The organism is Streptomyces sp. AMJ-169, from assembly GCF_055597585.1.
Genome location: NZ_JBVLTJ010000007.1, coordinates 290,181 through 400,827, shown reverse-complemented (window position 1 = coordinate 400,827; position 110,647 = coordinate 290,181). Strand labels below are relative to the sequence as shown.

The following is a 110,647-nucleotide window of genomic DNA, read 5'->3' as shown; positions in this document are numbered from 1 at the left end:
CCTCGGTCACCAGTGCGAGCAGTTCCCCTGCCGTCGCGGGCGGGGTCAGGGACAGTAAGGAGGCCGGGGAGGCGCCGGGCGGGAGGAGGCCGTCGGTGTGCAGGACCAGCAGGTCGTCCGGTTCCAGGAGGGCCGCCGACTCCTCGTACGCCGTGTCCGAACTGGTGCCCAGCAGCGGGGAGTTGGGGTGGCTCAGCAGGCTGCCCGTCCCGGACCGGTACAGCAGGGGGGTGCAGTCGCCCGCCTGGGACCAGGTCAGGGTGCGGGTCGCCGGGCGGTAGCGGCAGCAGACCGCGCTGCCCAGGGACGGGTGGGCGGTCGCTTCCAGGAGCTGGTTCAACAGGCCCATCAGACGGCCCGGTTCGGTCCCGGCCAGCGCCATCCCGCGCAGCGCGCCCAGCAGCATCGCCATCGTCGACGTCACCGCCGGACCCTGCCCGGTGAGCGAACCGACCGTCAACAGCAGGTCGCCGTCGGGGAGTTGGAGGGTGTCGTACCAGTCCGCGCCGATCAGTGAGCCGGCCGGTGCGGGCAGGTAGCGGGCGGCCACCTCCAGCGCGGCCGGGGACTGGCGCGGGAGCCGCAGGGAGCCGCGCCAGGGCGGTAGCACGGCCTCCTGCGACTCGACCGCGAGCCGCGTGCCGGACTGCGGACGCCGTCCTGTGGGGCGGTGCGAGTCACGGGTCTCGCTCACCGCCCGCTGACTGCGCCGCAGTTCGCTGACGTCGCGCAGCACCGCCCACATCGAGGCGGTGCAGCCGTCCGCGCCCAGCACGGGCTCGCCCATCATGTGCACGGCCCGGACCTCGCCGTCGGGCCGCACCACACGGAACTCACCGTCGATCGGCCGGGCGTCGACGAGACAGTCCGTGACCATCGCCGTCAGCTTCGGCCGGTCCTCCTCCAGCACCAGGGACGGCAGTTCGTCCAGCGTCAGCGCGGGCGTGGCCGGGTCGCGCCCGAGGATGCGGTGGAACTCCACCGACCACACGACGTCGTCGGTCAGCAGATTCCACTCCGCGCTGCCCACCTTGCTGAGCAGCGCCCCCCGCCGCGGCCCGGGGCCGTCCCGCAGCTGCGCCAAGTGGTCGTCCAGGTCGCTGAGCTGATGCAGCGCCAGGTCGTACAGCGCCCGCTCCCAGCGCCCGGCGCCGCGCGCGTCACGCCGGACGGCGTCCACGTCGCCCCGCAGCCGCCGCGCCTGCGTTATCAGCGCGTCGACCGCGCCGCGACCTGGCGGCTGGACGGCGGAGCGGTCCGCGGAGCGAGGGGACGACATGACGACTCCGATGCGGGGACGGTACGGGCCGGGGCTGCGGTCAGAAAGGGCCGTTACGACTGTTGCACAGCCCGCGACGCCGTGTAAGGGATTTGGCAAGACACCTTAAGGCGATGCGCCCGGCATATGCCACCGTCCCCGCGAGAGGCTGCGGAAACCAGCCATCCACCTGCGCTGGCGTGGCCAAATCGTAGACGGAGTACGGGAGTTGCGGGACGGAAGGGACAGGTGCACATGCCGTGCGACACGTGTTCCCATGCCCAGTGTCCGTACGATTCACCCGTCGTCACCGGAGCCGGAAGTGGGGTTTCCGGAGCCGGGGCTTCCGGAGCTTGGGTTGCCGGAGCCGCACGAGCTTCCGTCCGCCGGCAGTGCCCCGTCCCGCAGGAAGGCGTCCACGGTCCGGTGCACGCACTTCGACGACAGGTAACCCGTGTGCCCCTCGCCCCGGTTGTCGAGCACGACCGCCGAGGCCCCGAGCCGCGCCGCGGTCTCCGTCGTCCACCGGTACGGCGTCGCCGGGTCGCCGCGCGTGCCGACCAGCAGCATCTTCGGCGTGGGGACGTCCTTCACGCGCTCGCGGATGAAGTCGGTGCCCTTGGGGCGGCCGTAGCACATGAGGACCTCCGTCAGCCGGTAGTCGCCGAAGACCGGCGAGGCCTGCTCGAACGCGGTGCGCAGGGCGGGGAGTCCGGCGGTGATGCGGGCGGCGGAGGGGCGGTCGGGGTCGTCGGCGCAGTTGACCGCCATGAGGGCGGCGGTGAGGTTGTCGGCGGGGACGTTCTGGGGGTCGACCAGGGGGCTGTGGGCCTGTGGGGCAGGGGAGTTGGGGGTCAGGCCCAGGGAGGGTCCGGGCGCCTGGCCGCCGTTTGCCGCGAACGCCAGTACGCCGGTCGGGTCGTCGTAGTGGATCAGCCGGTCCAGGCCGCGGACCAGGCCCGGCCACCACTGGCGGCTGTACAGGGCCTGGGCGAAGGTGCCGACGAGGTCCTGGCCGGTGAACCGGCCGTCCAGGCCCAGGGGGACGGGGTGTGCGTCCATGGTGCGGATGAGGCGCAGGGTCTCGTCGCGGGCGGTGCGGGAGTCGTGGCCCAGGGGGCAGGTGGTGGCCTGTGTGTTCTTGGGGAGTCGCGCGCACCAGACCAGGAAGTCGTCCAGCGCGACCTGCTGTCCGGCCGCGCCCGCCTTGGCCTGTTCGGTCAGGGGTTCGGTGAGGGTGTCGACGCCGTCGAGGGCGAACCGGCCGACCCGGTGCGGGAATTGGGCCGCGTACACCGCGCCGAGCCGCGTTCCGTACGAGAAACCCAGGTAGTTGAGGCGGTCGTCGCCCAACGCGGCCCGGATCACGTCGAGATCGCGCGAGACGTCGACCGTTCCTATATGGGGGAGGACCGGGCCCGAGGCGCGGGCGCAGCGGGCGGCGGTCTCGCGGACCTGGGCGAGGAGGGTGACGGGGTCCGAGGGGTCGGCGGTGATGCCTTCGGTCGCGTTCCAGGTGCCGCAGGTCACCGGTGAGGAGCGGCCCACTCCGCGCGGGTCGAAGGAGACCACGTCGTAGTCGTTGGTGAGGTCGGCGAAGTTCTTCTCCGTGTACGCGAGTTGGGGGACGCCCGCGCCGCCCGGGCCGCCGAAGTTCAGGACCACCGAGCCCTTGCGCCGGCCGGTGGCCCGGTAGCGGGCGAGCGCCAGGTCGAGGGTGCCGGCGGCCGGGCGGGCGTAGTCGAGGGGGACGGTGACCTTGCCGCACTGGAGGTCCTTCGGGGCGGCGGGGTCGTCGCACACCGCCCACGCGACCTTCTGCCGGTAGAACCGCGCCAGATCGGGCCCGGCCCCGCCCGTCGCCGCCTGCGCCTGGCCTCCGGTGAGGCCGAGCACGACGGCGCCGGTCACCGCACAGCGTCTCCACGTCAGCATCGCTGCCTCCCACGGCCACGATAGGCGGGGGGCGGAAGGGGCGCCTCCGGGCGTGCGGAGGGGATGGGGCGGGGGTATATTGCACGGTTTTACGGCCAGTTCGACGAATCTGTCACTCGATGGGGTGGACGGCGGATCGGCCATAACTCCTATGGTTCGCCCGCGTTTTATCCGGTACGGGCGCGTGCCCGTGAACCGGTGCGGGGGGAGAACGCCCGCGCCCTCTTCGGAAGGCAGGGACCCATGAGACGGATGACCCGAAACGGTGTGATCGCGGTCGTGGCCGCCTCCGGCGCGATGGCCATGGCGATGCCCGCTTACGCGGACGCGTCGGCGGACGGCGCTACGGCCGACTCGCCCGGAGTGGTCGCCGGCAACACCATCCAACTGCCCGTGCACCTGCCGGTGAACGTGTGCGGCAACACCGTGAGCGTCGTCGGACTGCTGAACCCGGCGATGGGCAACCGGTGCGCCAACACGGACGACGGCAAGCCCGCGGCGGGGCAGCACAGCGGTGCCACGGCGCAGGGCGAGGCCGAGCACTCCCCGGGCGTCGTGTCCGGCAACGGCATCCAGCTGCCCGTGGACCTGCCGGTGAACGCCAGCGGCAACAGCGTGAACGTCGTCGGCGTCCTCAACCCGGTGTTCGGCAACGACGCGTTCAACGGCGGCCCGGTGGAGGCCGGGACGCCGCCGGTCACCCCGCCGGCCCCGGAGCCGCAGCACCCGCAGCACCCGCGGCCGCACCACCCGCCGGTCCAGCACGGCCCGCGCGAGTCGGCCCCGACGCCGTCCGAGGCCCAGGCGCCGGGCACGACCGCCTCGCTGGCCTCGACCGGCGCCGACGGCCAGCTCCCGGCGGCGATCGGCGCGGCGGCGCTGCTGCTGACGGGGACGGCGATGTACCGCCGCTTCCGCCCGGGCCGCAAGCCGTAGCGGACACCCGCCGGCGGTGTACGGACGTACATCGGGCGCCTTAGGAGAAGGCACCTAGGGCGCCGGGCCGCTCCGACCCGAGCCGGAGCGGCCCCCGGTGCTGTCCGGGCTCCCGCTAATTCTGTTGTGCCCGCCCCACCTGGGTGTTGGAGTGACCGTATGAACAATGCTGAAGTCCTGGACCTCTACGACCAGGAGATGCGCGTCGGCGCCCGTCCCGACGGCGCCGACGCCCGTGTCGAGCGCATCGGGAACCTGGTGCGGCAGGTGGCCGGGAAGGACGGCTGGTCCGCGGTGCTGTGGTCGCGGCTCGACGCGGCGGAGGCGGACGCGGTGATCGCCGAGCAGGTCGGGTATTTCCGGGAGCTGGGGCAGGAGTTCGAGTGGAAGACGTACTCCCATGACACGCCCGCCGACCTCGGGTCCCGGCTGCTCGCCGCCGGGTTGCGGGCCGAGCCCGCCGAGACGCTGCTGGTCGGGGCGACCGAGGACCAGCTGACCGGGGCGAAGGCGCCGGACGGGGTGCGGATCGTGGAGGTCACCGACGCGGCCGGGGTGGAGCTGATGGTCGAGGCCAACGAGAAGGCCTTCGACCACGACGGCTCCTTCCTGCGCGGCATGCTGCTCAGCCGGCTCGCCGAGGAGCCCGACGGCATCGTCGCCCTCGTCGCGATGGCCGGGGACGAGCCGGTCAGCTCCGCGCGGATGGAGATGGTGCCCGGCACCCGGTTCGCGGGGCTGTGGGGCGGCGGGACCGCGCCGGCCTGGCGGGGCAAGGGGATCTACCGGGCGCTGGTCGCCTACCGCGCCGAGATCGCGGCCGAACGGGGCTACCCGTACCTCCAGGTCGACGCCTCCGACGACAGCCGGCCCATCCTGGAGCGCCTCGGCTTCGCGCCGCTGGCGACGACGACCCCGTACATATGGACGCCGTGAGCACACCGGCCGGTCCATGGGCCCGCCGAGCCTTGAGGGGAGCCTGAGCGGCGGGCCCGCCGTCGGACCTGTGCGCGTCGGTCCAGCGTAGTGCGGACCGGGCGGCGGGGGAACGGCGCGAAGGGGGCGCCGTACGGGCGCGTGGGCGCGAGCCGCCGGACGCGCCCCCCAAGCCCGCCCGAAGCGAAGGCCCCCCTCAGCGCCGCGCCCGGTCCAGCCCCGCCACCCCCAGCGCCGCCAGCCCGATCTGGAGCAGCCACTCGATCCAGTCGACCCCCTTGGTGTCCTGGACGTGCAGCGCGTGGGCGATCGCGGAGCCGACGAGGGCGGCGGCGATGCCGACCAGGACGGTCCAGAAGATGCCGATGTGCTGCCGGCCGGGGACCACCAGCCGGCCCAGCACGCCGATGACGGCACCGATGACGATCGCGCTGACGATTCCTGAGATCTCCATGCTCACCCCTCTGCGGTCGGGACCTCTCGCGCTTACGGGTGCCCGCTGCGGGCGGAGGCAGTCCGGCGGGGGCGGGCGGTCCGGTTATTGCCTGTGATTGACGCCCCCTTGACCGTCTTGCCATGTACCTTTCAACCGCGCAACACGCGTAGAGCCACCGGTTTCTACGCGCGCAGACCCCCCACAGGTCCCGCTCTCCCCCCACCTTCCACGGAGGTACCACGGATGCTCGCATCCACCCGCTCCCGCCACCGCGCCCTCAGCGTGCTCGCCGCCCTCGGCCTGTTCACGACGGGCGCCGCGCTCCAGGTCACCACCGGCGCCACCCACGCCCACGCGGCCTCCACCTACCGTGTCCTGTTCGACGACGGCCACGCCGAGGAGGCCGGCAACGCGGACTGGATCATCTCCACCAGCAAGCCCGACCCGCTCGCCGAGGACTCCTCCCCCTCCAGCGAGACCGACTGGACCGGCGCCCTCTCCTCCTGGGGCGTCGCCCTCCAGCAGACCGGCGACTACAGCCTGAAGACGGCCACCAGCGCCCTCACCTACGGCGGCTCGTCCGCGCTGGACCTGAAGAACTTCGACGCGGTGGTCCTGCCCGAGCCCAACACGCTGTTCACGACCGCCGAGAAGACGGCCCTCATGAACTTCGTGAAGAACGGCGGCGGCCTCTTCATGATCTCCGACCACACCGGCGCCGACCGCAACAACGACGGCTACGACGCGGTCAAGATCCTCAACGACCTGATGACGAACAACAGCGTCGACAGCAACGACCCGTTCGGCTTCTCCGTCGACTCGCTGAACATCAGCTCCGGCTACCCGGCGGCCATCAGCGACTCGACCAACGCGGTGCTGCACGGCTCCTTCGGCACGGTCACCAAGAGCCTCATCGCCAACGGCACCACCGCCACCCTCAAGCCCGCGGACAACTCCAGCGTCAAGGGCCTGCTCTACCGCTCGGGCTACTCGGGCAACACCGGCGCCTTCTTCCTGACCTCGACCTACGGCAGCGGCCGGGTCGCGTTCTGGGGCGACAGCTCGCCCATCGACGACGGCACCGGCCAGTCCGGCAACACCCTCTACGACGGCTGGAACGACACCGGCGCGACCAACGCGGCGCTCGCCCTCAACGCGACGGCGTGGCTGGCGCACGCCAGCTGAACAGGGCGCTGGTGCGGCGGGGCGGTCCCGGATCGGACCGCCCCGTTTGCGTTCCCCGTCAGGGCCGGTGCTCCATAGGAGGGGACACCGTCGAGCCGGGGAAGCCATGGACTTCAGTCACGTCATCTACATCGCGGGCGGCGCCGAACGCGTCTGGGACGCCCTCACCGACTCCCGCCGCACCGCCGAGTACTGGGGACACTCCAACGTCTCCGACTGGCGGGAGGGCAGCGGCTGGGCGCACGTGCGCACCGACGGCTCCGGCATCGCCGACGTCGCCGGGAGCGTCGTCCACAGCGAACGCCCGACCCGGCTGGTCACCACCTGGGCCGAGCCCGGGGACGAGGAGCGGGAGACGCGGGTGAGTTTTCTGCTGCGGGAGTACGAGGGGATCGTGCGGCTCACCGTCCGTCATGAAGGGCTGGCCGGGGAGAAGGAGTACGCCCAGGTCGCGCTCGGGTGGCCGGCGGTGCTGTCCAATCTCAAGACGCTGCTGGAGACCGGGCGGCCCCTGCCGTGGGAGCCCTGGACGGTTCCCGCGGACTGAAGGCCGGCCGGTCTCCTTCGAGTGGGTGGTCAGTGCTTCGGGGTGCTCCTCATCGCCGTCGCGGCGCACACCACCCCCAGGACGATCGCCAGCGCGCCGATGATGATGTTGTTCAGCTTGACCCCGGTGTCGGGGCTGGAGCCGACGACCCACGGGGCGATGATCATCCACACGCCCACCGCGCACATGGCCCAGCTCAGGCCGTACATCCGCGCGGGTGCGGCCGTGAAGCCGAGGCCCAGCAGGGCGATGGCGATGCCCACGATCAGGTTGTGGGTCATCAGCGCGGACTGGTTCGCGGTGTAGTGGAGTATCCACGGGGACACGGCGCAGTACAGACCGAGCAGGAACACCGGTCCGTCCACGAGCGCCACGTCACGGCCGCCGAGCATACGGGCGTAGCGGTCCCGCATCTCGGAGACATCGGGGTGGGAGGATATGTCACCTCTGGTGGGCGAGACGTTGGCCATGGTTCGTCTCCTTCGACGTGCAGGCGACCGCGTGGGTGCGGATGGCGCCCCTCTAGTTCATTTTGCTCCCATTGGGAGATTATGTGTAGTTTTTGTTTTTCTGGGCCGTCCGTACGAACACGTCGTGCAGATCCCGCGCCGCCCGCGCCGCGATGTCCGCCTTGCGCTGCCGCAACATCAGCAGCACCCCCGGCACCGCCCCCGCCACCGGCCGGTAGGTGATCGCCCCGCACCGTTCCAGCGGGTCCCCGGCCACGCTGAAGTCCGGCAGCACCGTCGCCCCCAGCCCCTCCGCGACCATCAGCTTGCCCATCTCGGCCCCGTCGGTGGAGTACGCGAAGCACGGTCCAGGACCGCCGAGCAGCCGGTGTACATAGCGGTGCATGACGTACCCCGAGCGCATCCCGATCAGCGGTACGTCCGCCAGGTCGTCCGCCGTCACCTCGGTCAGCGCCGCCAGTGGACTGTCCGGGCGCACGCACACCACCGGGCGCCCCCGCAGCAGCCGGGTCGAGGTGAACTCGGCCGGCATGTCGTCACCCTCCAGATGATTGACGAGACCCAGGTCGAACCCCCCTTCCAGCAAAGCCCGGTGGATGTCGGACTGCTGTGCGCCCACCACCTCCACCTGCGTCAGCGGATGCGCCCGCCGAAACTCCCGCACCGCCGGGATCAACAGCGGGACCGTCGCCGCGTTCACCGTCCCGACCCGCACCATCCGGCTGATCCGGTGCTGCTCACCGGCCGCCTCCCGCAGCCGGTCCACCGCGTCCAGCACCCCGATGATGTGCGGCAGCAGCTCACGGCCCGACGCGCTCATCGTCGCCCCCGACCGCTTGCGCTCCAGCAGGTCGACGCCCAGCTCACGCTCCAGATTGCGCACCGTCTCGCTCAACGCGGGCTGGGAGAGCCGCAGTTCCTCCGCCGCCCGGCGCAGCGAGCCGAGCCGGGTGACCGCCGCGATGTATTCCAGCTGTTCCGTCCGCATGCCCGGCAGAATGCGGGCCCATTCCCGGCCGGTTCAAGGGTTTCCCTGTCACACCTTCGTGAAATTCAATGGTCCGCGATCCGAGACCGGTCGGGTTTTCCTTGACGGCCCCGACGGACGGCTGCCACGATCGGGGACATGAAGATGCGACTGGACCTCACGCGGCGACGCCACGTCGACCTCGCGCGCGTCTCCAGCGCCTCCTGTCGCGCCGCGGCCTGATCAACTCCCTTTCCGGATCGGCTGATCCGCCGCGTTTTCGCTGAGCACCGCCTGAATTCCGTGCCCCCGCGCCCCTTTTGAATTCGGCCTGCCTGAAAACCCCCGCACGCCACAGGAGTCACGCATGCCCGCGCCCGAATCCCTTTCACCCGAGCCCGTCAAATTCGCCTACTGGGTCCCCAACGTCAGCGGCGGACTCGTCACCAGCCGCATCGAGCAGCGCACCGACTGGGGCTACGACTACAACCGCGAACTCGCCGTCCTCGCCGAGAACAACGGCTTCGAGTACGCCCTCAGCCAGGTCCGCTACATGGCCAGCTACGGCGCCGAGTTCCAGCACGAGTCGACCAGCTTCTCCCTCGCCCTGCTGCTCGCCACCCAGCGCCTCAAGGTCATCGCCGCCGTCCACCCCGGCCTCTGGCACCCCGGCGTCCTCGCCAAACTCGGCGCCACCGCCGACCACTTGTCGAACGGCCGGTTCGCCGTGAACGTCGTCTCGGGCTGGTTCAAGGGCGAGTTCACCGCGCTCGGCGAACCCTGGCTGGAGCACGACGAACGCTACCGCCGCGCCGAGGAGTTCATCACCGCGCTGCGCAGCATCTGGACCGAGGACCACACCGAACTCGCCGGTGACTTCTACCGGTTGCGGGACTTCTCGCTCAAGCCCAAGCCCCTCAACACCCCCGAGCGCCCGCACCCCGAGATCTTCCAGGGCGGCAACTCCACCGCCGCGCGCGCCATGGCGGGCCGTGTCTCCGACTGGTACTTCTCCAACGGCAAGGACTACGACGGAGTCACCGAGCAGCTCGCCGACATCCGCGCCTCCGCCGCCCAAGTGGGCCGCCCGGCACCGAAGTTCGGCCTCAACGGCTTCCTCATCGCCCGCGACACCGAGGCCGAGGCCCGCGACACGCTCCGCGAGATCGTCGCCAACGCCGACCGCGAGGCCGTGGAAGGCTTCGGCGCGGCCGTGAAACAGGCCGGCCAGTCCACCGCCGACAAGAAGGGCATGTGGCAGGACTCGGCCTTCGAGGACCTGATCCAGTACAACGACGGCTTCCGCACCGGGCTCATCGGCACCCCGGAGCAGATCGCCGAACGCATTGTCGCCTACAAGCGGTTGGGCGTCGACCTTTTCCTGCTCGGCTTCCTCCACTACCACGAGGAGGTCGAGTACTTCGGCAAGCGGGTGCTGCCGCTCGTCCGGGAACTCGAAGCGCAGAGCGTTCCCGTCCCCGCCTGAACACCCCCTCGCCGAAAGGATTTTGACGTCATGAGCACTCGCTGGACCACCACGCTCAGCACCGCCGACCAGTGGATCGCCCGCGCCGCCGAGGTCGCCGCCGTCCTCGCCACCGACGCCGCCGCCCGCGACAAGGCCGGCGCCACCCCGCACCCGGAAGTACAGCTCCTCAAGGACGCAGGGCTCGTCACCCTGCTCGGCCCCGTGGAACACGGCGGCGCCGGCCAGGACTGGACGACCGCCTACCGCGTCGTCCGCGAGATCGCCAAGGCCGACGGGTCCATCGGGCAGCTGCTCGGGTACCACTACCTGTGGTTCTGGGCCGCCCGGCTGGTCGGCACCCGCGAGCAGTGGGAGCACGTCGAGGCCGAGGCCAGCAGGCAGCGCTGGTTCTTCGGCGGCGCCGTCAACCCGCGCGACCAGGATGTCGTCGTCACCGAGGACGGCGACGACCTCGTCTTCACCGGCCGCAAGACCTTCTCCACCGGCAGCAAGGTCTCCGACGTGACCGTCCTCGAAGGCGTCCTGGAGGGCACCGAGGACCACGTCTTCGCGATCGTCCCCTCCGGCAGCGCGGGCCTCACCTTCCACGACGACTGGGACAACATCGGCCAGCGCCTCACCGAGTCCGGCGGTGTCACCCTCGACGGCGTACGCACCCCCTGGGCGTCGGCCGCCGGCTACACCGGCAAGGTCTTCCGGCCCCGCGTCTACAACACCCTCAACGTCCCCACCATCCAACTCGTCTTCGTCAGCTTCTACTTGGGCATCGCGGCCGGCGCCCTGGAGACCGCCGCCGGCTACACCCGCACCAAGTCCCGCCCCTGGCTGCACGGCGGCCACGACCGCGCCGCCGACGAGCCCCACGTCATCGACACCTACGGCGACCTCACCGCCAAGCTCTGGGCCGTCGAGGCCCTCGCCGACGCGGTCGCCCTGGAGGGACAGCAACTGCACGACGACCCCGACGCCGTCACCCCCGAGACCCGGGGCGCCTTCGAGGTACGGGTCGCCGCGGTCAAGGCCAGGGCCACCGACGTCGCCCTGGAGATCACCAGCCGCGTCTTCGAGGTCACCGGCGCCCGCGCGACGGCCTCCGCCGAAGGGCTCGACCGGTTCTGGCGCAACGTCCGCACGCACACCCTGCACGACCCGGTCGCCTACAAGCGGCGCGAGGTGGGCCGCTGGGTGCTGGACGCCGAACTGCCCGAGCCCACCTGGTACTCCTGACCGCCCGCCCCGTCCCGAACAGCCTGAAAGAGGACCGCATGGCCACCGTCCTGTCCGTCTCCGGCAGCCCGTCCCCCTCCTCCCGCACCGGCCGCCTGCTGCGCCACCTCGACCAGCGGCTGACCGCCCAGGGCCACCAGGTCATCCCGCTCGACGTCCGCACGGTCCCCGCCGAGGCCCTGCTCGGCGCCGACTTCAAGCACCCGGCGATCGTCGAGGCCACCGAACTCTTCGCCCGCGCCGACGGCGTCGTCGTCGCCACCCCCGTCTACAAGGCGTCCTACTCCGGCGTCCTCAAGGCGCTCCTCGACCTGCTGCCGCAGTACGCGCTGACCGGCAAGACCGTCCTGCCGCTCGCGACCGGCGGCTCCACCGCGCACGTCCTCGCGCTCGACTACGCGCTGCGGCCGGTGCTCAACTCGATGGGCGCCGCGCACATCGTGCAGGGCTGGTTCACCCTCGACAAGGACATCACCGCCCACGACGACGGCTCGGTGACGGTCGCCCCCGCCGCCGCCGAGGCCCTGGGCCAGGTCGTCGACCAGTTCTCCGCCGCCCTCGGCCGCACCCCGTACCTGGCGGCGGCCAGCTGATGAGCGCGAAGGTGATCACCGGCGAGGCGGAGGCACTGGAGACCGCGCGGGCGCTCGCCGCCGGGTTCCGCGCGGGCGCCTCCGCCCGCGACACCGAACGCCGCCTGCCCCACGAGGAGTTGGACCGCCTCTCGGAGTCGGGCCTGCTCGCGGTGACGGTCCCGGCGGACCACGGCGGCGCCGACGTCAGCGCCTCGGCGCTCGCGGAGATCTTCCGCCTCCTGGCCACGGCCGACGGCAGCCTCGCCCAGATCCCGCAGAGCCACTTCGCCTACGTCAATGTGATCCACCGTCAGGGCACCGACGAGCAGCGGAAGTTCTTCTACGCCGAACTCCTCGCCGGCCGCCGCTTCGGCAACGCCCAGTCCGAGGCGGGCACGAAACACGTCCAGGACTTCCGCACCCGCCTGACCCGGAACCCGGACGGCTCCTACACCCTGACCGGCACCAAGAACTACTGCACCGGCGCCCTGTTCGCCCACTGGATACCGGTGCTGGCCCGCGCCGACGACGAGAAACTGCACGTGGCGTACGTCCCGAGCGACGCCCCCGGTCTGACGGTGACCGACGACTGGGACGGCCTCGGCCAGCGGACGACGGCCAGCGGCACCGTGCACCTCGACGGCGTGCGTGTCCCCGCGGACCGGGTGCTGCCCCATCACCTCACCTTCGAGGGGCCCCAACTCCACGGCGCCTGGGCCCAGTTGCTGCACGCCGCGATCGACGCCGGGATCGCGGGCGGGGCGCTCGCACAGGCCGTGGAGTTCGTGCGGACCAAGAGCCGGCCCTGGTTCGAGAGCGGCTTCGAGACCGCCGCCGAAGACCCGCTGCTCATCCAGCGGTTCGGGGAGCTGGCGGTCCAAGTGCGGGCGGCCGAGGCGCTGTTGAAGGAGGCGGGGCGGGCGGTCGACGCGGCGGGAGCTTCGCTCACCGACTCCGCTGCCGCCGAGGCGTCGATCGCGGTCGCCGCGGCGAAGGTCACCGCGGCGCAGGCGGCCGTGGAGGTGGCGAGCGCGCTCTTCGAGGTGTCCGGCACCCGCTCGGCTCTCAACTCCCTCAATCTGCACCGGCATTGGCGTGACGCGCGGACGCATACGCTGCATGATCCGACGCGCTGGAAGGTGCAGCACATCGGCCGGTACGTATTGAACGGCACGCGTCCGCCGCGCAATGGCCTGCTCTGAAGGGCCTGTTCGAACCGGCTCGCTCTGAACGGGCTTGCTCTGGACCGGAGTGTTTCGAACCGGCCTGCTCTGAACCGGCGTTCTCTGATCGGAGACCCCCACATGTCCCTGACCTTCCACTGGTTCCTCCCGACCAACGGCGACAGCCGTCATGTCGTCGGCGGCGGCCACGGCACCCCGGCGACCGCCTCCGGACGGGACCGGCCGCCCACGGTCGCCTACCTCAGCCAGATCGCCCGCGCCGCCGAAGACCTCGGTTTCGTGGGGGCGTTGACCCCGACCGGCGCCTGGTGCGAGGACGCCTGGCTCACCACCGCCATGGTCAGCCAGAACTCCGAGCGCCTGAAGTTCCTCGTCGCCTTCCGCCCCGGCTTCGTCTCACCCACCCTCGCGGCCCAGATGGCGTCCACGTTCCAGCGGCAGACCGGCGGCCGGCTCCTGCTCAACGTCGTCACCGGCGGCGAGAGCCACGAGCAGCGGGCCTACGGGGACTTCCTCGACAAGGACGACCGCTACCGTCGTACCGGTGAATTCCTGCAAGTCGTACGGGAGTTGTGGGAAGGGAAGTCCGTCGATCTGAAGGGGGAGCACCTTCAGGTGGAGGACGCGAAGCTGGCGCGGGTGCCCGATCCGGTTCCCGAGGTGTACTTCGGCGGCTCCTCGCCCATCGCCGGGGAGATCGCCGCCAAGTACGTGGACGTGTACCTCACTTGGGGCGAGCCGCCGGCCCAGGTCGCCGAGAAGATCGAGTGGATCAGGGGCCTCGCGGCGCGGCACGGCCGCACCCTGCGCTTCGGCATCCGGCTGCACGTCATCACCCGCGACACCTCGGCGGCGGCCTGGGCCGAGGCCGAACGCCTCCTGGAGGGCTTCGACCCCGAGACGGTCCGGTCGGTCCAATCGGGCCTCGCGCGCAGCGAGTCGGAGGGCCAGCAGCGGATGCTGGCGCTGCACGGCGGCAGCCGGGACGGCCTGGAGATCCACCCCGGCCTGTGGGCGGGCATCGGCCTGGTACGCGGAGGCGCGGGAACGGCCCTGGTCGGCTCCCACGCAGAGGTGGCGGCCCTGATCAAGGAGTACGCGGCCCTGGGCATCGAGGAGTTCGTCCTCTCCGGGTATCCGCACCTGGAGGAGGCGTACTGGTTCGGAGAAGGGGTGCTGCCGCTGCTGGCGGCGGAGGGGGTGTGGCGGCATCCGGCGGGGGAGCGGGGGGTGGTTGCGGCGCAGGTGCCGTTTGCGGGGTGAGGAGGCGGGTGCCGTGGGGCTTGTGCGGAGGGGGCGGCCTTCGCTGCTGAAGGGGCGGCTGCCGGTGGGCGGTGGCTTCGCGTCGGCTGGACGGGCTGAGCCGCTGGCTGTGACCGGGGGGTTGCGGCGCGCCGGAGTCCGCGGCTGCGCCGGTCGGTTCGGCGCGTCGGCGTCTCCCGCTGTGCCTGCCGGATCGGCTGTTGCTGTGTCCGCCGGGTCGGCTCGGCGTGCCGGTGTCTTCGCCCGCGTCCGCCAGGCGGCCCCAGCGCGTAGGTGTCTTTGCCCGCGTCCGCCAGGCCGCCCCAGCGCGTAGGTGTCTTCATCCGCGCCCGCCGGGCCGGTTCGGCATGCCCCGCCGGCGCCCCCGTCCGCCTCACCCCGCCAACGCCTCCAGCTGCCCCCGCCGGGACTCCTTCGTCTGGGCCTGTACCAGCATGAACAGGCCCTCTCGGGCCAGCCGTTGGGCTCGGTTGTCCAGCAGCATCGTCCGGCCGCCGCCTGTCACCACCGCGGCTGTGGTGGCGGAGCGCAGGAGTTCGAACGCGCGGATCTTCCAGACCAGCCGTTCCGCGGGATCGGCGGCAGGGTCGTCCGCCAACGCGTACGCGGCCTCGCGGACCTCGGCGAGCCGGGCCCGCAGCGGGGCTGCCGTCTCCTCGTCCACCGCCTCCAGCGCCGCCCCCGCGATCCCGAACACCGCCGGGTTCGCGTTCGCCGCCTTCGCCCGGTCGGCCCGCGCCCACTCCTCGTACGGCACCCGCAGCGCCACCGCCTCCCCGGGCAGGAACAGGCCGTCCAGCTCCAGCGAGACGGTCCGGGCGGCGCCGAGCGCGGCGAGCCGCAAGGGGGCCGAGGCCCGCAGACCGGGCTGCTCCGCCGCCTGCGTGAACGCGAAGACGACCTCCCCGGCGTCACTCACCCCGGCCAGCAGCATGACGTCGTTGAGCCCCCACCCGGTGTACCAGGGGACGGCCCCGTCGAACCGCACCCCGCCCGGCGCCGCCGCCACCCGCACCGGCCGCTGCGGGTACGAGCGGAGGTGGGCGTAGGCGACCCCGGCCAGCAGCTCACCCCGGGCCAGCGGCCCCAACAGCCGTTCCCTGGCCGCCGGTTCACCCTTCACCAGCGTCTGCACCGGCGTCTGGTGCTGGGTCTGCACGAACCAGGTCGAGCAGCAGGCGCCGGCGAGGATCTCGGCGCTCTCGCGGACCACCGACGCGGGCGCGCCGCTGCCGCCGTACGCCACGGGCGCGCTCACCCCGAGCAGACCTGACCGCTTGACCGCCTCGATGTGGGAGTGGGGGACGCCTTCTTGGTCGACGCGTTCGGCGTGCGGGGCGAGGAGGTCGGCGGCGAGGCGGCGGGCTGTGGTGAGGAGGGGGTGCGTCATATGGGGATTCTCGCGGGTGGGTGTCGGCGGGTCTTGAGTGGCGGGCTGTACGCCACCCGGCGCGGGCCCGGACCGCTCGGCTGCCCCGCGCGCTCACCCCGGGCAGGCCCGCACCGTTCGCCCGCCCCGCGCCCCGTGACCTCCGTGTCGCCGACAGTAGTCACTCCGCCCGGGAATGTATCGTGGCCGCGAATTAGTTGCCGTATACATCTGACCTAGGGCTCATGCGGCCCGCATACCAGCAGTGAGGCACCACCGTGACCACCGCCACCGCCCCCGAGCGCCCCGCCGACATCGTCGCCCGGCTGCGCGCCGCCTTCCGTACCGGCCGTACCAAGCCCCTCGCCTGGCGCACGGAGCAGCTGGACCGCCTGCGGGCGATGCTCACCGAGCGGGGCGGCGAACTGGCCGCCGCCCTCCACGCCGACCTCGGCAAGAGCAGCACCGAGTCCTACCGCACCGAGATCGACTTCACGGTCCGGGAGATCGACCACACGCTGGAACACCTGGCCGGCTGGCTGACCCCCGAGCCCGCGCCGGTCCCCGCGCACCTCGGCCCCGACGCGACCGCCCGCACCCAGTACGACCCCCTGGGCGTCGTCCTGATCATCGCCCCCTGGAACTACCCGGCGCAGCTCCTGCTGGCCCCGCTGGTCGGCGCGCTCGCGTCCGGTGACGCGGTCGTCGTCAAGCCCAGCGAACTGGCCCCGGCGACCTCCGCCGCGCTGGCCCGGCTGCTGCCGGCGTACCTCGACACCGAGGCGGTCGCCGTCGTCGAGGGCGGCGTCCCGGAGACGACGGCGCTGCTCGCCGAGCCGTTCGACCACATCTTCTACACCGGCAACGGCACGGTCGGCCGGATCGTCCTGCGCGCGGCGGCCGAGCACTTGACCCCGGTCACCCTCGAACTCGGCGGCAAGTCACCGGCGTTCGTGGACTCCACCGCCGACCTCCAGGTCGTCGCCGACCGCCTCGCGCGCGGCAAGTTCCTGAACGCGGGCCAGACTTGTGTCGCCCCCGACTACGTCCTGACCGACCCGGCGACCGCCGCCGCCCTGGAGCCGCTGCTCGCGAGCGCCGTCGAGAAGGCGTACGGCGCCGATCCGCAGACGTCCGGTGAGTACGGGCGGATCGTCAACGAGCGCCACTTCGACCGGCTGACGGGGCTGTTGGGCTCCGGCCGTGTCGTCGTCGGCGGTGCGCACGATCGCGCGGACAAGTACATCGCGCCGACCGTCCTCGCCGATGTCGACCCCGGGGCACCGGTCATGGCCGAGGAGATCTTCGGCCCGATCCTGCCGATCGTCACCGTCGAAGACCTCGACGCGGCACTGGAGTTCATCAACGACCGTGCCAAGCCGCTTGCCCTGTACGTCTTTTCGGAGTCCACCGAGACCCGCGCGCGGATCGCCGCCGAAACCTCCTCCGGCGGCCTCGGCTACGGCCTCCCGCTCGCCCATCTCACCGTCTCCGACCTGCCGTTCGGCGGGGTCGGCGAGAGTGGTATGGGTAATTATCACGGCCGCTACTCCATCGAGACTTTCAGTCACCGCAAGGCGATCCTGGACAAGCCGCTTGGGTGAGGGGGTGTGGTGGAGGTGCGGTTCGGTTGAACCGGGGTGTGCTGGGGGTGCCGGTTCGGGTGGGCCGGGGTGTGCTGGACGTGCGGTTCGGGTGGGCCGGCGTGTGCTGGATGCGCGGGTTCGGGTGGGCCGGCGTGTGTCGGACGTGCCGGTTCGGGCGGGTCGGCTTGTGCTGGAGGTGTCGTTCGGCTGAACGGCCTTTTGTGGACACGCCGTTCAGCCGAAGGGGTGTGTGTTGGACAGGTCGCTCGGGTGAAGGGGGCTGTTGGGCAGGCCGCTTGGGTGAGGTGGTGTGTGCTGGGCGCGCTGTTCGGCTGAGGTGGGCGTGTGCTGGGTGTGCGGCTCGGCTGAACAGGCCTGTGCTGGAGCGTTGTTCGGCTGAACGGGCCTGTGCTGGGCGCGTTGTTCGGCTGAACGGGCCTGTGCTGGACGCGTTGTTCGGCTGAACGGGCCTGTGCTGGATGCGTTGTTCGGCTGAACCGGCGTGTGCTGGATATGTCGGTTCGGGTGGGCCGGCGTGTGCTGGACGCGTCGTTCGGGTAAATCGGCGTGTGCTGGAACTCGCCGGTTCGAGTGAGCTGGTGTGTGCGGGGAGCGCTCGGGTGGGTCTGTCTGTGTGAGACTCCCCTGATGACCACGATCACCGCGGCGGACTCCGGCAGTTGGACCCTCGGCGACTTGCCCGTCAGTCGTATCGGCCTCGGCGCGATGCGGCTGACGGGCAGCGCCGCCTTCCATCACGGCACCCCCAGAGACCGCGCGACCTCGATCGCCGTTCTGCGCAAGGCGGTTGAGCTGGGTGTCAATCACATCGACACGGCCGCCTTCTACTTCTCACCCCTGCGCTCGGCCAACGAACTCATCAACAGTGCGCTCTCCCCTTACGCGGAGGACCTGTTGATCGCGACCAAGGTCGGCCCGTTCCGCAACTACGCGGGGGAGTGGGGAACTTCGGCCCGCCCCGAAGACCTGCGCGGCCATGTCGAGGAGAACTTGCGCCAGTTGGGCCGCGACCACCTGGACCTCGTATACCTCCGGCGGATGCGCCAGGACTCGATCGCCGAACACTTCGGTGCCTTGGCGGAGTTGAGGCAGGCGGGCCTGATCCGCCACTTGGGCATCTCCGAGGTCGAGCCCCGCCATCTGACGGAGGCTCAGGCGATCGCTCCGGTGGTGAGCGTCCAGAACCGCTATGGCCTCGGTGCGTACGACGCCCAGAGCGAGGAGTTGCTGAGGCTGTGCGGGCGACAGGGCGTGGCGTTCGTACCGTACTTCGCCATCGCGGGGGCGGCGGGGGCGGGAGGGGTGACGGCGGCTGGAGGAACGAGGGCGGCTGGGAGGGCGACGGTCGCTGAAGGGGCGAGGGCGGCTGAGGGACCAACGGTCGCTGAGGGGGCGAGGGCTGCGGGAGGAGCAACGGCAGCTGAAGGGGTAAGGGCCGCTGAGGGAGCAATGGTCGCTGAGGGGGCAACGGCCGCTCACGACAAGGTCGTCGAGAAAATCGCGGAGTCCCACGGCGCGACCCCCGCCCAGATCCGCCTCGCCTGGACCCTCGCCCGAGGCCAGCACGTCCTCGCGATCCCCGGCACGGGTGACCCGGCGCACCTGGTCCAGAACATCGAGGCGGGAGTGCTGCGACTGGGGCTGGAGGATCTGGGACGCTTGGAGAAGGCGCACTGGGGGATGCCGGTGGAGAGCTGAGGCTGACGTTCCTTGGCCGAGGGGAGCTGAGGTCGACGTTTCTTGGCCGCCGAGTGCGGAGATCGATGCTCCCTGCCCGCCGGGAACTGAAGCTGACGCCCCTCGGCGAGCCGAGAGCTCAGGCTGACGTTCCTCAGCCGCCGAGAACTGAGGCCGCCGCCCCCCCCCGCTTGCCGGAGAGCTGAGCCCAGCCGATACTCTCCAGCCAGCCAGCCAGCCAGCCAGCCAGCCAGCCAGCCGAGCCGAGCCGAGCCGAGCCGAGCCGAGCCGAGCCGAGCCGAGCCGAGCCGAGCCGAGCCGAGCCGAGCCGAGCCGAGCCGAGCCGAGCCGAGCCGAGCCGAGCCGAGCCCTGCCTTAGTCAGCCGGGCAGCCACACCCCGGCCCGCATCAAATGCCGCCCCTCCATCTCCGCCACCCCGCACCACACCTGCACCCCCACCGGCCGCACCCGGAAGTACCCGTACGCCGGCGCGTCCCGGCGCGGTTCCCAGCCGCAGGCCGCCGCGAAGGCGTCCGCCGCCCCCTCCGGGACCTCCTCGCGGGTGAACGACGTGACCTCCCCGTCGATCAGGACGACATCCCGGGTGTCCGCCAGCGACAGCCGAGCCTGGCCGTTCGTGCGCAGATTGCGGCCGGTCGGGTTGGTGAATCGCGTCACGAACCAGATGGACTCGCCGTCCCACCGGAACCAGAGCGGCACCAGACACGGCACCCCGTCGGGGCTCGCCGTCGCCACCCAGATGTCCTTCTCCCGCTCCAGCCGCTGAAGAAGGTCACGTTTGCGTTCGGCGGGTTCGCGGATCTTCATGCCGGGACGGTATCGGGGAGCCGAGCCGGCGGGCCTCGGGCTGAGGGACCGGCCGGGGTCGGCCACCGGGACTAGGGCGGGGGCCGGAGGAGGGTGAACGCGGGGCGGCGCGGGAAGGCCGGGCAACTGCCCCGAGGTGACCTGGCGAAGACCGGCCGGCGCCCCCGAAGCACCCCGAGCCCTGTCCCCTGGAGCGCCCCCAACCCCGTCCCTCGAAACACCCCCCGCCCTGTCCCGAAGTACCACCTACCCGCCCCCTCAAAGCACTCCCCACCCCGTCCCTCGAAGCACCCCCGCCCTGTCCCGAAGTACCGCCGACCTGCCCCCTCGGAGCGCCCCCGCTCCGTCATCCCCAAGCACCCCCACCCCACCCCCAAAGCACCGTTTGGCATCCACCCCGTTTTACGTATAACCTCACCCGTTAATCCGGCCCACCCAAAAGACCCGTCCCGCCCCGCCCGAGAGGTCCCGATGTCCCGCATCGCCCTGGTCACCCTCGTCGTCGACGACTACGACGAGGCGATCCGTTTCTACATCGAGGCCCTCGGCTTCACGCTCGTCGAGGACGAACCGCGTCCCGACGGCTCGCGGTGGGTCGTGGTGGAGCCCGGTGGCGGCGCCGGCACCGGACTGCTGCTGGCCCGCGCCAAGAACAAGGACCAGTCCGCGCGGATCGGTGACCAGACCGGCGGCCGGGTCGGTTTCTTCCTGCACACCGAGGACTTCGCCCGCGACCACGCCCGGATGACGGCGGCGGGCGTGACCTTCCTGGAACAGCCGCGCCACGAGGCGTACGGCTCGGTGGCCGTCTTCCAGGACCTGTACGGCAACCGCTGGGACCTGCTCCAGCCGGCCGGCTGAACGAAACACCCTCCCGCCGGACGAATGCCCCCCCGCTGAACGCCCCCCGCTGGGCGAACGCTCCCGCTGAACGAACACCCCGCACCAAAGACCACCCTCCGCTGGGCGAACGCTCCCGCTGAACGAACACCCCGCACCAAAGACCACCCTCCGCTGGACGAACGCTCCCGCTGAACGAACACCCCGCACCAAATGACCACCCTCCGCTGGACGAACGCCCCCGCCGAACGGCCTCCCCCGCTGGACGAACACCCCCACCGGACGACCTCCCCCGCTGAACGAACACCCCCGCCACACAAGCACCCCGCACCGAACGAACACCCTCCACCCAACGACCACCCTCCACTGAACAAACACCCCCCGCGCCCCTGAACCCCAAGCCCCCTCAAACCGCGCGGCCCCCCACCCCCCCCAACCCCCACCCCAACCAAGGAACCCCACCCCATGACAACTACGCGCGTAGACGCCGCCACCATCCGCCCCCTCCCCAAAGCCGTCCTCCACGACCACCTCGACGGCGGCCTCCGCCCCGCGACCCTCGTCGAGCTGGCCGCGCAGGTCGGTCACACCCTTCCCACCACCGACCCTGAAGCCCTGGCCAGCTGGTTCTTCGAGGCCGCCAACTCCGGAGACCTGGTCCGCTACATCGCGACCTTCGACCACACGCTGGCCGTGATGCAGAACCGCGAAGGCCTGCTGCGCGTCGCGGAGGAGTACGTGCTCGACCTCGCCGCCGACGGAGTCGTCTACGCGGAAGTCCGCTACGCGCCCGAGCTGAACACGCGCGGCGGGCTCACGATGCGTGAGGTCGTCGAGACCGTGCAGGAGGGGCTGGCCGCCGGTATGGCGAAGGCCGCCGCTGCGGGGACGCCCGTACGCGTGGGCACGCTGCTGTGCGGGATGCGGATGTTCGACCGGGTCGGCGAGGCCGCCGAGCTGGCCGTCGCCTACCGGGACGCGGGCGTCGTCGGGTTCGACATCGCCGGCGCCGAGTACGGCTTCCCGGCCGCCGACCACGTCGAGGCGTTCGCGCACCTGCGGAGCGAGAACGTGCCGTTCACGATCCACGCGGGCGAGGCCGACGGGCTCGGCAGCATCCACCAGGCCCTCCAGATCTGCGGCGCCCAGCGCATCGGGCACGGCGTGCGCATCACCGAGGACATCGTCGACGGCAAGCTCGGCCGGCTCGCCGGCTGGGTCCGGGACCGGCGGATCGCGCTGGAGATGTGCCCCACCTCCAACCTCCAGACCGGCTGCGCCACGTCGATCGCCGAGCACCCGATCACCGAGCTGAAGCGGCTCGGCTTCCGCGTCACCCTCAACACCGACAACCGCCTGGTGTCGGGGACGACGATGACGCGCGAGATGACGCTGCTCGTCGAGCAGGCCGGCTGGAGCGCGGCCGACCTGCGCGACGTGACCGTGAACGCCCTGAAGAGCGCGTTCCTGCCGTTCGACGAGCGCAACAAGCTGATCCAGGACGTCGTCCTGCCCGCCTACTCCGCGCTCTGAACCAGCCCGCGCAAGTAGGCCGCCTGCCCGGCGTGCGCCAGGTCGTCCGACAGGACGCTCACCAGGCGCACCCCCAGGCTGACCGGCGGATCCCAGCGGACGTCCACGATCCGCTCCAGGTCCGCCGCGCCGACCGTGCGCAGCGACTCCAGGGTCTGCGCGTGGACGGCGTCGTAGTAGCCCGTGAGCAGGTTGCCGCCGGTGACGCGGACCTGCGCGACCTGCTCGGGGCTGTGCCCGTACCCGGTGTCGTGGTGCGGCAGGCCGAGGCCGAAGAGCTTCTCCCAGCCCTGCGCGTGCCACACCTGCTCCAGGCCGAACGCGTCCGCGACGTGGTCGTCCTGGACCCGGGTGAGATGCCACACCAGCCAGGCCACCGAGTTGGCCTGCGGCGCGGGGCGGAAGTTGAGGTCGTCCGGGGAGAGGTCGGCGACGGCCGCGTGGACCTCTTCCCGGATGCGGCCGTACCCGTCGATGAGGATGTCCTTCGCATGCATACGACCACCATGCCCCGGACCTCGCCCGCCCGCCCCCGCTTTGCGACAGGCGCACGAGACCCTTACGCGGCCCAGACCGCCTGAAAAAGCGGCTCTACGCCGCCCCGCTCTCCAGCAGCCCCATCAGCGCCCGCGCCGCCGGACTCGTCGCCCCGTCCGGCGGCAGCAGCGCCACCGTCTCGTAGCCGGCCGCCCCGATCCCCTCCAGCGGCAGCGCCGTCAGCGCCTCCCGCTTGTGCCGGAAGTGGCGGGGGACGACGGCCACGCCCAGGTTCTCGTCGATGAGGTCCAGCAGGCTGTGCACGTCGTTGACCTCCAGCGCCACCGTCCGCCGCACGCCCGCCCCGGTGAAGGCGGCGTCGCTCACGCGGCGCGGGCCCCAGTCCGGGTGGAAGTCGACGAACGTCTCGTCGGCGAGGTCCGCCGGGGTCAGCGCCGACGTCGTGCCGGCGAGCCGGTGTTCCGGGTGGCACAGCACGTACATCGGCTCCACCGCCAGCGACACCGAGCGCAGCTGGTCGGTGTCGTCCTGGGTGCGGTAGGCGAACGCCAGGTCCAGGCGGCCGGCCGCGACCTCCTCCGCTAGCGTGCCGGAGCCGTACTGGCGCAGCCGGATCTCGACGTCCGGGTGCAGCCGGCGGAACGCCGCGAGCAGGCCCGGCGGGTGGACGCCCGCGATGCACTGCTCGGCGCCGAGGGCCAGCGTGCCGCGCAGCACGCCCTGGACGGCGGCCACCGCCTCGTGCGCCGACCGCACCTGCGCCAGGATCCGTTCGGCCTCGGTGAGCAGCGCCCGCCCGGCCTCGGTCAGGGTCACCCGGCGCGTCGTGCGCACGAACAGGGGCGCCCGCAGCTCCCGCTCCAGCGCCCGGATCGACGCCGAGAGGCCGGACTGGGACACCAGGAGGCGTTCGGCGGCCCGGGTGAAGTGCTGATCCTCGGCGACCGCCACGAAATGCTGGAGATGACGCAGTTCCACGATTGAGAAGACTAGTCGCACAATTCCATCGGATTCTTCTGTTGGACCACTGCCCGCAGGTGGGGGAAGGTGGGACCGCCCAGCAGAAGCGCCTGACCGATGGAGTCGCGTTGTCCTACACCGCTCATCCCGACCGCTACGCGGACCTGCCCTACCGCCGCTCAGGGCGCAGCGGACTGAAGCTCCCGGCCCTGTCGCTCGGCCTGTGGCACAACTTCGGGCCCGACCGCCCGGTCGAGACCCAGCGCGCCATCCTGCGCCGCGCCTTCGACCTCGGCATCACCCACTTCGACCTCGCCAACAACTACGGCCCGCCGCCCGGCGCCGCCGAGTCCGCCTTCGGCGAGTTCCTGAAGACCGACTTCGCGCCCTACCGCGACGAGATGGTCATCTCGACCAAGGCCGGCTACCTGATGTGGCCCGGTCCGTACGGCGAGTGGGGTTCGCGCAAGTACGTCCTGTCGTCGCTCGACCAGTCCCTGAAGCGGATGGGCCTGGACTACGTCGACATCTTCTACTCGCACCGTCCCGACCCCGAGACCCCGCTCGAGGAGACCATGGGCGCCCTGCACTCGGCCGTCCAGCAGGGCAAGGCGCTGTACGTCGGGGTCTCCAACTACTCCGCCGAACAGACCCGCGAGGCCGCCCGCATCCTCGGCGAGCTGGGCACCCCGCTGCTGATCCACCAGCCCCGCTACTCGATGCTCGACCGGCGCCCCGAGAGCGGCGGCCTGCTGGACGCGCTCGACGAGCTGGAGGTCGGCTCGATCGTCTTCTCCCCGCTGGAGCAGGGCGTGCTGTCCTCGCGCTACCTCGACGGCATCCCCGAGGGCTCCCGCGCCGCGAGCGACAGCCCGTTCCTGAACTCCGACGAGCTGACCGAAGAGCTGGTCGGCAAGCTGCGCGCGCTCAACGACATCGCCGCCGGGCGCGGCCAGACCCTCGCCCAGCTCGCCCTCGCGTGGGTGCTGCGCGGCGGCCGGGTCACCTCCGCCCTCGTCGGCGCGAGCAGCGCCCAGCAGATCGAGGACAGCGTCGGCGCCCTCGCGCACCTCGACTTCGAGGACGCCGAGCTGGCCGCGATCGACAAGATCGTGGGCGCCTGACCCGCACCGCTCTCCGCTCGTCCGGGACCTTGCCCAGCGGTCCCGGACGGGCGGAGTCTTTTTGACCGGGCCCCCTTTACGCCGGAACCCGGTCCAGGAACCCCAGAACGGCACCGATCCGGCCGTCTTCGGTGAGCGTGAGCACGTCAGATCCGGCCACCGGGGCGGTGCCCCCAGCGTCACTGACCAGCTCCCACGAGAAACGGGCCGTGTCATGGTGCCCGTCGACCGCCCCGGTCAGTTTGAACGTGAACCCCGGGAACATCTCGTGCGCGCCGCCGATCACCGAGACGATCCCCGCATGCCCGCCGACCTCGGCCAAGGGATCGACGTACGACCCCTCCGGGGCCCACGCGGCGGCCACCGCGACCGCCCGCTCCTCAGGGTCACGGGCGTTCCACGCCGCGAAGTAACGGGCGACGGCGATGTCATGGCGCTCGGGCATGGGTCATCAGCTCCTGGAGAGTCGTCTTCGCTGGTCAGCACCTGGATCGAACCCCCGTGCCGATCCGGTGGCACCACTGTGCCGACCCCCCGCGCGCCGGTCGATTACCTCCGAGGTCATGACGGCGCTTTTCGAGACTGGCCAAAAAGGCGTGGTGACAGTGTTTTAGAAGTGAACATACTCAACGTCAGGGGTAGTTCACTCACAGGAACCACAGCGGAGGGAAAGGATCCCGCGCCCGGCCGGTCAGCCTCGGGGGAGAGGGACGTGCACGACGAATTCCTGTGCCATGTCACCGCGTACGGTGTCTGCGACGGGCAGCGCATAGGCGTACCGCTCGGCACCTACCGCGCGCCCACGCTCGCGCTCGCCCTGTGGTGGCTGCGCGACCGCGCCTCCTGGATCGCCGAACGCCTCGACCCGCGCCCCGAGAGCGGCCGGTTCCCGCCCGGGGCCCTCGTCCCCGTCGCCGCGACCGTCCCCGACGTCCCCGGCATCCTGCGCGCCTGGTGCGCCGACCCCGCGCAACAGGAGCTGGTCGCCGACGAGTTGGGCTCAGGCCGGCTCGTGCGCATCGCGCTCAGCGACGAGACGACCGAGTACGAGCTGCTGGCGGAGTCGGTCGACGCGGTGCGCATGCAGCGGACGATCCCGGCGCTGGTCCTGCCGGTCGGCTGACGCCACCGCCGGGCGCACGAGTGACCGCGTGGCTAGACTTCGAGCATGGCACAGCGGCCGGTCCTCCCGTCCGCGCCCGACCTCGTGCTGGAGACCGGGTCGGGCTCCACGGTGCTGACCCCGGACCACGTCTACCACCTCGGCCGCGACCCCCTCGGCGAGATCGTCCTCGACGACTCCCGCGTCTCCTGGCACCACGCCGTGCTCCGCCCCGCCGGTGACCACTGGACGATCGAGGACGAGCACAGCACCAACGGCACCTACGCCGACGGCCGCCGCGTCCACGCCGAGGACGTCGGACCCGGCAGCGTCCTCGCCTTCGGCAGCCCCGCCGACGGGCCCCGCGCCCGCCTCACCCGCCGCCAGGTCGTCTCCCGCCCCGCGAGCACCGGCACCTTCCGCGCCCCCACGGCCCTGCGCCCGCTGCCCGCCCGCACGGTCCGCATCGGCCGCGCCGCCGACAACGACCTGGTCCTGGACGACCTGACCGTCTCCCGGCACCACGCCGAACTGCGCGTCCTGCCCGGCGGCGGGTACGAGATCGCCGACCTCGGCAGCCACAACGGCACCTACCTCGACGGCGCCCCGGTCACCCGCGCCCCGCTCGGCCCCGACGGCGTCGTGGGCATCGGACACCACGCGTTCCGCCTGGTCGCGGGCGAACTCGCCGAGTACGTCGACACCGGCGAGGTCAGCCTCGACGTACAGGACCTGACCGTCACCGTCGACGGCGGCAAGGTCCTCCTCGACCACGTCTCCTTCCCCGTCGGCGCCAAGTGCCTGCTCGCGGTCGTCGGCCCCAGCGGCGCCGGCAAGTCGACGCTCCTCAACGCCCTCACCGGACAGCGCCCCGCCCAGCACGGCACGGTCGTCTACGACGGGCGCGACCTCTACCGCGACTACGCCGAACTGCGCCGGCGCATCGGCCTCGTCCCTCAGGACGACATCCTGCACACCCAGCTGACCGTCCGCGCCGCCCTCGGCTACGCCGCCGAACTCCGCTTCCCGCAGGACACCGCGAAGGCCGAACGGCGCGCCCGCGTCGACGAGGTGATCCGCGAACTCGGCCTGGAACAACGGGCGGAGCAGCCCGTGCACAGCCTCTCCGGCGGCCAGCGCAAACGCGTCAGCGTCGCCCTGGAACTGCTCACGAAACCCTCGCTGCTCTTCCTCGACGAACCGACCTCCGGACTCGACCCCGGCATGGACCGCTCGGTGATGCACATGCTGCGCGGCCTTGCCGACGACGGCCGCACCGTCATCGTCGTCACCCACAGTGTCCTCAGCCTCGATGTCTGCGACCGCCTCCTCGTCCTCGCCCCCGGCGGCCGGACCGCCTACTACGGCCCGCCCGGCGAGGCCCTGGAGTACTTCCGCTGCCGCCAATGGCCCGAAGTCTTCGAGGCGTTGACGCACGAGCGGGACTGGGCGGGGGAGTACGCGCGCTCGCCCGAGCATCGCCGGTACGTCACCGAGGCCGCCGCCCAGCCCCGGCTGCCCGACAAACCCTCGCGACCGGTCCCGCCGCCCCCGCGCCCCCGCAGCCGGACCGCCCAACTCGCCACCCTGGTACGGCGGTACACCGCGGCCCTCGCCTCCGACCGCACCTTCCTCGCCGTCATGGTCGCCCTCCCGTTCGTCATGGGCGCCATGGCCCGCGCGCTCGCCGGCGGCACGCTCACCCAGAAGACCGCGATGGACGCCCTGCTCATCCTCTGCGTCGGCGGCGTCCTCACCGGCGCCGCGAACGCCGTGCGCGAACTCGTCAAGGAGCGGGCCATCTACGGGCGGGAGCGGGCCGTCGGGCTCTCGCGGGGCGCGTATCTGATGTCGAAGGTGGTCGTCCTCGGGACCGTCACCGTGTTGCAGGCCGTCGTCCTCACCCTCGTCGGACTGCTCGGCGTGCGGCTCGACGCGCCCGGCGGCAAAGGCGTGTTGCTGCCACCGCTCGCCGAAATCACGGTCGCCGTCGCCCTGTTGGCGTTCACCGCCATGACGCTCGGGCTGCTGGTCTCCGCGCTGGTGCGCAAGGAGGAGGTGACCATGCCGCTGCTCGTGCTGCTGGCGATCGTCCAAGTCGTCTTCTGCGGCGCCCTGTTGACGCTCGACGGGGTCCCCGGGCTCGAACAGCTCGCGTGGCTCGTCCCTTCGCGCTGGGCCCTCGCCGCGATGGCCAGCACCCTCGACCTCGGCCGGATCGTCACCCCCGACCCGCTGTTCCGGCACACCGCGCACATCTGGCTCCTCGACATCGGGATGCTTCTCGCGCTGGCGGTGGTCTTCCTCTGCGGGGTCGCGCGGCTGCTGCGCCGGCAGGAGCCGGAGGTGACCCGGTGACCGGCTTCGCGCCCACCCACGTCGCCCCGGCACACGGCATGCCCGCCTGGGAGGCCCCCGACCCCGCCCGCCCCACGGCCGCCCTCGACCCCCTCCTGCCCGTCCGGCTCACCGAGCGGCGCGGCGACTGGGCGCACGTCCTGTGCGCCAACGGCTGGTCCGCGTGGGTCGACGGCCGCCTCCTGATCGCCGTACCGGCCGATCCGCCGCAGCCGGGCGGGGACATGGCCGCAGCGGACGACCCGCGTCCGCTGCTGGCCCGCGCGGAACGGGCGCTCGCGGAGTACCGGGCGGCGCTGGGGGAGGGGGAGGGGTTCCGGCGGCGGGTCGCGGGGCTGCGGGTGGGGGTGGTGATCGACGGGGAGTCGGTGTGGTTGTACGACCAGGAGCGGGGGCGGTGGGTGTACGGGGAGGGCGGGCGGGTTGCCGGGTACGCCGTGGACGGGCCGCCTGAGGGGGAGCGGACTGCCGTGGACGCGTTGCGAGTTGGTGAGCGGGGCGCTGTGGACGTGCCGTCGGCTGGTGAGCGGGGCGTCGGGTACACCTCCGGGGCGGCGCCGCCCGATGACCACGCCCCGACCCGTGTGGTGACCCCCGATGACCCCTGACATCCCCGGCTACCGCATCGAGGACGAGATCGGGCGGGGCGGCATGGCGGTCGTCCACCGGGCCCGTGACCTGCGCCTCGACCGGACGGTCGCGCTCAAGCTGCTCGCGCCCGAACTCGCCCGCAACGACCGCTTCCGGCAGCGCTTCACGCATGAGTCCCGGGTCGCGGCGCGGATCGACCACCCGCACATCGTGCCCGTGTACGAGGCCGGTGAGGCCGACGGCGTGCTCTACATCGCGATGCGCTACGTCGACGGCCGCGATCTGCGCCGGCTCCTCGACCGCGAGGGCCCGCTGCCGCCGGCCACCGCCGTACGCATCGCCGCGCAGGTCGCCTCCGCGCTCGACGCCGCGCATGAACACGGGCTCGTGCACCGGGACGTGAAGCCCGGGAACATCCTGGTCGCGCCCGGCACCGACAGCGAGCACCCCGAGCACGTCTACCTCACCGACTTCGGGCTGACGAAGAAGTCGCTGTCCCTGACCGGGTTCACCAGCGTCGGCGAGTTCGTCGGCACCCTCGACTACGTGGCCCCCGAGCAGATCTCCGGCAAGCCGGTCGACGGGCGGTGCGACGTGTACGGGCTGGCGTGCGTGGTCTACGAATGCCTCGCCGGTCACCCGCCGTTCCGCCGCGACGACGACATGGCCCTGCTGTGGGCCCACCAGTACGACGAACCACCGCCGGTCACCTCCCAGCGGGCGGGACTGCCGACGGCGACGGACGCGGTCTTCGCCCGGGCCCTCGCGAAGGATCCGGAGGAACGGCAGCCGGATTGCCGGGAGTTCGTACGGGAGTTGAGGGGGGCGCTGGAGGAGGGGGGTGTGCGGGAGCCGCCGGGGTGGGCGCGGGTGGTGTTTTGAGGGGGGCGGCTTTGCGGGGCGGCGGGGTTTGCGGGGGCGCGGTTTCTGCGGGGCGGCGGTGTGCGCGGGGCGGCGGTTTCTGCGGCGTGGCGGGTGTTTGCGAGGCGGATGTCTCCGGGAGGGGGCTGTCTCCGCGGGGCGGCGGTGTTAGTGAGGCGGGCGTGCTTTGCGGCGCGGCGGTGTTTGCGCGGGCGGAGTTCGGGGGCTGGCCTCGTGCGTCAGCGTCGCTCACGTGTCAGCTCCGTCCATGCGTCAGCGCCGCTCGCGCACCAGCGCCGCTCATGGATCAGCACCGCCCATGCGTCAGCGCCGCTTACGTGTCAGCACCGCCCCTACGAACCCCGCCACCAGCCCCCACCCCGCCGCGATCCCCAGCGCGGACCACAGCCGGGGGCGTAGGAACAGTTGGCCGCCCAAGTCGCCGCCCAGGTCGCCGATGCCGAGCAGTGACAGGCCGTAATGTGCCGAGATCCGGCCCAGCAGGCAGATCATCAGGACGGTCGCGGCCAGCGCCAGTGCCATGTGTACGGCGTGCTGCCAGGGCCGCATCCGCGCGGGTGAGCGGCGGGCAGCCATGAAGCCGGCGGCCAGGACCAGCGCCGCGTCGACGGCCACCAGCCACCACACCCGCCCGTCCTGCGCGGCCAGCGTCCGCACGTTCAGCGCCGAGACGTCCGGCGTGCGCAGCACCTCGTCCAGGACATGCGGCATCGGCAGCCCGAAGGGCCCCTGCACCCGCCCGTCCCAGGTCACCCCGAGCCCCAGCGTGAACGCCAGCCACATCAGATTCGGCATCCCCAGCAGCACCACGGCCATCGTCTCGGCGGGCCGCCCGCGCGTGAACGCCACGACCAGCGCGACGACGACCCCGAGCAGCACCCACTTGAGCAGCAGCACGAGCATCGCGAACGACACCGGCCGCACCGTCTGCTGCCAGCGCAGCAGCCGGGCCGGGAGCGGGGCGCCCCGGGCGACGAGCAGCGCCAGCAGCAGGACCCCGGCGAGCCAGCAGAGGCCGACGGCCAGCGACGCGGGGACGTCCGCCTTGAAGCCGACCCTGGGGTTCACCCCGAACAGGTCGGCCAGATCGGCGGCCGTGCCGCTGCCGAGGGAGATCCGGAAGGTGTGCCGGGAAGCCAGCGCGAGACCGAGCAGCGCCAGCAGCCACAGGAGCGCGATCCGGCCCGCCCACCCCGCGAGTTCGGCCGCCGACGCCACCGCCCGCCGCCGCAACGGCCGCAGGAAACCGGCGCCGATGAGGAGCGCTCCGGTGAGGGTCACCGACAGCGGGATGATCGTCAGACCGCCGCGTGCCCCCGCGAGCGAACTGGCGGCGCCGGACAGCTCGACGGTCCCGCCGACCGCCGTCACCACCGCCGCCGCGACGACCGAGGGGTACGCCCCGCCCGGCAGATTCCCGGCCCCGGCCGCGAGCAGCCCGAGCCCGGCGACCAGAGCCATGGCCAGCACCCCGGTCACCACGACGGCGACCGCCTGGGGCCAGCCGTGCCGGGAGACGGCGAGGTCAGAACCACGGAAGTCGCTCACGCGGCCACGCTAAGCAGGGGCGCGCGGAGCTGCCTGCCGAGAGCGGCCGACGACCGGCCTCACGCCCGCCGCAGAGGCGCCGGGCTCAGGCTCGCCGCTGTGGCGCCGGGTTCAGGCTCGCCGCGGAGGCGCCTTCGACGCCCGCCGGGAGCCGGGGGCTGCTTTCGACGCTCGCCGAGAGCCCTCGGGGCCACTTTCGATGCCCGCCGGGAGCCCCAGGGGCCGCCTTCGACGCCCGCCGGAGCCCCGAGGCCGCTTTCGGCGCCGCTGCCCCCCTGCCCGCCCTTTCGGTGCCGCTGCCGCCCCTGCCCGCCCAGCCCGCCGCAGGCGTCCGCTTGCGGCCTCCACCCATTCGGAGCACACAATGGGTCGTCGCGTAGCAAAGCGTGGCAAAACGGCCAGCGTGCCGTACGAACCCACCTCGGGAGAGTGCGTGAGCGTCGAACCGCCGTCCTCCGGCCGCCCCTCCGGTCCGCCCTCGGGGCCCCTCTCCGGCCCCGGTGAACCCCCTTCAGGACCGCCCCCGTCGAGCGGCGGCGGCGCCAGCCCGGAGGAGCCGCACCGGCCCTGGTGGAGATCGGCGCCCCGCGTCGCCATGGCCACCGCCGCCGTCGTGGCCGTCGCCGCGGTGGCCGTACTCCTCACCCGTGGCGGGGGCGGCTCGGGGAAGGGCGGCGAGGTCTTCCTCCAGGCCGCCGACACGGCGGGCCGCGACCCCTTCACCGCCTCCTCGGCCACGACCGGCTCCGCCCCGCCCGCCTCGGCCGCCCCCGCGAGCCCGGCCGCCTCGGGCGCGCTCCAGAGCGTCTCCGGCAACACCGCCGGCCTCTACGGCGGCACCCGGAACACGGCCGCCTGCGACATCGACAAGCAGATACGGTTCCTGTCCGCCGCCCCCGCGAAGAACGCCGCGTTCGCTTCCACCGTCGGGGTGAAGCCCGACCAGGTCCCCGCCTTCCTGCACTCCCTCACCCCGGTCCAGCTCCGCGTCGACACCCGCGTCACCAACCACGGCTTCGTGAACGGCACCGCCGACGCCTACCAGTCCGTCCTCCAGGCCGGCACCGCCGTCCTCGTCGACGGCCACGGCGTCCCGCGCGTGCGCTGCGCCTGCGGCAACCCCCTCGGCCCGGCCGTCGCCCAGCAGGGCACCCCGAGCCCGACCGGCGGCTCCTGGCCCGGCTACCGCCCCGCGAACGTCGTCGTCATCACCCCCTCGGTGACCGTGATCAACGTCTTCGTCCTGTACGACCCCGGCGACCACGGCTGGATCGCCCGGGACCGGGGGACCTGGCGGCACGACCGGCCGACGAAGCCGCCGGCGCCGGTGATCTCCCCGACGCCGTCGCCGTCCTCGTCGCGTTCCCCGTCCCCGTCCCCGTCCTCGTCGGTGTCGCCGTCCACCTCGCCCTCCAACTCGCCGAGCCAGAGCCCGAGTCAGGGCACGAGTCCGAGTCAGAGTCCTAGCCAGAGCCCCAGTTCCAGTCCCAGTCCCAGCCCCAGTCCGAGTCAGAGCCCCAGCGCGCCGCCGAGCCCCAGCCCGAGCCTCAGCCCCCTCACCCCCACACTCTCCCCCTCCCCCTCCCTCTCGCTCGCCCCTTCCCCCTCCTCCCCGCCCACGCCCTTAGAGTCCCCGTCGGCTCCCCCGTCCCCCTCCCTGCCCCCGCCCCCCTCGCCGAGCGCCGAAGTGCCGGGCGTATCGTCAGGTCCCCAGCAAGGTACATAGGGGTGCATAGGGGGGACTGCCCCGCGTGCGACGGGGTAGCAGGACAGGTGCGGCAGCGTACGGCCAGTCCGGCCAGTCCGGCCTCCGAGAGAGAAAAGCATGATCGAGCACCTGGACGGGGCAGTGACAACGACTGGTTTCGGCGTACCAGTGGAGCCCATGAGGAGTGCCGCGCACTACACGGGTGAGCCCGGCAGCATCAGCGCGGCCCGCTCCTTCGCCGCCCGCTTCGTCGACCAGCTGAGGACGGAGTGGTGCGCCCTCATCGGCAGGCGCGCCGTCGAAGAGGTGATGCTGGTGGTCAGCGAGCTGGTCACCAACGCGGACCGGCACAGCGACGGCCCCTACATACTGGAACTCGAAGGCACCGGGGCCGCCGTGACGGTCTCCGTGTACGACAGCAGCGACACGCTCCCGCTGCGCTACCCCCGCGACCCCGAACGCGTCGGCCGGCACGGCCTGGAGATCGTCCACGCCCTCGCCGCCGAGGTGCGCGTCGAACGGGTGCCGGTCGGCAAACGGGTTTGGGCCGTCGTACCGCTGACGGTCTGAGCGCAGCTCGGTGAAAAGGGACCTCAGGCGATACCGAGTTCGCCCAGCATCCCCTCCCGCAGCCGGGTGATGATCCGCTTGATCAGCCGTGAGACGTGCATCTGTGAACACCCCAGCTGCGCGCCGATCTCCGCCTGCGTCGCCTCCTCGACGAACCGCAGATGCAGGATGCGCCGGTCGCGTTCGCTGAGGCCGGCCATCAGCGGGGCCAGCGCGTGGAAGTCCTCGACGAGCGCGAGCCCGCTCTCCTCGACGCCGATGAAGTCCGCGAGGACGGCCTCCCCGCCGTCGCTCCCGTCGCCGCCGGTGAGGGCCGCGTCCAGGGAGGAGGAGGTGTAGCCGTTGGCGGCGATCTGCGCCTCGACGACCTCCCGTTCGGAGACGTCCATCAGGGTCGCCAGCTCCGCGACCGTCGGCTCCCGGTCGAGCCGTCCGGCCAGCTCGTCGCGCGCCTTCGCCAGCTCCACCCGCAGCTCCTGGAGCCGGCGCGGCACATGCACCGCCCAGGTGGTGTCCCGGAAGAACCGCTTGATCTCGCCGACGATGTACGGCAGCGCGAACGACGTGAACTCGACCTCGCGCTCCGGCTCGAACCGGTCGATCGCCTTGATCAGCCCGATCATCCCGGTCTGGACGACGTCCTCCATGTCGTCCCCGCGGCCCCGGAACCGGCCGGCCGCGAACCGCACCAGCGACATGTTCATCTCGATGAGCGTGTTGCGCGCGTACTGGTACTCGTGCGTGCCCTCCTCCAGCTCACCGAGGCGCCGGAAGAACTGGCGCGACAGCTCGCGTGCGTCACGCGGGGCCACGCTGCGTGGCTCCGTCACGCCCGGCAACGGCGACCGCCCTCCGCCGCCGGTCTCCTCGACTGATCGCGTCCGCGTTCCGATCACGGCGGTGCGCATGCCCTCTCCCTCGTTGCGTCACGGTTCCCGGGTCCCCGTGCGAACGGGCCCGTCACGAGGGCCCACTCACCCGGCGACTACCCGCCCTCGCCCGCCGCATGCGCCCGCGCTCACGCCAACGTGCGGCGGGCGGTGAGGAGTTCGTGGAGGTAGCGTTTGGTGACCGTGCCCCCGTAGTCCCGCTCGATCAGCTCCCGCACCCCCCTGAGCAGCCCCGCGCGGGCCGGCGCGGGCAGCGCGAGATGGTTCGAGTAGGTGAGCAGCACCTCCAGGTAGCCGTCCGCCGTGTACGTGATGTCCTGGGTGAACTGCCGTACGACGACATCGGTACAGCGCGGGTCGCATGCGAACTCATCGAAGTCGGTGGCCACTTGGGAAACGTCCTTGAGGAGCGACCCGGTTGGGGTCCCCGGCATCCAACGCTCGTAGTGCGCCTGGGAGTCGTGGAAGAACTGCGTGTCCCCTCCGGCGACGTGCTCGGTCGTCACCACCGCCAGCACTCCGCCGTTCTTCAGCGCCGCAGCCGTCCGCCCCACCCGGTGCGCTGGGTCCAGCCAGTGCCACGCCGTCGCGCACGCCACCAGGTCGTACTCCTGGGCGGGCGTCCAGTGGTCGAAGTCGGCCACGGCGATCTCCGCGCGCGGGAAGCCGGCCAGATTGCGCCGGGCGACGGACGCGAGGGAGGCGCCCAGTTCGACGCCGGTGATCCGGCAGCCGGTCGCCGCGAGCGGGACGGTGAGCTTTCCGGTGCCCGGCGCGATCTCCAACACGCTGCTCTCCGGGCCCAGTTCGGCCACCGACACCAACTCGGCGACCAGCTCCGGGGGATACCTGGGCCGTACCCGGTCGTACCGCTCCGCGACCGCGTCGAACGTCTCCCGCAGCTCCATGGACCTCCGCCTTCCCTCTTCCCTACGGCCGAACGGAGATCTTCGCGCCCGGACCTCACGCGCGATTTTCCCCGTTCGGCCCACGGCGAAGCCCCCTCCTCCCGCCGCCCGCACCCCCCTAGGCTGGGAAGGTGAGCGACGACAAGCAGGCCCGCGTGGTCCCCCTCAAGCCGCAAGCCGTCCGTGAGCCCCTGTGGCGGGATCTCGTCGGAGACGTGCTGCGCAGTGAACGGCAGTCCCAGGAGCGGACGTTGAAGGACGTCGCCGAGGCGGCGCGGATCTCGATGCCGTATCTGTCGGAGGTGGAGCGGGGCCGCAAGGAGGCCTCCTCCGAGGTGCTCGCGGCTGCCGCCCACGCCCTCGGGCTGAGCCTCGGCGACCTCCTCGTCCGCGTGCACGGCGAACTGGCCCGCACCCCCGCCCGCCGCCGGACCGACGGACTCTGCCTCGCCGCCTGAGCCGGCTCAGCGGCGGGCCAGGACCTCGTCCGCCAGGCCGTACGCGACCGCCTCCTGGGCCGTGAAGACCTTGTCGCGGTCCATGTCGGCGCGCAGCGTCGCGGGGCTCTGGCCGGTGTGGCGGGACAGGACCTCCTCCACCTGGGTGCGGATGCGGACCATCTCCTTCGCCTGGAGGGCGAGGTCCGAGACCGTGCCCCGCTGCCCTCCCGACGCCGGCTGGCCCAGCAGCACGCGGGCGTGCTCCAGGACGAACCGGCGGCCCGGGTCGCCGCCCGCCAGCAGCACCGCCGCCGTCGAGGCCGCCTGGCCGACGCAGAACGTCGACACCGGCGCCTTGATGTAGCTCATCGTGTCGTAGATCGCCATCAGCGAAGTGAACGAGCCCCCGGGCGAGTTGATGTACAGGGCGATCTCGTTCTCCGGTGCCGCCGACTCCAGGTGCAGGAGCTGCGCGATGACGACGTTGGCCACGCCGTCGTCGATCTCCGTGCTGAGGAAGATGATCCGCTCCGACAGCAGCCGGCTGTAGATGTCGTAGGACCGCTCGCCGCCCTGCGGGGTGCGCTCTACGACGTACGGAATCGTGTAGCTCGCCATGGTCACAGCCCCATCCGCCGGGCCGGCGCCGCCGGGCGCAGGTCGGACAGGGACGTGACGATCCGGTCGACCATGCCGTACTCGCGGGCCTCCTCGGCGGTGAACCAGCGGTCGCGGTCGCCGTCGCGGGAGACCGTCTCCGGGGTCTGGCCGGTGCGGGCGGCGGTGATGCGCTCAATGGTGCGCTTGGTGTGCTCCAAGTTCTCCGCCTGGATCTCGATGTCGGCGGTGGTGCCGCCGATCCCGGCGGACGGCTGGTGCATCATCACGCGGGCGTTGGGCAGCGCGTACCGCTTGCCCGGGGCGCCCACGGTCAGCAGGAACTGGCCCATGCTGGCCGCGAACCCCATCACGAGGGTCGCCACGTCGTTGGGCACCAGCTCCATCGTGTCGTGGATCGCGAGGCCCGAATGCACCTCTCCACCCGGGGAGTTGATGCACAGGACGATGTCCGAGCGCGGGTCCTGCGCCGACAGGATCAGCAGTTGCGTGCAGACGCGCTGCGCGGACACCTCGTCGACCTGCGTGCCCAGGAAGACCATGCGCTGGCCGAGGAGCCGGCCCGCCAGCTGGTCGTCGAAGCGGGTCGGCTGGGTTTCGCCGTCCGCGAGAGTGAGTGGAGTCATCGGTTCTCCCGAAGTTGTCGTCGGTGACTCCACTCTCGATCCGCCGCCGGCCTCAGCCCCCTTTTCTCTGCCCTCGGCAGATCTGCCGAGGGCCTAACCCTTCTCGCGCAGCTCCCTGAAGAACGCCCGCACGTCCCCCACCAGCAGATCCGGCTCCTCCAGCGCCGCGAAGTGCCCGCCGCGGTCGTACTCGGTCCAGCGGACGATGTTCTCCGTGCGCTCCGCCTTGTGCCGCAGCGGGATCTGGAGTTCGGCCGGGAAGAGGGCGAGCGCGGTCGGGGCGGTGGACGGCAGGTCGGGGCGGGCGAAGCGGCCGGAGGTGGTGTGGGCGCGCTCGAAGTACAGGCGGGACGCCGAACCGGCCGTCCCCGTCAGCCAGTACACCATCACGTTCGTCAGCAGCAGATCCCGCGAGATGGCCTCCTCGGGCCGCTCACCGGAGTCCGTCCACTCGCGGAACTTCTCGATGATCCACGCGAGTTGGCCGACCGGCGAGTCCGTGAGGCCGTACGCGAGGGTCTGCGGGCGGGTCGCGTGGACGGCGGCGTACGCGGAGGCGTCGGCCGTCCACTCCCGCCAGTGCGCCCACGACCTCAGCGTCCGCTCGCGCTCCGCCGGGCTCAGGGCCGACAGTTCCTCCTCGGTCGGCTCGGTGGTCGCCTGCGCGCCCGGCAGCAGGTTCAGATGCACCCCGATCAGCCGGTCCGGATGCGCGCGGCCCAGCTCGCGGGAGATGCCCGCGCCCCAGTCGCCGCCCTGCGCCCCGAACCGCCCGTACCCGAGCCGGGTCATCAGCTCGGCCCACGCGTCCGCGACCCGCCCGGCCTCCCAGCCGCTCTCGGCGGTCGGCCCGGAGAAGCCGTAGCCGGGGATGCTGGGGACGACGACGTGGAAGGCGTCGGCCGCGTCGCCGCCGTGCGCCACCGGGTCGGTGAGCGGTCCGACGACGTCCAGGAACTCGACGAACGAGCCGGGCCAGCCGTGGGTGAGCAGCAGCGGGGTCGCGTCCGGCTCGGGGGAGCGGATGTGCGCGAAGTGGACGTGCGCGCCGTCTATCTCGGTCGTGAACTGCGGCCACTCGTTCAGCCGGGCCTCGGCCGCCCGCCAGTCGTACTCGTGGCGCCAGTAGGCGGCCAGCTCCCGCAGATAGTCCACCGGGACCCCGTACAGCCAGCCCGCGCCGGGGACCTGGTCGGGCCAGCGGGCGCGGTCGAGGCGGTCGTGCAGTTCGTCCAGCTCGGACTGGGGGATGTCGATCCGGAACGGATGGATTCCCGGGTGAGTCGTCATGATCCGGATGCTAGTTCGGGGCCGCCGGGGTGCCGAGTGGATTTCGGACCGGATTTCCGCCGGATTTTCCGTCCGGGGGACCGATGAGTTCGCGGGGGCACGGGGGTCGATACCCATGACCGTACCCGCGACCGACGTACCCCCCCGGGAGAGCCGATGAGCACCGACGGATTCACCACCTGCCTCTGGTTCGACGACCAGGCCGAGGCCGCCGCCCACTACTACGTCTCCCTCTTCGACAACGCCGCGCTCGGCAAGGTCTCCCGCTACCCCGAGGGCGCGCCGATGCCCGCCGGGACCGTCCTGACCGTGGAGTTCACCGCCAACGGCCAGAAGTTCGTCGCCCTCAACGGCGGCCCCCAGTTCACCTTCACCGAGGCGATCTCCTTCCAGATCTACTGCGCCGGCCAGGCGGAGGTCGACCGCTACTGGGACCGGTTCACCGAGGACGGCGGCGAGCCCGGCCCCTGCGGCTGGATCAAGGACCGCTACGGCCTGTCCTGGCAGGTCGTCCCCACCGGCCTGCCCGACCTGATCGCCGACCCCGACCCGCAGAAGGCGGCCCGCGCGACCAAGGCGATGATGGCCATGAGCAAGCTCGACCTCGCCGAGGTCCAGAGGGCGCACGCGGGCGAGTGAACCGCCGCTGAACACGGAGAACGGCGGCCCCGGGATCCGGGGCCGCCGTCCTGTCCCACTACCTGTCTACCGCAGCGGACCCGGGACTCAGACCCGGTCTGCCACTATCAGCAAGTACTGGAAGCTGCCGTTGCGATAGGCGTCGATGAACGTTTCTTCGATCCCGGTCACCAGATGCTCCGCGCCGGCCCGCAGCTCCCAGTACGGCAGGGTCGCCGCCGTCAGGTCCTCGACGTGGACCGGGACCAGCCGGTTGCGGGCCATCGCCCGGAAGTACTCCGACCTGGGGTGGATGTCGCAGATGTAGTGCGCGTTGATCAGTGACACCTCGCGGGAGGCCCGCCCGTAGGCGTCGTTGTAGCAGCCCGTGACGGTGACGTAGCGCCCGCCCCGGCGCAGCAGCCGCGCGTGCTCCGCGAAGAGCAGGTCCAGCTCGACGTACATCGTGGACTCGTTGTTCCACGACGCCGCGTACGCCCCTGAGGTGAGGCCGGTGTCCAGCATGTTGCGGTGGTGGTAGGCCACCTTGCCGTCGATGCCCCGCTTGCGCGCCTGCTCGTTCGCGAACGCCGCCTGCTTCGCGGAGATCGTCACACCGTCGGCCGCGCAGCCGTAGCGCAGATGCGCGGTCACGCTGCCGCCGCCCCGGCCGCAGCCCGCGTCGAAGACCCGGTCCTGGGCCGTCAGCGGGCCGAGGTGACCGGCCAGGAGTTCGGCCTGGGCGTGCTCCAGGCGGTGCAGTTCGGCCGTGATCCGTTCACCGCGCAGGGCCGGATCAGGTTCGTCCAGGACGCTCCAGTCGGCCTCGCCGATGCCGTAGTGATGGTGGTACAGGTCGTCGATCCGGCCCAGATCGAGGTTGACGGGGTTCTCCTCCGCGTTCCAGTACGCGGCGACGCTGCCTTGGTACACGGACAGTGCGGGCGCGAATCCGGGTTCCTGCGTGGTGGTCAACTGACGGCTCCTTACCAGTAGTCGGGCAGGTGGTAGCGGTGGGTGTTGGTGGCGTGCCACTCGTGGTTGCCGGCCACCCAGTCGTCCAGGCCCTGCGCGTACCGCTCCACCAGCGGTGACAGCGCGGCGAGCGCCGCGGACTCCTCCTCGAAGGCCGTCATGATCTCGTTGTGGATCCCGACGGCCCTCAGATAGGCGTTCTTCAGCCCGCGCCCCTCGTTGGCGGCGACGACCTGAGGCAGATTGAGATGGTCGGGGTCGCCGGCCAGCTCCTTCGTGAACGAGTAGAGATCGTTGACGAGCGTGGTCGCGTTGCTCGCCAGCGCGGTGATCCGCTGGATCTCGGGGCGCGAGTAGAACTGCTCGGGCAGCTCGTAGCCGTCGATGGCGTCGACCATCCCGAGACAGGGGCGGAAGTTGTTGAACTGCCGCATCACCAGGTACTCCCAGACCTGCGGCCGGTACCGGGTCTCGCCCCAGCCGGCCTCGCCGAGATAGCCGAGGTGCAGCCGCGCGATGTCGTGCAGGAACCGGGTGACCTGGCTGGGCGAGGCGATCGCCGCGTAGTCCTTCAGCCCCCAGAAGTACGACCGCAGCGAGCTGTCGCCCTGCATGCCCCGCAGCCACTCCTCGGTGACGTCCGCCGGGCCGTGGTAGGGGTCGAGCGCGGACTGCGCGATGATCAGCCGCCCGCCGAGCCCGGTGCGCGAGCCGCCTTTGTCCTCGTCCTCCTCGCAGTAGGTGTTGTCGACGATGTTCTCCGCGAGCAGCAGCTTGCCCGCGACGACCAGCCGCTCCATGTCCAGCGCCCGGGGATGCTGGAGGACGACGGCCCGCCCGAACTGGAAGCCCGCGAAGTCCCCGTCCCAGGCCGCCGGGAACAGATCCAGCTCCTTGGCCCACTCCTCGAGGCGCCGGTCGACCTCCGCCGCCTTCGCCGGGTCGGCGGGCTCGACCTGCCGGTACTTGAGCCCCGGGATCGCCCCCGTGCGGCGCGCGTCCAGCCGCGCGAAGGGCGCCGGGGGGCCGGGCAGCGCGTAGCTCATTCGGGCATCCGCCCGATCTGCACGTTCTCCAGGATCCCGGCGGCGTCCGGCACCAGCACGGCCATCGAGTAGTAGGCGGTGACGAGGTACTGGATGATCGCGCTCTGGTCGATCCCCATGAACCGCACGTTCAGCCCCGGCTGGAACTCCTCCGGGATGCCCGTCTGATACAGCCCCACGACGCCCTGGTCGGCCTCGCCGGTGCGCAGCGCGATGATGCTGCTGGTGTGCCCGCCGGTCACCGGGATCTTGCTGCACGGGAAGATCGGCACCCCCCGCCACGCCGGCACCTGATGCCCCTCGACGTCCGCGCCGCCCGGCACCAGACCGCGCCGGTTGCACTGCCGGAAGAACGCCGCGATCGCCTTCGGATGCGCCAGGAACAGCTTGGTCTTGCGGCGCATCGCCAGCAGCTCGTCCATGTCGTCCGGGGTCGGCGGCCCGGTGTAGGTGCTGATCCGCTGGGAGTGGTCGGTGTTGTGCAGCAGCCCGAACTCGCGGTTGTTGACCAGCTCCCACTCCTGCCGCTCGCGGATCTCCTCGACGGTGAGCCGCAGTTGCTGGCGGGTCTGGTCCATCGGGTCGTTGTAGAGGTCGGCGACCCGGGTGTGCACCTTCAGCACGGTCTGCGTGAGCGACAGTTCGTACTCGCGCGGGGCCAGGTCGTAGTCGACGAAGCCGCTGCCGATCGTCGGCTCGCCCACATGGCCCGCCTGGAGCGGCACCTCGGCCTCGCCCTTGCGGTTCATCGGCAGCGCCTGCCGCGCGGCGAACGCCGCCAGGTGCGCGGCGAGCGACGGCACCCGGCCGGTCAGCTCCAGCAGCGCCGTCCAGGGCAGCGCCATCACCACCCCGGCCGTCTCCGCCCGCACCGACGTCAGCCACAGCGGATCGGCCTGCCCCACGGCCTCGTCGCCCAGCTGATCGCCGTCCGTGACGACCCCGAGGACCTGCTCCTCGCCGTAGGGGCCGGTCGTGAACCGGGTCAGCCGGGCGTGCACGACGACGTACGCCTCCGTGACCGGCTGCCCCGCCTCGTACAGCACCTCACCGGCGCGCACCTCCCGCACCCGGAAGCGGCCCGCCAGCTCGGTCAGGACCTCGGTGTCGTCGTAACCCCGCAGCGCCGGCAGTTCGGACAGGGTCGGCGGGACGATCCGGATGTCGTCCGCGCCGTTGTGCTCGAACTGCACCCGGCCCCGGCCGACCCGCAGCTGGAGCCGGCGGTTCACCCGGTAGGTGCCGCCCTTCACATCGACCCAGGGCAGCATGCGCAGCAGCCAGCGCGAGCTGATCCCCTGCATCTGGGGCTCGGACTTGGTGGTCGTCGTCAGCTGCCGGGCCGCCCGGGTGCTGAGGCTGGTCAGCTCGGGCGGCTCGGGGGCCTCGACGCCGGCGGGGCCGACGGTGTCGTCGGGTGTGGACACAGGGGTCTCCCAGAAAAAGTGGACATCGGAAGCGGATGCGTACATTCAGCCAACCCGTTGATCGCAGCGCCGGGTAAGGCGTGAAGGGGGCGGGAAAGTGCGCCAGGCGCATAAACACGGGGTGTGGTGTGCGATGGGTGGTGAAGCGCTCGGCGCGCGCCCCCGCGCCCCGGTGACTAGCGTGGGCGGAAAGGACACCTCCACTGATCGGAAGGGGCGCGGTCATGGCCGTGCAGCCTGAAGGAACGCCCTGTTGGGCCGACGCGATGTTCACCGACCTGGACGGGGCCAAGCGCTTCTACGGCCAGGTCCTCGGCTGGACCTTCGGCGAGGCGGCGTCGGAGTTCGGCAGCTACACCCAGGCCTACGCCGACGGCAAGGCGGTCGCCGCCGTCGTACCGCCGATGCCGGGGCAGGAGGGGGAGAGCCACTCGCAGTGGTGCCTGTACTTCGCCTCCGCCGACGCCGCGGCCACCGCTCAGAAGATCCGCGCGGCCGGCGGCGAGGTCCTCATGGAGCCCATGAAGGTGGGCGACTTCGGCACGATGTGCCTCGCCCGGGAACCCAGCGGCGCCGTCTTCGGCGTCTGGCAGGCCGGCGCCCACGAGGGGTTCGAGGCGGTCGCCGTGCCCGGAGCCTACTGCTGGGCCGAGGTCTTCACCCGCGAGCCGGAGAAACCCGACGCGTTCTTCCCGGCCGTCTTCGGCTACAAGGTGAAGAAGATGGACGACGACGCCGTCGACTTCGGCGTCTACCACCTCGGCGACACCATGCTGCTCGGCCGCATGAGGATGGGCGAGGAGTTCCCGCCGCACGTCCCGTCGTACATCAACGTGTACTACGCCGTCGACGACTGCGACGCCGCCGTGAAACGGGCCGTCGACAGTGGCGGCATCCTCCGGTTCGGGCCGATGACCATGCCGTTCGGGCGGTTCGCGGCGCTCAGCGACCCGCAGGGCGCGCAGTTCTCGGTGATCGACGTGAAGACCACCGAGGGGGAGCCGCCGCCCATGACCGACGTGAGCTGACGCCGTCGCGGCCATGGCATGATCGTGCGCATGCGTGAACGAGTTGTGGCCGCGTGCGACGGGGCTTCGAAAGGCAACCCCGGGCCCGCGGGCTGGGCGTGGGTGATCTCCGACGGCGCCGAGGGACCGGACCGCTGGGCGGCCGGAGCGCTCGGCAGAGCGACCAACAACGTGGCCGAACTGACCGCGCTGCAAGAGCTGCTGGAGGCCACCGACCCGGCCGCGCCGCTGGAGGTCCGGATGGACTCCCAGTACGCGATGAAGGCGGTCACGACCTGGCTGCCGGGCTGGAAGCGCAACGGCTGGAAGACGTCCTCGGGCAAGCCGGTCGCCAACCAGGAACTGGTCGTCCGCATCGACGAGCTGCTCGGCGGGCGCGAGGTGGAGTTCCGCTACGTCCCCGCCCACCAGGTCGACGGCGACCCCCTGAACGACTTCGCGGACCGCGCGGCGAGCCAGGCGGCGATCGAGCAGGAGGCGGCGGGCAGCGAGTGGGGGTCGCCGGTGCCGCCGCCGTCGCCGCTCACCCCGTCCTCCGGGGGTGCGGCGCGGCGCAAGCCCGCGGCCCGCAAGCAGACCGGTGGGGGCGGGGGCGGCGCCGGCGGGGCGTCCTCGCGGACGCTCAAGGCGAAGTTCCCGGGGCGGTGCGTGTGCGGGCGGTCGTACGCGGCGGGGGAGCAGATCGCGAAGAACGGGCAGGGGTGGGGGCATCCGGAGTGCAGGGAGCTGGCGGGCTGAGGCGGCTTTGAGTCGCTGAGGCGGGGAGGCGGGGAGGCTTGGGGAGAGCTTTCCTGGAAGCTTTACCCAAAGGGGCGGTCGGCGGGAGTCGGCCGCCCCTTCTGCGTACCCGCGCCCCTTTTGGCTGCTACCCTGCGTCCTCTTCCCATCCACGTTCGGTCATTCCAGAGGTGCGCGTGAAGATCGCCTGCGTCGGCGGCGGCCCCGCCGGTCTGTATCTGTCGATCCTGCTGAAGCGGCGCGATCCGGCGCACGAGATCACCGTCCACGAACGGGGCGCGGAAGGCTCGACGTACGGCTGGGGGGTCACGTACTGGAGCGAACTCCTGGAGAAACTGCACGCCTACGACGAGGAGTCGGCCCGCGCGATCGACGCGGCGTCGGTGCGCTGGACCGAGGGCGTCGCGTACGTCGGCGACCGGCTGACCCGGCAGCCGGGGGACGAGGGGCACGGCATCGGCCGGCACAAGCTGCTGGAGATCCTCGCCGCGCGGGCCCGGGAGCTGGGGGTGCGGCTGGAGTTCGGGAGCGAGGTCACGCCCCAGGCGCTCACCGGACCGGACCTCTCCGGCGCCGACCTCGTCGTCGCCGCCGACGGAGTCCGCAGCACCCTGCGCTCCGTGCACCCCGACCGCTTCGGCGCCGAACTCACCGACGGCCGCAACTCCTACATCTGGCTCGGCACCACCAAGGTCTTCACCACCTTCACCTTCGCCTTCGTCGAGACCGGGCACGGCTGGATCTGGTGCTACGGCTACCCCTACGACGCCGACCACAGCACCTGCGTCATCGAATGCGCCCCCGAGACCCTGACCGGCCTCGCCCTCGACGGCCCCGACGCGCTGCCCGCCCTGGAGAAACTCTTCGCCCCCCTCCTCGACAACCACCCCCTCATCTCCGGAACGTCCGCCCAGTGGCTGAAGTTCCGCACCCTCACCAACAAGACCTGGCACCACGGAAACCTCGTCCTCCTCGGCGACGCCGCCCACACCACCCACTACTCGATCGGCGCCGGCACCACCCTCGCCCTGGAGGACGCGATGACCCTCGCCGACGCCCTCCGCGACCACCCGGACGACCTCGCACAGGCCCTCACCGCGTACGAGCACACCCGTAAAGCCGCCCTCCTCCCCACCCAGAGCGCGGCCCGCTACAGCGCCCAGTGGTACGAGAACCTCACCCGCTACATCCACCTCCCCCCGGAGCAGATGTTCGCGCTCCTCGGCCAGCGCCACTCACCGCTGCTGCCGTACGTGCCGCCCCAGCTCTACTACCGCCTCGACCGCGCGGCCGGCCGGCTGGAGGCGCTGCGCCGCTTCAAGCGCTGGCTGGGTCCCGTGGTGGCGCGCACGGTGCACTCCAGGGTGCTGACCGGGCGGAAGTGAGCCGGCGGACACCACCGCCGCGAGCCCCCGCGCGCCTTTGGTGAATGGCGATTCACTGTTACGGTGAATCGCCATTCACCATATTTTCGCACCGCGCAGGTCGCTGGAGTCGCCCATGGCATCGCCCGCACCGATATCCACGCCAGGACCGCGCCGGCGGCCCACCGTCCCGGTCCTGGCCTACGGCGGCATCCTGATGGCCGTCATGCAGACGGTCGTCGTCCCCCTCCTGCCCGACCTGCCCCGGCTGACCGGCTCCTCGGCCGCGGCGGTCTCCTGGATGGTCACCGCGTCCCTGCTCTCCGGCGCCGTCCTCACCCCCGTCCTCGGCCGCGCCGGCGACATGTACGGCAAACGCAAGGTCCTGCTGCTCTCCTTCTCGATGCTCGCCGTCGGCTCGGTGATCTGCGCCCTGACCTCACGCATCGAGATACTCGTCGCGGCCCGCGCGCTCCAGGGCGCCGCCTCCGCCGTCGTACCGCTCTCGATCAGCATCCTGCGCGACGAACTCCCGCCCGAGAAAAGGGGATCGGCGGTCGCGCTGATGAGTTCGACCGTCGGGATCGGCGCCGCGCTGGGGCTGCCGGCGGCGGCCATGGTGGTGCAGTACGCCAACTGGCACGTCATGTTCTGGCTGACCGGCGCCCTCGGCGCGATGGGCGTCGCGCTGCTGCGCTGGGCGGTGCCCGAGTCGCCGGTGCGCGAGCCGGGGAGGTTCGACGTGACCGGGGCGCTCGGGCTCGCCGCCGGGCTGAGCTGTCTGCTGCTCGGCGTCTCGCAGGGCGGGCAGTGGGGGTGGACCAGCGGCCGGATCACCGGGCTGTTCGCGGGGTCCGTGGTGCTTCTCGCCCTGTGGTGGTGGCAGCAACTGCGCGCCGAACGCCCGCTGGTGGACCTGAAGCTGGTGACCAGGCCGCGCGTCGGCCTCTCCCACGTCGCCGCGCTCCTCACCGGCTTCGCCTTCTACGCCAACTCGCTCGTGACGGCCCAGCTGGTCCAGGCGCCCAAGGCCACCGGGTACGGCCTCCAGCTGTCCATCGTCGAGACCGGTCTGTGCCTGCTGCCGGGCGGCGTCATCATGCTGGTGCTCTCCCCGGTCTCCGCGCGGATCTCCGCCGCGCGCGGCCCCAGGATCACGCTCTCCCTCGGCGCCGCCGTCATCGCCTGCGGCTACGCCGTCCGCATCTTCGACAGCCACTCCCTCGCCATGATCATGATCGGCGCGGCCGTCGTGGCGACCGGTACGACGCTCGCCTACTCGGCGCTGCCCTCGCTGATCCTGCGCGCGGTCCCGGCGCACCAGACGGCGTCCGCGAACGGCGTCAACGTCCTCATGCGGACGATCGGACAGGCGGTGTCCAGCGCGGCCGTCGCGGCGGTCCTGGTCCACCACACCAGCCTCGTCGGCGGGGCGCCCGTACCGACCCTGCACGGCTATCTGCTGGCCTTCGGCATCGCGGGCACGATCGCCCTCGCCGCGAGCGCGGTCGCACTGACGATCCCGGGCGACGGGAGGCCGGATCGGGACACGCGGGGGGTGTCGGCGGCGAGGGACGGGGCGTTGGAGGGAGCATGAGGGGTGTGAGTATTTCTGATGAGGTGGGGGTTGTGGGCGGCGAGGGTTTGGGCGGTGGGGGGAATCCGGGTGCTGGTGGGGTTTTGGGCGGCGGTGGGACTCCGGGCGTCGGGATTTCGCGCGGCGGCGGGATCGCAGGCGGTGGGGTTTTGGGCGGCGGTGGGGTTTCGCGTGGCGGCGGGATTTTGAGCGGCGAGGGCTCGGGCGGTGGTGGGATTCCGAGTGGCGGGGTCTCGGGCGGTGACGGGGTCTTGGGCGGCGGCGGGATTCCTGGCGGCGGGGTTTCGGGCGGTGACGGGGGCCCGGGGGGCGGGGGTTCCGGCGGCGGCGGGACTCCGGGCGGCGAGGTATCGGGCGGTGGAGATTTGGACGGTGCCGGGGTCCCGGGGGGCGGGTTCTCGGATGGTGCCGGGGTCCCGGGGGGCGGGATCTCGGGCGGTGACGGGGTCCCGAGCGGCGGTCCCTCCGGCGGTGCGGCAGAGGCCGCCAGCAAAGAAGCGCCCGTCCGCCGCGACGCCGAGGCCACCAAGGCCGCCATCCTCCGCGCCGCCCGGCATCTCCTCGCCCGGCAGCCCCGCGCCGACATCACCCTCAAGGCGGTCGCCGAAGGGGCGGGGGTGAGTGCGCCGTTGGTGCTGAAGTACTTCGGCAACAAGGAGGCCCTGTTCACGCGGGTGATGTCCTTCGACGCCGACGCGGAAGCCCTCCTCGACGCCCCGCTGGAGGAGCTGGGCCGGCACATGGTCCGCCATGTCGTCGAGGGCCAACGGGTGCGCGGCGCCGACCCGTTGCTGCGGATCGCGTTCGCGCCGCTGCACGGCGAGCACGGCGACACCGTCCGCGCCGGCTTCCGCGCCCAGGTCACCGACCGCCTCGCCGCCCGCCTGCCCGGCCCCGACGCCGGCCTGCGTGCCGAACTCGCCCTGGCCACCCTCCTAGGCCTCGGCGTCATGATCGGCATAGCGCGCGGCACCGATCTGCGCGCGGCCCCGGCGGAGGAGATCGAGGAGCGGTACGGGCCGACGGTCCAGGCACACTTGACGCCTCCGGGGTCCGGGGGGAGCGGCTCGCCCGGCTGACGCCTCCGACGCTCGGGGGAGCCGCTCGCCCAGCTGAGGGCTCCGACGCCCGGGGGAAGCGGCTCGCCCAGCTGATCCCTCCGGACACCCGGGGGGCTCGCCCAGCTGACCCCGGGGCTGCCCTAGGGCAGACCTCCAGCTGACCCCGGAGCCGTCAGGGCTGACCTCTGGATGTCCCGGTCCTTCAGAGGCGCCCTAAGGGAACAGCTTGTCGTGCAGCGGCGCCCTGAACACCCCGTGCGGATCGAGTTGCCGCAGCTCCCGTACGGCCTCCTCCCAGGCCGGCCCGAACGACTTCGGCACCGTCTCCCCGAGTACTTCCGCGTCGCTCCACGCGGCGTCGTCCGTATAGGCCCACCCCTTCGACCACTCCACCCGCGCGAGCGCGCGCGTCCCGTCGTACGCGGAGATCAGGAACTGCTCCAACTCCCGGTAGAACTCCTCCGCGTGGGGCGTCCCCGGCAGGGTCAGGATGTCCAGCCAGACGGCCGTGTCCCACTCGGGCCGCTCCGGCACCGGGCGCAGCGCCGACAGCAACGGGGGCCGCGCGCCGGGGAGTTCGGCGTCGGCGGGGTCGTCGAGCCCGGTCACCCGGATCTCCACGGCACCGTTGATGGGGAACCGCCCGCGCGCGGCGTACGCCTTCAGCTGCGCGCGGTAGAAGTCCGCGAACTCACTGACGACCTGCTGCACTTGGTCCCGCGAGGTCAGCACCGCGTACCCGTTGGCGTGCACCCGCAGGGTCGTCGGCCGGATGTACAGCAGCGTGTTCTTGGACGGCCCCCACAGATCGGCCGAGAACGTCGCCGCCAACCCCAGCCTGATGACGTCGAGTTGGGCATTGCCGAACGCCGGCGCCAGATACCAGGCCCCCTTGGCGAAGATCCGCCCCACGATATCCGCCACGACCGTCGGCAGACTGTCCGAGAAGGGGTAGTTGTACGGCGCCGTCACGCGCCGCGAGGCCAGCGGCTTCGTCGGCGCGACGCTCCACACCTTCAGCCACGGGAACTCGGTGAACGGGAACCAGATCGCCTCCACCCGCCCGGCGGACTCCACGAAACTCGCGAGCGTGCGCCCCTTGCTGCCGAACAACTCCTTGGCGGGGATGTCCAGCCGGCTCAGGCACCGCAGATTGCTGTCCGCGCCGACTCTGAGCACCACCTCGGTGACCAGCGCCCGCCCCAGGTGCGTGAGCAGCGCCGCGCACTCGGGCTCGTCCCGGGTGAACGTCCGCAGCGCGTAGGCCTCCCCGTCCCACACGACCGCCGTCAGCGACAGCACCCGGTTGCTCAGCGACCCGTACGTCTGCCCCGGGAGCCGGCTCTCCCCGGCCGCCGGCACGGCCGTCCCGTGCCCGTCGATCGCCAGCGCCCCGCCCAGCGTCAGGTCCCCCGGCGCGGGCACGGCGGTCATGCCCAGGCCGTGGCCCTCCAGGAAGCCCAGCAGGGTCTCCATGTGCACACCCGCGCCCGCGCGTACGGCCGTCGGGGAGTCGAGGGAGACGTCCGTGAGGTGTGTCGACGTGTCGACGAGGAGGACTCGCGCGTCCGCCTTCGTGTCCTCGGCCAGCGTCAGCGGGGACCAGCCGTGCGAGGAGCCCCGCGCGCGGGCCGTCCAGCCCTGCCGCCAGGCCCAGTTGACGGCGTCCAGCGCCTGCCCGGCTGTCTTCGGCGCGCACGCCCACAGGCCGTGCGCGGTGATCGTGCCGTCCCAGTTGCGGTACGCGGTGCGGTAGAGGGCGATGTCCGCGGGGAAGTCCGGGAGTTGCTCGGCGGCGACCGCCGGGTCCGCGGCTATCAGGACGGGGACGGCGGCGGCGAGGGCGGCGGCGGTGCGGAGGAAGCCTCGGCGGGGGAGGCCGGCGTTCGGATGATCATTCACATGATCAAGCTAAGCGACGATCAAGGGTTTTCGGCCACTTGTCGCAATAGATCACTCGTGTGAGTGACAGGCGCACCGGCCCCGCCACCCCCTCCGGCCTCGGTTCCGCGTTGTCAGTCCCGGATGACACACTGCACACATGAACGAGCGCGAATTCGTCAGGGCCGGTCTGCACGCTTCCGTGGTGGGCCTCGGCACCTGGCAGCTGGGGGCCGACTGGGGCGACGTGGACGACAAGGAGGCCCAGGCGGTCCTCGCCGCCGCCGTCGAGTCGGGGGTGACGTTCTTCGACACCGCCGACGTCTACGGCGACGGCCGCAGCGAGCAGACCATCGCCGCGTTCCTGCGCTCCCGCCCGGAACTGGACGTCTTCGTCGCGACCAAGATGGGCCGCCGCGTCGAGCAGATCCCGCAGAACTACGTCCTGGACAACTTCCGCGCGTGGAACGACCGTTCGCGCCGCAACCTGGGGGTCGACCGGCTCGACCTGGTCCAGCTGCACTGCCCGCCCACCCCCGTCTACTCCTCCGACGAGGTGTTCGACGCCCTCGACACCCTGGTCGCGGAGGAGCGCATCGCGCACTACGGCGTGAGCGTCGAGACCTGCGCCGAGGCGCTCACCGCGATCGCCCGCCCCGGTGTCGCCAGCGTCCAGATCATCCTCAACCCGTTCCGCCTCAAGCCCCTCGCCGAGGTCCTCCCGGCCGCCGAGAAGGCCGGCGTCGGCATCATCGCGCGCGTACCGCTCGCCTCCGGCCTGCTGTCCGGCAAGTACACCAAGGACACGGTGTTCCCGGAGAACGACCACCGCACCTACAACCGGCACGGCGAGTCCTTCGACCAGGGCGAGACCTTCTCCGGCGTCGACTACGCGACCGGCGTCGAGGCCGCCGTCGAGTTCGCCGCGCTCGCCCCCGAGGGCTGGACCCCGGCCCAGCTCGCCCTGCGCTGGATCATCGACCAGCCCGGCGTCACCACCGTCATCCCCGGCGCCCGCACCCCCGGGCAGGCCCGCGCCAACGCGAGCGCGGCGGACCTGCCCGAACTGCCCGGGGAGACGCTGACGGCGATCCGCGAGCTGTACGACCGGCGGATCAAGGAGCAGGTCGAGGGCCGCTGGTAGCGATGACTCGGGGGCCGCAAGTCCGACTGCGGCCCCCGGACTCACCGTTCGGCTACTCGGCGCCGCGCGCCTTGCGCAGAGAGGTGATGCAGCTCCCGATCGCCTCCTGCAACTCCTCCAGCTGCTTGACCATGTCGTCCTCGTAGAAGTCCTGCGCGTCGTCGAAGGTCAGCTCCTCGAAGACCTTCGTGGCGCGCTGGAGGCTGCTGTAGAACTTGGTCCGCCGCTCCTGGACCCGCAGTTCGGGGTCGGCCTCGACGGTCTCCACGACGAGGTTCTTCATCGTGTCGTAGGCCTCGCTCGCCCACTCGCCGGCGTCCTCGCCGTCGTCCAGCTCGTCGATCAGCGACAGATGCCGCTCGGCCTCCTCGCGCAGCGCCACGGGCGCGTCGATGGTCTGCCCGGCCGGCGTCTTCACCTGCCCCGACTCGGCGATCTGCCGGACGTACCCGATCCGGTCCGCCGAACGGCTCTCGGTCGCCACGGCCTTCTTGAGATCGTCGGTGCGCACGACGTCCCGGGCCAGCTCGGCCTGGAGCGTCGGGTCCTCCTTGATCCGGTCGAGCAGCGCCGCGCGCGCCGCGCGGGCCGTCGAGGGGTCGGCGAGGATCGCGGCCCGCAGCGCCGTCGGGTTCTCGGCCACCTCCAGCGCCTTCGTCGGCCGGATGCCCTCCGCCTCGGCCGCCTCGCTGATCGCGGTCCCGCGCTCGGAGGTCGCGCTGGAGCGGGACACGTAGTACGTCAACCACACGTCGGCGTCCGGGAGTTCGACGTCCTGGCCGGGCGCCAGCTCCTCGAAGTGCGGGACGAGACCGTCGTCGGCCGCCTTGTCCCACGCCTTGTAGTACCGCATCACGCGCTCGGGAGAACAGCCGGCCAGCTCCGCGAACTCCTTCGCGGACACCTTCTCCGTCTCGGCCGCGCTCTGGCCGCCCGGCCGCACACTGCGCGCCACCTTCAGCCCGAAGGCCCACCCACCGGTCCGCGCGTACACCCCGAACTCCCGGGCGTCGCGCGCGACGGGCTCGGACACGGGCGACCAGGTGCCCTCGGCCGGCTCGGCGGACATCTCGGACGGGTCGATCGCTAGGGTCACGGAAGACTCTCCTGTAGAACAGCTCGCCATACGAACATGCAGACCGGCAGCCTATATCGACCCGTTGATGATGCTTTGCCACTCACTGCGCACTGGGCTTGAACGTTTCGAAAAAGGTCCGGAGCGCTTTGAGATTGTCCGACTTTTCATAGTCGGCGGCCGGGGTCGACCAGCGCAGCGAGAAGCTGGTGTGGTCCCCGATCAGGAAACCACGCCCGAAGGTGCGCACCGACGTCCCGTGCCCGTCGTCGGCCACCCACTCCATGTCGGCCGCCTTGAAACCCTGGTACGTCGTCGCCCGGATCTCCCCGAGCCGCCGGAACCCGCTCAGCTCCTCAAGACCCGGCTCGACGTCGTCGCGCCACACCGCCACCGGGTCCGGGCCGACCCGCTCGCTGTAGGTGACGGCGAGCGTCCGGGGATCGCCCTTCGCCCCGAACGTGACCCGGTACGCCAGCTCCCCCTGCCGCTTGGTCTCCACCCGCCCCCAGCCCTTCGGCAGGGCCACCGAGAAGCCCTCGGCCGCGCGGAAGACGGTGAACTCGGCGGAGGGGGAGGGGGAAGGAGTCGGCGACGGCTTGGCCGACGGTGACGCGGACGGCGTGGGCGCGGGGCTGCCCGCCTCCTCGGCAGGGGCCGTCGACGGCGTCACCGGGGCGGTCGGCCGGGCCTGGGCGTCACTGCTCGCGTCGTCCCCGGGCACCTGCTGGGTCGCGGCGAGCGCGGCCACCGCGACGGTGACGACCGCGAGCGCAGTCCCCGCCGCCATCGCCCGCCCCCGCCACCGGGGCGCGTTCAGCGCGGCGTACGCCCGCCGCAGCCGGGGCGCGGGCGACAGATGCGGGTTCTCGTCCAGCGTCTGCGTCAGCGCCTGCCGGACGACCGTACGCGTCAGCCGCTCGCGGGAGTCCTTGCGCAGCAGGCCCTGCACGGTCGAGGCGAGCGGGCCCGCGCGCAGCGGGGTGCGCAGGGGGAGCCGGTCCACGCTCCGCAGGGTCGCGTCGGGCCGGTCGCGGTCGCGGAACGGCGGGCGGCCCTCCAGGAGCGTGTACAGGATCGCGCCGAGCGCCCACAGGTCGGCCGCCGGGCCGATCCGCTCGTCGCGGGCCTGCTCGGGCGAGGCGTACGCCGGGGCCGCGACCCGGGGCGAGAGCGTCGCGCCGACGAGCCCGAAGCCGGTGAGGACGACAGGGCCCTGGTCGCGCACGAAGATCTGCCCGGGGCTCAGCTCGCCGTGCGTGATGCCCTCGCCGTGCGCCGCCTCCAGGACGTCGAGCACCTCCAGGCCGATCGCGGCGGCCCGCGCGGGGTGGAACGAGCCCTGCTGCTCGATGAGCTGCCCGAGCGGCAGCCCGTCGATCCACTCGGTGACGGTCCACAGCGAGCCGTCCTCCACGACCGCGTCCTGGACCGCCGCGATCCGCCCCGGGCACAGCCGCACCATCGTCTGCGCCATCCGCAGCACCCCGCGCGCCGCCTGCCGGGCGTCCTCCAGGGAGGTGCCCTGCGGCAGCCCGATCCGGGTGACCAGGCACGGCCGCTCCTCCCCGTCCCCCGTGCCGTCGTAACTTCCGTACCAGCTGACGCGGTTGGGCTCCCTGTGGACGACGTCGAGGAGCCGATATCTGCCGGCGATCAACTCGTGTGTGGAGCCGTGCGCCTTGACCATGGTCATCCCTCGCTGAACCCCCGGACTGGCCTTTCCCACAGGTACGGCGCACAGGGATCGGTGCGTTCAAAGGAAGCGGAAGTTCCGGCGGGAGTCTGTCATGTCTGCGTTCGACGCGTTCGAACGGCTCAGGCGCCGAACAGCTGGGTCCAGTACGTCCCGCTGGGGCCGCCGCCCGCGAAGCCGACCCCCAAGTGCGTGAAATCCGGCTTGAGGATGTTGGCGCGGTGCCCGGGGCTGTTCATCCAGCCCTCGACGACCTCGGCGGGGGAGCGCTGGCCGCAGGCTATGTTCTCCCCGATCGTCCGCCGCGCGGACCCCGCGGCCGCCGCGCGGTCCCAGGGCTGGCCGCCCTCGGGGTCGGTGTGGGAGTAGAAGCACCGGGTCACCATGTCCGCGCAGTGCGCCCGCGCCGCCCGCGCCAGCGGACCGTCCGGCGCCAGCGGGGCGAGACCGGCCCGCGCCCGCTCCCGGTTGGTGAGGTCCAGCACCTCGGCCTCCGCCCGCGCGAGCCCCGCCGGGGTGAGCGGCGCCGCCCATATCGCCGTCCAGAACACGTCCCCCGAGCGCCCCTGTTCCCGCTCCACCGCGACATGCGTGAACGCCGGGTCCTGGAGCGTACGGCGGGTCTCCTCCGTCTCCATGCAGTAGCGCACGAAGTCGGCGGGGGTGCGGGGGCCGGAGACGACCTGTTCGCCGACGGTCAGGTACTGGTACCCCGCGTCCGTGACCCGCTGGAACACCGAGCGGCCGTCCTGCCCCTCGATGCCGAGCCGGCCGGCGCCCGCCATGGCCGAGGCGTGCTGCCGGGCGGCCCGGCCGAGGCGGGCGTCCAGTGTGACGGGCGGTGAACCGGCGCGGGCGCGGGCGGGGTTGAGGAGGGCGAGGAGGCCCTCGGGGTCGGGGGTGGCGTCGGGTGAGGGGGTGAGGCCGGGGGGAGTGTGCCAGGCGGTGACGGGGGGCCGGGGAGCGGGCCTTGCCGGAGCCGGCGCTGGCGTCTGGCGGGCGGGACCGGTCGGTGTGGATGTGGTCGGCCGGGGTGAGGCCGGCCCCTGTGCCGGATGCGAGGCCGGGTGAGGGGCTGCCCCCTCGTCCGCCACGTCCACCCCGAAGTCCCTTGCCAGGCCCGCCAGCCCGTCCGCGTACCCCTGTCCGATCGCGCGCAGTTTCCAGGCGCCCGCCCTGCGGTAGACCTCGGCGAGCAGCAGGACCGTCTCCTGGCGGACCGGCGGGGGAGTGAAGCGGGCGACGGTCCGGCCGCGCGGGTCGGTGACCTGGAGGGCCGGCGCGGGCAGCCGGGCGAGGGGGGTGCCGGGGTCGGCGGGGCTGACGACCAGCGTGACCCGCGTCGCCCCGCCGCGCAGGCCCGCCGGGTCCAGCGTCAGCGTGTCACCGCTGAGCCGGGCGCCGGGAGCCGTCGGCTGGTTGAAGAACACGAAGTCGGCGTCGCCCCGGACCTTTCCCCCGTCGTCCGTGATCAACGCGCTCACGTCGAACGGGCCGGACACCCGGACGGTCACCGCACCGCCCGGGAGAGGCACATTGCCTCCGGGAACCAACTCGCTCATCCTGCCGCCTCGCTGTCCGCCGCACCGCCCCGAAGGGCCTTACGCGGAGAACGGGTGACGCAGCGTGACGGTTCCCGGTCCGGTGAAGAAGGATCATCGGCTTGTACGCCCAGCCTTCTTCGGGCACACGCCGGACGCCCCCTCAGTCCAGCACCACCCCCGCCGCCAGGTCGTCGTGCCGCTCGTACACCGGCGCCGGCGCCACCCGCGACCCCGCCCCCTTCCCGCAGAACACCGACTCCAGCGTCCGCAGCATGGTGTTGTGCACCTTCCCGCTGTTGGAGACGTTCGCGAGCGCGGCGAAACTGCGTCCGCCGTCCTTCGTGGTGAACGCGTAGCTGTAGTAGCCCTGCACGGCGCCCGTGTGCCCGTACACCGACACCCCGCACGACAGGTCGCGCCGCCGCAGCCCCAGCCCGTACGCCTGCGCGCTCCCGGCCGGCACCCAGCTCTGCATCTGCTTCAGTCCGGCCGCCGACATCAGGCGCCCGCGCATCAGCGCGGACAGGAACGTGTCGAGGTCCCGCGCGCTGGAGATGACCGCGCCCGCGCTCTGCGCCCAGGACACGGTCTGCCGGGTCGCGTCGACCAGGGGCGCGCCCGCCTGGTCGGGAGTGAGGTACCCGCGCGCGTAGCGGCCCGGGAGGGCGGTGGAGGGGTGGACGTAGGAGGTGTCGGTGAGCTTCAGCGGGGTGATGATCCGCTTCTGGTACCCGGTCGCCACCGGATGCCCGGTCAGCTTCTCGATGAGCATCCCGGCGACCACGAAGTTGGTGTTCGAGTAGGTGTAGGGCCCGCCCGGCCGCGTGGTGCGCGCGTGCTTCAGGGAGAGCGCGACGAGCTGACGGTAGGTGAAGACCTTGGTGCGCACGGCCTCGAAGCCGGACACCGACTGCGCGAACATGTCGTTGCTGTAGTCGTACAGGCCGCTGCGGTGGCTGAGCACATGGCGGACGGTGATCCGGTCGTCCGGCAGCAGTCCCGGGAGGTAGCGGTTGACGGGGGCGTCGAGCGACAGCTTCTTCTCGTCCGCCAGTTGCAGCAGGACGACCGCCGAGAACACCTTGGTGACGCTGCCGATGCGGAACCGGTCGGCCGTGCTCATCGCCCGGTTCGTGGAGCGGTCGGCGACCCCGGTGACCGCTTCGCGAACCTTCCCCTGGTCGTCGATCCGGGCCAGCACCCCGGGCGCGCCCTGCTGTTGGGCGGTGCGCATGACGCTGCGCAGCCCGGTCATGTCCGGGGGTGCCGCCTTTTCGGGAGCCATGGCCTGGGCGGGGGCGGCGAGCAGCGACAGGGAGAGCGTTCCCGCCGCGCCGCCGAGCAGACGTACCCAAGGGGACATCTTCACGCGAGGCAAATCATCTCCATTCGTCACAGGTGATCAATTGATCACCGTGCGTGGTCGATTTGCCTCAGTATCGCGACGGGAACAGGGAAAACCGGTGACCGGCGCTCAGGTGTGCAAGGAGCGCGCCCAGTCGTCCGGAACGCGCCCTTCGGGGCCCGGTACCGGCTGGCCCTCGGGGTGGTTCGCCGGCGGCGCCAGATCGGGGCCGCTCTCGTACAGCTCGTCGTGCGCGTAGTCCCAGAACCAGCCCTCGCCGGGCTCGTAACTGCGCACCAGGGGATGGCCTGTCGCCTTGAAGTGGGCGGTGGCGTGCTGGCCGGGGGAGGAGTCGCAGCAGCCCACGTGCCCGCACTGGGCGCAGCGGCGCAGATGGAACCACCAGCCGCCCGCCGCGTCGCAGTCGGCGCAGCCGGGGCCGCTGGGCCTGGCCGCCGGGTCGAGTCCTGGGAGGTCGGTCATGGGGTGTCCTCCGGGGTGGGGGCGGTCAGCGGCAGCAGTACCTGGAAGCGGGTGTCACCCGGGACGGACTCCACGTGCAGCGCGCCGTGGTGCTTGTTCACGACGATCCGCCAGGAGATGTCCAGGCCGAGCCCGGTGCCCTCGCCGACCGGCTTGGTGGTGAAGAAGGGGTCGAAGATCCGGTCGCGGATCTCCTCCGGGACGCCGGGCCCGGTGTCCTTGAACTCGACCAGCAGCCGGTCGCCTGCCCGGGCCGTGCGCACGGTCAGCGTGCCCTCGCCCTCCATCGCGTGGACGGCGTTGTCGATGAGGTTCGTCCACACCTGGTTGAGTTCGGCCGGATACGCGGGAACTTCCGGGAGTGTCCGGTCGTATTCCTTGACGACAGCGATGTCCGGGCCGATTTTCCCGGAGAGCATCAGGAGGGTGCTATCGAGAAGTTCATGGACGTCGGCCGGGCGGTAGGGGGCCCGGTCCAGCTGGGAGTACTGCTTCGCGGCGTCGACGAGCTGGGAGACGCGGGTGGTGGAGTCCTCGATCTCCGACATCAACAGCTCTGTCTCGACCGTGTAGTTGAGCCAGCCCACCGCCCCCGGCAGGATGTCCTCGCCCACCGCCGCCGCGACCTGCTCCAGCCAGTCCACGTCCAGCCCGGCCTGCACGAAGACGGGCGCGAGCCGCCAGCCCTCGGCCATCCCCCGCTCGTCCAGCCAGTCGGCGATCACGTCCTCGCGGTCGGCCGCCTCCAGCGGGCTCAGCGCGGGCGCCTTGCCGACCCGTTCGGCCGTGCGCTCCTGGATGTCGATCAGCCGCGTGAGCGCCTCCCGGTCGTACGGGCCGGAGGCGATGACGGCCAGCTTGTGCCGCATCTTCGCCACCCGCTCCCGCAGCGACGCCGTGGCCCGCACAGCGGCGGCGGCCGGGTTGTTCAGCTCGTGCGTGAGCCCCGCCGACAGCGAGCCCAGCGCCAGCAGCCGCTCACGCTGGCCGATGGTGCGCTGCGCGTTCTTCGAGCCGTAGAACAGCCCCTCCAGCAGATGCACGGCCATTGGGAACCAGTCCTGGATCGCGGCGGCGAACGCGTCCGCCGGCAGGACGAAGAACCGGGTCGGCTCGCTCACCCGCATCGAGTTGGTGTACACCTGCGGCACCCGCTCGCCCAGGTACGCCTGCATCGCCCCGCAGTACACCCCGCGCTGCGAGGTCCGCGACACCTCCACGTCGTCCGCGCCGACCCGCCGCGAGAGCACCACGGTGCCGTCGAACAGCACGTAGAAGCAGGTCGCCGGATCGCCCTCGGCGTAGACCGGGCCCGGCCCGAACTTCTCGACGCGCCCCGCGGCGCACAGCCGCCCCAGCTGCTCCGGGGTCAGCTTCTCGAACAGGAACAGCGAGCCGACCTCAGCCGGGTCGCAGGGCAGGACGACACCGCTCATGACTGCTCCAGGTACCGGTGGACGAGCATCACGGCCATGGCTCCCTCTCCGACGGCGGACGCGACCCGCTTCGCGGACTCCGCGCGGGCGTCCCCCGCGACGAACACGCCCGGGACGTTGGTCTCCAGGTGGTACGGCGGCCGGTCCAGCTCCCAGTCCGCCGGGGGCCGCCCGTCCGGCGTGAGGTCGGGCCCGGCCAGGATGAAGCCCCGCTCGTCGCGCAGCACCGTCCCGTCCAGCCAGTCCGTCAGCGGCGCGGCCCCGATGAACACGAACAGCCACTGCGCGTCGACCTGTTCGCACTCCCCGCCGGCCACGTCCCGCAGCGTCAGCCGCTCCAGGTGGTGCTCCCCGTGAGCGGCGTCGACGACCGTCCCCGCGCGCACGGAGATGTTCGGCGCCTCCTCGATCTGCTGGATCAGGTAGTGCGACATCGACGCCGACAGATCCGGCCCGCGCACCAGCAGCGTCACCGACTTCGCGCCCCGCGCGAGGTACATCGCCGCCTGCCCGGCCGAGTTCGCGCCGCCCACGATGTAGACGTCGTGCCCCTGGCAGGCTGGCGCCTCCGTCAGAGCCGACCCGTAGAACACCCCGCACCCGGTCAGCGCCTGCGTCCCCGGCGCCTGGAGCTGCCGGTAGGACACCCCGGTCGCCAGGATCACGCTGTGCGCGGCGACCGACGACCCGTCAGAGAAGCGCACCACCCGCGCGGAGCCGCTCACCTCCAGACCGGTCACCTCCCGCGCGGTCAGGATCTCCGCCCCGAACTTCGCCGCCTGCCGCCGCGCCCGCTCCGTCAGCTGGCCCCCGGACACCCCGTCGGGGAAGCCCAGGTAGTTCTCGATCCGGGAGCTCTGCCCGGCCTGCCCGCCCGTCGCCGACCGCTCCACCAGGACCGTCCGCAGCCCCTCCGACGCCCCGTACACGGCCGCGCCGAGCCCCGCGGGACCGCCGCCGACGACCACCAGGTCGTAGAAGTCGGCCGCCGGAGTCGTCGCGAGCCCCACCCGCGCGGCCAGCTCCGGCACCTCCGGCTCCACCAGGGGCGCGCCCTCCGTCGTGATCACGAGGGGCAGCCGCAGCCCGTCCGCGCCCGCCGCCGCCAGCAGCCGCCGGCCCTCCGGCTCGTCCGAGGAGTACCACCGGTAGGGCACCTGGTTGCGGGCCAGGAACTCGCGCACCTCCGAGGACCGCGCCGACCAGCGGTGCCCCACCACCTTCGTGGTCGGCACCACCCGGTGGTCGCTGCGCTTCCAGGCCTCCAGGAGGTCGTCCAGGACCGGGTAGAGCTTCTCCTCCGGCGGGTCCCAGGGCTTGAGCAGGTAGTGGTCCAGATCGACCACATTGATCGCGTCGATCGCCGCGTTCGTGTCCGCGTACGCCGTCAGCAGCACCCGCCGCGCCCCCGGGTACACGTCCAGGGCCTGCTCCAGGAACTCGATGCCGTTCATCTGCGGCATCCGGTAGTCCGCGAGGATCACCGCCACCAGGTCGCCGCGCAGCTTCAGCTCCCGCAGCGCCTCCAGGGCCGACTCGCCGGACTCGGCGCGCACGATGCGGTGCGCGCCGCCGTAGCGCCGGCGCAGATCCCGGGCGACGGCGCGGGAGACCCCCGGGTCGTCGTCCACGGTCAGGATGACGGTCCGCGCTGTTTCGGCGGCCTGTGTCATGGCTCTCCCACCCCGAGCGGTCAGGTCCAGGGCGTGCGGCCCTCGTCGACACCGGCCATCGTAGGGTCGTCCCGGCAGAAGTGCTCGGCCTCGCGGACCCCGCGGGCCACGACCGAGGGAGACGGCCCCATGACGGCGCCCCTGGCGGCCCCTGCGACGGCCGCCCTCACGGCAGGTTTCGACGGCACCGGCGAGAGCCGCGCGGCACTGGCCTGGGCGGCCAGGGAAGCCGTGCGCCAGGGCCGCGCCCTGCGGATCGTCCAGGCCTGGCAGCACCACCCGGACGCGCCCGACCGGGCGACCCAGGAACGCTGGGTGCGCGACGCCGTCACCCAGGCCGCCCGCGAGACCGCCGCCCGCCACCCGGGCCTCACGGTCACCGCCGACACCGTCGAGGCACCGCCCGTCGACGCCCTGGTCGGCGCCGGCTACCTCGTCCTCGGCTCCCGGGGCCACGGCGCCCTCGTCGGCTTCCTCCTGGGCTCCGTCGGCCAGCAGGTCATCGCCCACGCCCTAGGGCCCGTCGTCCTGGTCCGCGCCGACGACAAGGCCGCCGCCGAAGCCGCCGCGCGGGACGTCGTCGTCGGCCAGGAGGGCGCCCCCGAGGACAGCGCTGCCGCCCTGGAGTTCGCGTTCGCCACCGCCCACGCGCGCGGGGCCGCCGTCCGTGCCGTGCGCGCCTGGACGCTGCCCCCGGTCTTCGTCTACAGCCCCGGCTCACTGCGGCTGCTCGACGACGCCGGCGGGCCCGAGCCGTACGAGCAGCAGGCCCTCACCGACGCCCTGCGGCCCTGGCGGGAGCGGTACCCGGACGTGCCGGTCGTCGAGCACGTCGAGATGGGCAGCGCCGGACAGGTGCTCCTGGAGGCCGCCGCCGACGCCCAGCTGGTCGTCGTGGGACGCCGGGGCCGGCGTACGGCCGTGGGCGCGCGCATCGGGTCCGTCGCGCACGGGGTGCTGCACCACGCGCCCTGCCCGGTGGCGGTGGTGCCCCACACCTGACCTACTCCTCCGCGACGGTCGGCGCCAGCGTCGCGCGCGCCTTGGGCAGGACGTTCACGAGATAGTCCTTGACGGCCGTGTCGAGCCCGATGTCGTGCTGCGCCCGCTCCGACAGGTACCAGCGGTGTTCCAGCAGCTCGTGGTAGATCTCCGCCGAGTCCATCTGGCCGCGCAGCTCCAGCGGCACCGCCCGCACGGTCGGCCGGAACACGTCCCGCACCCACCGGTGCGCCAGGACCTCAGGACGGGCCGCCAGGGGATCGCCGGGCGCGTAGTCGTCCTGGGTAGCCATCCACGACTCCAGGTCGCTCAGCAGCCGCCTGGCCTGGTTCTCCTCCGTGTCCAGACCGGTCAGCCGCAGCAGCTGGCGCTGGTGGTGGCCGGCGTCGACGACCTTCGGCACGAACGTCACCGTGTCGCCGTTGGAGGAGTGCTCGATCTGCATCTCCGCGACGTCGAAGCCCAGTTCGTTCAGGCGGCGGATACGGCGCTCGATGTAGTGGTACTTGCCCGCCGGGTACACCGAGGTCCGCGTCAGCTCCTCCCACAGGGAGGCGTAGCGGGCGCAGATCTCCATGCCGAACTCGACCGGGTCCACCGACGGGTGCAGCGCCCCCGACGCCTCCAGGTCCAGCAGCTCACCGCTGATGTTGACGCGCGCGAGGTCCAGGTCGTACTCCCGCTGCCCGGTGCTCAGCTGCGGATGCAGATCGCCCGTCTCGGCGTCCACCAGGTACGCCGCGTAGGCGCCCGCGTCGCGCCGGAACAGGGTGTTGGACAGCGAGCAGTCGCCCCAGGCGAACCCGGCCAGGTGCAGCCGCACCAGGAGCACCGCCAGGGCGTCCATCAGCCGGTGCATCGTCGCGGGCCGCATCGTCGTCTCGAACATCGAGCGGTACGGCTGCGAGCCGCCGAGGTGCCGGGTCACCAGCACCGACTCCAGGGGCCCGCCCGCCGCGTCCGTACGGCCCGTCACGACGGCCAGCGGGTCGACCGCCGGGATGCCGAGCCGGTCCAGGTCGCGCAGCAGCTCGTACTCGCGCAGCGCGGGCCGCTCGGCCAGCTCCTTGACGGCGATGACCTCGTCGCCCGCGCGCGCGTAGCGCACCACGTGCCGCGAGATACCGCGCGGCAGCGGGACGAGGACGTCCTCGGGCCACTCCTCCAGGGGGACGTCCCACGGCAGCTCCAGGAGGAGGGCCGGGTGTTCCGGAGTCGTGGCGCTTATCTGCATGGCCATGGCACGACTTTAAACGGCCAGCTCCCGGGCCCTGCGCGCGGCATCGCCGACGGACCCCCGGTGCAGCGGCCCGTGCCCCGGCAGGACGACGTCGGCGTCCAGCTTCTCCAGCAGGGACAGGGACTCCACCGCGCGCGGGCGCTCGTGGTGGAACATGTCGGGCAGCAGCTGCGGCCCCTTGACCCGGGACGTCGGGTGACCGCTCACCAGGGCGTCACCGGTGATCGCCACCCCGGCCGCCGGGAGGTGATAGGCGCTGTGCCCGAGGGTGTGGCCCGGGGTGTGCACCGGCACCGGGCGGCCCGGCAGGTCCAGCGCGCCGGCCGTCGGGAACGCCTCGGGACGGGTGACCGGGACGTGCTCCTTGCCGCCGGAGCGGATCGCGTGCACGGCCCACGGCAGCACGCCGGGCCGCCAGCCGTTCAGCACGATCGTCCTGATGGCCACCTGGTGCAGGAAGTCCCGGCGCGCGTGCGGGACTTCGGCCTCGTGGAGGTAGACCGGCGTGCCGTACGTGCTCTGGAGGTACTCGGCGCTGCCGAGGTGGTCCACGTGCGCGTGGGTGATGAGGATCGCGGCGACCGCCTCCGGCGAACTGCCCACCGCCGCGAGGGAGTCGAGGAGGTTCTGCCGGTCGCCCGGGTACCCGGTGTCGATCAGCGTCACGGCGTCGCCCTCGGTGAGGATGACCCAGTTGGTGTTGGAGCCGTGCACGAGGTGGATGCCGTCGGCGACTTGCTGTACGTCTGCCATTGCCTGGTCCTGTGGGGGGAAGGTGCCCTGCCGGTCAACGCACAGCAAAGCAGATGATCAGCCCGGCGCCGAAGCCGCCCCCGCCGCTTGCCCGTTCCGGAAAAGCCCGCCGCCGCCCTCACCGCACCCCGCGCGGTCTGAACTGCACACTGATCCGCGGCCCCGCCGCCCGCGCGCTCTTCGGCACGCAGTGCTCCCACGTCCGCTGGCAGGACCCGCCCATCACGATCAGGTCCCCGTGCCCCAGCGGCCTGCGCACGCTCTCCCCGCCGCCCAGCGGACGCAGCAGCAGATCCCGGGGCGAGCCCACGGACAGGATCGCCACCATCGTGTCCTCCCGCGCGCCCCGCCCGGCCCGGTCCCCGTGCCAGGCCACGCTGTCGCGCCCGTCCCGGTAGTGGCACAGCCCCGCCGTCACGAACGGCTCGCCCGACTCGCGCGCGTAGTGCGCCGACAGCGCCTCCCGCGCCTGCGCCAGCACCGGGTGCGGCAACGGCCGCCCCGCCCCGTAGAACGCCAGCAGGCGCGGTACGTCCACGACCGTGTCGTACATCGTCCGGCGCTCGGCGTGCCAAGGGACGCGGGCCGCCAGCTCCTCGTACAGCGCGTCCGAACCGGTCAGCCAGCCCGGGAGGACGTCGATCCAGGCGCCCGCGCCGAGGAGGGTGCGGCGGACGGCGGTGAGGGGGCTCAGGCGGAGGTCGTCGGTCTGGTCGAAGAGGGAGGACTGGAGGTGGGGCATACGGCCAGCGTAGCGCGCCTGTCGAAAATGTGTTCGAAATTAAATGCCGGGCCGCCTTCCTGGACGCCGGGCCGCCTTCGGCCTTTCGATGCATCGGCGTATCCGATACGTTCGTGTATCGAAAGGAGGTTCCCCATGGCCGACGGCACGACCGCGCCCCGTGTCACCCGGCGCCGCGCCCGCACCCGCGCCGGCCTCCTGGACGCCGCGTTCACCGTCTTCGCCGCCAAGGGCTTCGGGCGGGTCTCCATCGAGGAGGTCTGCGAGGCCGCCGGATACAGCCGGGGCGCCTTCTACTCCAACTTCGCCAGCCTGGACGAGCTGTTCTTCGCGCTCTACCGGCAGCGCGCCGACCTCATCGCCGACCAGGTCGCCGGCGCGCTCGCCCAGGACGGCCCCGGGCTCGACGTACCGGCCGCCGTCGACCGCGTCACCGAAGTCCTCCTCCTCGACCTGGACTGGCTGCTCGTGAAGACCGACTTCCTGGTGCACGCCGCCCGCCGCCCCGAGGTCGCCCAGAGCCTCCTCGCCCACCGTGCCCGGCTCAGGGCGGCCGTCACCGACCGGCTCACCGGCACCCCCCTGCCGCCCGCCCTGGGCGGCGCCCAGGACGCCGCGCACGCCGTGATCGCCGCCTACGACGGCGTCACCACCCAACTCCTGCTGGACAAGGACGTCGAGCGCGCCCGCGCCTGGCTCGGACAACTGCTTACCGCGCTGCTGACGGACGGCAGCGACACCCCGTACGGGAAGGAACCCCCATGGACGCGGACGTCATCGTCGTCGGAGCAGGCCTCGCGGGACTGGTCGCCGCGCACGAACTGACCAGCAGGGGCCGCCGGGTCGCCCTCGTCGACCAGGAGAACGCCGCCAACCTCGGCGGCCAGGCCTTCTGGTCCTTCGGCGGGCTCTTCCTCGTCGACTCGCCCGAACAGCGCCGCCTCGGCGTCAAGGACTCCCTCGACCTCGCCTGGAACGACTGGCAGGGCAGCGCCGGCTTCGACCGCACCGACGACGAGGACTCCTGGGCGGTGCGCTGGGCGCGCGCCTACGTCGAATGGGCGGCCGGGGAGAAGCGCACCTGGCTGGAGGGGCACGGCATCACCTTCCTGCCGACCGTCGGCTGGGCCGAGCGCGGCGCCCTGCGCGCCGACGGGCACGGCAACTCCGTACCCCGCTTCCACGTCGCCTGGGGCACCGGCACCGGCGTCGTCGAACCCTTCGTGCGGTACGCCAGACAGGCCGCCAAGGACGGGCTGCTGACCTTCCACCACCGCCACCGCGTCGACGCGCTCGTCATCGAGGACGGCGCCGCCAAAGGCGTACGCGGCACGGTCCTCGCGCCCGACGACTCCGCGCGCGGGGTGACCTCCAACCGGGACGCCCTGGGGGAGTTCGAACTGACCGCGCAGGCCGTGGTCGTCACCTCCGGCGGCATCGGCGGCAACCACGACATCGTCCGCCGGTACTGGCCCGAGCGCCTGGGCACCCCGCCCGCCGAGATGGTCACCGGCGTCCCCGCCTACGTCGACGGCCGCATGCTCGACATCAGCGCCGAGGCCGGCGTACGGCTCGTCAACCGCGACCGCATGTGGCACTACACCGAGGGCATCCAGAACTGGAACCCCATCTGGCCGGGGCACGGCATCCGCATCCTGCCCGGCCCGTCGTCCATGTGGTTCGACGCCCTGGGCCGCCGCCTGCCCGACCCCTGCCTGCCCGGCTACGACACCCTCGGCACCCTCAAACACCTGCGCACCACCGAGGACATCGCCCAGTACGACCACTCCTGGTTCGTCCTCTCCCAGAAGATCGTCGAGAAGGAGTTCGCGCTCTCCGGTTCCGAGCAGAACCCCGACATCACCGCCAAGGACCGCAAGGCCGTCCTGCGTGACCGGCTGCTCGGCAAGGGCGCCCCCGCGCCGGTCCAGGCCTTCCTCGACCACGGCGCCGACTTCGTGACCGCCGACACCCTCGACCGGCTCGTCGAGAAGATGAACGGCCTCACCGACAAGCCGCTCCTCGACGCCGACGGACTGCGCCGCCAGATCCGCGCCCGCGACCTCCAGATCGCCAACCCCTACAGCAAGGACGCCCAGGTCCAGGGCATCCGCAACGCCCGCCGCTTCATCGGCGACCGCCTCGGCCGCGTCGCCACCCCGCACCGCCTCCTCGACCCGGCCGCCGGCCCCCTGATCGGCATCAAGCTGCACATCCTCACCCGCAAGACCCTCGGCGGCATCCAGACCGACCTCGACTCCCGCGCCCTGGGGGCCGACGGACAGCCCATCGAGGGGCTGTACGCGGCCGGAGAGGTCGCCGGGTTCGGCGGGGGCGGGGTCCACGGCTACAACGCCCTGGAGGGGACGTTCCTGGGCGGCTGCCTGTTCTCGGGGCGAGCGGCGGGGAGGGCGGCGGCGGGGCAGACGCGGTGAGCCTCGCGGGCGGGGCGATGATCATACGAGCAGGTTGTCGGTCCCGGCTTCCCTTGCCCCCTCCGCCTCAGCCCCCCAACACCCCCAGCAGCACCGCCGCGTGACTCCGCTCCGGCTCCTTCGCCGCCGTCAGCAGGGTCACCGTCCCGGAGGCGGTCAACTCCCTGATCCGCCCAAGGAGTCGCGCCGCCTCCGGCTCCGCCAGCTCCGCCTCGTACCGGCGGGCGAACTCCTCGTAGGAGCCCTCGCCCGCGTGGTACCAGCGGCGCAGTTCGGTGGACGGGGTCAGGGCCTTGGGCCACTCGTCGACGCGGGCCGCGGCCTTGGACAGGCCGCGGGGCCAGAGGCGGTCGACGAGGACACGGGTCCCGTCGGCCGGGCCGGGGGAGTCGTAGACGCGGCGGACTCGGACGCTCATACGGCCGACCCTAAGCCGGGAACGGCCCGCGACACCTGATGGTTTGACCTGAATGAGGCGGTGATCCCGGGTCACCGGCGCTTAGCCTGACGATCGTTTGCCTTCAGGCCCCCGCCACCCCGAGGAGCGCTCGTGGCCCACAGACGTCCCCTCACCCTCGCCGCCGTCCCCGTCACCCTGGCCGCGCTGCTCGCCTCGGCGAGCCCCGCGGCGGCCGGACCGGTCGGTTCCGCGGGCGTCGGCGACCCCTACTTCCCGCTGGCCGGCAACGGCGGCTACCACGTCGCCCACTACGACCTGACGCTCGCCTACGACATCGCGAGCAGGCACCTCGACGCCACCGCCGTCCTCACCGTCCGCCCCACCCAGGACCTGCGCCGCTTCAACCTCGACCTCAGCGGACTCACGGTCACCGCCATCACCGTCGACCACCGCAAGGCCGCCTACCAGCGCGCCGGCCAGGAACTCACCGTCACCTCGCAGCGCCTCCTGCGCAGGGGCGGCACCTACCGCGTCACCGTCACCTACCAGGGCACCCCCGCCCCGGTCACCGACCCCGACGGCTCCCCGGACGGCTGGATCCCCACCGACGACGGCGCCTTCGTCGCCGGTGAACCCCAGGGCGCCATGACCTGGTTCCCCAGCAACAACCACCCGCTCGACAAGTCAACGTACGACTTCACCCTGACAGTTCCCGCCGGCAGCACCGCCGTCGCCAACGGCGTCCTCCTCGGCCAGCGCACCGCCAAAGGCCGCACCACCTTCCGCTGGCACCAGCCCGAACCCATGGCCGCCTACCTCGCCACCGCCACGGTCGGCACCTTCAAGGTCACCCAGTACACGACCCGCGGCGGCCTCAAGGTGTACGACGCCGTCGACCCGCGCGAGGCGAACGCGGCGGCGCCCGTGCTGAAGCAGCTGCCGGACGTCCTGGAGTGGGAGAGCGGGCTCTTCGGCCCCTACCCCTTCAAGGCCGCCGGGTCGATCGTCGACCACGCCCCGGACGTCGGCTACGCCCTGGAGACCCAGAGCCGGCCTATCTACGACCACGCGCCCGGCCTGTCCACCCTCGTCCACGAGAACGCCCACCAGTGGTTCGGCGACTCCGTCTCGCTGACGAGCTGGAAGGACATCTGGCTCAACGAGGGGTTCGCGACCTACGCGACCTGGCTCTACTTCGAGCAGCACGGCGGCAACAGCGCCCAGAAGGCCTTCGACGGGCTCTACGCCCGCCCCGCGAGCGACGCCCTGTGGTCACTGCCGCCGGGCGACCCGGGCGACGGCGGCCACATCTTCGCGACCCAGGTCTACAACCGCGGCGCGATGACCCTGCACGCGCTGCGCACGACCGTCGGCGACCGCGTGTTCTTCCGCACCCTGCGCGCGTGGGCGGACGAACACCGGGCCGGCCACGGGACGACGGCCCAGTTCCAGCGGCTCGCGGAACGGCTGTCCGGGAAGGACCTCGGCAAGCTGTTCAAGGCGTGGCTGTACACACCGGGTAAGCCTTGAGAAACGCGCACCCTTAGAAGAGGCGCACCCTTAGGGAACGCGCACCCCTAGGAGACGCGCACACCCTAGGGAGCGCGGTAAGCCCTAGGGTCACTGCTCCCTCATCCCCCAGGGGGAGCCGTACGCGTTCAGCAGGTCGAGGTACGGGCGGGCCGGGAACGCCTCGGGGCCCAGCACGCCCGTGCCCGACCAGGCGCCCGTGGCGAGGAGTTCGAGGGCGACGACAGGGTTCACGGCCGTCTGCCAGACGACCGCCTGGCTGCCGTACTCCGCCATCGACCACTCGTTGTCGACCACGTGATACAGGTACACCTCGCGCGGGGCGCCGTCCTTCACACCGCGCACCCAGGTGCCCGCGCACGTCTTGCCCCGCATCCGCTCACCCAGGGACGCCGGGTCCGGCAGACAGGCGGCGACGACGTCCCGGGGCGACACCGCGACCGGGCCCGCCGCCCCCGGCACGGTCACCAGGGCCGTCCGGTCCAGCTCCAGGCGGTGCAGCGTCTTCAGGGTGTCGACGAACTCCCGGCCGAGCCCGTACTTGAAGGTGACCCGGCGCGCGTCCACCCAGCGCGGGACGAGCAGCACCTCCTCGTGCTCGACGTTCACGCACTCCACCGGGCCGATGCCCTCGGGGAAGTCGAACACCTCGGGCTCGCTGAAGGGGGCGGTGGTGTACCAGCCGCGCTCCGCCTCGTAGACGACCGGCGGGTTCAGGCACTCCTCGATCGTCGTCCAGATGTTGAACGACGGCGCGAAGTCCAGGCCGTCGACGGTCAGATTGGCGCCGTCGCGGATGCCGATCTCCTCGATCCCGTCGAAGAGCTCGTCGGCGGCGTACCGGGCGAACACGTCCGAGAGGCCCGGCTCGACGCCCATGCCGACCAGCGCCAGCGCGCCCGCCGCCTCCCACTCCCGGGCCTGGGCGAACTGCGCGTCGCCCAGCTTCACCCCGCACTCCTCGTACGGCCGCTCGGGATGCGGGCGCGACAGCGACATCGCCATGTCGACGTAGGTGGCGCCCGCCGCGCGGGCCGACGCGAACAGGGGGAGCACGAAACGTGGGTCGGTGGCGTTGAGCAGCACGTCGCAGCGGTGCTCGGCGAGCAGCTTGCCCACGGCCGCCTCGTCGGAGGCGTCGACCTGGGCGGCCGTGAACCGGTTGTCGCCGTCCAGGGCGGCGACGGCCGCCGCCGCACGGGCCGGGTCGTAGTCGGCGACGACCATCGCCTCGAAGAAGGGCCGCCGGGCCGCGATCCGGGTGACGGCCGTGCCCACGCCGCCGGCTCCCACGAGCAGTACACGCATGATGAGACTCCTGTCGATGAATCGACATGTCAGTGGATGGAGAAGCGCGCTGTGCCCTGGATACAACGCCCCCAGGGGACGTAAGGTCAATGGCGTTGGCATAAGGGAGGCCGCCGTCATGCCCAAACCCGTCGTCCCCGAGGGCAAGCGCAGGCGTCGCAGGCCCACGCGCGGCGGCACCGTCCTGTCGGAGCGGCTGATCGTCGAGGCGGCCCTGCGGCTGCTGCGCGAGCACGGCAGTACGGGGCTCACCGCCCGCCGGCTCGGCCTCGCCCTCGACTGCGACCCCAGCACCCTCTACCGGTACTTCCGGGGCATGGACGACCTCACCCTGGCCATCGGCGACGCCCTCATCGGCCAGGCCCTGCACGGCTGGCGCCCCACCGGCGCGTGGCGCGCCGACCTGCACACCCTCGGGCTGCGCATCTACGAGGCGTACGTCGCCCACCCCCAGGCCGCCCAGCTCACCGCGAGCCGCGTCACCGGCCGAGCCAACGAACTCGCCGCCGACGAGGCCGTCCTGGACATCCTGCGCACCGCCGGCTTCCCGCGCGCGGAGACGGTCCGCATCTACCACGCCTTCGTCGACCAGACCCTGGGCTTCGCCGCCCTCGACGCCGCGTCCCTGGCCCTGCCGCGGGCCTCCCAGCGGGCGGACGACGCGAAGTGGGAGTCGACCTACGCCCGCCTGCCGGCCACGACCCACCCCCGCATCGCGGAGGCCGCGCCCCTGCTGGCGGCACGCATGGTGACCAGCGCGTACCCGGTGGCCCTGGAGATGCTGCTGGACTCGGCGCAGGCGCGGCTGACGGGGTTGACAGGGCTCACGGGGTCGACGCCGGGCGCCGCGAGCTGAGGGCCGACGAACCCCGACCGCCCAGCCCAGCCTCGCTCAGCTCAGCGTCCCGTCCAGCTCAGCGCCCCGCCCCGCCCAGCTCAGCGCAGCCTCTCGCCCGCAGTCGCCCGTACCGCCGCCGCGAACGCCGCCAGCGCGGGCGAGTCGAGCTTCCACTGCTGCCAGTACAGCGGGACGTCCATGGGGTGGTCCGGCGCCAGGGACAGCAGGCGGCCGGACGCGACCAGCGGTTCCATGTGGGCCTCCGGGATCAGCCCCCAGCCGAGTCCGGCGGCCACCGCCTCGCTGAACCCCTCCGAGCTGGGCACGGCGTGCCGGATGCCCTCCGCCCCGCCCCGGCCGCGCCGCAGCCGCCGTACGAAGAGGTCCTGGAGGTTGTCCTGGCGGTCGAAGGTCATCATGGGGGCCGTGGCGAGGGACTGGGGGAGCGGGGCCGTGAGGTGGCGGGCGGCGAAGGCGGGCTCGGCGGCGGCCAGGTAGCGCATCGTGCCCAGGGGGTGCACCGAGCAGCCGGCGACCGGGTCGGCGGAGGAGGTCACGGCGGCCATCACGACGCCCTCGCGCAGCAGCTCCGCCGTCCGCGTCTCGTCCTCGCGGTGCAGCTCGAAGCAGAGCGGCGGCTCCTGCGGGACCCGGGTCAGGGCGGGCAGGAACCAGGTCGCCAGGGAGTCCGCGTTGACCGCGACCGACACCCGCGCGGCCTCGCCCGCACCGCTCAGGCCCAGCTCGGACCGCGTGTCGCGCTCCAGCCGGGCCAGCTGACGGGCGAACCGCACGACGATCTCGCCGGACTCCGTGGGCCGCACCGGCTTGGTCCGCAGCAGCAGGACCCGCCCGGTGCGCTGCTCCAGCGCCTTGACGCGCTGGCTCACGGCGGACGGTGTCACGTGCAGCGCGCTCGCGGCGGCGTCGAAGGTGCCCTCGTCGACCACCGCCAGCAGGGTCCGCACCAGGTCGAGGGGGAGTTCCGGCATCACGGGCCCATCACCACTGTCATCACGATCGCTAAGGTTACGTAAGAATCTTTAGCTGTACGCGCGGTGATCGGATTCGTAGCGTGGAGCGCATGTCCTCAGCTCTCTCCGCGGCGGCGGCCGGTTTCGGCACCGGTCTGTCGCTCATCGTCGCGATCGGCGCCCAGAACGCCTTCGTCCTGCGCCAGGGCGCCCGCCGTGACGCCGTCCTGGCCGTCGTCGCGATCTGCGCCCTCTCCGACGCCGTCCTCATCGCCCTCGGCGTCGGCGGGGTGGGCGCCGTCGTCGTGGCCTGGCCGGGCGCGCTGCGGGCCGTCGGCTGGATCGGCGGCGCCTTCCTGCTCTGCTACGGCGCCCTCGCCGCCCGGCGGGTGCTGAAGCCGCAGGGGGCGCTCGTGGCCGGCGGTGAGGGCGCGGGCTCGCTGAAGCGGGCGGTGCTCACCTGCCTCGCGCTGACCTGGCTCAACCCGCACGTCTACCTCGACACCGTCTTCCTGCTCGGCTCGATCGCCGCCGACCGGGGCGCGCTGCGCTGGACCTTCGGCCTCGGCGCGGCCGTCGCGAGCCTGTGCTGGTTCACCGCCCTCGGCTTCGGCGCCCGGCTGCTGGGCCGCCTCCTGGCCCGCCCCGGCGCCTGGCGGGTGCTGGACGCGCTGGTCGCGACGACGATGATCGTCATCGGGGTCACCCTGGTCGTGGACAGCTGAGCGGGCGGCCGGCGGCGATGTCAGTGGGGGCTGTCATAGTGGGCCCGGCAGCGAAAGATGTAACGAGCAACCAGGACGCGCGTGGACACGGACGAGAGCAGCCCCGAAGCCCCGACGGCCCCTGCCCCCAGGCGCGGTTGGCGCCGCTGGGCGATGGACACCCGCCCCCTGCGCCGCCCGGCCTACCGCAGGCTCTGGTCGTCCACGATCGTGACGGCCGTGGGCAGCCAGCTCACCGCCGTCGCCGTGCCCAAGCAGATCTACGACATCACCGGCTCCTCCGCCTGGGTCGGCTACGCCAGCCTCGCGGGCCTCGTCCCCATGGTCCTGTTCGCCCTGTGGGGCGGGGCCGTGGCGGACACGGTCGACCGGCGCAAGCTGCTGCTCGTCACCAACAGCGGGATCGCTGTGACGTCCGTGCTGTTCTGGCTCCAGGCCTTCGCCGGGCTGGACTCGGTGGCCGTGCTGATGGTGCTGCTCGCCCTCCAGCAGGCCTTCTTCGGGCTCAACGCGCCCGCGCGCAACGCGTCCATAGCCCGGCTGGTCCCGGCGCACGAGCTGGCCGCCGCCAACGCCCTGGGCTCCACGGTGATGCAGACCGGCCTCGTCGTCGGCCCGCTGCTGGCCGGCGCGCTGATCCCGGTGATCGGGCTGCCGGAGCTGTACCTGATCGACGCGGTCGCCCTGTGCGTCACCGTCTGGGCCGTCCACAAGCTCCCCGCGCTGCCCCCGCTGGACGGCTCCCCGTCCCGCCGCGCGGGGGTGCGCGAGATAGCCGAGGGGTTCCGGTACATCTCCGGGCACAAGGTGCTGCTGCTGTCGATGCTGGCCGACGTCGTCGCGATGGTCCTCGGCATGCCCCGCGCGCTGTTCCCGCAGCTGGCCGCCCAGACGTACGCCTCCTACGGCGAAGGGCTCGCCCTCGGTCTGCTCTTCGCCGCGATCCCGATCGGGGCCGTCCTCGGCGGGCTGTTCTCCGGCGCGTTCTCCCGAATACGCCGGCACGGCCTGATGGTGATCGGCGCCGTCGTCGCCTGGGGCCTCGCCATCACCGGCGCCGGACTGAGCGGCAGCCTCTGGTTCGCCGTCGCCTTCCTGGCGCTCGCCGGGATAGCCGACATGATCTCCATGGTCTTCCGGGGCGCGATCCTGCTGTCGGCGGCCACCGACGAGATGCGCGGCCGGATGCAGGGCGTCTTCACGGTCGTCGTCGCGGGCGGCCCCCGCCTCGCGGACGCCCTGCACGGCACGGCGGGCGCCGCCTTCGGCCCCCGCGCGGCGGTCGCCGGGGGCGGACTCCTGGTCGTCCTGGTGATGCTGAGCCTGGCGGCGGCGGTGCCGGCGCTGCGGCGGTACAGCATCTGAGGAGGCTCGCGGAAACAGACGCGCCCCGGAAAACGCGCCCCTCTGCGAAACGTGCCCCTCCTGGAAGCGTGCCCTCTGGGAAACGCGCCGCTCCTGGATGCGCGCCCCGCTACAGCCCACCCCTCCGATGCGCCTCCATCAGCCTCCCCCGCGTCAGCTCCAGCCGATGCGCCAGGATCTCCGCGACCAGCCGTACCAGCGTCAGCCCGAGCGCCGGGTCCCGGTCGCAGAGGTCCAGCACCGGCCGGGCCTCGAACTCGTAGGCGCGGACCGGGCTGAAGGCCTCCGCGCCGAAGTCCCAGGCGTACGGCGGGAAGAGCCAGGACCAGCCGAGGAGGTCGCCGGAGCTGAGGCTGGCGACGGTGACGCGCTGCTGGGAGGTGACCTGCTGGTCGAGGGAGACGGAGCCGGAGCGGATGACCCAGAAGCGGTCGGCCGCGCCGCCGGCCTCGAAGATCCGGGTGTCCTCGGGGAAGGACACCTCACGGGACAGGGACATCAGTCGGTCGCGCTGCGGATGGTCGAGGGCGCTCAGCAGTCTCGTGGCTCGGGTCATGCGCGGGGCTCCTCACCGGCGGCGGGTTCGGGGGCTTCCCCTTTCCGCTTCCATTGGAGCCTCTGACGGCGCCCGGGGCACCTCGGCGGAAGGCAATGTCCGGCCACGGACATGGGAAAGCCCTGGCTGGACGGGGGAGGCCAGCCAGGGCCGTTATACGGAGATCAGGAGGAGGAAGAACCTGCGACTCCTTGCACCCCGTATGTATAGAACCGTAAACCACCGAAGGCGCCAACGGGAAGCCAAAACCCGGCCAAGTGACCGGTTTCACTTTCGGAAGCTGGCATGAACGCCTCAACTCCCTTGATCCACAAGGACTTTCACGCCGCCACAGTCCCCTTCTCCGCCTCCACCGGCACCTTCAACGGCCGCGCCAGCCCGGTCACCGCCTCGTCCAGCCGCTGCAAGTGCCGCAGCACACGGTCGGTGACCCGCCCGTAGCGTGGCGTGCCGTACCCGCCGGGCCGCAGCAGCGACGCGATGCTCGGGCCGGTCCGCACCACCCCAGGACCGCCCTCGACGTGCTCCGCGATCGCCGCGATGTTGTGCAGGATGCGCTCGCCCGCGCCGCGCAGCCGGGGGTCGGCCGCGATGGACGGGTGGGTCGGCAGCAGCTCGGCCGTCGCCGCGAGGGAGCGCGCGTGGTAGGCGCAGGTCTCCAGGAGCGCGACGACGTACCGCGCGGTGTCCTTGCGGCCCCGCAGCGGGGACGCCGGGTGGGTCAGCGGCCGGGTCGCCGCCAGCAGGTCGGCCAGCGCCTGGTCGAGGTCGCGGGCCCGCTCCAGGAGGTCCCCGCCGTACGCCCCGCTGAGCTGGTCCAGCGCCCCGGTGGTGACCTCGGAGAGCCGGCCGAGGACGGTGGCGAGGAGTTCGTTCGTGCGCCGGTCGGTGCGCACCGGCAGCACCAGCGCCGCCGCGATCGCCCCGCAGGCCGCCCCCAGCGCCGTCTCCTCGATCCGCAGCACCAGCACCGACAGGCTGTAGGTGTGCAGCAGCGTGTACAGCACCCCCAGCGCGGCCGTCACGAAGAACGACATCAGCGTGTACGACAAGGGCGCCGTGTAGAACATCGCGAACACGCACAGCAGCACCACCGCGAACGCCGTCCACGTGTGCTGCCCCACCAGCGCCGCGAGCCCGAGTCCGGCGATCACGCCGAGCACGGTCCCCAGCAGCCGGCGGTAGCCCTTGATCAGGATCTCCCCGGTCGACGCGGTGTTCAGGAACACGATCCAGCAGGTCAGCACCGCCCAGTACCAGCGCTGCGCGGACAGGAACTCGCCGCCGACGATCGCCAGCGAGGACCCGACGGCCACTTGCAGCGCGGCCCGTGTCGTCGGCCGCGCCCACCCCGTCGGCTCGGCCTCCTCCCCGGCCTCCAGCGCCGCGTCCTCCGCGTCCAGCTCCTCCCGGGAGCGCGCGGTCTCGGCGCTGTCGTCGGCGTCGTCGGGCGCCCCCTCCAGCGCCATCCTGAGCCCCAGCACGGCCCGCGCCGCCTCGCCCACGCCCCGGAACACGTCCTGCACGGCCGGCGAGCCGCTCGGCAGGTTCTCCTCGTCCCGGTACCCGAGCAGCCGGTTGCGGACGTACGACAGGGCCGTCCCGGAGGCGTCCGGGCGGCGGACGAGGAGCTGGAGCGCCGTCAGGTCCCGGCGCACGGCGTCGCGGGCCGCGTCGCGCACCGGGAGGTGGCCGCCCTCCGGCATGGGGGCGCCGGGCAGGTGCAGGGTGAGGGTGTCGGCGCGCTCGGCGCTGCGGGCGGTGAGCAGGAGCAGGCCGAGGCGCTCGGCGGTGATCTCCGCGTCCGCGACCCGGCGCTGCACCAGCCGGGCCACGCTCTGGTCCGGGGTGCCCTCCTCGAGCCGGCTCTGGATCATCAGCGCCGTCTCGTGCAGCCGGGCGGTGCCCTCCCGCAGCCGCTCCAGCGCCTTCTCCACGTCGTCGGGGCCCGCGTCCAGCAGCTCCAGCTGGGCGTCGAACAGCTGCGAGAGCCGGGCCCGGAAGGCGCGGCGCATCCGCAGGAACGTTCCGGCGGAGGACTGCGGGACCAGCGCGAACCGCGAGAGCGCACTGCACGCGAACGCCACCACGACCGCCCCGAGCAGCCCCGGCAGCGTCCCCGAGGTGACCCCGACGAACAGCGACACGAAGTACGTCTGGAACGCGATCAGCCCCAGCGCCGTCCCCCGGTCCCCGAACCGCCGCCCGTACACCGCGCAGAAGATCAGCGCGACGAAGAAGACGTCCCCGGCGACCACCCGCGTGTGCAGCAGCGTGCCCAGCGACACCGACGCCAGCGCCGTCGGCAGCCCGAGCGCCAGGGTGACGGCCTGCTGCGGGCGCCGCTTCTCCTGGAGCGCGAACGTCGCCACCATCGCCGTGATCGCCCCGCCGACCAGCAGCTTGACGTCCGCCCCGAGCGGCCCGAGCACCGCGAGCGTCAGCGCGATCGCGCCCGTCGTCCGCAGCCCCGCCGCCAGCCGCAACAGCCCCGGGTCCGCCGCCGAGACCCGGTCCCACAACCGCCCCACCGCTGTTCTCACGGGCCGTACTTTATGCGGCGGGGCCGCTGGGGCCCAGGTGGCGGGGGATCACCCGACCTGCTCCCGCAGCTGCTCCGGGGTCAGATACGCGTCCGTGTACTCGAAGTCCTTGATCTTCGCGGGCCTGCGGTACTGGAAGCCGGTGCGCACGAAGTCGTCGCCGGCCAGGGCGTTGAGGGTCCAGTTCGTCAGGACGCGGACCTTGGCGACGTTCGTGCGCAGCGCCGACCAGTGATAGCCGCGGGCGACCGCCTGCGCGGGCAGCCCGCGCAGCTCGACCCCCAGCGGCTTGGACACGGCGTCGCTGCCCCCGAGGTCCACCACAAGACCCAGGTCCTTGTGGTGGTACGACTTCATGCCCTGCCCCCGCAGGGTCGCGATGACGTTGTCGGCGGCCACCTTGGCCTGCCGCATCGCGTGCTGGGCCGTGGGCGGGCAGACGGCGCCGTCGTCGCCCTTGGCGAGGTCGGGGACGGCCGCCGCGTCGCCGAGCCCGAAGACGCCGTCCTGGCCCGGCACCGCCATGTGCGCGTCGACCAGGAGCCGGCCGCGCACCGTCTCCGCGCCGAGCGTCCCGATGAGCGGGCTCGCCGCGACACCGGCCGTCCAGATCAGGGTCCGGGTCGGGACCACCCGGCCGTCGGTGAAGGTGACCTCCTCCGGGCCCGCCTTCTCGATCGACACCCCCAGCGAGATGTCCACGCCCCGCCTGCGCAGCACCTCCTGCGCGCTCGCCCCCAGCTTGTCGCCCAGCTCGGGCATCAGCTTGGGCGCGATGTCGATGAGGTGCCACTTGATGAGCTTCGGGTCCAGCCGGGGATACCGCTTGACCGCGTTGCGCGTCAGCATCTGCAAGCAGGCCGCCGTCTCCGTGCCCGCGTAACCGCCGCCCACCACCACGAACTGAAGCCGCGAGGCCCGCTCCGCCGGATCGTCGCTCGCGTCGGCCAGGTCGAGCTGGGTGATGACGTGATCGCGGACGTAGGCGGCCTCCGCGAGGGTCTTCATGCCGATCGCGTGGTCCGTCAGGCCCGGGATGTCGAACGTGCGGGTGACGCTGCCGGGGGCCAGCACCAGATAGTCGTACGCCTCGTTGACCAGGTCGCCGGTGATCGAGCGGACCACGCAGACCTTCGCCTTCAGGTCCACGCCGACCGCCCCGCCGGGCAGGATCCGTGTGCGGTACCTGCCGCTGCGGCGCAGCGACACCGCGATCGACTGGGGTGTCAGCACACCGGACGCCACCTGCGGCAGCAGCGGCAGGTACAGCTGGTAGGCGAACGGGGTCACGAGCGTGATGTCCGCCTCGCCGGGCGCGAGCCCGCGCTCCAGCCCGCGCACGCACCCCACCCCCGCGAAGCCCGCGCCCACCACCAGAATCCTCGGTCGAGCCACGTCGGTCTCCTTCATGTCGGCACCACACCGATCCCACCGCGCCGAGGGCGCGTCCGCCAGCCGGGAGAGGCATGCAGAGGACCCGCCGGCGCCCCCGGGGTGCCCCCGTACCCCGGCGGCGCGCTTCCATGCGTGCGGTACGGCACGCGAGTGCGCCGCGTCACGGCCCCGACGGGCGGGTATGGGGAGCTTGCCGGGAACGGCTGACGTCCACGAGACACAGGGGAGGGAGCAGGGTGAGCACCGAGAGCATCTGGAGATACGCGCCCGACAGCGGCCACACCGAGGGGCAGGACCTGACCGGTTACGCGGTCGTCGCGGCCGGCGGCACGGTCGGGCGCGTCGAGCGCGAGGCGGGTCCGCAGGGGCTGCGCCACCTCGTCGTCGACGCCGGCGTGTGGATCTTCGGCAAGAGCGCCGTCGTCCCCGTGGGCGCCGTCGCCTCCGTCGACAGCACCTCCCGCCGGGTCGTCCTCAACTGCACCCGCGACGAGGTGCGTTCGGCGCCCCGCTTCCACACCGACAGCGAGACCCGCGACCCCGGGTACCTGCTGTCGGTGGCCGCCCACTACGGGCGGCTCACGCCCCGGGGGACGGCGACGGCGTAACGCCGGATCAGCGGAACACGTCGTCCCCCTCGTCCCACATCCCCTCCGGCGGCAGCTGCCGGGGGATCGGGGCCCGCGACTGGTACATCGTCTCGATCTCCGCCGCGCAGGCCGCCACGATCGCGTCGCGGCGCAGCTTCAGGGACGGGGTCAGCAGGCCGCCGGTCTGGTCGAAGGGGCGGGACAGGACGCGGAAGACGCGGATGGACTCGGAGCGGGAGACGGCGCTGTTGGCGGCGGCGACCGCGCGGCCGATCTCGTCGCGCAGGGCGTTCTCCTCCCGGGTCTCGCGGCTCAGCGCCTCCCCCTGGAAGGCGAGGCTGCCGCGCCAGTGGGCCAGGAAGTCGGGGTCGAGGGTGATGAGCGCGCCCACACAGGGCCGGCCCTCGCCCACGACCACCGCCTGGTGGACCAGCGGATGCAGCCGCAGGCGCTGCTCCAGCGGCGCGGGCGAGACGCTCTTGCCGCTGGTCGTGATGATGACGTCCTTCTTGCGGCCGGTGATCGTCAGATAGCCCTCCCGGTCCAGGTGCCCGAGGTCGCCGGTGGCCAGCCAGCCGCCGCGCAGCACCGCCCGGGTCGCCGCGTGCTCGCCGACGTACCCGTGGAACAGGGAAGGGCCGCGCACCAGGATCTCCCCGTCGTCCGCGACGGCCGCCTCCGTGCCCGGCAGCGGCTGCCCGACCGTGCCGGACTTCTCCCGGCCCAGCGGCTGCATGGTGATCCCGCCGCTGGTCTCGGTGAGGCCGTAGCCGTCGTGGACGTAGATCCCGATGCCCTCGTAGAACAGCGACAGGTCGCGGTGCAGGGGCGAGCCGCCCGAGGCCGCGCGGTGCACCCGGCCGCCCAGGGCGGCGCGCAGTCTTCGGTACACCGTCCGCTCGAACAGGGCGTGCTGGAGGCGCAGATCGAGCGCCGGGCCCGAGCCCCGGCCGAGCCGCTGGCGTTCCGTGGCCGCCGCGAAGTGCCGCGCGGTCTCGGCCGCCTTCTCGAACAGCGCGCCCCGGCCCGCCCGCTGGGCGTCCCGCAGGAAGATCTTGTACAGCTTCTCGAAGACCGACGGCACGGCGTACAGATACGTCGGCCTGAACGTGCGCAGCGCCCGCGACAGCGACTCCTCGCTCATGTCCGGCTCATGCCCCATGAGGATGCCGCCGCGCACGCACAGCCCCTGCACCATCAGCCCGTACACGTGCGAGAACGGCAGGAACGCCAGCACCGACGGCTGCTCGCCCGGCGCCGCCGCCGTGTGCCCCCAGCCCGCCAGCAGCGTGTCGCAGGGGCTCGCCAGGCCCCGGTGGCTGAGCACACAGCCCAGCGGGCGGCCCGAGGAGCCGGAGGTGTAGGCGATCACCGCCGTCGAGTCCGGCAGCACGATCCGCCGCAGCGACTCCACCGTCGTCTCCGGCACCCCCTCGCCCAGCTCCGCCAGCCGCTCCAGCGCCCCCGCGTCGAGCTGCCACACATGGTCGAGCCCCGGCAGCACCGCGCACACCGACCCGACCGTCATCACCGTCGCCTCGTCCTCGACGACCACCCCGACGCACCCCGCGTCCCGCAGGATCCGCTCGACCTGCTCCCGCGACGACGTCGGATACACCGGCACCACCTCGGCGCCCACCGTCCACAGCGCGTACGACAGCACCGTCCACTCGTACCGCGTGCGCGCCATCAGCGCGACCCGGTGTCCCGGCGCGATCCCGGAGGCCACGAACCCCCGTGCCACCGCGGCCACCTGGTCCCGCAGCCGGGCGGCCGTCACCTGCTCCCAGCCGTCTCCCGACCGGCGCGCCAGCACCGGCAGCGCGGGGCTGCGGGCCGCCAGCTCGAAGACGCTGTCGGCGAGCCCTCCGGCCATCGGCGCGACGGACGGGGGAGCGAGTGCGGACTCGCGCATGCGCGGGCTCCTGACGGATACGGGCTGGTGCGGGGCTCGAATCTAGCCGAGCCGCGCCGGGCCCGGGCGCGAACGGCCGAGGAACCCGCCCCGGACCGCTCAGCGCCGCCGCAGGTAGCGCTCCGCCGCGTCGGCCGCCTCCCGCGCGCACCGCGTGCCCATCAGCGCCCGCAGCGAGTGCCCCGACGTCTCGAACCCGGCCCGCGCCGCGTGATCGGCCGGGGCCGCGAGCATCCGCCGCTCCCAGCTGCGGTAGTGCAGCAGCGAGCGGGTGACCGCGTCATGCGAAACCGTGTCCAAAGTTCCCATAGCCCCTCATGTTGCACGAATGGAGCAACCCCCGCACCGTGGAGATGACACGGAAGCGACCACTGCTCACGCTCCGTGGACCAGCCTCGGTGAGGAGCCACAGGACGATGAAGACCCCCGCGCACCGCTCCTACCACCTCGACGTGGACGTCAGCCCCGAACGCGCCGGACAGGTCAGGCGCATCCTCTCCGCCCACCTGCGCCACTGGGACCTGGAGCCGCTGGCCGGGCCCGTCGGCGGGGCCGTCGAGATGCTGCTGCGCTCGCTCGACGCGCACACCGCCGACAAACGCGCCTGCGTCGAGATGTGGTGGAACGGCCACCACCTGATCACCGCCGTCGCCGGCCACGACCAGACGCTGCGCCCCGACCGCGACCTGCGCGCCTGCCTGCGCCGGATCGCCGCCACCAGCGACGGCTGGGGCGCCTGCGCGGGCCACGCCGGCACCAAGGTCATCTGGTTCACCCAGCGGGCCCGCACCGACCGTCCCGCCCCGCTCGTCCCCTGGACCCCCGTCCCCGTGCTGCGCGCCTCCCGCGCACTGCCCAGGGCGCTGCCGGCCGCCGCGCTCAGCCCCGCCGCGAGGTGACCGTGAACTGCGCCCCGTCCGGATCGCGCAGCACCGCCTCGTCCCGCGCCTCGGCGAGCACACTCCCGCCGTGCTTCTCCGCCGCCCGCGCACAGCCGGCGACGTCCGGCACGGAGAAGTGGACCTGCCAGTGCGGGCGCACCGTCGGATCGGGGGCCGCCTCCAGCGCGCCGGACTCGATCCGGGCCACCGCCTGCCCCCGGCTGCGCAGCACGACCTCGCCGCCCTCGTAGTGCACCTCGCAGCCGCCCGGCACGTCACCGGCCCACTCCAGGACCTCGCCGTAGAAGATCGCCGACGCGAACGCGTCCCGGGTGTGCAGCCGGACGAAGGCGGGGGCGCTGCGCCGCCACACCTCCCAGTCGCCGATCAGCTCGCCCTCCCAGATCCCGAACGTGGCCCCGTCCCGGTCCGCCAGCAGCGCCGCCCGCCCCGGCGGCAGCGCGATCGGCCCCACCGCGACCGTCCCGCCGCGCTCGCGCACCCGCATCGCCGCCTCGTCCGCGCCGACCACCGCGAAGTACGGCGTCCACGCCACCGCCATCTGCCACAGCGCCGCGACCCCCGCGACCCCGGCCACGGGCACGTCGTCCATGAGCGCGATCCGGAAGTGGTCGCCGAGCGCGATCCCGCGCCAGCGCCAGCCGAGGACCGCGCTGTAGAACTCCTCGGCGGTCGGCAGATCGCGGCTGGTCAGGCTCACCCAGCAGGGTGCGCCGAAGACGGAGCGGGTGGTGAGGGCCGCGGGGGGCTGGTTCATGACGGTCTCCGGTACGGGCGGTACGAGGGGGTTCGCGGGGACACCTCCAGTGTCGGCCGCGCGGACCCCTGAACGCTTCTTGACTCACCCTTGAGGTTGTTACCTCTGCTAAAGAGATAATCTGAAGACATGGACGACGAGACCTTCCCGCAGGAACTCGCCGACGCCCTCGTCGGCGTCCAGCGACTGCTGCGCCGCCGGCTGCGCGCCTCCCTCACCGTGCCCCGGCTGCGCGGCGGCGAGGCCGAACTGCTGCGCCTGGTCCGCGCCCGCCCCGGCATCGGCATCTCCGAGGCCGCCAAGGAGCTTCTGCTCGCGGGGAACTCCGTCTCGACCCTCGTCAACCAACTGGTCAAGGACGGCTACCTGGTCCGCGAGACCGATCCCGCGGACCGCCGCGCCGCCCGCCTCAGGCTCACCGAGGCCGCCGAGACCAGGCTGCGGGAGTGGAAGGCGCGGCGCGCGGAGCTGGTCGGACGGCACGTCGAACACCTCGACGCCGCCGACCGCGAAGCCCTGCGCGCCGCGCTCCCGGCCCTGCGCACCCTCGCCGTCCGGCTCCAGGAGGACCTCGACACGGAAACGGACGGGGCCGGGGACGCCGGGGGAGCGCGGCACAAGAGCATCCGGAAGAACGCCGAGGAGGACACGCCATGACCGCCGCCGTCGACTGCACCTCGCTCCGCTACGCCTTCGGGGAGACCAAGGCCGTCGACGGGCTCGACCTCACCGTCGGCGAGGGCGAGGTCTTCGGACTGCTCGGGCCCAACGGGGCCGGCAAGACCACCGCGATCCGCTGCATCACCACCCTGCTCCCCGTCCCCTCCGGCATGGTCGCCGTCTTCGGCCACGACGCCGCCGCCGACCGCATGGCCGTCCGCCGGCTGCTCGGCTACGTCCCCCAGCAGCTGTCCGCCGACGCCGGGCTCACCGGACGGGAGAACGTCTCCCTGTTCGCCCGCGTCTTCGACGTCCCCCGCCGCGAGCGCGCCGCCCGGGTCGGGCAGGCCCTCGGCGCCGTCGGGCTCACGGACGCCGCCGAACGCCTCGCGAGCACCTACTCCGGCGGCATGGTCCGCCGCCTCGAACTCGCCCAGGCCCTGGTCAGCGCGCCCCGGCTGCTGATCCTCGACGAACCCACCATCGGCCTCGACCCGATCGCCCGCACCGGCGTCTGGGAGCACATCACCGCCGTGCGCGAGGCCACCGGCATGACCGTCCTGGTCACCACCCACTACATGGACGAGGCCGACCAGTACTGCGACCGCGTCGGCCTCATGCACCGCGGCCGGGTCCGCGCCCTCGGCACCCCCGAGGAACTGCGCCGCGGCCTCGCCGCCCGGCGGGGCCAGGAGACCCTGCCGACCCTGGAGGACGTCTTCCGCGACGTCGCCGGCAGCTCCCTCGACGAGAATTCAGGAGACTTCCGAGATGTCCGCAGCACCCGCCGCACCGCGAACCGTGTCGGCTGACATATCCCTGCTCGTCCAGCCGCCCGCGCCCCGGTCCGGCTGGCGCCTGGTCCCCGCGCGGGTCGCCGCGATGTGCGCGGTCGAACTCCAGAAACTCCGCCACGACCGCACCGAGCTGTACACCCGCGCCGTCCAGCCCGCCCTCTGGCTGCTGATCTTCGGCCAGACCTTCAGCCGCATCCGCGCGATCCCCACCGGCGGCGTCCCCTACCTCGACTACCTCGCGCCCGGCATCATCGCCCAGTCCGCGATGTTCATCGCGATCTTCTACGGCATCCAGATCATCTGGGAGCGCGACGCCGGAGTCCTGAACAAACTGCTGGTCACCCCCACCCCGCGGGCCGCCCTCATCACCGGCAAGGCCTTCGCGGCCGGCGTGAAGTCGATGATCCAGGCAGTCGTCGTGATCGTCATCGCCGCCCTCCTCGGCGTCGCCCTCACCTGGAACCCGCTGAAGCTGATCGCCGTCCTCGCCGTCGTCGTCCTCGGCTCGGCCTTCTTCTCCTGTCTGTCGATGAGCATCGCGGGCATCGTCCTGAGCCGCGACCGGCTGATGGGCATCGGACAGGCGATCACCATGCCGCTGTTCTTCGGCTCCAACGCCCTCTACCCCGTCTCCGTCATGCCGGGCTGGCTCCAGGCGATCAGCAAGTTCAATCCGCTCAGCTACGAGGTCGACGCCCTGCGCGGGCTGCTGCTCGGCACCCCGGCGCACGTCGGCACCGACTTCGCGGTCCTCGCGGTGGCCGCCGCGCTGGGGGTCACGGCCGCCTCCGCACTGCTCGGCCGGCTGGCCCGGTGACGTGATGTGCCACACGTTTGCACACGGCGTCACCGGTGTCCGGAATCGATTCCCGCTGGGCAGCGCTTGATCACCGCGATCCCCGCCTGATTGCGCAGGCCACAGCGCATTCCGCGCATTTGACAGTGCCTTGAGCCCACGGATAGGAAGCAGCCCGGGAAGTCGGGAGGTGGACCCGTGTACGAGCCGAACGTGGTCGGCGACTGGCAGGAGTACGAGGCGTATGCCGGCCTGCGTCTGCGCGTGCACCGCCTGGAGCGCGCTGAGCCGCCGCGCGGCCGTGACGAGGCCGCCGACGGGCTGACGTACTTCAAGCTCCGCGTCGTCGTCGAGAACCGCGGGGAGCAGAAGTACTGCGTGCACCTGGAGGACGGCCAGATCGACATCCGGATCGGCCCCGACGGCGAGAGCGCGTTCGTCGACTGGCGCAACTCCCAGTTCGTGGAGGGCTTCGACGTCTACCCGCTGCGCCGCGTCACGGCCGTCCTGCACGCCGCGGGCCCCGAGCCCGCCCTCGCCCGCGTCGACGTCCAGGTACAGCTGCGCGTCGACGACGAGTGGACCGCCCGGCACCTGTGGACCGGCGGTCTCGACCTGGGCGAGGAGCCGGTGTCCGTGCGCGCGGGCCGCGAGAGCGACCTCGCCCACGAGATCAGCGACTTCCTGCGGGAGCAGGCGGAGGAGGGGACGGCCTGAGCCGGCTCCGGAGCAGACCCCGGGCGACAAAAAGGGCGGCCCCTCGGTCAGGAGCCGCCCTTCAGCACATCACCCGCACCCTCAGTGCGGAATCCCGTCGATGATCTCCCGCGCCCCCTGCCGCAGCAGCGCCACCGCGACCGACGTGCCGAGCGTCGCCGGGTCCAGCCGCCCCGCCCACTCGTGGGCGTTCAGCCGGGTCTTGCCGTCGGCGGTGAACACACAGGCCCGCAGGGAGAGTTCGCCGGCCCGGTCGACCTGGGCGTAGCCCGCGATCGGGCTGTTGCAGTGGCCCTGGAGGACGTGCAGGAACATCCGCTCCGCCGTCGCCTCGCGGTAGGTCGCCGGGTCGCCGAGCGCGCTGACCGCGTCGATCAGGCCGGCGTCGCCCTCGCGGCACTGGAGGGCCAGGATGCCCGCGCCGATCGGCGGCATCATCACCTCGGTCGACAGCACCTCGCTGATGACGTCCGTGCGCCCGATCCGCTCCAGCCCGCTCACCGCGAGCAGCAGCGCGTCCGCCTCGCCCGCGTACAGCTTCTCCAGGCGCCGGTTGGCGTTGCCGCGGAAGGGCACGCACTCCAGATGCGGATGGGTCGCCGCGAGCTGCGCGACCCGGCGGACCGAGGAGGTGCCGATCCGGGTGCCGGCGGGCAGCTCGTCCAGGGTCAGGCCGCCGGGGTGGACCAGCGCGTCACGGATGTCGTCGCGCTTGAGGAACGCGGCGAAGACGGTGCCGGCGGGCAGCGGCCGGTCGGCGGGCACGTCCTTGACGCAGTGCACGGCGAGGTCGGCCTGCCCGGCCAGCAGGGCCGCGTCGACCTCCTTGGTGAACGCGCCCTTGCCCTCGACCTGCGCGAGGTCGCCCATCCACTTGTCACCGGTCGTCTTCACCGGCACGACCTCGGTGCGTACCCCGGGGTACAGGGCGGCCAGCTCGGCGCGGACGCGCTCGACCTGGGCGAGGGCCATCGGCGAGTCGCGGGAGACGATGCGGATCACTTCGGGAGTGGACATGCGGCAACGATAGCCCCTTCGCGGGGGGCCTCCGTACCGGGCCGCCGCGTTGCGCGCGGGCCCGCCAACAGGGCCAGGACCGCGCGCAGTTGGCTCACGCGTTCGGGTCGAACGCGATGCCCGAGGGCTTCGCCTTGGCGAGGTGCGCGGCGAAGTTCGCGTCCTTCGGACCGAAGTCGGCGCTGCCGAAGTCGTAGGCGCTCAAGCGGTCGCGCAGGCCCGCCGGGCAGCCGTTCCAGCCGACCAGGGGCGGGTACTGCCAGGTGCCCTTGTGGTAGACGACCTTCGCGTGGGTGCCGTCGAAGCGGACGGCGGAGGCGGCGCTGACCACGTCAGCTCGGCCGCCTCGGCGTTCTGCGGCAGCGCCCTGGGCGGGGCGGCGTAGGCGTACATGCCAAGAGTCAAGGGCGTACCAAGAATGAACCATGCCCGAACAATCGGCGCTCACCGCCCCGCGGCGCCCTCCCCCCGCACGGCCGGCGGCCGGACCAGCCCCGACTGGTACGCCATCACGACCAGCTGCGCCCGGTCCCGCGCCCCCAGCTTCGTCATCGACCGGTGCACATGCGTGCGCACGGTCAGCGGGCTGACGTACAGCTTCGCCGCGACCTCCTCGTTGGAGAAGCCCTCCGCGACCCACGCCATCACCTCCCGCTCCCGCGCCGTGAGACCCGCGAGGTCGGCGGGTCCGGCCAGCCGGGTCGCCTCGGCGGGCGCGGACAGGAACCGGTCGATCAGCACCCGCGTCGCCTGCGGGGACAGCAGCGACTCCCCGCACGCCACCGTGCGGATACCGGCCAGGAGCGCCTCGGCGGTGACGTCCTTGCCGAGGAAGCCGCTCGCCCCGGCGCGCAGCGCGTTCGCCACGTACTCGTCGATCTCGAACGTCGTCAGGATCAGCACCCGCGTCTCGTCCAGATCGGGGTCGGCGCAGATCGCGGAGGTCGCGGCGAGGCCGTCGGTGCCGGGCATCCGGATGTCCATCAGGACGACGTCCGGGCGGTGCTCGCGGGCCAGTACGCGCGCCTCGGCGCCGTCCGTGGCCTCGGCGACCACCTCCATGTCGGCGCAGGTGTCGATGAGGATGCGGAAGGTGGCCCGCAGCAGGGCCTGGTCGTCGGCGAGGAGCACACGGATGGTCATGGGGTCCGTTCCTGGGGGGTGGGGGGTGCTGGGGGAGAGATGTCGGTGTACAGCGGCAGCCGGGTCGTCACCTCGAAGCCGCCCTCCGGCCGGTGCCCGGCGCGCAGCGCCCCGCCGACCGACCGCGCGCGCTCGCGCATGCCGATCAGCCCGTACCCCTGCGCGCCGGACGGCTCGGGCGCGGCGCCGCCGCCGGGGCCGTCGTCGCTGACGGTGAGGGCGATGTGGTCCGGGCCGTAGCGCAGCCGGACGCGCGCCGCCCGCGCCCCGGCGTGCTTGGTGACGTTGGTCAGCGCCTCCTGCACGATCCGGAACGCCGTCAGGTCCACCCCCGGCGTCAGCGGCCGGGGCGTGCCCTCGACGGTGACCTGGACGTCGAGCCCCGCCGCCGCGCAGGCCGAGGTCAGCTCCGCCAGCCGGTCCAGGCCCGGCGCGGGGGCCAGCGGCGCGTCGGAGCCGTCGTCCTCGCGCAGCAGCCCCACCGTCGCCTTCAGCTCGCGCAGCGCCGAGGCGGTCGTGCCCGTGAGGCCGTCGAGGATCTCCGCGACCCGGTCGGGGTGGGTGCGCGCGAGGTGGGCCGCCGTGCCGGCCTGCGCGTTGGCCAGCGCCAGGTGGTGCGCCACGACGTCGTGCAGCTCCCGCGCGATGCGCACCCGTTCCTCGACGACCCGCTGGCGAGCCTCCGACTCCCGGCTGCGCTCGGCGAACTCCGCCCGCTGCTGCACCGCCGACACGTACGCGACGCTCAGCCGCACCGCGTTGCTGAGCACGACCGGCAGCAGCAGCCAGGCGACCGGGCTGACGACCTTCATGGGCCAGGGATGCGGGAACGGGTCGAGGAAGAGCGCCGTCGGGATGATCAGCGCCAGCGCGGCGAGGTAGTACCGGCGGACCGTGGCGCGCCCGGTCAGCACGCCGAGCCGGTACAGCGCGAGCATCAGCGGGCCCAGCAGCAGCGGGGTCAGGAGATGGCCCAGGGCGTCGGCGCCCGCGACGCAGACGGCGGTGACCGCCGTGGTCGTCCGGGGGCGGGTGCGCTGCCAGAACAGGAGGGTGGTGCAGGCGAGGGTGCCGTAGCCGAGCGTCGGCCACATCTCGTCGAGCTGCCGCGAGGTCGGCATCGCCATCTCGCTGCCGAAGAGGAACGCGGCGAAGAGCAGCACGGACGTCATCGTGTCGATCGTGCGCGCGTGGTCGTCGTCGTAGCGCTGCCAGGGCGTGCTCGCGAGCGGCCCGGTCATGGGCGGATGCCTCTGGGCCGCCGGGTCACCGTCTGTACGATCCCGGGCCGCCGGTTCACCACACGCACGGCAGCTCCGCCTCCACCACCGTCGGTCCGCCCACCGGGCTGGACAGCGTGACCGTCCCGTCCAGTGCCGCGACCCGGCGCCGCATCCCGGTCAGCCCCGAGCCGTCGTGTTCGTCCGCGCCGCCCTTGCCGCTGTCGCGCACCTCGATGCGCAGTCCGCGCCGGGTGCGCGCGAGCCGTATCTCCGCGCGGTCGCAGCCGCTGTGCTTCGCCGCGTTGGTCAGCGACTCGGCGATCACGAAATAGGCGGCGGCCTCGACGGCGGCGGGGGCGCGCACGGCGTCGTCCAGGCCGTCCTCGTGGACCTCGACGGCCAGGCCGCTGCTCGCGGCGAGCGCGCGGACGGCGCCGGTCAGGCCCCGGTCGGAGAGGATCGGCGGGTGGATGCCGCGCACCACGTGGCGCAGTTCGGCCAGCGCCTCCTCGGCCTGGCCGAGCGCGTCGTCGAGGAGTTTGCGGGCGGTGTCGGGGTTGGCCTCGTAGGCCCGCTGGGCGAGCCCGATCCGCATCGACAGCGCGACCAGCCGGGCCTGGGCGCCGTCGTGCAGGTCCCGTTCGATGCGGCGCAGTTCGGCGCCGTGCGCGGCGACCGCGTCGGCCCGGGTCGCGGTCAGCTCCTCGACCCGCGCGGCGAGCAGCGCCTCGGGGGAGGGCCGCAGCAGCGCCGTCGACCAGCGGGTCTCCAGGTCCGCGAGCGCGGTCAGCAGCGGCAGGACGCGGGCCCGGCGCCGCAGCACCCCGCACCACAGGAGGTCGGCGGCCAGGCCCACCGGCACCAGCGGCACCATCAGCACCGTCAGCCACGCGTACAGGTAGTGCGCGCCCAGCCAGCGCAGGTCCAGCCGGGTCCCGGGGTCCTTGACCGCGATCCGCAGCCGCTCCTTGAGCGTCCCCTCCAGCGCCCGGTACGCCTCCGGGATCTCCCGGCCGGTCCAGCGCGCCGTCAGCTTCCGCTTGGCCCCGGCCAGCCGCCGGATCAGCAGCACCGCCTCCGGCAGCATCCAGACGCCGACCACCGCGAGCACACCGGTCGCGGTGAGGAGCAGGACGGTGACGAAGATGTACGTCCCGAAGGCGAGGGCCGCGGTCAGCAGCAGGTGCAGACAGGCACGGCAGGCCTGGCGGAGGGTCGCACGCATGGGGGGAGTTCCTGTCCTGGGGGAGGGGGACGGCGGTACGCCCGTCGGCGGACACGAGGGGGGAGCGGAAAGTTCGGTCCGGACCCGGTGACGGCTGGGGGGAGTGCCGTCGACCGGGTCCGGAGCCACGCCGGCCCCCGTCCCCACGGGTCCGGCGCCTTGGGGCCGTCCCCGCTCGGACGGCCCCGGCCTCGGTGTTGCTTGAGTCAGGCAAACATATTCGACTTACTTGAGTCAAGCAAGCTATGAGTTGATTAACTCAGGCAACTAGGCGCGGTAGGGTTGTCCCCATGTTCCTCTTACCGCCGGTCACACCGGGCGACGTGGAATCAGAGCGGGCCTCCGGAAGGGGGTTGTCATGAGCAGCAACGCGGCAGCGGGCGAGCGGGACGGCCCGAAAGCGGCGGGTTCACCGGGCGGCGGCGTGGACGTCCACGCCGCGGACACCGCCGCCCCGGCCCTCGCGCGCGGCTCCGGCCAGCGCGTCCTGGTCGCCGTCGCCCAGCCCGACATCGGTGAACTGCTCGGTACGACCCTGGAGTTGGCGGGCTACCGGATCACCCTCTGTGCCACCCTGAACGAAGCGCTGGGCCGGCTCGGCGCGGAACGCTTCGACCTGATCGTCGCGGACCTCGCGCTGCCGGGCATCATGACCCTCTACCGTCCGGTCATCGCCTACCGCCCGCCCGTCCTGTACCTGCTCCCGCCGGACCGGCTGGAGATGATCCTCCCCGAACTGGACCTGGGGGAGAAGGACTACGTCACCAAGCCGGTCCGGATCGCCGAGGTGCTGGCCCGGATGGCGGTCCTCCTGCGCGCGGCGGCCCCCGGCCCGCGCGAACCGGTCCTGCGCTACGGCGACCTCGTCCTGGACGACCGCCTCTGCCACGCCCGCCGCGACGGCCGCCTCCTCGACCTCACCCCCGCCGAGTACCGCCTGCTGCGCCACTTCCTCGTCAACGCCCACCGCGTGCTGTCCAAGGAGCAGATCAGCCGTTACGTCTGGGGCGAGTTCCGCTGCGGCAACGCCATCGAGCAGCTGGTGTCCCGTCTCAGACGCAAAGTCGACGAAGAGGGCACCCCGCTGCTGCATACCCGCCGGGGCTTCGGCTACTGGCTGGGGCGCGCGGACGGGGAAGAACTGTGAAAGCTGACTGAACATCACTTTGCCTGTAAGGAAAGGGAGTTGGTTGTGAAGAGCTGATTCCCTTCTCCTTGTATATGACCTGGGTCACGTCAGGTTTCTGTCAGCAAACTGACCGGTCGGTGTCAGGGGCCCCTGTTTGCATGTGCTCACAGAACCCCCCACTTACCCCACGAGGAGAGTCATGGCCGACACCCTCACCGGCCCGGTGCCCGCACCCGAGTTCCCGATGCCCCGCTCCGGCCGCTGCCCCTTCGACCCGCCGCCCGCGCTCAGCGCGCTGCGCGAACAGGGCCCGCTGGTCAAGGTCAGCCTCTGGGACGGCAGCGAGCCCTGGCTGGTCACCACGTACGAGGCCCAGCGCGCCCTGCTCGGCGACCCCCGCGTCAGCGCCGACCCCGACACCGCCGGCTACCCCACCAAGGCGAGCCCCTCGGCCGGGGACGGCAAGCTCAGCTTCATCATGATGGACGACCCGGAACACTCCCGGCTGCGCCGGATGGTGACCGCGCCGTTCACGGTCAAGAAGATGGAGGCGCTGCGCCCGGCCGTCCAGAAAATCGTCGACGACCTGATCGACGGACTGCTCGCCGGACCGAAGCCCGTCGACCTCGTCGACGCGTTCGCCCTGCCGATCCCCTCCCTGGTCATCTGTGAACTCCTCGGCGTCCCCTACGCCGATCACGACTTCTTCCAGGAGAACACCAAGACCATGGTCCGGCGCACGGCCACCCCCGAGGAGCGGGGCGCGGCCAGCCGGGAAGTCGCCGGCTACCTCGCCGAGCTGATCGGCCGCCGCCTCGCCGACCCCCGCGACGACCTGATCTCCAGCATCGCCGGCCGCGTCACGGCCGGGGAGATCGACCACGGGCAGGCCACCGAGATGGCCCTCCTGCTGCTCATCGCGGGCCACGAGACCACCGCCAACATGATCGCCCTGGGCACCGCCGCCCTCCTGCACCACCCCGACCAGCTCGCCCTGCTGCGCGCCAGTGACGACCCCAAGTTCGTCGCCGGGGCCGTCGAGGAGCTCCTGCGCTACCTGCACATCACCCACCTCGGCCGGCGCCGCGCCGTCACCGAGGACATCGAGATCGCCGGGCGGACCGTCAAGGCCGGCGAGGGCGTCATCATGGTCAACGAGATCGGCAACCGCGACCCCGAGGTGTTCGCCGACCCCGACCGCCTCGACCTCACCCGCGACGCCCGCCGCCACGTCGCCTTCGGCTTCGGCGTCCACCAGTGCCTCGGCCAGCCCCTGGCCCGTATGGAGCTCCAGGTCGTCTACAGCACCCTCTACCGCCGCATCCCCACCCTGGAACTGGCGGTCCCCTTCGAGGACGTGCACTTCAAGGAGGACGCCTTCATCTACGGCGTCCACAGCCTCCCCGTCACCTGGTGACACCCCCCAACCCCCTTGCGAGAAACGGGAATTGACATGAAGATCGAACTCGAAGCCGACAAGTGCGTCGCCTCCGGCCAGTGCGTCGTGGCCGCGGTGGACTTCTTCGACCAGGACGACGACGGCATCGCGATCCTCCTCGCCGAGGAAGCCTCGGAGGACCAGCTCGACGACGTCCGCGAGGCCGTCGCCATCTGTCCCGCCGCCGCCATCCGACTGGTCAGGCCGTGAGGCGCATCGTCGTCGTCGGAGCCTCGGCCGCCGGACTCGCGGCGGCCGAGACCCTCCGCCGCGAGGGCTACGACGGCACCCTGACCGTGGTGGGGGACGAACCCCACCCGCCCTACGACCGCCCGCCGCTGTCCAAGCAGATCCTCGCCGCCGACTGGCAGCCCGACCGGGTCCGGCTGCGCACCCCCGACGACCTCGCCGCGCTCGGCGCCGACCTGCGCCTGGGCGTCGCCGCGACCGGCCTGCACGTCACCGAACGCCAGGTGGAACTCGCCGACGGCGGCGCCCTGCCCTACGACGGGCTGGTCATCGCCACCGGAGTGCGGCCCCGGACGCTGCCCGGGGAGCGCGCGCACGTGCTGCGCACGCTGGAGGACGCGCTCGCGCTGCGGGAGCGGCTGGGGGCCGGGCGGCGGCTCGTGGTGGTCGGTGCCGGGTTCCTCGGCGCCGAGGCGGCCTCCGTCGCCTGGCGGCTGGGCTGCGAGGTCACGCTGCTGGAACCGGCGGCCGTCCCTCTCGCGCACGCGGTCGGCGAGGCCGTCGGGCGCGTGCTGTCGCGGGCCCACGAGGAGCGCGGCGTCCGGCTGCGCACCGGCGTCACCGTCACCGGGGTCACCGAGGCCGGGGTGCTGCTGGCCGGCGGTGAGCTGGTCGAGGCCGACGAGGTGCTGGTCGCCATCGGCTCGCTGCCCAACACCGACTGGCTGGCCGGCAGCGGCCTCGGCATCGGCGACGGCCTGGTCTGCGACGCCTACCTGGAGGCCGCGCGCGACGTCTACGCCGCCGGGGACGTCGCCCGCTGGTACAACCCGCTCTTCGGCGTGCCCATGCGGATCGAGCACCGCACCAACGCCGCCGAACAGGGCATGGCCGCCGCCCGCAACCTCCTGAACCCCGAGGCGCGCAAGCCGTTCGCGCCGGTGCCGTACTTCTGGTCCGACCAGTACGACATGAAGATCCAGGCCTTCGGCTATCTGCGCGGGCACGAGGAGGTGAGCGTCGCGGAGGGCGATCTGGACGAGGGGCGGTTCGTCGCCGTCTACCGCACCGGGGACCGGGTCGTCGGGGCGCTCGGCGTCGGGGTGCCGCCCAAGGCGCTGCGGCCCTGGCGGCAGGCCGTCGCGGCGGGTGAGGCCTGGACGGATTGTCAACCCCTGGGACCGGATGTCATACGTACGCAGTAGGCTGAGGAAATACCCGCCGTAACTTAATTGAGTTACGCAACGATATGGTAAAGTGGCGCGTATGCCGACTGAACGCGTTCCCGCCGCAGCGTCCCCGGAAGTCATCGAGATCGAGCGGGCGCTCACCCGGATCACGTATCTGAGCACCCGCGCCCGGCAGCACGACCGGCTGATGACCCTCGCCGGGGTCCCCCTGGACCGGGCCGCCGTCGCACTGCTGCGCCAGGTCGCCGACTCCGACCCGCTGCGCCCGGGGGAACTGGCCCAGCGGCTCGGCGTCGAGGCCTCGCACGTGACGCGGACGGTCCAGCAGCTCCAGCGGTCCGGCCACGTCACGCGCGTCCCCGACCCCGACGACGGCCGCGCCCAGCGCATCGAGCTCACCCCCGCGGGACGGCAGGCCATCGACCGCATCCGGGACGCGGGCGCGCGCGGCATGCAGCTCGCCCTGGCCGAGTGGACCCCCGAGGAACTCGGCCAGCTCGCGGTCCTCTTCCACCGGATGGTCGACGACTTCCTCAGCTACTCCATCGACGAGGACCCCGAGCCGGCCACCGCCTGAGACACCCGCGCCGGGCGGGGCGCGCCCGGCTCCCGCACCCCCCGCAGCAGCAGCCACGCCACCACCGGCGGCGCCAGCAGCGGCAGCAGCCCCGTCCGCAGCGACGTCGCGTCCGCCAGCGCGCCCAGCGCCGGGGCCGCGAGCCCGCCCACACTGACCGTGAGCCCCAGCGTCACCCCGCTCGCGGTGCCCACCCGGCCGGGCAGACAGTCCTGGCCGAGGGTGATGTGCAGCGAGAACGGCACGTACAGCCCGGCCGACGCCAGCGCGACGCACACGTACAGACCGGGCCCCGGCACCAGCAGCACCCCGGCCACCGCGACCAGCGTCACCCCGTACGACGCCCTGACCACCGCCAGCCTGCCGTACCGCTCCGCGAGGCGGCTGCCGGTGACCGTGCCGAGCGCGCCGCCCGCGTACAGCACGCACAGCGCGGCGACGCCCGCCGTCTCGCCGCCGCCGGTGCGCTCGCGGACGTACAGCGCGACGAACGTGCTCAGGCCCACGAAGACCAGCGAGCGGCACACCACCGCGCCGGACAGCCGCAGGAACGCCGGCCAGTCGTCGTCCCCGGTGCGGGCGGCGGCCTTCGCCGCGGGCACCTTCTCGCGCGCCAGCAGGCACAGCAGCGCGCCGGTCGCCGCCGGCAGCGCCAGCAGCGGCGACGCCCGCAGACCCCAGGGCGCGACCACCGCCGCGACCAGCAGCGGGGCGAGGGCGAACCCCAGGTTGCCGCCCAGCGAGAACCAGCCCATCGCCGTATGGCTCCCGCCCGCCGCCGCGCGCGCCGCCCGCGCGGCCTCCGGATGGTAGGCGGCGACCCCCACCCCGGACACGGCGACCGCCGCGAGCGTCAGCGCGTACGAGTCGCCGGCCCCGACCGCCGCGACCCCGGCGCCCGCCGCGAGGGTGCTCAGCGGCAGCAGCCACGGCAGCGCCCAGCGGTCGGTGAGGAGCCCGAACAGCGGCTGCGCGACCGAGGACAGCAGGGAGGCGGCCAGGACCACACCGGACGCGGCGGCGTAGCCGTAGCCCCGCTCGGCGACGAGGAAGGGGACCAGCGCGGCGACGGCGCCCTGGTAGACGTCGACGCAGGCATGGCCCAGGGACATCAAGGTGATGGTGCGAGAAGTGGACACCCCGCGATCGTCACCCTCCGGGCACCTGTCTTGCTTCCGTTAATCTGCCTCTTTGTGTCGAACATCCGCCAGGCCCCGACCCGGACCCAGTTCCTCGCCGCCGGGGAACGCATCGAGGCGCACCGGCACGACGACCACCAGATCGTCTACGCGGGCACCGGCGTCCTCGCCGTCACCACCGACGCCGGCACCTGGTTCACCCCCGGCACCCTCGCCCTGTGGATCCCCGCCGGCGTCGTCCACGCCCACCGCGCCTACGGCACCCTCGACCTGCACCTCGTCGGGCTGCCCGCCGCCGACGACCCGCTGGGCCTCAGCCGGCCGACCGCCCTCGCCGTCGGCCCGCTGCTGCGCGAGCTGATCCGCGCCTACACCCGCGAACCCCTCGACCCCGGACCCGAGCGCGCCCGGCTCCTCGCCGTGCTCCGCGACCAGCTGCGCGCCTCGCCGCGTCAGCCGCTGCTGCTGCCCACCCCGGCCGACCCCCGGCTGGCCGCCGTCTGCGACCTCGTCCACGCCGACCCGGCCGACCCGCGCACCCTCGCCGAACTGGGCGCCGCGACCGGGGCCGGGGAACGGACGCTGAGCCGGCTCTTCCGGGCCGAGCTGGGGATGACCTTCCCGCAGTGGCGCACGCAGTCGCGGCTGCACCACGCGCTGCGGATGCTGGCCGACGGCGAGCCGGTGACCGCCGTCGCGCACCGCTGCGGCTGGTCCTCGGCCAGCGCCTTCATCGACGTCTTCCGCAAGGCGTTCGGGACGACGCCGGGGCGGCACGGGAGGGGTGGCGGCTCTTAGGGGGCCCGGACAGGGGCGCCGGGGGCGGCTTGAAAAGGGGCGGCTCGGCCAGGGGCGGGCGGTTTCGGACGGGGCGGTTCCGGGCCGTCCGCCGGGGTCAAGTAGCATCGCCCGCGCCCCACTTGCCCGTACGCGGAGGAGAGACAGCATGAGCCGTGCCCTGGAGACCGGTGACACGGTCGACGACTTCTCCCTGCCCGACGAGACCGGCACCGTCCGCTCGCTGAGTGAACTGCTCGCCGACGGGCCCGTCGTCCTCTTCTTCTACCCCGCCGCCCTCACCCCCGGCTGCACCGCCGAGGCGTGCCACTTCCGCGACCTCGCCGCCGAGTTCGCCGCGGCCGGCGCCCGCCCGGTCGGCATCAGCGGGGACGGCGTCGACAAGCAGAAGGAGTTCGCCGGCACCCACAGCCTCGGCATGCCGCTGCTCTCCGACCCCGAGGGCACCGTACGGGAGAAGTTCGGCGTCAAGCGCGGGTTCTCGCTGCCGACCAAGCGCGTCACGTTCGTCATCGGGCAGGACCGGACCGTGCTGGAGGTCGTCCGCAGCGAACTGCGCATGAACACCCACGCGGACCGGGCTCTTGAGGTCCTGCGCGCGCACAGCGGGTCATGACTGTTGCCCGTAAGCCGTAATAGCCGCATTCTGGGACCCATGGAGCATCTCGTCGCCGCGGCGGTCATCGATGCCCGGGGCATCGTGACGGGCTGGAGCGAAGGTGCCCGCGTGCTGACCGGGCGCACGGCCGAGGAGGCGGTGGGCCGTGCGGCGGCCGAGCTGCTCGCCGAGCCCCTGCCGCCCGGCGCCCGCGGCGGACCCGCCCTGCTGCGCCACCGCGACGGCCACCCTGTCCCCGTCATCCTCTCGGTCAGCCGCCTGCTCGGCGCCGACGGCGAGAAACAGGGGTACTCCGTCACCCTCGTCCCCCCGGCCGCCGCGTCCCCGCTCGGCGACCGGGCCTTCCAGCAGGCCTCCATGTCGATGTCCGTCTTCGACATGGACCAGCACTACCTGCGCCTCAACACCGTCGCCTGCCAGGTCATGGGCGTCAGCGAGGAGACCCTGCTCGGGCGGCCCTTTCCGGAGACCGTCGAGGACGCCGAGCACAGCCGCGGCTTCGACTGGCACCTCAAAGAGGTCGCCCGCACCGGCCGCCCCCTCCACTACGAGAGCTACACCGGCGAGCCCTCCGGCAACCGCGAGCACGCCTGGAACATCGAGATGTGGCCGGTGCGCGACGACAGCGGCGCACTGACCGGCGTCGCGCTCGCCGCCTTCGACAGCAGCGAACAGCACTGGGCCCGCCGCCGGCTCGCCCTGCTCAACGAGGCCGCCGCCGCCATCGGCACCACCCTCGACGTCGGCCGCACCGCCGAAGAGGTCGTCGAACTCCTCGTCCCCCAGTACGCCGACTTCGCCAGCGTCGACCTCTTCGACTGGGTCCTCGGCGCCGACGAACCCCCGCGCCGGCCCGAAGGCGACGTACGGCTGCGCCGCGTCGCCCACGGCTCCGCCACCGACGGCACCCCCGAAGCCGCCGTCCACCTCGGCGCGAGCGACAGCTACCCGTCCTACAGCCCGCCCGCGAAAGCCCTGCGCGAGGGGCGGGCCGTGCTCAGCCAGGCCGGGGAACCCGACTTCGTGCGCTGGGTCCGCGAACGTGACACCCGCGCCCCGGCGAGCAGCGGCGCCCGGCAGGGCGTCCACTCCATGCTCGCGGTACCGCTGCGGGCCCGGGGCACGACCCTCGGGGTCGCCGTCGCCATCCGGATGACCCACCCCGACGACTTCGGCTCCGACGACGCCGTCTTCGCCGAGGAACTCGCCAGCCGGGCCGCCGTCTGCGTCGACAACGCCCGCCGCTTCGCCCGCGAACGCGCCACCGCGCTCAGCCTCCAGCGCAGCCTCCTGCCGCGCGAGCTGCCCGGACAGGCCGCCGTCGAGGTCGCCCACCGCTATCTGCCCTCCGGTTCGACGGCCGGGATCGGCGGCGACTGGTTCGACGTCATCCCGCTCTCCGGCAGCCGCGTCGCCCTCGTCGTCGGCGACGTCGTCGGCCACGGCATCCCCTCCTCCGCGACCATGGGCCGGCTCTGCACCGCCGTCCGCACCCTCGCCGACGTCGACCTGCCGCCCGACGAACTCCTCACCCACCTCGACGACCTCGTCACCCACCTCGCCACCGACGACGGCACCGAAGAGGTCGCCGAACTCGGGGCGACCTGCCTGTACGCCGTCTACGACCCCGTCGCCCGCCGGCTCGCCCTCGCCGCCGCCGGGCATCCGCCGCCCGCGGTCGTCCTGCCCGACGGCACCGCGCACTTCGTCGAGATGACGCCGGGACCGCCCCTCGGCGTCGGCGGCCACCCCTTCGAGGCCACCGAGGTCGAGCTGCCCGAGGGCGCGATCGTCGCCCTCTACACCGACGGGCTCATCGAGGACCGCGACCGGGACGTCGACCTCGCCGGCGCCGAGCTGTGCACGGCGCTGGCCACACCCGCCGCCTCCCTCGACGCCCTGTGCGACACCATCCTCAAGGCCGTCCTGCCCGAGGAGCCCGGCGACGACGTCGCCCTCCTGCTCGCCCGCACCCGCGCGCTCGGCGCGGACCGGGTCGCCACCTGGGACGTCACCCCCGACCCCGCGCACGTCGCCGCCACCCGGCAGGCCGCCATGGAGCAACTCGCGCGCTGGGGGCTCGAAGAGGCGTCCTTCGTGACCGAGCTGGTGGTGAGCGAACTGGTCACCAACGCCATCCGCTACGGCGAACCGCCCATCCAGCTGCGGCTGATCCGCGACCGGACCCTGATCTGCGAGGTCTCCGACGCCAGCTCCACCTCACCGCATCTGCGCCGGGCGCACGCCTACGACGAGGGCGGACGGGGGCTGCTGCTGGTGGCGCAGCTGACGCAGCGGTGGGGGAGCCGGCAGACGAACCGGGGGAAGACGATCTGGGCGGAGCAGACGCTGTGATCTTCTGTGCGCGCGGGGGCTCTATTCGAAGGGGCAGCCGGGGTTCGGGGCGTCCTCGGCGAACGGGGCTCCGTGCGGCAGGGCGTACAGGGCCTGGATGACCAGCGGCTCGTCCCCCAGGTTGCGGCCGATGTGGACGTACTCGGCGCGCTCCCGGATGACCTCGCCCTCCTGGTACACGCCGTCGGAGCCGCAGGTCGCGTCGAAGTGGTGCAGGGTGCCGCGCACGATCAGGCCCCTGACCATGCCGTCGTGGTAGTGCCAGCCCGTCGACTCGCCCGGTGGGATGGTGAGTTCGCGCAGGATGTAGTCGGTGCCGTCGACCGTCCGCTGGGCGAGGACCCGGCCCGTCACCCCGGGCCCCGGGGGAGTGGCGTGGGCGGCGGTGCCGCTCAGGCAGAGCGTGGCGACGGCGGTGGTCAGGACGGTACGCGTACGCATGGGGGAGCCTCCTGGGGCGTCGTGGGCGGACCGTGATCAACGATAGGGACGGCGCGGGCGTGCGGGGCGGATTCCGGGTAGACAGCCCTCAACCGATCTTGGGAGAGCACATGGACGTCACACCGGTCGCGGGGCACATAGGCGCCGAGATCCACGGGGTCGACCTCGCGGCGGAGCTGGACGACGCCACGGTCGCGAGGATCCGGGCGGCGCTGCTGCGCTGGAAGGTGGTCTTCTTCCGGGACCAGCGCCTCGATCACGCCGGGCACCTCGCGTTCGCCCGCCGGTTCGGCGAACCGGTCGCGCCGCGCAAGCGGGGCAGCGCCTCGCCGGCCGGCTTCCCGGAGATCGAGACGACCGCCGACCGGCTCGAACTGGGCGGGAAGTTCGGCATGGAGCACGAGGAGTGGCTCCAGCGGCGCCGGCACACCCTGCTGCGGGGCTGGCACTGCGACCACGGCGCCCGCGTCGACCCGCCCGCCGCGACCATCCTGCGCGCGGAGACCGTACCGCCCTACGGCGGCGACACCCAGTGGTCCAACCTCGCCGCCGCGTACGCCGGACTGTCCGCGCCGGTACGGAAGTTCGTGGACGGACTGCGCGCCGAGCACCGCCTGGGCGTCGGCTACCAGGCACGGCCGGGCGACGACTCCTACCTGCGGCACCTGCTGGACCACCAGGTCGCCTCCGTGCACCCCCTCGTGCGCGTCCATCCCGAGAGTGGGGAGCGGGTGCTGTACGTCAACGGCTACTACGTCGAACAGATCCAGGACGTCTCCCGCGCGGAGAGCCGGGCCCTGCTGGACATGCTCCTGGAACAGGCGGTCCGCCCCGAGTACACGGTCCGCTTCCGCTGGGAGCCGGGGAGCGTCGCCTTCTGGGACAACAGGGCGACGATCCACCTGGCGCCCAGCGACAACGCGGGGCTGGGGTTCCAGCGGATCATGCATCGGGTGATGCTGGCGGGGGAGGTGCCGGTGGGGGTTGATGGACGGGGGTCGGTGGGGGTGGTGGGGACGGGGGTGGGGGAGTGGTGAATCCCTTTACTCCTGCCCCGGCTCCCACCCCAGCGCCGGTCCCAGCCTCGTCGCCATGTCCGTCAGGATCTGGACGTAGTCCTCGTGCTCGAAGGTGAACGGGAGCGCGAACGCCACCTCGTCCACCTCCCGGTACGCCGCGTGGGCGGTCAGGCGGGCGGCGATCTCCTCCGACGTGCCCACCAGGTCCGGGGCGAACATCATGCGGGCCGGGCCCTGGGGAGCCGCGGTACGGGGAAGCCGCTTGGCCGCGTACTCCTCGTACTTCGCGCGCTGCGCCGCACTCGCCGAGTCCGTCGGGATGACCACCAGGCCCTGGGAGACCCGCGCCGCCTCGCCGTCGGGGTGGGCGGCGCGGAAGGCGCGGATGTGGGAGAGCTGCACCTGGGCGAAGTCCTCGGACTCCTCCGCCCTGACGACGCTGCTGGTCAGGAAGTTCATGCCGTGCTCACCGGCCCAGCGGGCGGAGGAGAGGCTGCCGCCGCCGTACCAGAGCCGCTTGCCGAGCCCGGGGGAGTGCGGCTGCACGCGATCGGAGAAGACTTCGAAACCCTGGACCCCGCTGAAGTCGCTCGCGGACTTGCCGCGTACGAGGTCGAGGAGGCGCCGCACCCGCTCGTAACTGAAGTCCTCGGCGTCGGCGGTGTCCGGGTAGAGGGCGTCCTTGACCTGGTCGTAGTGCATCGGCGGGCCCACGCTCACGCCCGGGTTGACGCGTCCGCCGGAGAGGATGTCGACGGTCGCGAGGTCCTCGGCGAGGCGCAGCGGGTTCTCCCAGCCGAGCGGGATGACGGCCGTGCCGAGGGCGATCCGGCTGGTGCGCTGGGAGGCGGCGGCGAGGACGGCGACCGGCGAGGAGATGCCGTACTGGAGATGCCGGTGGCGCAGCCAGGCGCTGTCGAAACCGAGCCGCTCGCCCAGCTCGATGATCTCCAGCGTCGACTCGTGCCCCTGGCGCGGATCGTCCCCGTCGAACAGGCCGATGGTCAGAAAGCCCAGCTTGCGCAGCGGGCGGGAGGGGGTGGACGGCATGGCGTTCTCCAACAGTCACAAGGCGTACGGCCGTATACCCCTACCGAACCCCCGCCGCCCGTCAGGCATTCCGGCCCAGCGGGATCAGGAACTCGTCCTCCACCGGCGGCTCCACCTCCTGCGCCCGGTTCCCGGTCGCCGCGTAACAGCGCACCCGCACCGACTCCGGCGTGACGTCGACCCGCAGGAAGTTCTTGAAGAACGGCGGACTGTACGACACCGAACCAGGCGAGAACAGCGAGGTGTAGATCTCCCGCACCGGCAGCCGCAGCCGCTTACGGCGCTCGGGGCGCCCGGCGACCCCGAGGAGCGCGGCCACGAACCGCATCCGCCGGGTGATCCGTACGGGCCCCCGCGCGCCCCGGGTCGGCCCGATGCCCAGCCGCTCGGCGATCACCGCCATCCCCTCCTCCTCGGTCAGCGCGAAGAACCGGGCCAGCCGCAGCCGCCGCCCGTACAGCCGCGCGTAGAACGCGAGGGAGTCGCCGCGCAGCGGATAGCAGCGGAACTCCTTCTCGGTGACACCGCCGACCGAGACCCGGGGGATGGTGTGCGTGGCGTGCATGAAGGCACCGCCGCCGCCCGAGACGACGTACTGGAGGAGCCGGCCGTCCGCGCGCCGCACCGGATAGCGCTGGTAGTTGTGGATGTCCCCGCCGATCGCGGCCACGTAGTCGTGCGCGGGGTCGCTGACGATGTCGTCCACCGTGCCGCCGCCCTCGATGGGACAGGGGTGGTGCTCGCCGTCGACGTACAGGGGTGAGCCGGTGATGAGGATCTTCGGGCCCGGGGCCTGGGAGACCTCCCTGAGCCACGCGCCCTGTTCGGCGTCGAGGGTGCCGAGCAGGCCGGTGTCTATGCCGATGAGGCGGATCGGGCCGGCGTCGATCGCCCAGTACGGGCCGGGCTGGGTGGCCTGTTGGGCCGGGGCCGACCTCAACTGCCGGACCTCGTCGAGGCGTTGGCCGTCATCGGGGCGTGGGCGGTGCCAAAGGAGGTCGCGCAGCCAGGACTTGGTGAGCGGGCGGGGCTTCGGCTCGGCCGGGAGGGGTGGGGCGTCGGCGCAGAAGACGCGCATGAAGGCGCCCAAGTCCTCGTACCAGTCGTGGTTTCCCGGGATCGCGTAGATCGGGGCCGGGTAACTCGCGTACGGGCGGAAGAACTTGGTGTCGTAGTCGTCGGCGCTGCCCACCGGGTAGATGACGTCGCTCGCGACCACGGCGAAGCTGGTGTTCTGACTGGCCCTCAGGAAGCCTGGTACGACCGCGTATTGGGGCGCGTCGCCCTCGCCGGTGTCGCCGATCACCATGAACGAGAACCGCTCGGGCTCATCGCGCCGGATCACTTTGTCGGCGGGGGCGCCCGCCTTCTCCTGCTGCGCGACCCAGCGGCCGCGGGTGCGGCCGGTGGGGTCGCCGAGCCAGGAGGCGACCACTCCGTTGCGGGCCGCCCACAGGGTGCGGGGGTCCAGCCAGGAGATCTTCTCGACCTCGGCCGGCATGAGCTGCTGGTAGGCGCCGGGAGCGGCGTCGCCCCAGCCGGCGCCTGCGGCGGTTTCGCGTGAGGAGTCGGACACCGGGGAACCGTAGCAACGGTCGTGCGGGACGCGGGAGTTGGGGTGAGCGGTGGCTCGGGTGTCCTGATGGCGGGCGGGTGCGGTTCAAGGGTGGCCCTATCAGCTCCCGCGCTCCGGTCCGCTGCCGGCGGTCACCGAGCGGCTGGGGTTCGGGGTGACGGTGTCGCTGACCTACGAGCAGCCCTGCGAACCGGCCCGCACCCCGACCGCATCCGCGACATCGCCCACAAGGGGCGGCACTTCGACGTCCCCGGCGTCTTCCTCTCCGAACCGTCGCCGCAGCGCACCCCCGTGATCTTCCAGGCGGGCGCCAAGTACGAGGACCTGCCGGCCCATTCGTCCTACGAGGGCGCGCTCGCCCTGTACGGCGGCTGGAGCGGGCTGGACCTGTCGGAGCTGGGCCCGGACCGGCCCTTGGAGTACGTCGACACCGACGCCGACTTTGTGGAGCTGGTCGTGCCGGAGCTGCGGGCGCGGGCGGTCAGGGAGCGTTCATGAGCAGGCCGGTGGCGGTGAGTTCGGTGAGGGCGAGGTGGACGGTGACCTCGTCGGCCTCGGGGTGGGTGCGGGCGGCGGTCCTGAGGAGGGCGGTGCGGGTGCGGGTGCCGTCCGCGAGGCGGTAGACGGTGGCGCTGAGCGGGCCCAACAGGTGGCCCTGCCCGGCCAGTTCGTCGTAGAGGGCGAGGCGGCCGTCGGGGAGGGGCTTGACGCGGAGGCCGGCGCGGCGGGCTCTGGGGGCGGTCATCGGGCGAACTGGTCGCGCAAGTCCGCCGCGGCCAGGTGGAGTTGGTCGCTCTGGGCGGCGACGACCGGGACCGTCCGGTAGCAGTCGGGGCGGTCCCAGCCGGCGAGGTACTGGTCGATGGCCGTGTGCCGTGCGATCCAGTCGGTCATGTCCTCGACGGTGTCGGGGAGTTCGGCGAGCAGCTGGGCGAAGACGCTGTGGTGGTAGGCGATGGCGTGGGTGGTGGTGACGCCGGTGACGGACTCGAGGTGGTGGCAGCCCTCGGCGCGGGGGAAGGCGCGGCCCCAGTCGGCGCCGCCGAGGTGGAGCAACGACCAGGGCCTGCCGTCGAGTTCGGCCAGCGCGCGGCGCAGCACCCAGGTCGTGCCGTGCAGGAAGAGGACGTCGTCCTCCAGGACGAGGAGGCTGTCGAGGCCGTCGCGGTGCGCCTGCTCGATGGCCTGGCGATGGGAGAGCGCGCACCCTACGTGGTGGTTGCCGGGGGTCGGGACGGCGCTCTGCCGGTGGACGCGGTCGGGGCGGACGCCGATCGCCGCCAGCCGGCGTTCCGTCTCCTCCCAGCGGTCCGGGCGTTCGTCGAGGTTGAGGCAGGTGATGCCGGCGAAGAAGCTGAACGGGTCGCGCTTCTCCGCCTCGTACTCGGCGACCGCCTGCCGGACGGTGTCCTCCCCGATCAGTCCGCCGAAGTGGCCGAGGGCGTCGTCGGCGGGCAGGCCGAGTTCGTCGAAGCCGATGAGGTAGTTGCGCAGCCGCTGCTGCCAGGCCACCGGGGGCCGGCCGGTGCCCGGGGCGGTGAAGCGGTGCGTCCAGCGCAGCGCGGGCAGGCACTGGACGGTGTGCCCGGCCCGGCGGAACTTCTCGTGCAGATGCCCCTCCTCGCCGCCGTGCCCGGTGAACGCGGGGTTCAGGCCCGGCCAGGCCTTCGTACGGCAGGCGAAGACGCCGAGGCCCTGCATGCCGATCTCGAACGGCGGCGCGGCGGGGTCGGTCCCGCGCGGGTCGGTGGCCCAGGTGCCGAACATGAACCGGCTCCAGCGGGGTTCCCAGTGCGTGGAGACGGTCTTGCCGTCGGTGGACACCAGCGGCCCCTGGATCAGGTCGCCGCTGTCGGGGTGCGCGTCGATGTGCTCCAGCAGCGCGGCCAGCGCGCCGGGCGGCAGCTGGACGTGGGAGTCGACGCACAGCACCCAGTCGGAGGAGGCCTCGCGGAAGACCCGGTCGCGGGCGGCGGTGCCCACGCGGCGGTCGTACGGCACGTACCGCAGCCCCGGGACCTCCTCCTCCAGCTGCTTCAGGGACCAGGCCTGCGGGCCCGTGGGGTGGTTGTCGACGACCAGGAAGTCGATCCGGTCCATGACCTCCGGGTGGTAGAGCAGCATGCTGTTGACGGTGAAGTACACGCCGTCGTAGTCGTCGTAGGTCGACATGCCCACGGTCAGTGTGCGGGGCGGGGCGGGCGGGCCGGGGGCCGGGCGCTGGCGGTAGCGGTCGGCGGGGGCGGCGACCAGTTCGCGCAGGGCGGCGAGTCCGGTGTCGTCCGCCTGGTCGGGGTTCACTCGGGGGGCTCCGGGTTCTCGTAGCGGTCGCGCAACTGCCGTACCTCGGCGGTGAGTTCGTCGATGCGCCGGTTGAGGGCCTGGACGCAGACCAGGGTGACGCCGTTGGCGTCGACGAGGGGGATCACGCGGGTGTTCTCGTGGCCGAGGTCGAACGCCGCGTGCCAGTCCTGGGCCATCGGGCCGAGGTGGCGGACCTGTTCGGGCTCCCACAGATAGCGCCAGGTGCTGATCGGCAGGGCCGCGACCGTCGCCAGGACCTGGTGCCCGTTGACCGCCCCGGCCGCGGCGACGGCCCCGGCGTTCCCGGCCGGGGCGGTCGTACGGGAGCGGCGGAAGAGCCGCACGGTCAGCGGCTCCAGTCGACCGGGACGACGTCGCACTTGAGCCGGCGGTCGCTCGGCGCGCCGGTGGAGCAGTCCGTGCCGACGGTGATCGCCGCGTGCGCCGAGTTGGCGATGTGCACGCCGTCGCCGACCATGACGGCGTCGTAGCCGTTCAGGAGTTCCTGGACGGTGCCCGGGCCGAAGTTCTCCGAGGCGGTGATGCCCGCCGTGCCGGTGTAGCCGGTGTACGCCGAGCCCAGCATCCGGCCGCCGCCGGTCGTGTAGAACCGCACCAGCACGCCCACCAGGGGGCGGCCGGTGACCACGTCGGTGACGGTGGCGGAGATGTTCTCCAGCTGGAGCGACGTCAGGTTCAGCGTGCCCTGGGTCGCGCCCATGTTGACCGGCTTCAGCTCGGGGCAGTCGCTCTCGCCGCAGATCGGGGGCCGGGCCATCGCGGGGGTCGCGGAGGCGACGATGCTGGTGAGGGAGAGCGTGCTGACCGCGACGGCCGCGAGCTTGGCGGTCTTGGATCCTGGGACGAACTTCATGGGGCTCTCCGGGGGGTGGGTTCGGCGACGGGCGCTGCGCGGCGACGGGCGCTGTGCTGGGCGACAGGCGCGGTGCTGCGCGGAGTCATTCCACCCGGACGGCCCAACCTCCGTGTCTGACAATCTGGACATAGGGGATTTCGGTCGCGCCGTTCATCTCATCGAGTGACCATCCTGCTCGGGGTCACGTTCGATCAAGGGCGCTCTGTTTGAGGCCGTGCCGGTCCAGCCACGCCTTCAGGTCGAACGGCCGCGCCCACCCGTGGACGTAGTGATGGAACAGCGGCTGCGGACGCTCTTCGGACGGCACCAGGCTCAGCCGCTTCACCAGGGAGAGCGGCGCCTGGAACGCGTGATCGGTGGGGATCAGCCGCAACCGCCGGTCCAGCAGCGGGAGTTCGGACAGGTACGCACTGAACACATGCGGCCCGGCGAAGAACCGCGGATGCCGCGCGGGGCCGTCCTGGACCGCCAGCCACTCCAGGAACCCGCCGCTCACCGGGTTGCCCGGGGCGCCGCCCTGGAACTCGGTGCACACGACGTTGTCGTCACCGACGATGCTCGACCAGCCGGAGTCGGCGCAGGAGGTGAGGAGTTCGTCGAGGCGCGCGGGGTGCACGACGTGCAGGTCCCAGTCGAACCACCAGCCGCCGTGCCGGTGGAGGAGGGCGTTTCTGAGGAGGTCGGAGAGGTCGGCGAGCTGTCGGCAGCGGGGTAAGTGCGGGAGAAGTAGCGGGAGTTCGCCGGGTGCGGGGTCCGCCTCGCGTGTCACGAACCGCTCCAGATCATCGAGCGTCAGCAGCTCGTACGCGTACCCGTGCTCCCGCGCGAACTCCCGTACCCCGGCCATGGCTTCACGGCACAACTCCGGTGCGGCCGACGGGTCATGGGCGAACTGGAAGATCCGCCGGGGGATCGTGACGGACTCCTCCGCGAGCTCCCGCAGCGCGGCGATCGCGTCCGGTTCCAGCTTCTGGAGGGCGTGGTCCACGACGTCGACGATCTCGCGCATGTCCGGGACCCGGCTGTGCTGGCGGACCCGCAGGAGCGTGTCGACGAGCGGCGGCGCGCTGTCCGCAGGGGGCCCGGTCAGCAGACCGCGCGCGTGGAGTTCCGCGAGAGCGTGCCGCACGGCACCGACGGAAACCCTGGAAAGCTGGGCGAGTTGAGCGGCGGTACGCGCACCGTCGGCCGCGCGGAACACGGCGGCGCAGACCGGCCGCAGGACGTACCCGGTGTCGGCCCGCCCGTCGTACACGGCGAGCCGCCCGCCGCCCAACTCCCGCCGCCGCAGCCCCTGGACGGCACGGGGCCGCTCCACTAGACGCCGTCCCCGACGGGCCCGTACAGCGCGCTGTCCGCGCCGGTGGCCATCGCCCAGTACCGGTCGCCGTACGACCAATGCCACCACTCCGTCGGGTAGTTGACGAAGCCGGCCGCCTCCATCGCCTCCGTCAGCAGCCGCCGGTTGGCCCGTGCGGTGGCGCTGATGCCGGGCGCGTCGGTGTAGCAGGCGCCGTCGCTCTCCTCGGGGCCGGCGTTCATGCGGGTGCCCATGTCGAGTTCGGTGCCGTCGGCGGCGGCGAGCGTGAGGTCGACGGCGGCGCCCGCGCTGTGCGGCGCGATGTCCGGCGGGGAGACGTACCGGCTCGCGGCGGTGTGGAGCTGCGCGGGCGGCCACTCAGGGTGGGCCGCGCGGAGTTCGGCGGCGTACTCCTCGAAGTAGCGGCGCTGGAGCGCGGGCGGGCGGTAGCCCTCGACGAAGAGGAGACGCAGGCCGTCGGGGAGGTGGTGCTGGGCGGTGCGGAGGCGGGTCAGGACCCCCTCGCGGAGGTGGGCGAAGGCGCCGGTCGGGTCGGTCTTGCGGGGGTCCACCCGGAGGGTGGTGCGGACGTCCACCAGGGGGTCGCCGCAGTCCGTCACAGGGATGGTCGTCACCCTGGGGTCCGACATCAGTACGATCGTCTGCATATGACGATCATCCCTGGTGGAGGGCTGTGCGATGGGTCTTGGTGTGGAAGTCCTGCCCGATCCCGAGGGGCGGGTGCTGCTCGGTGTGCGGGAGTTCGGGGTGCCCTTCCTGGTGACCGTCTCACTGTCCCAGGGGGTCGGGTCGAGTGAGCTCCAACTGGACCGGGGGCGGGCCGGGAAGGGGCGGCTGGCCGAGTTCCGGCGGGCGGGGGCGCGGGTGGTGTGCGTGCTGCGCAACAAGCACTTCCTCAGCAGCGGGGACCCGGCCGCCGTCCGCGCGGGGGCGGAGTCGTTCGCCGTGTCCGTCATCTGGAGCGGGCCCGTGGTGCGGGAAGAGGGCGGGCGGGTGGTCGTCGACGCCGGCGGGCTCGCGCTCTACGACCACGACCGCGTCGCCGAGCATCTGTCCGAGCGGGGACAGGGCGCGTACGTCCTTGACGCCGGCCGGAGTTTTCCGCTTGCCGCGAGTTCTTCGGAGCGGGGGGTGCGGTTGCCGGCGATGCTGACGTTCAGCGGGCCGGGGCTCGGGGGTGCTGTTCGGGCGGTCGCCGGGGACTCGCGGGTGCTGAGCGTTGTCCAGCAGGTGAATTTGATGCCGTTGCCTGAGCCTGCGCTTGTGCCTCGGGGCTATCACCCTGCTTCTGGGGGGTATGGGGTCGGGTACGTGGATCATGGGTTGGGCGGGCGGCAGGTCAGGTTTCAGCCGCGGTTCCGGGTGGGGGTGTCTGCTGCTGGGGAGGGGGTGCCTGCGGTGGGGGAGGGGGCGGGCGCCGTCGGGGAAGGGGCGCCTGTTGTTGGGGAGGGGGTGTCCGCGGTGGGGGAGGGGGTGCCCGCTGTCGTCTTCCAGGTCGATCCGGCCGTTCCTGAGCCGTTTCGGTCGGCGGTCGTCGAGGGCGGCAACTGGTGGCGGGACGCGTTCGCCGGGATCGGGCTGCCTGACGTCTATCAAGTCGTGGTGGGCGGGCCGGAGTTCGATCCGTACGAGCCTGGCGTGAACGGTGTCGTATGGGTGCACCGTGCCGGCCGTGGCTGGTCCCTGGGCCAGGGCCTGACCGACCCGCGCACCGGCGAGATCCTGCACGCCCGCGTCCGCCTCGGCTCCCAGCGGATCGAGCAGGTACGGGCTCTGGGGGAGGCCCTGCTCGCTCCCTACGGCCGCCCCGACGAAGCCGAACTCCTCGCCGCCGTAGAGGAGTTGGTGCTCGCCAGGATGCGGCAACTGGCCGCCCACGAGATCGGGCACGCCCTCGGGTTCGCCCACAACTTCGCGAGCACGCACCATCCGAAGCCGTCGGTCATGGATTACCCGCACGCCCGGATCGGCGTGACCGAGGACGGCCGGGTGGACCTGGGGGGTGCCTACGCGGAGGGGCTCGGCGAGTGGGACCACTATCTCGTCGCGCACGCCTACGGTGACTTGACGGACCCTCAACTCGCTGAACTCCGGCGGGATTTCGCGCACCTCGCGTATCTCTCCGACGAGGATTGCCAGGGGGCTGACGCGGCTCATGCGGACGGGGTGCAGTGGGTGACCGGCGGTGACCCGCTCGCGGCGCTGGCGAAGATCCTCGACGTCCGCCGTGTCGCTCTCGCGGGTTTCGGACCGGGGGTTCTTCCGCCGGACCGGCAGAGCGGGGAGCTGGAGGAGCGGGCGGTGCTGTTGCATTTGCTGCATCGGCATGAGGTGGCGGGGGTTGGGCGGTTGGTGGGTGGGGTGCGGTATGTGTATGGGTGGGTGGGGGATGGTGGGGGTGTGGGGGGCGGCGGGGTGGTTGTGGGGGATGGGTACGCGGGTGTCGGTGGCGCGGCTTCGGGTGAGGGTTCCGCTGGTGCTGGGGGTGCTGGGGGTGCTGGGGGTGCTGGGGGTGCTGGGGGTGCTGGGGGTGCTGGGGGTGCTGGGGGTGCTGGGGGTGCTGGGGGTGC

The 110,647-nt window shown here is 72.5% G+C and carries 105 protein-coding genes and 2 pseudogenes (1 of these 107 running past the window's edge); 53 read left to right on the top strand and 54 right to left on the bottom strand.

Annotated elements, in window-relative coordinates; all coding sequences use genetic code 11:
• Together ACYUD3_RS20185 and ACYUD3_RS20180 are read right to left on the bottom strand one after the other, a co-directional pair.
• Positions 1-1,279, bottom strand: the 5' portion of a protein-coding gene (locus ACYUD3_RS20185; protein ID WP_470971769.1) for a PP2C family protein-serine/threonine phosphatase. Its footprint begins 68 nt before the window's first position; only the first 1,279 of its 1,347 coding nucleotides appear in the window; it begins with the start codon at positions 1,277-1,279; its stop codon lies beyond the left edge, outside the window.
• A gap of 276 nt (positions 1,280-1,555) precedes the next feature.
• A complete protein-coding gene (locus ACYUD3_RS20180) occupies positions 1,556-3,193 on the bottom strand; it encodes an alpha/beta hydrolase (protein ID WP_470971767.1) in 1,638 nt (545 codons plus the stop codon).
• Between the two features lie 243 nt (positions 3,194-3,436).
• Here ACYUD3_RS20180 and ACYUD3_RS20175 point away from each other — a divergent pair, with 243 nt between their 5' ends.
• Together ACYUD3_RS20175 and ACYUD3_RS20170 are read left to right on the top strand one after the other, a co-directional pair.
• Entirely contained in the window at positions 3,437-4,129 is a 693-nt protein-coding gene (locus tag ACYUD3_RS20175; protein ID WP_470971766.1) for a chaplin, read from the top strand.
• Between the two features lie 159 nt (positions 4,130-4,288).
• The gene (locus tag ACYUD3_RS20170) at positions 4,289-5,065 is read left to right on the top strand and encodes a GNAT family N-acetyltransferase (RefSeq protein WP_470971764.1); all 777 of its coding nucleotides are present in this window, start codon (positions 4,289-4,291) and stop codon (positions 5,063-5,065) included.
• A 196-nt stretch (positions 5,066-5,261) separates the two neighbouring features.
• Here ACYUD3_RS20170 and ACYUD3_RS20165 read toward each other — a convergent pair whose 3' ends face one another.
• Positions 5,262-5,519: a GlsB/YeaQ/YmgE family stress response membrane protein gene (locus tag ACYUD3_RS20165; protein WP_470971763.1), complete on the bottom strand. Its 258-nt coding sequence runs from the start codon at positions 5,517-5,519 to the stop codon at positions 5,262-5,264.
• A gap of 225 nt (positions 5,520-5,744) precedes the next feature.
• Between ACYUD3_RS20165 and ACYUD3_RS20160 the strand changes: the two are divergent.
• Together ACYUD3_RS20160 and ACYUD3_RS20155 are read left to right on the top strand one after the other, a co-directional pair.
• Positions 5,745-6,683: pseudogene (locus ACYUD3_RS20160) on the top strand (hydrolase); the annotation flags it as partial.
• A gap of 109 nt (positions 6,684-6,792) precedes the next feature.
• Positions 6,793-7,233, top strand: coding sequence for an SRPBCC domain-containing protein (locus ACYUD3_RS20155; protein WP_470971761.1), 441 nt, complete (start codon positions 6,793-6,795; stop codon positions 7,231-7,233).
• A gap of 29 nt (positions 7,234-7,262) precedes the next feature.
• On the opposite strand, the gene ACYUD3_RS20150 is transcribed toward ACYUD3_RS20155, so the two are convergent.
• Positions 7,263-7,703 (bottom strand): SPW repeat protein, encoded by a 441-nt coding sequence (locus ACYUD3_RS20150; protein ID WP_470971760.1) that lies wholly within the window; start codon positions 7,701-7,703, stop codon positions 7,263-7,265.
• 79 nt (positions 7,704-7,782) lie between these two features.
• Positions 7,783-8,691, bottom strand: a complete 909-nt coding sequence (locus tag ACYUD3_RS20145; RefSeq protein ID WP_470971759.1) for a LysR family transcriptional regulator — start codon at positions 8,689-8,691, stop codon at positions 7,783-7,785.
• 138 nt (positions 8,692-8,829) lie between these two features.
• Here ACYUD3_RS20145 and ACYUD3_RS20140 point away from each other — a divergent pair, with 138 nt between their 5' ends.
• From ACYUD3_RS20140 to ACYUD3_RS20115, 6 genes are all read left to right on the top strand, one after another.
• Positions 8,830-8,913 carry a putative leader peptide gene (locus ACYUD3_RS20140; protein WP_350284076.1) on the top strand — a complete coding sequence of 28 codons (84 nt, stop codon included), beginning with the start codon at positions 8,830-8,832 and terminating at the stop codon, positions 8,911-8,913.
• Positions 8,914-9,037: 124 nt separating this feature from the next.
• Positions 9,038-10,156 carry a dimethylsulfone monooxygenase SfnG gene (gene sfnG, locus ACYUD3_RS20135; protein WP_470971757.1) on the top strand — a complete coding sequence of 373 codons (1,119 nt, stop codon included), beginning with the start codon at positions 9,038-9,040 and terminating at the stop codon, positions 10,154-10,156.
• Positions 10,157-10,186: 30 nt separating this feature from the next.
• The gene (locus ACYUD3_RS20130) at positions 10,187-11,386 is read left to right on the top strand and encodes an acyl-CoA dehydrogenase family protein (RefSeq protein WP_470971756.1); all 1,200 of its coding nucleotides are present in this window, start codon (positions 10,187-10,189) and stop codon (positions 11,384-11,386) included.
• 38 nt (positions 11,387-11,424) lie between these two features.
• Positions 11,425-11,979, top strand: a complete 555-nt coding sequence (gene ssuE / locus ACYUD3_RS20125) for an NADPH-dependent FMN reductase (RefSeq protein ID WP_470971754.1) — start codon at positions 11,425-11,427, stop codon at positions 11,977-11,979.
• Positions 11,979-13,163, top strand: a complete 1,185-nt coding sequence (locus ACYUD3_RS20120; protein ID WP_470971753.1) for an SfnB family sulfur acquisition oxidoreductase — start codon at positions 11,979-11,981, stop codon at positions 13,161-13,163. The genes ssuE and ACYUD3_RS20120 overlap by 1 nt, the downstream gene beginning before the upstream one ends.
• 102 nt (positions 13,164-13,265) lie before the next feature.
• Positions 13,266-14,408: an LLM class flavin-dependent oxidoreductase gene (locus ACYUD3_RS20115; RefSeq protein WP_470971751.1), complete on the top strand. Its 1,143-nt coding sequence runs from the start codon at positions 13,266-13,268 to the stop codon at positions 14,406-14,408.
• 373 nt (positions 14,409-14,781) lie between these two features.
• On the opposite strand, the gene ACYUD3_RS20110 is transcribed toward ACYUD3_RS20115, so the two are convergent.
• Positions 14,782-15,798 (bottom strand): acyl-CoA dehydrogenase family protein, encoded by a 1,017-nt coding sequence (locus tag ACYUD3_RS20110; RefSeq protein ID WP_470971749.1) that lies wholly within the window; start codon positions 15,796-15,798, stop codon positions 14,782-14,784.
• A 257-nt stretch (positions 15,799-16,055) separates the two neighbouring features.
• Here ACYUD3_RS20110 and ACYUD3_RS20105 point away from each other — a divergent pair, with 257 nt between their 5' ends.
• Positions 16,056-17,381 carry an aldehyde dehydrogenase family protein gene (locus ACYUD3_RS20105; protein ID WP_470971747.1) on the top strand — a complete coding sequence of 442 codons (1,326 nt, stop codon included), beginning with the start codon at positions 16,056-16,058 and terminating at the stop codon, positions 17,379-17,381.
• A gap of 630 nt (positions 17,382-18,011) precedes the next feature.
• Positions 18,012-19,082 (top strand): aldo/keto reductase, encoded by a 1,071-nt coding sequence (locus ACYUD3_RS20100; protein WP_470971745.1) that lies wholly within the window; start codon positions 18,012-18,014, stop codon positions 19,080-19,082.
• A gap of 358 nt (positions 19,083-19,440) precedes the next feature.
• On the opposite strand, the gene ACYUD3_RS20095 is transcribed toward ACYUD3_RS20100, so the two are convergent.
• Positions 19,441-19,890, bottom strand: coding sequence for a pyridoxamine 5'-phosphate oxidase family protein (locus ACYUD3_RS20095; protein ID WP_470971743.1), 450 nt, complete (start codon positions 19,888-19,890; stop codon positions 19,441-19,443).
• A 471-nt stretch (positions 19,891-20,361) separates the two neighbouring features.
• On the opposite strand from ACYUD3_RS20095, the gene ACYUD3_RS20090 reads away from it, so the two are divergent.
• Together ACYUD3_RS20090 and ACYUD3_RS20085 are read left to right on the top strand one after the other, a co-directional pair.
• Positions 20,362-20,751: a VOC family protein gene (locus ACYUD3_RS20090; protein ID WP_470971741.1), complete on the top strand. Its 390-nt coding sequence runs from the start codon at positions 20,362-20,364 to the stop codon at positions 20,749-20,751.
• A gap of 444 nt (positions 20,752-21,195) precedes the next feature.
• Positions 21,196-22,263: an adenosine deaminase gene (locus ACYUD3_RS20085; RefSeq protein WP_470971740.1), complete on the top strand. Its 1,068-nt coding sequence runs from the start codon at positions 21,196-21,198 to the stop codon at positions 22,261-22,263.
• Here the strand turns inward: ACYUD3_RS20085 and ACYUD3_RS20080 are convergent.
• Both ACYUD3_RS20080 and ACYUD3_RS20075 read right to left on the bottom strand, forming a co-directional pair.
• Positions 22,248-22,760 (bottom strand): mycothiol transferase, encoded by a 513-nt coding sequence (locus ACYUD3_RS20080; RefSeq protein WP_470971738.1) that lies wholly within the window; start codon positions 22,758-22,760, stop codon positions 22,248-22,250. The genes ACYUD3_RS20085 and ACYUD3_RS20080 overlap by 16 nt on opposite strands.
• A 94-nt stretch (positions 22,761-22,854) precedes the next feature.
• Positions 22,855-23,739, bottom strand: a complete 885-nt coding sequence (locus ACYUD3_RS20075; RefSeq protein WP_470971737.1) for a LysR family transcriptional regulator — start codon at positions 23,737-23,739, stop codon at positions 22,855-22,857.
• Positions 23,740-23,849: 110 nt separating this feature from the next.
• On the opposite strand from ACYUD3_RS20075, the gene mgrA reads away from it, so the two are divergent.
• Positions 23,850-24,845, top strand: a complete 996-nt coding sequence (mgrA, locus tag ACYUD3_RS20070; RefSeq protein ID WP_470971735.1) for an L-glyceraldehyde 3-phosphate reductase — start codon at positions 23,850-23,852, stop codon at positions 24,843-24,845.
• Between the two features lie 76 nt (positions 24,846-24,921).
• On the opposite strand, the gene ACYUD3_RS20065 is transcribed toward mgrA, so the two are convergent.
• Positions 24,922-25,290: a nuclear transport factor 2 family protein gene (locus ACYUD3_RS20065; protein WP_470971733.1), complete on the bottom strand. Its 369-nt coding sequence runs from the start codon at positions 25,288-25,290 to the stop codon at positions 24,922-24,924.
• A gap of 267 nt (positions 25,291-25,557) precedes the next feature.
• Between ACYUD3_RS20065 and ACYUD3_RS20060 the strand changes: the two genes are divergently transcribed.
• From ACYUD3_RS20060 to ACYUD3_RS20045, 4 genes are read left to right on the top strand one after another with little or no spacing between them, the layout of a single operon-like run.
• Positions 25,558-25,968 (top strand): hypothetical protein, encoded by a 411-nt coding sequence (locus ACYUD3_RS20060; protein ID WP_470971732.1) that lies wholly within the window; start codon positions 25,558-25,560, stop codon positions 25,966-25,968.
• A 45-nt stretch (positions 25,969-26,013) separates the two neighbouring features.
• Positions 26,014-28,305 (top strand): ATP-binding cassette domain-containing protein, encoded by a 2,292-nt coding sequence (locus ACYUD3_RS20055; RefSeq protein WP_470971730.1) that lies wholly within the window; start codon positions 26,014-26,016, stop codon positions 28,303-28,305.
• 38 nt (positions 28,306-28,343) lie between these two features.
• Entirely contained in the window at positions 28,344-28,913 is a 570-nt protein-coding gene (locus ACYUD3_RS20050; protein ID WP_470971972.1) for a hypothetical protein, read from the top strand.
• A complete protein-coding gene (locus tag ACYUD3_RS20045; protein ID WP_470971729.1) occupies positions 28,903-29,778 on the top strand; it encodes a serine/threonine-protein kinase in 876 nt (291 codons plus the stop codon). The genes ACYUD3_RS20050 and ACYUD3_RS20045 overlap by 11 nt, the downstream gene beginning before the upstream one ends.
• A gap of 303 nt (positions 29,779-30,081) precedes the next feature.
• Here the strand turns inward: ACYUD3_RS20045 and ACYUD3_RS20040 are convergent, their stop codons facing one another.
• Positions 30,082-31,326 carry a streptophobe family protein gene (locus ACYUD3_RS20040; protein WP_470971727.1) on the bottom strand — a complete coding sequence of 415 codons (1,245 nt, stop codon included), beginning with the start codon at positions 31,324-31,326 and terminating at the stop codon, positions 30,082-30,084.
• Between the two features lie 199 nt (positions 31,327-31,525).
• Here ACYUD3_RS20040 and ACYUD3_RS20035 point away from each other — a divergent pair, with 199 nt between their 5' ends.
• Together ACYUD3_RS20035 and ACYUD3_RS20030 are read left to right on the top strand one after the other, a co-directional pair.
• Entirely contained in the window at positions 31,526-33,052 is a 1,527-nt protein-coding gene (locus tag ACYUD3_RS20035) for a DUF6777 domain-containing protein (protein ID WP_470971726.1), read from the top strand.
• Between the two features lie 99 nt (positions 33,053-33,151).
• Positions 33,152-33,604: an ATP-binding protein gene (locus ACYUD3_RS20030; RefSeq protein WP_470971725.1), complete on the top strand. Its 453-nt coding sequence runs from the start codon at positions 33,152-33,154 to the stop codon at positions 33,602-33,604.
• Positions 33,605-33,627: 23 nt separating this feature from the next.
• Here ACYUD3_RS20030 and ACYUD3_RS20025 read toward each other — a convergent pair whose 3' ends face one another.
• The gene (locus ACYUD3_RS20025) at positions 33,628-34,512 is read right to left on the bottom strand and encodes an RNA polymerase sigma factor SigF (RefSeq protein WP_470971723.1); all 885 of its coding nucleotides are present in this window, start codon (positions 34,510-34,512) and stop codon (positions 33,628-33,630) included.
• 110 nt (positions 34,513-34,622) lie between these two features.
• Positions 34,623-35,402, bottom strand: coding sequence for a class I SAM-dependent methyltransferase (locus ACYUD3_RS20020; RefSeq protein ID WP_470971721.1), 780 nt, complete (start codon positions 35,400-35,402; stop codon positions 34,623-34,625).
• Between the two features lie 131 nt (positions 35,403-35,533).
• Between ACYUD3_RS20020 and ACYUD3_RS20015 the strand changes: the two genes are divergently transcribed.
• Complete coding sequence (locus tag ACYUD3_RS20015; protein ID WP_470971720.1) at positions 35,534-35,860, top strand: helix-turn-helix domain-containing protein; 327 nt, start codon at positions 35,534-35,536, stop codon at positions 35,858-35,860.
• 6 nt (positions 35,861-35,866) lie between these two features.
• Here the strand turns inward: ACYUD3_RS20015 and ACYUD3_RS20010 are convergent, their stop codons facing one another.
• The 3 genes from ACYUD3_RS20010 to ACYUD3_RS20000 form a co-directional block, all read right to left on the bottom strand.
• Positions 35,867-36,460, bottom strand: coding sequence for a ClpP family protease (locus ACYUD3_RS20010; RefSeq protein WP_470971718.1), 594 nt, complete (start codon positions 36,458-36,460; stop codon positions 35,867-35,869).
• A gap of 2 nt (positions 36,461-36,462) precedes the next feature.
• Positions 36,463-37,086 (bottom strand): ATP-dependent Clp protease proteolytic subunit, encoded by a 624-nt coding sequence (locus ACYUD3_RS20005; protein WP_470971717.1) that lies wholly within the window; start codon positions 37,084-37,086, stop codon positions 36,463-36,465.
• 93 nt (positions 37,087-37,179) lie between these two features.
• Positions 37,180-38,376: an epoxide hydrolase family protein gene (locus ACYUD3_RS20000; protein ID WP_470971715.1), complete on the bottom strand. Its 1,197-nt coding sequence runs from the start codon at positions 38,374-38,376 to the stop codon at positions 37,180-37,182.
• A 156-nt stretch (positions 38,377-38,532) separates the two neighbouring features.
• Between ACYUD3_RS20000 and ACYUD3_RS19995 the strand changes: the two genes are divergently transcribed.
• The gene (locus tag ACYUD3_RS19995) at positions 38,533-39,015 is read left to right on the top strand and encodes a VOC family protein (protein WP_470971714.1); all 483 of its coding nucleotides are present in this window, start codon (positions 38,533-38,535) and stop codon (positions 39,013-39,015) included.
• Between the two features lie 87 nt (positions 39,016-39,102).
• Here ACYUD3_RS19995 and ACYUD3_RS19990 read toward each other — a convergent pair whose 3' ends face one another.
• Genes ACYUD3_RS19990 through ACYUD3_RS19980 form a run of 3 tightly spaced genes read right to left on the bottom strand, consistent with a single transcriptional unit; the run spans position 39,103 to position 42,442 of the window.
• Positions 39,103-39,969: a geranyl diphosphate 2-C-methyltransferase gene (locus ACYUD3_RS19990; RefSeq protein WP_470971712.1), complete on the bottom strand. Its 867-nt coding sequence runs from the start codon at positions 39,967-39,969 to the stop codon at positions 39,103-39,105.
• A gap of 11 nt (positions 39,970-39,980) precedes the next feature.
• Positions 39,981-41,015 (bottom strand): terpene synthase family protein, encoded by a 1,035-nt coding sequence (locus ACYUD3_RS19985; protein ID WP_470971711.1) that lies wholly within the window; start codon positions 41,013-41,015, stop codon positions 39,981-39,983.
• The gene (locus tag ACYUD3_RS19980; protein WP_470971710.1) at positions 41,012-42,442 is read right to left on the bottom strand and encodes a family 2B encapsulin nanocompartment shell protein; all 1,431 of its coding nucleotides are present in this window, start codon (positions 42,440-42,442) and stop codon (positions 41,012-41,014) included. Before ACYUD3_RS19980 ends, ACYUD3_RS19985 begins: the two co-directional genes overlap by 4 nt.
• Before the next feature lie 224 nt (positions 42,443-42,666).
• On the opposite strand from ACYUD3_RS19980, the gene ACYUD3_RS19975 reads away from it, so the two are divergent.
• From ACYUD3_RS19975 to ACYUD3_RS19955, 5 genes are all read left to right on the top strand, one after another.
• Entirely contained in the window at positions 42,667-43,470 is an 804-nt protein-coding gene (locus ACYUD3_RS19975; protein ID WP_470971708.1) for a VOC family protein, read from the top strand.
• Between the two features lie 18 nt (positions 43,471-43,488).
• Positions 43,489-44,208, top strand: a complete 720-nt coding sequence (locus ACYUD3_RS19970; protein WP_470971707.1) for a ribonuclease H family protein — start codon at positions 43,489-43,491, stop codon at positions 44,206-44,208.
• Between the two features lie 176 nt (positions 44,209-44,384).
• Complete coding sequence (locus ACYUD3_RS19965) at positions 44,385-45,593, top strand: FAD-dependent monooxygenase (RefSeq protein WP_470971706.1); 1,209 nt, start codon at positions 44,385-44,387, stop codon at positions 45,591-45,593.
• A gap of 115 nt (positions 45,594-45,708) precedes the next feature.
• Positions 45,709-47,169 carry an MFS transporter gene (locus ACYUD3_RS19960; RefSeq protein WP_470971704.1) on the top strand — a complete coding sequence of 487 codons (1,461 nt, stop codon included), beginning with the start codon at positions 45,709-45,711 and terminating at the stop codon, positions 47,167-47,169.
• A 365-nt stretch (positions 47,170-47,534) separates the two neighbouring features.
• Complete coding sequence (locus ACYUD3_RS19955; RefSeq protein WP_470971703.1) at positions 47,535-48,248, top strand: TetR/AcrR family transcriptional regulator; 714 nt, start codon at positions 47,535-47,537, stop codon at positions 48,246-48,248.
• 195 nt (positions 48,249-48,443) lie between these two features.
• On the opposite strand, the gene ACYUD3_RS19950 is transcribed toward ACYUD3_RS19955, so the two are convergent.
• Positions 48,444-50,132, bottom strand: a complete 1,689-nt coding sequence (locus tag ACYUD3_RS19950) for a cholesterol oxidase substrate-binding domain-containing protein (protein ID WP_470971702.1) — start codon at positions 50,130-50,132, stop codon at positions 48,444-48,446.
• Positions 50,133-50,271: 139 nt separating this feature from the next.
• Here ACYUD3_RS19950 and ACYUD3_RS19945 point away from each other — a divergent pair, with 139 nt between their 5' ends.
• The gene (locus ACYUD3_RS19945; RefSeq protein WP_470971700.1) at positions 50,272-51,255 is read left to right on the top strand and encodes an aldo/keto reductase; all 984 of its coding nucleotides are present in this window, start codon (positions 50,272-50,274) and stop codon (positions 51,253-51,255) included.
• A 52-nt stretch (positions 51,256-51,307) separates the two neighbouring features.
• On the opposite strand, the gene ACYUD3_RS19940 is transcribed toward ACYUD3_RS19945, so the two are convergent.
• From ACYUD3_RS19940 to ACYUD3_RS19910, 7 genes are all read right to left on the bottom strand, one after another.
• Positions 51,308-52,351, bottom strand: a complete 1,044-nt coding sequence (locus tag ACYUD3_RS19940; RefSeq protein WP_470971699.1) for a hypothetical protein — start codon at positions 52,349-52,351, stop codon at positions 51,308-51,310.
• Positions 52,352-52,433: 82 nt separating this feature from the next.
• The gene (locus ACYUD3_RS19935; RefSeq protein ID WP_470971697.1) at positions 52,434-54,026 is read right to left on the bottom strand and encodes a serine/threonine protein kinase; all 1,593 of its coding nucleotides are present in this window, start codon (positions 54,024-54,026) and stop codon (positions 52,434-52,436) included.
• 122 nt (positions 54,027-54,148) lie between these two features.
• Positions 54,149-55,588, bottom strand: coding sequence for a CAP domain-containing protein (locus tag ACYUD3_RS19930; protein ID WP_470971695.1), 1,440 nt, complete (start codon positions 55,586-55,588; stop codon positions 54,149-54,151).
• 142 nt (positions 55,589-55,730) lie between these two features.
• Positions 55,731-56,933, bottom strand: coding sequence for a serine hydrolase domain-containing protein (locus ACYUD3_RS19925; protein ID WP_470971970.1), 1,203 nt, complete (start codon positions 56,931-56,933; stop codon positions 55,731-55,733).
• A gap of 111 nt (positions 56,934-57,044) precedes the next feature.
• Positions 57,045-57,398, bottom strand: coding sequence for a UBP-type zinc finger domain-containing protein (locus ACYUD3_RS19920; RefSeq protein WP_470971694.1), 354 nt, complete (start codon positions 57,396-57,398; stop codon positions 57,045-57,047).
• Positions 57,395-58,834, bottom strand: coding sequence for an ATP-binding protein (locus ACYUD3_RS19915; RefSeq protein ID WP_470971692.1), 1,440 nt, complete (start codon positions 58,832-58,834; stop codon positions 57,395-57,397). Before ACYUD3_RS19915 ends, ACYUD3_RS19920 begins: the two co-directional genes overlap by 4 nt.
• The gene (locus ACYUD3_RS19910) at positions 58,831-60,507 is read right to left on the bottom strand and encodes an NAD(P)/FAD-dependent oxidoreductase (RefSeq protein ID WP_470971690.1); all 1,677 of its coding nucleotides are present in this window, start codon (positions 60,505-60,507) and stop codon (positions 58,831-58,833) included. Before ACYUD3_RS19910 ends, ACYUD3_RS19915 begins: the two co-directional genes overlap by 4 nt.
• Positions 60,508-60,636: 129 nt before the next feature.
• Between ACYUD3_RS19910 and ACYUD3_RS19905 the strand changes: the two genes are divergently transcribed.
• Positions 60,637-61,509: a universal stress protein gene (locus ACYUD3_RS19905; protein WP_470971689.1), complete on the top strand. Its 873-nt coding sequence runs from the start codon at positions 60,637-60,639 to the stop codon at positions 61,507-61,509.
• Position 61,510: 1 nt separating this feature from the next.
• On the opposite strand, the gene ACYUD3_RS19900 is transcribed toward ACYUD3_RS19905, so the two are convergent.
• The 3 genes from ACYUD3_RS19900 to ACYUD3_RS19890 all read right to left on the bottom strand — a co-directional run bounded on the left by ACYUD3_RS19900 (position 61,511) and on the right by ACYUD3_RS19890 (position 64,244).
• A complete protein-coding gene (locus ACYUD3_RS19900) occupies positions 61,511-62,749 on the bottom strand; it encodes a DUF4032 domain-containing protein (protein WP_470971688.1) in 1,239 nt (412 codons plus the stop codon).
• A 9-nt stretch (positions 62,750-62,758) separates the two neighbouring features.
• Positions 62,759-63,502, bottom strand: coding sequence for an MBL fold metallo-hydrolase (locus ACYUD3_RS19895; RefSeq protein ID WP_470971686.1), 744 nt, complete (start codon positions 63,500-63,502; stop codon positions 62,759-62,761).
• Positions 63,503-63,620: 118 nt separating this feature from the next.
• Positions 63,621-64,244: an alpha-ketoglutarate-dependent dioxygenase AlkB gene (locus ACYUD3_RS19890; RefSeq protein ID WP_470971685.1), complete on the bottom strand. Its 624-nt coding sequence runs from the start codon at positions 64,242-64,244 to the stop codon at positions 63,621-63,623.
• A 135-nt stretch (positions 64,245-64,379) separates the two neighbouring features.
• Between ACYUD3_RS19890 and ACYUD3_RS19885 the strand changes: the two genes are divergently transcribed.
• A complete protein-coding gene (locus ACYUD3_RS19885) occupies positions 64,380-65,069 on the top strand; it encodes a TetR/AcrR family transcriptional regulator (protein WP_470971684.1) in 690 nt (229 codons plus the stop codon).
• Positions 65,006-66,679, top strand: coding sequence for an FAD-binding dehydrogenase (locus tag ACYUD3_RS19880; RefSeq protein ID WP_470971682.1), 1,674 nt, complete (start codon positions 65,006-65,008; stop codon positions 66,677-66,679). Before ACYUD3_RS19885 ends, ACYUD3_RS19880 begins: the two co-directional genes overlap by 64 nt.
• A gap of 67 nt (positions 66,680-66,746) precedes the next feature.
• On the opposite strand, the gene ACYUD3_RS19875 is transcribed toward ACYUD3_RS19880, so the two are convergent.
• Complete coding sequence (locus ACYUD3_RS19875) at positions 66,747-67,097, bottom strand: DUF488 domain-containing protein (protein ID WP_470971681.1); 351 nt, start codon at positions 67,095-67,097, stop codon at positions 66,747-66,749.
• A gap of 132 nt (positions 67,098-67,229) precedes the next feature.
• On the opposite strand from ACYUD3_RS19875, the gene ACYUD3_RS19870 reads away from it, so the two are divergent.
• Entirely contained in the window at positions 67,230-68,609 is a 1,380-nt protein-coding gene (locus ACYUD3_RS19870; RefSeq protein ID WP_470971679.1) for a M1 family metallopeptidase, read from the top strand.
• 90 nt (positions 68,610-68,699) lie between these two features.
• Here ACYUD3_RS19870 and ACYUD3_RS19865 read toward each other — a convergent pair whose 3' ends face one another.
• Entirely contained in the window at positions 68,700-69,917 is a 1,218-nt protein-coding gene (locus ACYUD3_RS19865; RefSeq protein WP_470971678.1) for a saccharopine dehydrogenase family protein, read from the bottom strand.
• 118 nt (positions 69,918-70,035) lie between these two features.
• Between ACYUD3_RS19865 and ACYUD3_RS19860 the strand changes: the two genes are divergently transcribed.
• The gene (locus ACYUD3_RS19860; protein ID WP_470971676.1) at positions 70,036-70,773 is read left to right on the top strand and encodes a TetR/AcrR family transcriptional regulator; all 738 of its coding nucleotides are present in this window, start codon (positions 70,036-70,038) and stop codon (positions 70,771-70,773) included.
• 80 nt (positions 70,774-70,853) lie between these two features.
• Here the strand turns inward: ACYUD3_RS19860 and ACYUD3_RS19855 are convergent, their stop codons facing one another.
• The gene (locus ACYUD3_RS19855; RefSeq protein ID WP_470971675.1) at positions 70,854-71,747 is read right to left on the bottom strand and encodes a LysR family transcriptional regulator ArgP; all 894 of its coding nucleotides are present in this window, start codon (positions 71,745-71,747) and stop codon (positions 70,854-70,856) included.
• Positions 71,748-71,839: 92 nt separating this feature from the next.
• Here ACYUD3_RS19855 and ACYUD3_RS19850 point away from each other — a divergent pair, with 92 nt between their 5' ends.
• Together ACYUD3_RS19850 and ACYUD3_RS19845 are read left to right on the top strand one after the other, a co-directional pair.
• Positions 71,840-72,454, top strand: coding sequence for a LysE/ArgO family amino acid transporter (locus ACYUD3_RS19850; protein WP_470971673.1), 615 nt, complete (start codon positions 71,840-71,842; stop codon positions 72,452-72,454).
• Between the two features lie 81 nt (positions 72,455-72,535).
• The gene (locus ACYUD3_RS19845; RefSeq protein ID WP_470971672.1) at positions 72,536-73,819 is read left to right on the top strand and encodes an MFS transporter; all 1,284 of its coding nucleotides are present in this window, start codon (positions 72,536-72,538) and stop codon (positions 73,817-73,819) included.
• Positions 73,820-73,928: 109 nt separating this feature from the next.
• On the opposite strand, the gene ACYUD3_RS19840 is transcribed toward ACYUD3_RS19845, so the two are convergent.
• The 3 genes from ACYUD3_RS19840 to ACYUD3_RS19830 all read right to left on the bottom strand — a co-directional run bounded on the left by ACYUD3_RS19840 (position 73,929) and on the right by ACYUD3_RS19830 (position 78,328).
• Positions 73,929-74,375: a cyclic nucleotide-binding domain-containing protein gene (locus tag ACYUD3_RS19840; RefSeq protein ID WP_470971671.1), complete on the bottom strand. Its 447-nt coding sequence runs from the start codon at positions 74,373-74,375 to the stop codon at positions 73,929-73,931.
• Positions 74,376-74,695: 320 nt separating this feature from the next.
• Positions 74,696-76,918 carry an FUSC family protein gene (locus tag ACYUD3_RS19835; protein WP_470971669.1) on the bottom strand — a complete coding sequence of 741 codons (2,223 nt, stop codon included), beginning with the start codon at positions 76,916-76,918 and terminating at the stop codon, positions 74,696-74,698.
• A gap of 48 nt (positions 76,919-76,966) precedes the next feature.
• A complete protein-coding gene (locus ACYUD3_RS19830; RefSeq protein ID WP_470971667.1) occupies positions 76,967-78,328 on the bottom strand; it encodes an NAD(P)/FAD-dependent oxidoreductase in 1,362 nt (453 codons plus the stop codon).
• 221 nt (positions 78,329-78,549) lie between these two features.
• Between ACYUD3_RS19830 and ACYUD3_RS19825 the strand changes: the two genes are divergently transcribed.
• Positions 78,550-78,921, top strand: a complete 372-nt coding sequence (locus tag ACYUD3_RS19825; protein ID WP_470971664.1) for a PRC-barrel domain containing protein — start codon at positions 78,550-78,552, stop codon at positions 78,919-78,921.
• 7 nt (positions 78,922-78,928) lie between these two features.
• Here the strand turns inward: ACYUD3_RS19825 and ACYUD3_RS19820 are convergent, their stop codons facing one another.
• Both ACYUD3_RS19820 and ACYUD3_RS19815 read right to left on the bottom strand, forming a co-directional pair.
• Positions 78,929-80,818, bottom strand: coding sequence for an AMP-dependent synthetase/ligase (locus tag ACYUD3_RS19820; protein ID WP_470971662.1), 1,890 nt, complete (start codon positions 80,816-80,818; stop codon positions 78,929-78,931).
• A 108-nt stretch (positions 80,819-80,926) separates the two neighbouring features.
• Positions 80,927-81,127, bottom strand: a pseudogene (locus tag ACYUD3_RS19815) (DUF5133 domain-containing protein); the annotation flags it as partial.
• A gap of 107 nt (positions 81,128-81,234) precedes the next feature.
• On the opposite strand from ACYUD3_RS19815, the gene ACYUD3_RS19810 reads away from it, so the two are divergent.
• Positions 81,235-81,717, top strand: a complete 483-nt coding sequence (locus ACYUD3_RS19810) for a pep a2 (protein ID WP_470971660.1) — start codon at positions 81,235-81,237, stop codon at positions 81,715-81,717.
• Here ACYUD3_RS19810 and ACYUD3_RS19805 read toward each other — a convergent pair.
• Positions 81,698-82,477 carry a VOC family protein gene (locus ACYUD3_RS19805; RefSeq protein ID WP_470971657.1) on the bottom strand — a complete coding sequence of 260 codons (780 nt, stop codon included), beginning with the start codon at positions 82,475-82,477 and terminating at the stop codon, positions 81,698-81,700. The two genes, ACYUD3_RS19810 and ACYUD3_RS19805, sit on opposite strands and share 20 nt — an antisense overlap.
• Before the next feature lie 129 nt (positions 82,478-82,606).
• Here ACYUD3_RS19805 and ACYUD3_RS19800 point away from each other — a divergent pair, with 129 nt between their 5' ends.
• The 4 genes from ACYUD3_RS19800 (at position 82,607) to ACYUD3_RS19785 (ending at position 85,447) form a co-directional block, all read left to right on the top strand.
• Positions 82,607-83,134 carry a MarR family winged helix-turn-helix transcriptional regulator gene (locus tag ACYUD3_RS19800; RefSeq protein WP_470971655.1) on the top strand — a complete coding sequence of 176 codons (528 nt, stop codon included), beginning with the start codon at positions 82,607-82,609 and terminating at the stop codon, positions 83,132-83,134.
• Positions 83,131-83,949, top strand: coding sequence for an ABC transporter ATP-binding protein (locus ACYUD3_RS19795; protein WP_470971652.1), 819 nt, complete (start codon positions 83,131-83,133; stop codon positions 83,947-83,949). Before ACYUD3_RS19800 ends, ACYUD3_RS19795 begins: the two co-directional genes overlap by 4 nt.
• Positions 83,909-84,751 carry an ABC transporter permease gene (locus ACYUD3_RS19790; RefSeq protein WP_470971650.1) on the top strand — a complete coding sequence of 281 codons (843 nt, stop codon included), beginning with the start codon at positions 83,909-83,911 and terminating at the stop codon, positions 84,749-84,751. The genes ACYUD3_RS19795 and ACYUD3_RS19790 overlap by 41 nt, the downstream gene beginning before the upstream one ends.
• Before the next feature lie 177 nt (positions 84,752-84,928).
• Entirely contained in the window at positions 84,929-85,447 is a 519-nt protein-coding gene (locus ACYUD3_RS19785; RefSeq protein ID WP_470971647.1) for a hypothetical protein, read from the top strand.
• An 81-nt stretch (positions 85,448-85,528) separates the two neighbouring features.
• On the opposite strand, the gene hemC is transcribed toward ACYUD3_RS19785, so the two are convergent.
• The 5 genes from hemC to ACYUD3_RS19760 form a co-directional block, all read right to left on the bottom strand.
• On the bottom strand, positions 85,529-86,464 hold the full coding sequence (gene hemC / locus ACYUD3_RS19780; protein WP_470971645.1) for a hydroxymethylbilane synthase: 936 nt from the start codon (positions 86,462-86,464) through the stop codon (positions 85,529-85,531).
• Between the two features lie 94 nt (positions 86,465-86,558).
• A complete protein-coding gene (locus tag ACYUD3_RS19775; protein WP_470971642.1) occupies positions 86,559-86,891 on the bottom strand; it encodes an NPP1 family protein in 333 nt (110 codons plus the stop codon).
• A gap of 17 nt (positions 86,892-86,908) precedes the next feature.
• A complete protein-coding gene (locus ACYUD3_RS19770) occupies positions 86,909-87,607 on the bottom strand; it encodes a response regulator (RefSeq protein WP_470971640.1) in 699 nt (232 codons plus the stop codon).
• The gene (locus ACYUD3_RS19765; RefSeq protein ID WP_470971638.1) at positions 87,604-88,848 is read right to left on the bottom strand and encodes a sensor histidine kinase; all 1,245 of its coding nucleotides are present in this window, start codon (positions 88,846-88,848) and stop codon (positions 87,604-87,606) included. Before ACYUD3_RS19765 ends, ACYUD3_RS19770 begins: the two co-directional genes overlap by 4 nt.
• Before the next feature lie 55 nt (positions 88,849-88,903).
• Complete coding sequence (locus ACYUD3_RS19760; RefSeq protein WP_470971635.1) at positions 88,904-90,055, bottom strand: sensor histidine kinase; 1,152 nt, start codon at positions 90,053-90,055, stop codon at positions 88,904-88,906.
• A gap of 358 nt (positions 90,056-90,413) precedes the next feature.
• Here ACYUD3_RS19760 and ACYUD3_RS19755 point away from each other — a divergent pair, with 358 nt between their 5' ends.
• The 5 genes from ACYUD3_RS19755 (at position 90,414) to ACYUD3_RS19735 (ending at position 94,578) form a co-directional block, all read left to right on the top strand.
• The gene (locus tag ACYUD3_RS19755; protein ID WP_470971633.1) at positions 90,414-91,202 is read left to right on the top strand and encodes a response regulator transcription factor; all 789 of its coding nucleotides are present in this window, start codon (positions 90,414-90,416) and stop codon (positions 91,200-91,202) included.
• Positions 91,203-91,383: 181 nt separating this feature from the next.
• The gene (locus ACYUD3_RS19750) at positions 91,384-92,601 is read left to right on the top strand and encodes a cytochrome P450 (RefSeq protein ID WP_470971630.1); all 1,218 of its coding nucleotides are present in this window, start codon (positions 91,384-91,386) and stop codon (positions 92,599-92,601) included.
• Between the two features lie 36 nt (positions 92,602-92,637).
• Complete coding sequence (locus ACYUD3_RS19745) at positions 92,638-92,832, top strand: ferredoxin (protein ID WP_470971628.1); 195 nt, start codon at positions 92,638-92,640, stop codon at positions 92,830-92,832.
• Positions 92,829-94,016, top strand: coding sequence for an NAD(P)/FAD-dependent oxidoreductase (locus ACYUD3_RS19740; protein ID WP_470971626.1), 1,188 nt, complete (start codon positions 92,829-92,831; stop codon positions 94,014-94,016). The genes ACYUD3_RS19745 and ACYUD3_RS19740 overlap by 4 nt, the downstream gene beginning before the upstream one ends.
• Positions 94,017-94,077: 61 nt before the next feature.
• Positions 94,078-94,578 (top strand): MarR family winged helix-turn-helix transcriptional regulator, encoded by a 501-nt coding sequence (locus ACYUD3_RS19735; RefSeq protein WP_470971623.1) that lies wholly within the window; start codon positions 94,078-94,080, stop codon positions 94,576-94,578.
• Here ACYUD3_RS19735 and ACYUD3_RS19730 read toward each other — a convergent pair.
• The gene (locus ACYUD3_RS19730) at positions 94,539-95,690 is read right to left on the bottom strand and encodes an MFS transporter (protein WP_470971968.1); all 1,152 of its coding nucleotides are present in this window, start codon (positions 95,688-95,690) and stop codon (positions 94,539-94,541) included. The genes ACYUD3_RS19735 and ACYUD3_RS19730 overlap by 40 nt on opposite strands.
• Positions 95,691-95,771: 81 nt before the next feature.
• Between ACYUD3_RS19730 and ACYUD3_RS19725 the strand changes: the two genes are divergently transcribed.
• The 3 genes from ACYUD3_RS19725 (at position 95,772) to ACYUD3_RS19715 (ending at position 99,489) form a co-directional block, all read left to right on the top strand.
• Positions 95,772-96,515 carry a helix-turn-helix transcriptional regulator gene (locus ACYUD3_RS19725; protein ID WP_470971621.1) on the top strand — a complete coding sequence of 248 codons (744 nt, stop codon included), beginning with the start codon at positions 95,772-95,774 and terminating at the stop codon, positions 96,513-96,515.
• Positions 96,516-96,663: 148 nt separating this feature from the next.
• On the top strand, positions 96,664-97,131 hold the full coding sequence (locus tag ACYUD3_RS19720; RefSeq protein WP_470971618.1) for a peroxiredoxin: 468 nt from the start codon (positions 96,664-96,666) through the stop codon (positions 97,129-97,131).
• A gap of 39 nt (positions 97,132-97,170) precedes the next feature.
• Positions 97,171-99,489 carry an ATP-binding SpoIIE family protein phosphatase gene (locus tag ACYUD3_RS19715; RefSeq protein ID WP_470971616.1) on the top strand — a complete coding sequence of 773 codons (2,319 nt, stop codon included), beginning with the start codon at positions 97,171-97,173 and terminating at the stop codon, positions 99,487-99,489.
• 21 nt (positions 99,490-99,510) lie between these two features.
• On the opposite strand, the gene ACYUD3_RS19710 is transcribed toward ACYUD3_RS19715, so the two are convergent.
• Complete coding sequence (locus ACYUD3_RS19710) at positions 99,511-99,930, bottom strand: cupin domain-containing protein (protein ID WP_470971613.1); 420 nt, start codon at positions 99,928-99,930, stop codon at positions 99,511-99,513.
• 110 nt (positions 99,931-100,040) lie between these two features.
• On the opposite strand from ACYUD3_RS19710, the gene ACYUD3_RS19705 reads away from it, so the two are divergent.
• Positions 100,041-100,967 (top strand): TauD/TfdA dioxygenase family protein, encoded by a 927-nt coding sequence (locus ACYUD3_RS19705; protein ID WP_470971611.1) that lies wholly within the window; start codon positions 100,041-100,043, stop codon positions 100,965-100,967.
• A gap of 6 nt (positions 100,968-100,973) precedes the next feature.
• Here ACYUD3_RS19705 and ACYUD3_RS19700 read toward each other — a convergent pair whose 3' ends face one another.
• Complete coding sequence (locus tag ACYUD3_RS19700) at positions 100,974-101,999, bottom strand: LLM class flavin-dependent oxidoreductase (RefSeq protein WP_470971608.1); 1,026 nt, start codon at positions 101,997-101,999, stop codon at positions 100,974-100,976.
• 61 nt (positions 102,000-102,060) lie between these two features.
• Positions 102,061-103,575: a metallophosphoesterase family protein gene (locus ACYUD3_RS19695; RefSeq protein ID WP_470971606.1), complete on the bottom strand. Its 1,515-nt coding sequence runs from the start codon at positions 103,573-103,575 to the stop codon at positions 102,061-102,063.
• 90 nt (positions 103,576-103,665) lie between these two features.
• Between ACYUD3_RS19695 and ACYUD3_RS19690 the strand changes: the two genes are divergently transcribed.
• On the top strand, positions 103,666-104,073 hold the full coding sequence (locus ACYUD3_RS19690) for a hypothetical protein (RefSeq protein ID WP_470971603.1): 408 nt from the start codon (positions 103,666-103,668) through the stop codon (positions 104,071-104,073).
• On the opposite strand, the gene ACYUD3_RS19685 is transcribed toward ACYUD3_RS19690, so the two are convergent.
• From ACYUD3_RS19685 to ACYUD3_RS19660, 6 genes are all read right to left on the bottom strand, one after another.
• The gene (locus tag ACYUD3_RS19685) at positions 104,057-104,320 is read right to left on the bottom strand and encodes a hypothetical protein (RefSeq protein ID WP_470971601.1); all 264 of its coding nucleotides are present in this window, start codon (positions 104,318-104,320) and stop codon (positions 104,057-104,059) included. The two genes, ACYUD3_RS19690 and ACYUD3_RS19685, sit on opposite strands and share 17 nt — an antisense overlap.
• Positions 104,317-105,876: a glycosyltransferase gene (locus tag ACYUD3_RS19680; protein WP_470971599.1), complete on the bottom strand. Its 1,560-nt coding sequence runs from the start codon at positions 105,874-105,876 to the stop codon at positions 104,317-104,319. The genes ACYUD3_RS19685 and ACYUD3_RS19680 overlap by 4 nt, the downstream gene beginning before the upstream one ends.
• Positions 105,873-106,223, bottom strand: coding sequence for a tail fiber domain-containing protein (locus ACYUD3_RS19675; RefSeq protein WP_470971596.1), 351 nt, complete (start codon positions 106,221-106,223; stop codon positions 105,873-105,875). The genes ACYUD3_RS19680 and ACYUD3_RS19675 overlap by 4 nt, the downstream gene beginning before the upstream one ends.
• Before the next feature lie 2 nt (positions 106,224-106,225).
• Positions 106,226-106,753: a hypothetical protein gene (locus ACYUD3_RS19670; RefSeq protein WP_470971593.1), complete on the bottom strand. Its 528-nt coding sequence runs from the start codon at positions 106,751-106,753 to the stop codon at positions 106,226-106,228.
• Between the two features lie 184 nt (positions 106,754-106,937).
• A complete protein-coding gene (locus tag ACYUD3_RS19665; RefSeq protein WP_470971591.1) occupies positions 106,938-108,074 on the bottom strand; it encodes a glycosyltransferase family 32 protein in 1,137 nt (378 codons plus the stop codon).
• The gene (locus ACYUD3_RS19660; protein ID WP_470971589.1) at positions 108,074-108,724 is read right to left on the bottom strand and encodes a M15 family metallopeptidase; all 651 of its coding nucleotides are present in this window, start codon (positions 108,722-108,724) and stop codon (positions 108,074-108,076) included. The genes ACYUD3_RS19665 and ACYUD3_RS19660 overlap by 1 nt, the downstream gene beginning before the upstream one ends.
• 31 nt (positions 108,725-108,755) lie before the next feature.
• On the opposite strand from ACYUD3_RS19660, the gene ACYUD3_RS19655 reads away from it, so the two are divergent.
• On the top strand, positions 108,756-110,647 hold a 1,892-nt coding region (locus ACYUD3_RS19655), incomplete at its 3' end, for a zinc-dependent metalloprotease (protein ID WP_470971587.1).

Excerpts from the sequence above, each read along its gene's own strand:
- ACYUD3_RS20180 (WP_470971767.1), bottom strand. The coding sequence starts at position 3,193 with ATGCTGACGTGGAGACGCTGTGCGGTGACCGGCGCCGTCGTGCTCGGC.
- ACYUD3_RS20175 (WP_470971766.1), top strand. The coding sequence starts at position 3,437 with ATGAGACGGATGACCCGAAACGGTGTGATCGCGGTCGTGGCCGCCTCC.
- ACYUD3_RS20170 (WP_470971764.1), top strand. The coding sequence starts at position 4,289 with ATGAACAATGCTGAAGTCCTGGACCTCTACGACCAGGAGATGCGCGTC.
- ACYUD3_RS20165 (WP_470971763.1), bottom strand. The coding sequence starts at position 5,519 with ATGGAGATCTCAGGAATCGTCAGCGCGATCGTCATCGGTGCCGTCATC.
- ACYUD3_RS20155 (WP_470971761.1), top strand. The coding sequence starts at position 6,793 with ATGGACTTCAGTCACGTCATCTACATCGCGGGCGGCGCCGAACGCGTC.
- ACYUD3_RS20150 (WP_470971760.1), bottom strand. The coding sequence starts at position 7,703 with ATGGCCAACGTCTCGCCCACCAGAGGTGACATATCCTCCCACCCCGAT.
- ACYUD3_RS20145 (WP_470971759.1), bottom strand. The coding sequence starts at position 8,691 with ATGCGGACGGAACAGCTGGAATACATCGCGGCGGTCACCCGGCTCGGC.
- ACYUD3_RS20140 (WP_350284076.1), top strand. The coding sequence starts at position 8,830 with ATGAAGATGCGACTGGACCTCACGCGGCGACGCCACGTCGACCTCGCG.
- sfnG (WP_470971757.1), top strand. The coding sequence starts at position 9,038 with ATGCCCGCGCCCGAATCCCTTTCACCCGAGCCCGTCAAATTCGCCTAC.
- ACYUD3_RS20130 (WP_470971756.1), top strand. The coding sequence starts at position 10,187 with ATGAGCACTCGCTGGACCACCACGCTCAGCACCGCCGACCAGTGGATC.
- ssuE (WP_470971754.1), top strand. The coding sequence starts at position 11,425 with ATGGCCACCGTCCTGTCCGTCTCCGGCAGCCCGTCCCCCTCCTCCCGC.
- ACYUD3_RS20120 (WP_470971753.1), top strand. The coding sequence starts at position 11,979 with ATGAGCGCGAAGGTGATCACCGGCGAGGCGGAGGCACTGGAGACCGCG.
- ACYUD3_RS20115 (WP_470971751.1), top strand. The coding sequence starts at position 13,266 with ATGTCCCTGACCTTCCACTGGTTCCTCCCGACCAACGGCGACAGCCGT.
- ACYUD3_RS20110 (WP_470971749.1), bottom strand. The coding sequence starts at position 15,798 with ATGACGCACCCCCTCCTCACCACAGCCCGCCGCCTCGCCGCCGACCTC.
- ACYUD3_RS20100 (WP_470971745.1), top strand. The coding sequence starts at position 18,012 with ATGACCACGATCACCGCGGCGGACTCCGGCAGTTGGACCCTCGGCGAC.
- ACYUD3_RS20095 (WP_470971743.1), bottom strand. The coding sequence starts at position 19,890 with ATGAAGATCCGCGAACCCGCCGAACGCAAACGTGACCTTCTTCAGCGG.
- ACYUD3_RS20090 (WP_470971741.1), top strand. The coding sequence starts at position 20,362 with ATGTCCCGCATCGCCCTGGTCACCCTCGTCGTCGACGACTACGACGAG.
- ACYUD3_RS20085 (WP_470971740.1), top strand. The coding sequence starts at position 21,196 with ATGACAACTACGCGCGTAGACGCCGCCACCATCCGCCCCCTCCCCAAA.
- ACYUD3_RS20080 (WP_470971738.1), bottom strand. The coding sequence starts at position 22,760 with ATGCATGCGAAGGACATCCTCATCGACGGGTACGGCCGCATCCGGGAA.
- ACYUD3_RS20065 (WP_470971733.1), bottom strand. The coding sequence starts at position 25,290 with ATGCCCGAGCGCCATGACATCGCCGTCGCCCGTTACTTCGCGGCGTGG.
- ACYUD3_RS20055 (WP_470971730.1), top strand. The coding sequence starts at position 26,014 with ATGGCACAGCGGCCGGTCCTCCCGTCCGCGCCCGACCTCGTGCTGGAG.
- ACYUD3_RS20050 (WP_470971972.1), top strand. The coding sequence starts at position 28,344 with ATGCCCGCCTGGGAGGCCCCCGACCCCGCCCGCCCCACGGCCGCCCTC.
- ACYUD3_RS20045 (WP_470971729.1), top strand. The coding sequence starts at position 28,903 with ATGACCCCTGACATCCCCGGCTACCGCATCGAGGACGAGATCGGGCGG.
- ACYUD3_RS20035 (WP_470971726.1), top strand. The coding sequence starts at position 31,526 with ATGCCCGCCGGGAGCCCCAGGGGCCGCCTTCGACGCCCGCCGGAGCCC.
- ACYUD3_RS20030 (WP_470971725.1), top strand. The coding sequence starts at position 33,152 with ATGATCGAGCACCTGGACGGGGCAGTGACAACGACTGGTTTCGGCGTA.
- ACYUD3_RS20025 (WP_470971723.1), bottom strand. The coding sequence starts at position 34,512 with ATGCGCACCGCCGTGATCGGAACGCGGACGCGATCAGTCGAGGAGACC.
- ACYUD3_RS20020 (WP_470971721.1), bottom strand. The coding sequence starts at position 35,402 with ATGGAGCTGCGGGAGACGTTCGACGCGGTCGCGGAGCGGTACGACCGG.
- ACYUD3_RS20010 (WP_470971718.1), bottom strand. The coding sequence starts at position 36,460 with ATGGCGAGCTACACGATTCCGTACGTCGTAGAGCGCACCCCGCAGGGC.
- ACYUD3_RS20005 (WP_470971717.1), bottom strand. The coding sequence starts at position 37,086 with ATGACTCCACTCACTCTCGCGGACGGCGAAACCCAGCCGACCCGCTTC.
- ACYUD3_RS20000 (WP_470971715.1), bottom strand. The coding sequence starts at position 38,376 with ATGACGACTCACCCGGGAATCCATCCGTTCCGGATCGACATCCCCCAG.
- ACYUD3_RS19995 (WP_470971714.1), top strand. The coding sequence starts at position 38,533 with ATGAGCACCGACGGATTCACCACCTGCCTCTGGTTCGACGACCAGGCC.
- ACYUD3_RS19985 (WP_470971711.1), bottom strand. The coding sequence starts at position 41,015 with ATGAGCTACGCGCTGCCCGGCCCCCCGGCGCCCTTCGCGCGGCTGGAC.
- ACYUD3_RS19975 (WP_470971708.1), top strand. The coding sequence starts at position 42,667 with ATGGCCGTGCAGCCTGAAGGAACGCCCTGTTGGGCCGACGCGATGTTC.
- ACYUD3_RS19970 (WP_470971707.1), top strand. The coding sequence starts at position 43,489 with ATGATCGTGCGCATGCGTGAACGAGTTGTGGCCGCGTGCGACGGGGCT.
- ACYUD3_RS19960 (WP_470971704.1), top strand. The coding sequence starts at position 45,709 with ATGGCATCGCCCGCACCGATATCCACGCCAGGACCGCGCCGGCGGCCC.
- ACYUD3_RS19945 (WP_470971700.1), top strand. The coding sequence starts at position 50,272 with ATGAACGAGCGCGAATTCGTCAGGGCCGGTCTGCACGCTTCCGTGGTG.
- ACYUD3_RS19935 (WP_470971697.1), bottom strand. The coding sequence starts at position 54,026 with ATGACCATGGTCAAGGCGCACGGCTCCACACACGAGTTGATCGCCGGC.
- ACYUD3_RS19930 (WP_470971695.1), bottom strand. The coding sequence starts at position 55,588 with ATGAGCGAGTTGGTTCCCGGAGGCAATGTGCCTCTCCCGGGCGGTGCG.
- ACYUD3_RS19925 (WP_470971970.1), bottom strand. The coding sequence starts at position 56,933 with ATGTCCCCTTGGGTACGTCTGCTCGGCGGCGCGGCGGGAACGCTCTCC.
- ACYUD3_RS19920 (WP_470971694.1), bottom strand. The coding sequence starts at position 57,398 with ATGACCGACCTCCCAGGACTCGACCCGGCGGCCAGGCCCAGCGGCCCC.
- ACYUD3_RS19915 (WP_470971692.1), bottom strand. The coding sequence starts at position 58,834 with ATGAGCGGTGTCGTCCTGCCCTGCGACCCGGCTGAGGTCGGCTCGCTG.
- ACYUD3_RS19910 (WP_470971690.1), bottom strand. The coding sequence starts at position 60,507 with ATGACACAGGCCGCCGAAACAGCGCGGACCGTCATCCTGACCGTGGAC.
- ACYUD3_RS19905 (WP_470971689.1), top strand. The coding sequence starts at position 60,637 with ATGACGGCGCCCCTGGCGGCCCCTGCGACGGCCGCCCTCACGGCAGGT.
- ACYUD3_RS19900 (WP_470971688.1), bottom strand. The coding sequence starts at position 62,749 with ATGGCCATGCAGATAAGCGCCACGACTCCGGAACACCCGGCCCTCCTC.
- ACYUD3_RS19895 (WP_470971686.1), bottom strand. The coding sequence starts at position 63,502 with ATGGCAGACGTACAGCAAGTCGCCGACGGCATCCACCTCGTGCACGGC.
- ACYUD3_RS19890 (WP_470971685.1), bottom strand. The coding sequence starts at position 64,244 with ATGCCCCACCTCCAGTCCTCCCTCTTCGACCAGACCGACGACCTCCGC.
- ACYUD3_RS19885 (WP_470971684.1), top strand. The coding sequence starts at position 64,380 with ATGGCCGACGGCACGACCGCGCCCCGTGTCACCCGGCGCCGCGCCCGC.
- ACYUD3_RS19880 (WP_470971682.1), top strand. The coding sequence starts at position 65,006 with ATGGACGCGGACGTCATCGTCGTCGGAGCAGGCCTCGCGGGACTGGTC.
- ACYUD3_RS19875 (WP_470971681.1), bottom strand. The coding sequence starts at position 67,097 with ATGAGCGTCCGAGTCCGCCGCGTCTACGACTCCCCCGGCCCGGCCGAC.
- ACYUD3_RS19865 (WP_470971678.1), bottom strand. The coding sequence starts at position 69,917 with ATGCGTGTACTGCTCGTGGGAGCCGGCGGCGTGGGCACGGCCGTCACC.
- ACYUD3_RS19860 (WP_470971676.1), top strand. The coding sequence starts at position 70,036 with ATGCCCAAACCCGTCGTCCCCGAGGGCAAGCGCAGGCGTCGCAGGCCC.
- ACYUD3_RS19855 (WP_470971675.1), bottom strand. The coding sequence starts at position 71,747 with ATGCCGGAACTCCCCCTCGACCTGGTGCGGACCCTGCTGGCGGTGGTC.
- ACYUD3_RS19850 (WP_470971673.1), top strand. The coding sequence starts at position 71,840 with ATGTCCTCAGCTCTCTCCGCGGCGGCGGCCGGTTTCGGCACCGGTCTG.
- ACYUD3_RS19840 (WP_470971671.1), bottom strand. The coding sequence starts at position 74,375 with ATGACCCGAGCCACGAGACTGCTGAGCGCCCTCGACCATCCGCAGCGC.
- ACYUD3_RS19830 (WP_470971667.1), bottom strand. The coding sequence starts at position 78,328 with ATGAAGGAGACCGACGTGGCTCGACCGAGGATTCTGGTGGTGGGCGCG.
- ACYUD3_RS19820 (WP_470971662.1), bottom strand. The coding sequence starts at position 80,818 with ATGCGCGAGTCCGCACTCGCTCCCCCGTCCGTCGCGCCGATGGCCGGA.
- ACYUD3_RS19810 (WP_470971660.1), top strand. The coding sequence starts at position 81,235 with ATGAAGACCCCCGCGCACCGCTCCTACCACCTCGACGTGGACGTCAGC.
- ACYUD3_RS19805 (WP_470971657.1), bottom strand. The coding sequence starts at position 82,477 with ATGAACCAGCCCCCCGCGGCCCTCACCACCCGCTCCGTCTTCGGCGCA.
- ACYUD3_RS19800 (WP_470971655.1), top strand. The coding sequence starts at position 82,607 with ATGGACGACGAGACCTTCCCGCAGGAACTCGCCGACGCCCTCGTCGGC.
- ACYUD3_RS19795 (WP_470971652.1), top strand. The coding sequence starts at position 83,131 with ATGACCGCCGCCGTCGACTGCACCTCGCTCCGCTACGCCTTCGGGGAG.
- ACYUD3_RS19790 (WP_470971650.1), top strand. The coding sequence starts at position 83,909 with ATGTCCGCAGCACCCGCCGCACCGCGAACCGTGTCGGCTGACATATCC.
- hemC (WP_470971645.1), bottom strand. The coding sequence starts at position 86,464 with ATGTCCACTCCCGAAGTGATCCGCATCGTCTCCCGCGACTCGCCGATG.
- ACYUD3_RS19775 (WP_470971642.1), bottom strand. The coding sequence starts at position 86,891 with ATGGTTCATTCTTGGTACGCCCTTGACTCTTGGCATGTACGCCTACGC.
- ACYUD3_RS19770 (WP_470971640.1), bottom strand. The coding sequence starts at position 87,607 with ATGACCATCCGTGTGCTCCTCGCCGACGACCAGGCCCTGCTGCGGGCC.
- ACYUD3_RS19765 (WP_470971638.1), bottom strand. The coding sequence starts at position 88,848 with ATGACCGGGCCGCTCGCGAGCACGCCCTGGCAGCGCTACGACGACGAC.
- ACYUD3_RS19760 (WP_470971635.1), bottom strand. The coding sequence starts at position 90,055 with ATGCGTGCGACCCTCCGCCAGGCCTGCCGTGCCTGTCTGCACCTGCTG.
- ACYUD3_RS19755 (WP_470971633.1), top strand. The coding sequence starts at position 90,414 with ATGAGCAGCAACGCGGCAGCGGGCGAGCGGGACGGCCCGAAAGCGGCG.
- ACYUD3_RS19750 (WP_470971630.1), top strand. The coding sequence starts at position 91,384 with ATGGCCGACACCCTCACCGGCCCGGTGCCCGCACCCGAGTTCCCGATG.
- ACYUD3_RS19745 (WP_470971628.1), top strand. The coding sequence starts at position 92,638 with ATGAAGATCGAACTCGAAGCCGACAAGTGCGTCGCCTCCGGCCAGTGC.
- ACYUD3_RS19735 (WP_470971623.1), top strand. The coding sequence starts at position 94,078 with ATGCCGACTGAACGCGTTCCCGCCGCAGCGTCCCCGGAAGTCATCGAG.
- ACYUD3_RS19730 (WP_470971968.1), bottom strand. The coding sequence starts at position 95,690 with ATGTCCCTGGGCCATGCCTGCGTCGACGTCTACCAGGGCGCCGTCGCC.
- ACYUD3_RS19720 (WP_470971618.1), top strand. The coding sequence starts at position 96,664 with ATGAGCCGTGCCCTGGAGACCGGTGACACGGTCGACGACTTCTCCCTG.
- ACYUD3_RS19715 (WP_470971616.1), top strand. The coding sequence starts at position 97,171 with ATGGAGCATCTCGTCGCCGCGGCGGTCATCGATGCCCGGGGCATCGTG.
- ACYUD3_RS19710 (WP_470971613.1), bottom strand. The coding sequence starts at position 99,930 with ATGCGTACGCGTACCGTCCTGACCACCGCCGTCGCCACGCTCTGCCTG.
- ACYUD3_RS19705 (WP_470971611.1), top strand. The coding sequence starts at position 100,041 with ATGGACGTCACACCGGTCGCGGGGCACATAGGCGCCGAGATCCACGGG.
- ACYUD3_RS19700 (WP_470971608.1), bottom strand. The coding sequence starts at position 101,999 with ATGCCGTCCACCCCCTCCCGCCCGCTGCGCAAGCTGGGCTTTCTGACC.
- ACYUD3_RS19685 (WP_470971601.1), bottom strand. The coding sequence starts at position 104,320 with ATGACCGCCCCCAGAGCCCGCCGCGCCGGCCTCCGCGTCAAGCCCCTC.
- ACYUD3_RS19670 (WP_470971593.1), bottom strand. The coding sequence starts at position 106,753 with ATGAAGTTCGTCCCAGGATCCAAGACCGCCAAGCTCGCGGCCGTCGCG.
- ACYUD3_RS19660 (WP_470971589.1), bottom strand. The coding sequence starts at position 108,724 with ATGCAGACGATCGTACTGATGTCGGACCCCAGGGTGACGACCATCCCT.